General features: G+C 63.7%; 107 protein-coding genes and 7 tRNA genes. 41 read left to right on the top strand and 73 right to left on the bottom strand.

What is annotated here, in order from left to right:
- Window positions 1–9: 9 nt before the first annotated feature.
- The 10 genes from B7E02_RS07695 to B7E02_RS07650 all read right to left on the bottom strand — a co-directional run bounded on the left by B7E02_RS07695 (window position 10) and on the right by B7E02_RS07650 (window position 10,452).
- A complete protein-coding gene (locus B7E02_RS07695; protein ID WP_080794716.1) occupies window positions 10–567 on the bottom strand; it encodes an adenine phosphoribosyltransferase in 558 nt (185 codons plus the stop codon).
- Entirely contained in the window at window positions 564–2,162 is a 1,599-nt protein-coding gene (locus B7E02_RS07690; RefSeq protein ID WP_080794714.1) for an ABC transporter substrate-binding protein, read from the bottom strand. Before B7E02_RS07690 ends, B7E02_RS07695 begins: the two co-directional genes overlap by 4 nt.
- Before the next feature lie 158 nt (window positions 2,163–2,320).
- Entirely contained in the window at window positions 2,321–3,478 is a 1,158-nt protein-coding gene (gene secF / locus B7E02_RS07685; protein ID WP_080794713.1) for a protein translocase subunit SecF, read from the bottom strand.
- A gap of 2 nt (window positions 3,479–3,480) precedes the next feature.
- Window positions 3,481–5,355: a protein translocase subunit SecD gene (gene secD / locus B7E02_RS07680; protein ID WP_080794711.1), complete on the bottom strand. Its 1,875-nt coding sequence runs from the start codon at window positions 5,353–5,355 to the stop codon at window positions 3,481–3,483.
- Between the two features lie 305 nt (window positions 5,356–5,660).
- The gene (gene yajC, locus B7E02_RS07675; protein ID WP_080794710.1) at window positions 5,661–5,978 is read right to left on the bottom strand and encodes a preprotein translocase subunit YajC; all 318 of its coding nucleotides are present in this window, start codon (window positions 5,976–5,978) and stop codon (window positions 5,661–5,663) included.
- Window positions 5,979–6,071: 93 nt separating this feature from the next.
- The gene (gene ruvB, locus B7E02_RS07670) at window positions 6,072–7,154 is read right to left on the bottom strand and encodes a Holliday junction branch migration DNA helicase RuvB (RefSeq protein ID WP_080794708.1); all 1,083 of its coding nucleotides are present in this window, start codon (window positions 7,152–7,154) and stop codon (window positions 6,072–6,074) included.
- 21 nt (window positions 7,155–7,175) lie between these two features.
- Entirely contained in the window at window positions 7,176–7,790 is a 615-nt protein-coding gene (gene ruvA / locus B7E02_RS07665) for a Holliday junction branch migration protein RuvA (protein WP_080794707.1), read from the bottom strand.
- A gap of 91 nt (window positions 7,791–7,881) precedes the next feature.
- Window positions 7,882–8,442: a crossover junction endodeoxyribonuclease RuvC gene (gene ruvC, locus B7E02_RS07660; RefSeq protein WP_143336777.1), complete on the bottom strand. Its 561-nt coding sequence runs from the start codon at window positions 8,440–8,442 to the stop codon at window positions 7,882–7,884.
- 140 nt (window positions 8,443–8,582) lie between these two features.
- Window positions 8,583–9,338, bottom strand: a complete 756-nt coding sequence (locus B7E02_RS07655; protein ID WP_080794703.1) for a YebC/PmpR family DNA-binding transcriptional regulator — start codon at window positions 9,336–9,338, stop codon at window positions 8,583–8,585.
- 238 nt (window positions 9,339–9,576) lie between these two features.
- The gene (locus tag B7E02_RS07650) at window positions 9,577–10,452 is read right to left on the bottom strand and encodes an acyl-CoA thioesterase (RefSeq protein WP_080794701.1); all 876 of its coding nucleotides are present in this window, start codon (window positions 10,450–10,452) and stop codon (window positions 9,577–9,579) included.
- 120 nt (window positions 10,453–10,572) lie between these two features.
- On the opposite strand from B7E02_RS07650, the gene B7E02_RS07645 reads away from it, so the two are divergent.
- Complete coding sequence (locus B7E02_RS07645; RefSeq protein ID WP_080794699.1) at window positions 10,573–11,049, top strand: DUF3817 domain-containing protein; 477 nt, start codon at window positions 10,573–10,575, stop codon at window positions 11,047–11,049.
- Here B7E02_RS07645 and B7E02_RS07640 read toward each other — a convergent pair whose 3' ends face one another.
- From B7E02_RS07640 to B7E02_RS07570, 15 genes are all read right to left on the bottom strand, one after another.
- Window positions 11,050–11,514 carry a hypothetical protein gene (locus tag B7E02_RS07640; protein WP_080794697.1) on the bottom strand — a complete coding sequence of 155 codons (465 nt, stop codon included), beginning with the start codon at window positions 11,512–11,514 and terminating at the stop codon, window positions 11,050–11,052.
- Window positions 11,511–12,608, bottom strand: a complete 1,098-nt coding sequence (locus B7E02_RS07635) for a glycosyltransferase family 4 protein (protein WP_080794695.1) — start codon at window positions 12,606–12,608, stop codon at window positions 11,511–11,513. Before B7E02_RS07635 ends, B7E02_RS07640 begins: the two co-directional genes overlap by 4 nt.
- Window positions 12,609–12,612: 4 nt before the next feature.
- Window positions 12,613–13,536 carry a phosphatidylinositol mannoside acyltransferase gene (locus B7E02_RS07630; RefSeq protein WP_080794693.1) on the bottom strand — a complete coding sequence of 308 codons (924 nt, stop codon included), beginning with the start codon at window positions 13,534–13,536 and terminating at the stop codon, window positions 12,613–12,615.
- 18 nt (window positions 13,537–13,554) lie between these two features.
- A complete protein-coding gene (gene pgsA, locus B7E02_RS07625; protein ID WP_080794690.1) occupies window positions 13,555–14,229 on the bottom strand; it encodes a phosphatidylinositol phosphate synthase in 675 nt (224 codons plus the stop codon).
- Window position 14,230: 1 nt separating this feature from the next.
- Complete coding sequence (locus B7E02_RS07620; protein WP_483862420.1) at window positions 14,231–14,875, bottom strand: ATP adenylyltransferase; 645 nt, start codon at window positions 14,873–14,875, stop codon at window positions 14,231–14,233.
- The gene (gene thrS, locus B7E02_RS07615; RefSeq protein WP_080794688.1) at window positions 14,859–17,012 is read right to left on the bottom strand and encodes a threonine--tRNA ligase; all 2,154 of its coding nucleotides are present in this window, start codon (window positions 17,010–17,012) and stop codon (window positions 14,859–14,861) included. The genes B7E02_RS07620 and thrS overlap by 17 nt, the downstream gene beginning before the upstream one ends.
- Window positions 17,013–17,213: 201 nt before the next feature.
- Entirely contained in the window at window positions 17,214–18,440 is a 1,227-nt protein-coding gene (locus B7E02_RS07610; protein WP_080794686.1) for a Dyp-type peroxidase, read from the bottom strand.
- Window positions 18,441–18,456: 16 nt separating this feature from the next.
- The gene (locus tag B7E02_RS07605; protein ID WP_245802221.1) at window positions 18,457–19,059 is read right to left on the bottom strand and encodes a copper chaperone PCu(A)C; all 603 of its coding nucleotides are present in this window, start codon (window positions 19,057–19,059) and stop codon (window positions 18,457–18,459) included.
- Window positions 19,060–19,075: 16 nt separating this feature from the next.
- A complete protein-coding gene (locus B7E02_RS07600) occupies window positions 19,076–19,684 on the bottom strand; it encodes a copper resistance CopC family protein (RefSeq protein WP_245802220.1) in 609 nt (202 codons plus the stop codon).
- A gap of 269 nt (window positions 19,685–19,953) precedes the next feature.
- Window positions 19,954–20,026 (bottom strand) — tRNA-Gly (locus tag B7E02_RS07595).
- A 33-nt stretch (window positions 20,027–20,059) separates the two neighbouring features.
- Window positions 20,060–20,134 (bottom strand) — tRNA-Val (locus tag B7E02_RS07590).
- 7 nt (window positions 20,135–20,141) lie between these two features.
- Window positions 20,142–20,212 (bottom strand) — tRNA-Cys (locus B7E02_RS07585).
- Between the two features lie 44 nt (window positions 20,213–20,256).
- Window positions 20,257–20,329 (bottom strand) — tRNA-Gly (locus B7E02_RS07580).
- 33 nt (window positions 20,330–20,362) lie between these two features.
- Window positions 20,363–20,437: transfer RNA gene (locus B7E02_RS07575), tRNA-Val, on the bottom strand.
- A 36-nt stretch (window positions 20,438–20,473) separates the two neighbouring features.
- Window positions 20,474–20,546: transfer RNA gene (locus B7E02_RS07570), tRNA-Gly, on the bottom strand.
- 299 nt (window positions 20,547–20,845) lie between these two features.
- On the opposite strand from B7E02_RS07570, the gene B7E02_RS07565 reads away from it, so the two are divergent.
- A tRNA-Val gene (locus tag B7E02_RS07565) sits at window positions 20,846–20,917 on the top strand.
- Window positions 20,918–21,032: 115 nt separating this feature from the next.
- On the opposite strand, the gene B7E02_RS07560 is transcribed toward B7E02_RS07565, so the two are convergent.
- Complete coding sequence (locus B7E02_RS07560; RefSeq protein WP_080794681.1) at window positions 21,033–21,578, bottom strand: HdeD family acid-resistance protein; 546 nt, start codon at window positions 21,576–21,578, stop codon at window positions 21,033–21,035.
- A gap of 143 nt (window positions 21,579–21,721) precedes the next feature.
- Here B7E02_RS07560 and B7E02_RS07555 point away from each other — a divergent pair, with 143 nt between their 5' ends.
- The 3 genes from B7E02_RS07555 to msrB all read left to right on the top strand — a co-directional run bounded on the left by B7E02_RS07555 (window position 21,722) and on the right by msrB (window position 24,238).
- A complete protein-coding gene (locus tag B7E02_RS07555; RefSeq protein ID WP_080794678.1) occupies window positions 21,722–22,447 on the top strand; it encodes a pyrimidine reductase family protein in 726 nt (241 codons plus the stop codon).
- 133 nt (window positions 22,448–22,580) lie between these two features.
- Entirely contained in the window at window positions 22,581–23,819 is a 1,239-nt protein-coding gene (aftC, locus tag B7E02_RS07550; protein ID WP_245802286.1) for an arabinofuranan 3-O-arabinosyltransferase, read from the top strand.
- Between the two features lie 5 nt (window positions 23,820–23,824).
- Window positions 23,825–24,238: a peptide-methionine (R)-S-oxide reductase MsrB gene (msrB, locus tag B7E02_RS07545; protein ID WP_080794677.1), complete on the top strand. Its 414-nt coding sequence runs from the start codon at window positions 23,825–23,827 to the stop codon at window positions 24,236–24,238.
- A 79-nt stretch (window positions 24,239–24,317) separates the two neighbouring features.
- On the opposite strand, the gene hemQ is transcribed toward msrB, so the two are convergent.
- Window positions 24,318–25,019 (bottom strand): hydrogen peroxide-dependent heme synthase, encoded by a 702-nt coding sequence (gene hemQ / locus B7E02_RS07540; protein WP_080794675.1) that lies wholly within the window; start codon window positions 25,017–25,019, stop codon window positions 24,318–24,320.
- 264 nt (window positions 25,020–25,283) lie between these two features.
- On the opposite strand from hemQ, the gene B7E02_RS07535 reads away from it, so the two are divergent.
- Both B7E02_RS07535 and B7E02_RS07530 read left to right on the top strand, forming a co-directional pair.
- Window positions 25,284–25,901 carry a DUF3000 domain-containing protein gene (locus B7E02_RS07535; protein ID WP_080794673.1) on the top strand — a complete coding sequence of 206 codons (618 nt, stop codon included), beginning with the start codon at window positions 25,284–25,286 and terminating at the stop codon, window positions 25,899–25,901.
- Between the two features lie 10 nt (window positions 25,902–25,911).
- On the top strand, window positions 25,912–27,123 hold the full coding sequence (locus B7E02_RS07530) for an HRDC domain-containing protein (protein ID WP_080796844.1): 1,212 nt from the start codon (window positions 25,912–25,914) through the stop codon (window positions 27,121–27,123).
- 51 nt (window positions 27,124–27,174) lie between these two features.
- On the opposite strand, the gene dxs is transcribed toward B7E02_RS07530, so the two are convergent.
- From dxs to dut, 4 genes are all read right to left on the bottom strand, one after another.
- Window positions 27,175–29,076 (bottom strand): 1-deoxy-D-xylulose-5-phosphate synthase, encoded by a 1,902-nt coding sequence (dxs, locus tag B7E02_RS07525; RefSeq protein WP_080794671.1) that lies wholly within the window; start codon window positions 29,074–29,076, stop codon window positions 27,175–27,177.
- A 122-nt stretch (window positions 29,077–29,198) separates the two neighbouring features.
- Entirely contained in the window at window positions 29,199–30,440 is a 1,242-nt protein-coding gene (locus tag B7E02_RS07520; protein WP_080794669.1) for a class I SAM-dependent RNA methyltransferase, read from the bottom strand.
- 195 nt (window positions 30,441–30,635) lie between these two features.
- On the bottom strand, window positions 30,636–31,382 hold the full coding sequence (locus B7E02_RS07515) for a DUF3710 domain-containing protein (RefSeq protein WP_080794666.1): 747 nt from the start codon (window positions 31,380–31,382) through the stop codon (window positions 30,636–30,638).
- Between the two features lie 113 nt (window positions 31,383–31,495).
- The gene (gene dut / locus B7E02_RS07510) at window positions 31,496–31,930 is read right to left on the bottom strand and encodes a dUTP diphosphatase (RefSeq protein WP_143336775.1); all 435 of its coding nucleotides are present in this window, start codon (window positions 31,928–31,930) and stop codon (window positions 31,496–31,498) included.
- A gap of 137 nt (window positions 31,931–32,067) precedes the next feature.
- Between dut and B7E02_RS07505 the strand changes: the two genes are divergently transcribed.
- The gene (locus B7E02_RS07505) at window positions 32,068–32,622 is read left to right on the top strand and encodes a DUF3093 domain-containing protein (RefSeq protein WP_080794663.1); all 555 of its coding nucleotides are present in this window, start codon (window positions 32,068–32,070) and stop codon (window positions 32,620–32,622) included.
- Between the two features lie 20 nt (window positions 32,623–32,642).
- Here the strand turns inward: B7E02_RS07505 and B7E02_RS07500 are convergent, their stop codons facing one another.
- Both B7E02_RS07500 and B7E02_RS07495 read right to left on the bottom strand, forming a co-directional pair.
- Complete coding sequence (locus B7E02_RS07500; protein ID WP_080794660.1) at window positions 32,643–32,936, bottom strand: DUF4193 domain-containing protein; 294 nt, start codon at window positions 32,934–32,936, stop codon at window positions 32,643–32,645.
- Between the two features lie 168 nt (window positions 32,937–33,104).
- Window positions 33,105–33,959 (bottom strand): inositol monophosphatase family protein, encoded by an 855-nt coding sequence (locus B7E02_RS07495; protein WP_080794658.1) that lies wholly within the window; start codon window positions 33,957–33,959, stop codon window positions 33,105–33,107.
- A 77-nt stretch (window positions 33,960–34,036) separates the two neighbouring features.
- Here B7E02_RS07495 and ppgK point away from each other — a divergent pair, with 77 nt between their 5' ends.
- The gene (gene ppgK, locus B7E02_RS07490; protein ID WP_080794656.1) at window positions 34,037–34,789 is read left to right on the top strand and encodes a polyphosphate--glucose phosphotransferase; all 753 of its coding nucleotides are present in this window, start codon (window positions 34,037–34,039) and stop codon (window positions 34,787–34,789) included.
- Between the two features lie 471 nt (window positions 34,790–35,260).
- Window positions 35,261–36,742 carry an RNA polymerase sigma factor gene (locus B7E02_RS07485; RefSeq protein WP_080794654.1) on the top strand — a complete coding sequence of 494 codons (1,482 nt, stop codon included), beginning with the start codon at window positions 35,261–35,263 and terminating at the stop codon, window positions 36,740–36,742.
- A gap of 69 nt (window positions 36,743–36,811) precedes the next feature.
- Here the strand turns inward: B7E02_RS07485 and B7E02_RS07480 are convergent, their stop codons facing one another.
- The 4 genes from B7E02_RS07480 to B7E02_RS07465 form a co-directional block, all read right to left on the bottom strand.
- A complete protein-coding gene (locus B7E02_RS07480; protein ID WP_245802219.1) occupies window positions 36,812–38,026 on the bottom strand; it encodes a DUF418 domain-containing protein in 1,215 nt (404 codons plus the stop codon).
- Window positions 38,027–38,243: 217 nt separating this feature from the next.
- Complete coding sequence (locus tag B7E02_RS07475) at window positions 38,244–38,807, bottom strand: hypothetical protein (RefSeq protein ID WP_080794650.1); 564 nt, start codon at window positions 38,805–38,807, stop codon at window positions 38,244–38,246.
- 132 nt (window positions 38,808–38,939) lie between these two features.
- The gene (locus B7E02_RS07470) at window positions 38,940–40,652 is read right to left on the bottom strand and encodes a DEAD/DEAH box helicase (protein WP_080794648.1); all 1,713 of its coding nucleotides are present in this window, start codon (window positions 40,650–40,652) and stop codon (window positions 38,940–38,942) included.
- Window positions 40,649–40,888, bottom strand: coding sequence for a DUF3039 domain-containing protein (locus B7E02_RS07465; RefSeq protein ID WP_080796842.1), 240 nt, complete (start codon window positions 40,886–40,888; stop codon window positions 40,649–40,651). Before B7E02_RS07465 ends, B7E02_RS07470 begins: the two co-directional genes overlap by 4 nt.
- Window positions 40,889–40,945: 57 nt before the next feature.
- Here B7E02_RS07465 and B7E02_RS07460 point away from each other — a divergent pair, with 57 nt between their 5' ends.
- From B7E02_RS07460 to galE, 6 genes are all read left to right on the top strand, one after another.
- Window positions 40,946–41,476 (top strand): DUF3099 domain-containing protein, encoded by a 531-nt coding sequence (locus tag B7E02_RS07460; protein ID WP_080794646.1) that lies wholly within the window; start codon window positions 40,946–40,948, stop codon window positions 41,474–41,476.
- Window positions 41,466–43,043, top strand: a complete 1,578-nt coding sequence (locus tag B7E02_RS07455) for a DUF7782 domain-containing protein (protein ID WP_080794643.1) — start codon at window positions 41,466–41,468, stop codon at window positions 43,041–43,043. The genes B7E02_RS07460 and B7E02_RS07455 overlap by 11 nt, the downstream gene beginning before the upstream one ends.
- Window positions 43,040–43,474: a D-aminoacyl-tRNA deacylase gene (gene dtd / locus B7E02_RS07450; RefSeq protein WP_080794640.1), complete on the top strand. Its 435-nt coding sequence runs from the start codon at window positions 43,040–43,042 to the stop codon at window positions 43,472–43,474. Before B7E02_RS07455 ends, dtd begins: the two co-directional genes overlap by 4 nt.
- Before the next feature lie 161 nt (window positions 43,475–43,635).
- Window positions 43,636–44,631 (top strand): sigma-70 family RNA polymerase sigma factor, encoded by a 996-nt coding sequence (locus B7E02_RS07445; protein WP_080794638.1) that lies wholly within the window; start codon window positions 43,636–43,638, stop codon window positions 44,629–44,631.
- A gap of 358 nt (window positions 44,632–44,989) precedes the next feature.
- Window positions 44,990–45,676 (top strand): metal-dependent transcriptional regulator, encoded by a 687-nt coding sequence (locus B7E02_RS07440; RefSeq protein ID WP_080794636.1) that lies wholly within the window; start codon window positions 44,990–44,992, stop codon window positions 45,674–45,676.
- Between the two features lie 7 nt (window positions 45,677–45,683).
- Entirely contained in the window at window positions 45,684–46,670 is a 987-nt protein-coding gene (galE, locus tag B7E02_RS07435) for a UDP-glucose 4-epimerase GalE (protein ID WP_080794634.1), read from the top strand.
- A 27-nt stretch (window positions 46,671–46,697) separates the two neighbouring features.
- Here the strand turns inward: galE and B7E02_RS07430 are convergent, their stop codons facing one another.
- Entirely contained in the window at window positions 46,698–47,834 is a 1,137-nt protein-coding gene (locus B7E02_RS07430; RefSeq protein WP_080796841.1) for a DUF4192 domain-containing protein, read from the bottom strand.
- Window positions 47,835–48,262: 428 nt separating this feature from the next.
- Here B7E02_RS07430 and B7E02_RS07425 point away from each other — a divergent pair, with 428 nt between their 5' ends.
- The 3 genes from B7E02_RS07425 to B7E02_RS07415 all read left to right on the top strand — a co-directional run bounded on the left by B7E02_RS07425 (window position 48,263) and on the right by B7E02_RS07415 (window position 52,943).
- Window positions 48,263–49,228 carry a PAC2 family protein gene (locus B7E02_RS07425; protein WP_080794632.1) on the top strand — a complete coding sequence of 322 codons (966 nt, stop codon included), beginning with the start codon at window positions 48,263–48,265 and terminating at the stop codon, window positions 49,226–49,228.
- Between the two features lie 107 nt (window positions 49,229–49,335).
- Window positions 49,336–51,876: a DEAD/DEAH box helicase gene (locus B7E02_RS07420; RefSeq protein WP_179129691.1), complete on the top strand. Its 2,541-nt coding sequence runs from the start codon at window positions 49,336–49,338 to the stop codon at window positions 51,874–51,876.
- Window positions 51,877–51,956: 80 nt separating this feature from the next.
- Window positions 51,957–52,943: a hydrogen peroxide-inducible genes activator gene (locus B7E02_RS07415; protein WP_080794627.1), complete on the top strand. Its 987-nt coding sequence runs from the start codon at window positions 51,957–51,959 to the stop codon at window positions 52,941–52,943.
- Window positions 52,944–52,993: 50 nt separating this feature from the next.
- On the opposite strand, the gene B7E02_RS07410 is transcribed toward B7E02_RS07415, so the two are convergent.
- Window positions 52,994–54,058, bottom strand: a complete 1,065-nt coding sequence (locus B7E02_RS07410; protein WP_080794625.1) for a hypothetical protein — start codon at window positions 54,056–54,058, stop codon at window positions 52,994–52,996.
- A gap of 119 nt (window positions 54,059–54,177) precedes the next feature.
- Here B7E02_RS07410 and hrpA point away from each other — a divergent pair, with 119 nt between their 5' ends.
- Complete coding sequence (hrpA, locus tag B7E02_RS07405; protein WP_080794623.1) at window positions 54,178–58,086, top strand: ATP-dependent RNA helicase HrpA; 3,909 nt, start codon at window positions 54,178–54,180, stop codon at window positions 58,084–58,086.
- Window positions 58,087–58,217: 131 nt separating this feature from the next.
- Here hrpA and nrdR read toward each other — a convergent pair whose 3' ends face one another.
- Window positions 58,218–58,670: a transcriptional regulator NrdR gene (gene nrdR, locus B7E02_RS07400; RefSeq protein ID WP_080794621.1), complete on the bottom strand. Its 453-nt coding sequence runs from the start codon at window positions 58,668–58,670 to the stop codon at window positions 58,218–58,220.
- Window positions 58,671–59,577: 907 nt separating this feature from the next.
- On the opposite strand from nrdR, the gene lexA reads away from it, so the two are divergent.
- From lexA to B7E02_RS07385, 3 genes are all read left to right on the top strand, one after another.
- Window positions 59,578–60,276 carry a transcriptional repressor LexA gene (lexA, locus tag B7E02_RS07395; RefSeq protein WP_425429804.1) on the top strand — a complete coding sequence of 233 codons (699 nt, stop codon included), beginning with the start codon at window positions 59,578–59,580 and terminating at the stop codon, window positions 60,274–60,276.
- Window positions 60,277–60,600: 324 nt separating this feature from the next.
- Window positions 60,601–61,380, top strand: a complete 780-nt coding sequence (locus B7E02_RS07390; protein ID WP_080794616.1) for a DeoR/GlpR family DNA-binding transcription regulator — start codon at window positions 60,601–60,603, stop codon at window positions 61,378–61,380.
- Window positions 61,377–62,342: a carbohydrate kinase family protein gene (locus B7E02_RS07385; RefSeq protein WP_080794614.1), complete on the top strand. Its 966-nt coding sequence runs from the start codon at window positions 61,377–61,379 to the stop codon at window positions 62,340–62,342. The genes B7E02_RS07390 and B7E02_RS07385 overlap by 4 nt, the downstream gene beginning before the upstream one ends.
- Before the next feature lie 71 nt (window positions 62,343–62,413).
- Here the strand turns inward: B7E02_RS07385 and ptsP are convergent, their stop codons facing one another.
- Complete coding sequence (gene ptsP / locus B7E02_RS07380) at window positions 62,414–64,120, bottom strand: phosphoenolpyruvate--protein phosphotransferase (RefSeq protein WP_080794612.1); 1,707 nt, start codon at window positions 64,118–64,120, stop codon at window positions 62,414–62,416.
- A gap of 387 nt (window positions 64,121–64,507) precedes the next feature.
- On the opposite strand from ptsP, the gene B7E02_RS07375 reads away from it, so the two are divergent.
- The 4 genes from B7E02_RS07375 (at window position 64,508) to B7E02_RS07360 (ending at window position 68,738) form a co-directional block, all read left to right on the top strand.
- Window positions 64,508–65,299 (top strand): DeoR/GlpR family DNA-binding transcription regulator, encoded by a 792-nt coding sequence (locus tag B7E02_RS07375; RefSeq protein ID WP_080794610.1) that lies wholly within the window; start codon window positions 64,508–64,510, stop codon window positions 65,297–65,299.
- On the top strand, window positions 65,296–66,270 hold the full coding sequence (locus B7E02_RS07370; protein ID WP_080794607.1) for a 1-phosphofructokinase family hexose kinase: 975 nt from the start codon (window positions 65,296–65,298) through the stop codon (window positions 66,268–66,270). Before B7E02_RS07375 ends, B7E02_RS07370 begins: the two co-directional genes overlap by 4 nt.
- 13 nt (window positions 66,271–66,283) lie before the next feature.
- Window positions 66,284–68,317: a PTS fructose transporter subunit IIABC gene (locus B7E02_RS07365; protein WP_080794605.1), complete on the top strand. Its 2,034-nt coding sequence runs from the start codon at window positions 66,284–66,286 to the stop codon at window positions 68,315–68,317.
- A 151-nt stretch (window positions 68,318–68,468) separates the two neighbouring features.
- Window positions 68,469–68,738, top strand: coding sequence for an HPr family phosphocarrier protein (locus tag B7E02_RS07360; RefSeq protein ID WP_080794604.1), 270 nt, complete (start codon window positions 68,469–68,471; stop codon window positions 68,736–68,738).
- Between the two features lie 83 nt (window positions 68,739–68,821).
- Here B7E02_RS07360 and B7E02_RS07355 read toward each other — a convergent pair whose 3' ends face one another.
- From B7E02_RS07355 to hflX, 3 genes are all read right to left on the bottom strand, one after another.
- The gene (locus tag B7E02_RS07355; RefSeq protein ID WP_080794602.1) at window positions 68,822–69,349 is read right to left on the bottom strand and encodes a GyrI-like domain-containing protein; all 528 of its coding nucleotides are present in this window, start codon (window positions 69,347–69,349) and stop codon (window positions 68,822–68,824) included.
- A gap of 75 nt (window positions 69,350–69,424) precedes the next feature.
- Window positions 69,425–70,708, bottom strand: coding sequence for a uracil-xanthine permease family protein (locus B7E02_RS07350; RefSeq protein ID WP_080794600.1), 1,284 nt, complete (start codon window positions 70,706–70,708; stop codon window positions 69,425–69,427).
- Window positions 70,709–70,785: 77 nt separating this feature from the next.
- Window positions 70,786–72,330 carry a GTPase HflX gene (gene hflX, locus B7E02_RS07345; RefSeq protein WP_080794598.1) on the bottom strand — a complete coding sequence of 515 codons (1,545 nt, stop codon included), beginning with the start codon at window positions 72,328–72,330 and terminating at the stop codon, window positions 70,786–70,788.
- Window positions 72,331–72,515: 185 nt separating this feature from the next.
- On the opposite strand from hflX, the gene B7E02_RS07340 reads away from it, so the two are divergent.
- Complete coding sequence (locus B7E02_RS07340) at window positions 72,516–73,268, top strand: hypothetical protein (RefSeq protein WP_080794596.1); 753 nt, start codon at window positions 72,516–72,518, stop codon at window positions 73,266–73,268.
- A gap of 41 nt (window positions 73,269–73,309) precedes the next feature.
- Window positions 73,310–73,846, top strand: a complete 537-nt coding sequence (locus B7E02_RS07335; protein ID WP_080794594.1) for a hypothetical protein — start codon at window positions 73,310–73,312, stop codon at window positions 73,844–73,846.
- A 19-nt stretch (window positions 73,847–73,865) separates the two neighbouring features.
- Here B7E02_RS07335 and dapF read toward each other — a convergent pair whose 3' ends face one another.
- From dapF to B7E02_RS07320, 3 genes are read right to left on the bottom strand one after another with little or no spacing between them, the layout of a single operon-like run.
- Window positions 73,866–74,696: a diaminopimelate epimerase gene (gene dapF / locus B7E02_RS07330; RefSeq protein ID WP_080796840.1), complete on the bottom strand. Its 831-nt coding sequence runs from the start codon at window positions 74,694–74,696 to the stop codon at window positions 73,866–73,868.
- A gap of 41 nt (window positions 74,697–74,737) precedes the next feature.
- Entirely contained in the window at window positions 74,738–75,649 is a 912-nt protein-coding gene (miaA, locus tag B7E02_RS07325) for a tRNA (adenosine(37)-N6)-dimethylallyltransferase MiaA (protein WP_080794592.1), read from the bottom strand.
- A complete protein-coding gene (locus B7E02_RS07320; protein WP_245802218.1) occupies window positions 75,646–76,281 on the bottom strand; it encodes a class III extradiol ring-cleavage dioxygenase family protein in 636 nt (211 codons plus the stop codon). Before B7E02_RS07320 ends, miaA begins: the two co-directional genes overlap by 4 nt.
- A gap of 230 nt (window positions 76,282–76,511) precedes the next feature.
- Between B7E02_RS07320 and B7E02_RS07315 the strand changes: the two genes are divergently transcribed.
- A complete protein-coding gene (locus B7E02_RS07315; RefSeq protein ID WP_080794588.1) occupies window positions 76,512–77,846 on the top strand; it encodes a DUF349 domain-containing protein in 1,335 nt (444 codons plus the stop codon).
- Window positions 77,847–77,849: 3 nt separating this feature from the next.
- Window positions 77,850–78,878 carry a GNAT family N-acetyltransferase gene (locus tag B7E02_RS07310; protein WP_080794586.1) on the top strand — a complete coding sequence of 343 codons (1,029 nt, stop codon included), beginning with the start codon at window positions 77,850–77,852 and terminating at the stop codon, window positions 78,876–78,878.
- Here B7E02_RS07310 and B7E02_RS07305 read toward each other — a convergent pair.
- Both B7E02_RS07305 and miaB read right to left on the bottom strand, forming a co-directional pair.
- A complete protein-coding gene (locus B7E02_RS07305; protein ID WP_080794582.1) occupies window positions 78,875–79,537 on the bottom strand; it encodes an Rv2732c family membrane protein in 663 nt (220 codons plus the stop codon). The genes B7E02_RS07310 and B7E02_RS07305 overlap by 4 nt on opposite strands.
- A 54-nt stretch (window positions 79,538–79,591) precedes the next feature.
- Window positions 79,592–81,172 carry a tRNA (N6-isopentenyl adenosine(37)-C2)-methylthiotransferase MiaB gene (miaB, locus tag B7E02_RS07300; RefSeq protein WP_425429789.1) on the bottom strand — a complete coding sequence of 527 codons (1,581 nt, stop codon included), beginning with the start codon at window positions 81,170–81,172 and terminating at the stop codon, window positions 79,592–79,594.
- Between the two features lie 316 nt (window positions 81,173–81,488).
- Between miaB and gluA the strand changes: the two genes are divergently transcribed.
- The 4 genes from gluA to B7E02_RS07280 all read left to right on the top strand — a co-directional run bounded on the left by gluA (window position 81,489) and on the right by B7E02_RS07280 (window position 84,980).
- Window positions 81,489–82,217, top strand: a complete 729-nt coding sequence (gene gluA / locus B7E02_RS07295; protein ID WP_179129738.1) for a glutamate ABC transporter ATP-binding protein GluA — start codon at window positions 81,489–81,491, stop codon at window positions 82,215–82,217.
- Window positions 82,218–82,284: 67 nt separating this feature from the next.
- On the top strand, window positions 82,285–83,166 hold the full coding sequence (gene gluB / locus B7E02_RS07290; protein WP_080794577.1) for a glutamate ABC transporter substrate-binding protein GluB: 882 nt from the start codon (window positions 82,285–82,287) through the stop codon (window positions 83,164–83,166).
- 179 nt (window positions 83,167–83,345) lie between these two features.
- Window positions 83,346–84,032 (top strand): glutamate ABC transporter permease GluC, encoded by a 687-nt coding sequence (gene gluC / locus B7E02_RS07285; RefSeq protein WP_080794575.1) that lies wholly within the window; start codon window positions 83,346–83,348, stop codon window positions 84,030–84,032.
- 126 nt (window positions 84,033–84,158) lie between these two features.
- A complete protein-coding gene (locus tag B7E02_RS07280) occupies window positions 84,159–84,980 on the top strand; it encodes an amino acid ABC transporter permease (protein WP_143336774.1) in 822 nt (273 codons plus the stop codon).
- Between the two features lie 52 nt (window positions 84,981–85,032).
- On the opposite strand, the gene recX is transcribed toward B7E02_RS07280, so the two are convergent.
- The 3 genes from recX to B7E02_RS07265 form a co-directional block, all read right to left on the bottom strand.
- Window positions 85,033–85,635, bottom strand: a complete 603-nt coding sequence (gene recX / locus B7E02_RS07275) for a recombination regulator RecX (RefSeq protein WP_245802217.1) — start codon at window positions 85,633–85,635, stop codon at window positions 85,033–85,035.
- A 34-nt stretch (window positions 85,636–85,669) separates the two neighbouring features.
- Window positions 85,670–86,791 carry a recombinase RecA gene (gene recA, locus B7E02_RS07270; RefSeq protein ID WP_080794569.1) on the bottom strand — a complete coding sequence of 374 codons (1,122 nt, stop codon included), beginning with the start codon at window positions 86,789–86,791 and terminating at the stop codon, window positions 85,670–85,672.
- 228 nt (window positions 86,792–87,019) lie between these two features.
- Entirely contained in the window at window positions 87,020–87,226 is a 207-nt protein-coding gene (locus B7E02_RS07265) for a DUF3046 domain-containing protein (RefSeq protein WP_080796839.1), read from the bottom strand.
- A 79-nt stretch (window positions 87,227–87,305) separates the two neighbouring features.
- On the opposite strand from B7E02_RS07265, the gene B7E02_RS07260 reads away from it, so the two are divergent.
- From B7E02_RS07260 to B7E02_RS07250, 3 genes are read left to right on the top strand one after another with little or no spacing between them, the layout of a single operon-like run.
- A complete protein-coding gene (locus B7E02_RS07260; RefSeq protein WP_080794567.1) occupies window positions 87,306–87,929 on the top strand; it encodes a biotin transporter BioY in 624 nt (207 codons plus the stop codon).
- 9 nt (window positions 87,930–87,938) lie between these two features.
- On the top strand, window positions 87,939–88,628 hold the full coding sequence (locus tag B7E02_RS07255) for an energy-coupling factor ABC transporter ATP-binding protein (RefSeq protein ID WP_080794565.1): 690 nt from the start codon (window positions 87,939–87,941) through the stop codon (window positions 88,626–88,628).
- Window positions 88,625–89,239, top strand: a complete 615-nt coding sequence (locus B7E02_RS07250; protein ID WP_425429803.1) for an energy-coupling factor transporter transmembrane component T family protein — start codon at window positions 88,625–88,627, stop codon at window positions 89,237–89,239. Before B7E02_RS07255 ends, B7E02_RS07250 begins: the two co-directional genes overlap by 4 nt.
- 79 nt (window positions 89,240–89,318) lie before the next feature.
- Here B7E02_RS07250 and B7E02_RS07245 read toward each other — a convergent pair whose 3' ends face one another.
- The 4 genes from B7E02_RS07245 to pgsA (B7E02_RS07230) all read right to left on the bottom strand — a co-directional run bounded on the left by B7E02_RS07245 (window position 89,319) and on the right by pgsA (B7E02_RS07230) (window position 91,845).
- A complete protein-coding gene (locus B7E02_RS07245; protein ID WP_080794562.1) occupies window positions 89,319–90,158 on the bottom strand; it encodes a PspA/IM30 family protein in 840 nt (279 codons plus the stop codon).
- 168 nt (window positions 90,159–90,326) lie between these two features.
- Window positions 90,327–90,650, bottom strand: a complete 324-nt coding sequence (locus tag B7E02_RS07240; RefSeq protein WP_080794560.1) for a helix-turn-helix domain-containing protein — start codon at window positions 90,648–90,650, stop codon at window positions 90,327–90,329.
- Between the two features lie 57 nt (window positions 90,651–90,707).
- Window positions 90,708–91,217: a CinA family protein gene (locus B7E02_RS07235; protein ID WP_080794558.1), complete on the bottom strand. Its 510-nt coding sequence runs from the start codon at window positions 91,215–91,217 to the stop codon at window positions 90,708–90,710.
- A gap of 4 nt (window positions 91,218–91,221) precedes the next feature.
- Window positions 91,222–91,845, bottom strand: coding sequence for a CDP-diacylglycerol--glycerol-3-phosphate 3-phosphatidyltransferase (pgsA, locus tag B7E02_RS07230; protein ID WP_080794556.1), 624 nt, complete (start codon window positions 91,843–91,845; stop codon window positions 91,222–91,224).
- Between the two features lie 114 nt (window positions 91,846–91,959).
- Here pgsA (B7E02_RS07230) and B7E02_RS07225 point away from each other — a divergent pair, with 114 nt between their 5' ends.
- Window positions 91,960–92,253: a YciI family protein gene (locus tag B7E02_RS07225; RefSeq protein WP_080794553.1), complete on the top strand. Its 294-nt coding sequence runs from the start codon at window positions 91,960–91,962 to the stop codon at window positions 92,251–92,253.
- Window positions 92,254–92,308: 55 nt separating this feature from the next.
- Here B7E02_RS07225 and B7E02_RS07220 read toward each other — a convergent pair whose 3' ends face one another.
- The 7 genes from B7E02_RS07220 to dapB all read right to left on the bottom strand — a co-directional run bounded on the left by B7E02_RS07220 (window position 92,309) and on the right by dapB (window position 101,986).
- Complete coding sequence (locus tag B7E02_RS07220) at window positions 92,309–93,427, bottom strand: TerC family protein (RefSeq protein ID WP_080796838.1); 1,119 nt, start codon at window positions 93,425–93,427, stop codon at window positions 92,309–92,311.
- Window positions 93,428–93,670: 243 nt separating this feature from the next.
- Window positions 93,671–96,415, bottom strand: a complete 2,745-nt coding sequence (locus B7E02_RS07215) for an FtsK/SpoIIIE family DNA translocase (protein WP_080794549.1) — start codon at window positions 96,413–96,415, stop codon at window positions 93,671–93,673.
- Between the two features lie 213 nt (window positions 96,416–96,628).
- Window positions 96,629–97,264, bottom strand: coding sequence for a TIGR03085 family metal-binding protein (locus B7E02_RS07210; RefSeq protein ID WP_080794545.1), 636 nt, complete (start codon window positions 97,262–97,264; stop codon window positions 96,629–96,631).
- A 66-nt stretch (window positions 97,265–97,330) separates the two neighbouring features.
- A complete protein-coding gene (locus B7E02_RS07205) occupies window positions 97,331–99,436 on the bottom strand; it encodes a ribonuclease J (protein WP_080794542.1) in 2,106 nt (701 codons plus the stop codon).
- A 2-nt stretch (window positions 99,437–99,438) separates the two neighbouring features.
- Window positions 99,439–100,344 carry a 4-hydroxy-tetrahydrodipicolinate synthase gene (gene dapA, locus B7E02_RS07200; protein ID WP_080794540.1) on the bottom strand — a complete coding sequence of 302 codons (906 nt, stop codon included), beginning with the start codon at window positions 100,342–100,344 and terminating at the stop codon, window positions 99,439–99,441.
- Between the two features lie 94 nt (window positions 100,345–100,438).
- Window positions 100,439–101,191, bottom strand: coding sequence for an FAD-dependent thymidylate synthase (thyX, locus tag B7E02_RS07195; RefSeq protein ID WP_080794538.1), 753 nt, complete (start codon window positions 101,189–101,191; stop codon window positions 100,439–100,441).
- Between the two features lie 48 nt (window positions 101,192–101,239).
- A complete protein-coding gene (gene dapB / locus B7E02_RS07190; RefSeq protein WP_080794534.1) occupies window positions 101,240–101,986 on the bottom strand; it encodes a 4-hydroxy-tetrahydrodipicolinate reductase in 747 nt (248 codons plus the stop codon).
- 168 nt (window positions 101,987–102,154) lie between these two features.
- Here dapB and B7E02_RS07185 point away from each other — a divergent pair, with 168 nt between their 5' ends.
- The gene (locus tag B7E02_RS07185) at window positions 102,155–102,799 is read left to right on the top strand and encodes an AMIN-like domain-containing (lipo)protein (protein ID WP_080794531.1); all 645 of its coding nucleotides are present in this window, start codon (window positions 102,155–102,157) and stop codon (window positions 102,797–102,799) included.
- A 38-nt stretch (window positions 102,800–102,837) separates the two neighbouring features.
- On the opposite strand, the gene B7E02_RS07180 is transcribed toward B7E02_RS07185, so the two are convergent.
- The 4 genes from B7E02_RS07180 to B7E02_RS07165 form a co-directional block, all read right to left on the bottom strand.
- Entirely contained in the window at window positions 102,838–105,099 is a 2,262-nt protein-coding gene (locus B7E02_RS07180; RefSeq protein ID WP_080794528.1) for a polyribonucleotide nucleotidyltransferase, read from the bottom strand.
- A gap of 194 nt (window positions 105,100–105,293) precedes the next feature.
- Window positions 105,294–105,563 carry a 30S ribosomal protein S15 gene (gene rpsO, locus B7E02_RS07175; protein ID WP_080794526.1) on the bottom strand — a complete coding sequence of 90 codons (270 nt, stop codon included), beginning with the start codon at window positions 105,561–105,563 and terminating at the stop codon, window positions 105,294–105,296.
- Between the two features lie 174 nt (window positions 105,564–105,737).
- Window positions 105,738–106,697: a nucleoside hydrolase gene (locus B7E02_RS07170; RefSeq protein WP_080794524.1), complete on the bottom strand. Its 960-nt coding sequence runs from the start codon at window positions 106,695–106,697 to the stop codon at window positions 105,738–105,740.
- Window positions 106,698–106,748: 51 nt separating this feature from the next.
- Complete coding sequence (locus tag B7E02_RS07165) at window positions 106,749–107,777, bottom strand: bifunctional riboflavin kinase/FAD synthetase (protein ID WP_080794522.1); 1,029 nt, start codon at window positions 107,775–107,777, stop codon at window positions 106,749–106,751.
- A gap of 32 nt (window positions 107,778–107,809) precedes the next feature.
- On the opposite strand from B7E02_RS07165, the gene truB reads away from it, so the two are divergent.
- On the top strand, window positions 107,810–108,703 hold the full coding sequence (truB, locus tag B7E02_RS07160) for a tRNA pseudouridine(55) synthase TruB (protein ID WP_080794521.1): 894 nt from the start codon (window positions 107,810–107,812) through the stop codon (window positions 108,701–108,703).
- A gap of 9 nt (window positions 108,704–108,712) precedes the next feature.
- On the opposite strand, the gene B7E02_RS07155 is transcribed toward truB, so the two are convergent.
- The 6 genes from B7E02_RS07155 to infB all read right to left on the bottom strand — a co-directional run.
- Window positions 108,713–109,369, bottom strand: coding sequence for a 4'-phosphopantetheinyl transferase family protein (locus tag B7E02_RS07155; RefSeq protein WP_080794519.1), 657 nt, complete (start codon window positions 109,367–109,369; stop codon window positions 108,713–108,715).
- On the bottom strand, window positions 109,359–110,165 hold the full coding sequence (locus tag B7E02_RS07150) for a metallophosphoesterase family protein (RefSeq protein ID WP_080796837.1): 807 nt from the start codon (window positions 110,163–110,165) through the stop codon (window positions 109,359–109,361). The genes B7E02_RS07155 and B7E02_RS07150 overlap by 11 nt, the downstream gene beginning before the upstream one ends.
- Window positions 110,166–110,275: 110 nt before the next feature.
- Window positions 110,276–111,607 (bottom strand): MATE family efflux transporter, encoded by a 1,332-nt coding sequence (locus B7E02_RS07145; RefSeq protein ID WP_080794517.1) that lies wholly within the window; start codon window positions 111,605–111,607, stop codon window positions 110,276–110,278.
- Window positions 111,604–112,599, bottom strand: a complete 996-nt coding sequence (locus B7E02_RS07140; RefSeq protein WP_080794516.1) for a DHH family phosphoesterase — start codon at window positions 112,597–112,599, stop codon at window positions 111,604–111,606. Before B7E02_RS07140 ends, B7E02_RS07145 begins: the two co-directional genes overlap by 4 nt.
- 2 nt (window positions 112,600–112,601) lie before the next feature.
- Window positions 112,602–113,048 (bottom strand): 30S ribosome-binding factor RbfA, encoded by a 447-nt coding sequence (rbfA, locus tag B7E02_RS07135; RefSeq protein ID WP_080794514.1) that lies wholly within the window; start codon window positions 113,046–113,048, stop codon window positions 112,602–112,604.
- 213 nt (window positions 113,049–113,261) lie between these two features.
- On the bottom strand, window positions 113,262–115,343 hold a 2,082-nt coding region (gene infB, locus B7E02_RS07130), incomplete at its 5' end, for a translation initiation factor IF-2 (protein WP_245802216.1).

The following is a 115,343-nucleotide window of genomic DNA, read 5'->3' as shown; positions in this document are numbered from 1 at the left end:
CAAGATCCTCTAGCTCTGGTCCCGAATGACTTCAACCGGTAGGTCACCGAGCTTCTCGCGACCCTTCAGTCCGTCCACTTCAATGGCCAGAACATATCCGGTGACACGCCCGCCACAGGATTCAACCAGTTTACGTGCTGCGCCGAGGGTACCGCCGGTGGCCAGCACATCATCGACAAGAACCACCCTCCTACCACCGATATCAAGTCCCTCGGCTGGAAGTTCGAGAGCCGCGGTGCCGTACTCGAGGTCATACTCCTGGGTGACCACGGGTGGGGGCAGCTTACCCTTCTTGCGGATCGCGAGGATTCCGACCCCGAGCTTGTAGGCCACGGCCGAACCGAGGAGGAAGCCCCTGGCGTCGAGGCCCCCGATGACATCCGCGCCGAGCTTCTGAGTGGCCTCGGCGAGGGCGTCGACGATGAGCCGGAATGACTCGGGGTCCGCGAGGACGGGAGTCAGGTCCTCGAAGAGCACGCCGTCGACGGGAAAGTTCTCCACATAACGGGTTCGGCTCTCCAGTGCCTCACGGGCCTTTTCACGGGTGGTGCGCTCAGTAGTGGTCACCGGTTCATTCCCTCACTTCTGGACCATCTGTCCATGTTCCATCCGATACCTGAAAGATCGGTATTGACCACCACGTTACCCACGCCACGATCGATGACAAACACACGGGGCTGCGCGGCGAGCGGGATCGACGGCATTTCGGCCCACACCGCCTCCTCGGCGGTCCGTGTGGACTCGGGATCGGCGCCGGTGGAATTGACCGAGGGAAACTCCAGATTCGGCTCCACCGCCCGCAGCACGGCATCGAGGCTGCCCTCGGTGTACTGCTCATAGCCCGAATCCGCAACCACCGTGCGACTGAGATCGTTCAGGCTGACCGCCTCGTGTGCGGCGTCAACGACGGTGATCCCGGCCGGTTCACAGCTGAGCCTGATCGCCTCGACCATCGCCGCCTTGCGGGTGTCCGGTCCGTCATAACCGATACGGATCGTCGTTCCGGCCAGCGCCGCGGCCCGGGTCGGGTTCACCTCCGCATAGCGCGCCCTGATATCACCGAGCTGGGCCACCACCGGATTGTCCAGGTGGACGGTCTGGATGTCCGCGGGTGGCACGGCGATACCGGAGACGCTTGACGACGCCGCCGCCACCGTCGCCTGGTCGACGCAGGCGGCGAACGCCTGCCTGGCCTCCGGCGCATAGAACACCCCCGCGGAGGCGAGGGTGAGCTGTTCGGTCAGCTCGCCGACCTTCTCGGAGATGTCATAGGGGTTGAGCGGGTCATCGCGGTTGACCCACTCCGCGCTGGCCCAGGACTCCACATCGGCGAGCTGGAGGTTTCCGGCCGCCGCCAGGGCGTTGTGATCCGAGCCCTTCGGCCACAGCACGAGCTGGTCCAACACCGCCGGATCCCCGCTGTAGTGTTCGTTACGGCCCAGTTCCACCTCACCGAACTCGCCCACTCCGGTGATCCTGTAGGGCCCGGAGGATACCTGGAGCTCGGGGTCGAAGTTGTCGAGTTTGAATCCGTCATTCCAGATCCTGGCCGGTTCCTCCAGTGTCTGGAGATCATTGGTGCGCAGCGCCGTGTTCAGCTCCTCCAGTGTCAGCCTCGCTCTGGCGGCGATGGCGTGGGCGGGCAGGAGGGTGCCCTGGGCGAACAGGTGGCGCCACCGCACCCCCTGGTCCCCCTTGAACACCACGGTCGCCTGCTTGGAGCCGCTGCTGCACTCCACGCGGTCGATCTGCTCCGCCAGCGGAATATGCGCGTTGAACACCGCGGGAAGCATTCCCGCCTTCGCGGCGAGCAGGAAATCATCGCAGACCACCGGTTCCCCGTCGGAGTAGTTCGCCTCGGGGTTGATGGTGTAGATCACCTGACGGTTGGCTCCGGGCAGCACCTGGGTGGTGGCGAGATCGGTGTTGGGAATCATCTGACCGGAGGGCCCCTGCACATAGACCGGTGCGTAGATGCGTGCCGAGAGCAGTGCGGCGTCGGTTGCCACCCCGAGCAGGGATGCCGCGTTGGTGGTGGCCAGGGAAGAATTGACCGCGTAACCGAAATGGCTGATCTCATGCCGGGTGGGATCCGGTTCCCCGGTCGAGCAGCCGCTGAGCGCCACGGCCACAGCTGTGAGCGCAGCACCGACCTGCGCCATTCGCTTCTTCAACACTTTTTAAGGATTCCCGCCTTCTCCATCGTGCTTGTGGGTGTCAACCCTGTCGGGCTGATTATATGGCGCAGCCACCATGAAGGCCCAAATCCCGCCTTCGACGCTGGGGTCGGTGGCGGGATCGGATGGGTGACCGTTGGTGATCAGGATCTACCCGGGCGCCAGGTTCCCCCGGTGTGGTGATCCGGGGCGACCGGTGCGGCGACCGAACGCTTGACGTTCGTGCCGGCCGCACCCTCCGCGGAGGGTACGTCATTGCCCGGGGAGGCGTCGACAAGCGGGACGCCCTGCCTGGCTGCGAGGACCTCGGCGTTGTGGCGCTTGACCTCCCGCTTGCGGTTCATCAGGCTGACCAGGATCGGGGTGGCCAGGAACACCGAGGAGAAGGTGCCCTCGACGACACCGATCAGCTGGATCAGTGCCAGATCCTTCAGCGTGCCCACGCCCATCATCCACACCGCGACCACCATCAGGGCGATGATGGGCAGCGCCGAGATGATAGTCGTGGAGATCGATCGCATGAAGGTCTGGTTGACGGCCAGGTTCGCCTGCTCGGAATAGGTGCGCCGGGTGGAACCGAGGAAGCCCGCGGTGTTCTCGCGCACCTTGTCGAAAACGACGACGGTGTCGTAGATGGAGAAGGTCAGCACGGTCAGCAGACCGATCACCGTGGCGGGTGAGACCTCGAAGCCGATCAGCGCGTAGATTCCGGCGATCACGATACCGTCGACGATCAGGGCCACCATTGCGGCCACGGCCATCTCCCGCTCCAGTCGCACACCGATGTACACGGCGGCCAGGACGAGGAAGGCCACCAGTGCGATGAGCATCCGCTTGGTGATCGTCGAGCCCCAGGACTCCGAGACCGTCGAGTTGCCGATGGCGTCCGGAGTGGACTGACCCGCCGAGTTGAGTGGCCTGAACTCCTCGTAGAGCGCGAGACGGGCGGCCTCGATCTGCTCATCGCTGAGCCGCTCGGACTGGATCTCCAGGGTGCGTGCATCGCCCGAGCCGACGATCTGGACCGCCTCCGGGGTGACCCCGGTGGCCTCGGTGAAGGTTTCGTCGACGGCCTCGACACTGTAGTCCGAGGCGGGCATGTTCATCTTGGTTCCGCCCTCGAAATCGATGCTGAGGGAGAATCCGCGGACGGCGATGAAGACGATGGACAGGACCAGCAGGATACCGGTGATCCAGTACCACAACCTGGTCTTGCCGATGAAGTCGATTCCACCCTCACCGGTGTAAAGGCTGGTGAAAATGCCCTTCGACTTCTTCTCGGTCTCAATTGTGCTGCTCATGACTAACTCAGCTCCTTCTCGTCGGAACCGGAGGTGGTTTCGGTGGAGGATGGTTCATGGGTGTCGGCTGCGTGGGCGAAATCGGAGGAGGGCAGCTCACCCACCTCGCGGCGATGCTGGACCAGCTTGTACACCTGGCCCATGCCGTTGACCGCGGGTTTGGCAAAGAAGGGTCGTCTGGAGGCCAGGATCACCAGCGGTGCGGTCACCAGGAAGGTCACCAGCAGGTCGAAGACGGTGGTCAGACCCAATGTGAAGGCGAAGCCCTTGACCTCGCCGACAGCCAGGAGATAGATGACCACCGCACCGATGAGGGTGACCATGTTGCCGGTAACGATGGTGCGTTTCGCCCTCTGCCACGCACGTGGCGCCGCGGAACGGAAGGACCTGCCCTCGCGGACCTCGTCCTTGATCCTCTCGTAGAAGACCACGAAGGAGTCGGCGGTGGTGCCGATGCCGATGATCAGACCGGCGATTCCGGAGAGATCGAGGGAGTAGCCGATCCACCGGCCCAGCAGGACGAGGGAGCCGTACACCAGGACACCGGAGGCGATGAGGGTGAAGATCGACACCGCACCGAACACCCGGTAGTAGGCGAACACGAACACGGCCACCAGCGCGAGACCGACGAGGCCCGCGATGAGACCGGCCTTCAGCGAGGCCGCGCCCAGGGATGGCGGCACCGTCGTCGTGGTGCCGCCGCGTTCACCGTTTTCTCCCGCGAAGCTCAGTGGCAGTGCGCCGTACTTGAGGTTGTTGGCCAGCTCCTGGGCCTCAGCCTGCGTGAAATCGCCGGTGATCGAGGTGGCGCTGCCGACCGGGGTGGCGGATTGGATCACGGGGGCCGAAATGATCTCAGAATCCAGTGTGATCGCGACCTGCCGCTGCAGATACTGGTTGGTCAGATTCGCCCAGGTCGCCGACCCCTGGTCGCCGTCACCCGACTTGAAGGCGAAGTTGATCTCCATCTGACCGGTCTGGGCGTTAAGGCCACCGGTGATCGGACGGGAGGTGTCGATCTCATTGCCGGTCAGCCGGGCGCCGTTCTCCTCATCGGTCTCGCCGATCAGCAGCGGGGCCGGATCCAGGATGTAGACACCACCCGCCGCCGGATCGCAGGCGACCAGTGGCAGCCGGGCGTCATCGGTTCCGGCGATAGGGTCGAGCTCCCCGCTGTCGCACTGCATCAGGGAACTGGCGGCGATCTGAACGGTTCCGTCGGTGGACTGACGGTCACCGCGGAGCATCTCGGTGATCTCCTGTCGGCGCTCCGTCGCCTCGATCGAGTTGGAGGGTTCCTCACGCGGGGTCGCCGTCACGGTCGGTGCCTCCGGGGCCGCGGCCTCGGGGGCACCCTCCTGGATGCTCTGGACAACCGCGGCGTTCATCTCCGACAGCGAGGTGTTGGCCTGCTCCTGGGTGATCACCCCGTACTCCACCCAGCGGTTCGCCATCTCCTCCAGCGTCGGCATGAGGGTGTTGAGATCCGGGGCGCCGGCCTGGCCCACGGGGCGGAACAACAGCTGGGAGGTCTGCCCCAGCGCCTGCGCCTGGGCAGTATCCTCTCCGGGGACCGTGATCACCAGGGTGTTGCCGTCGGTGACCACGCTAGCCCCGGACACGCCCATGCCGTTGACACGGTTCTCCAGGATCAGGCGGGCCTGCGCGAGCTGGTCCGAGGACGGTTCCTCGCCCTGGGGAACCAGGGTCACCCGGGTGCCACCCTGCAGATCAATACCCAGTTTCAGCGAGGCCGAACGGTCGCCGGTGAGAAATACGAGGCCGTAGACCAGGAGAAGCAGGAGCACAAACAATGCAATCGCACGTGAGGGCCACGCTTCCCAGGCGCTGGCGGCGCGTTTTTTTTGCCGAGCCAAGAAAACTCTCCTTATAAAGAATTAATCTGCATCGTTCACCAGCCGTGCAGATGCACCGTGGTGGGCTGACGTGTGTTAGCTGCTCCCGATATTCCGTTCCGCATTCAGAAGGAACCAGGTCCGGGGGACCGAGTCCGCCTGAAGGAGAGAAAGACTCCGGAAACCGGGTCGAAGCCGACCGGTTCCCGGGGACAGGCACTTAACCTGAAACATGGTACGCCATCGACCGGGGTTCCAATGACCGCGGTGCCTGTGAACATGCCCACGGAACCGGGTAACAGCGCAGGGTGGAGCGGCTACACCGCCTAGTTGTTGTCGGATTCCTGGATCGGCGGAGTCTCCGTCTCAGACTGCTGCACCGGGGCAGCGGGCGGGACCACCCGCACAATGGAGATCTTTTCCCAGGTTGTGATAATCCCGGGGGCGATCTCGAGATCCACGAGATCCCCACGCAGGTCGGCGACTATGGCGTGCTGTCCGGAGGTGGTGACCACACGGTCGCCCACCTTCAGGTTGTTCTGCAGTTTGGTGATCTCGGCCATCCGCGCGCGTTGGCGTCGGTTGAGCATGAAGGTCGGCAGGATGAGCAGCAACAGCAGTGCTATCAGAATAAGGAGTTCCATGATGTTCCACTTTGCCAGACCCCGGCCCGCGTCGGCCAGCCGGGAGGCGGGTTCGGATCCACCCCGGCCGGGATGAACCGTGCGGGGTTGCTCCTAGTAGTCGCCGATCGTGCCCTCGGGAGGCTCCAGGCCCAGGTGCCGCCAGGCGGTGGCGGTGGCCACCCGCCCTCTACCCGTGCGGGCGATCATTCCGGCGCGCACCAGATAGGGTTCACAGACCTCCTCCACGGTGGCTGGCTCCTCGCCCACCGCAACGGCCAGGGTGTTGACACCGACGGGCCCACCGCCGTGTCCACGGATCAGGGCGTCGAGCACCGCACGGTCGAGCCGGTCGAGACCGAGTTCATCGACATCGAAGACGATCAGGGCCGCATTGGCGGCACCGAGGGTGATACGACCGTCGGCGTGCACCTCGGCGAAGTCCCGGACCCTGCGCAGCAGGCGGTTGGCGATTCGCGGTGTCCCCCTGGACCGCGAGGCGATCTCCACCGCCGCGTCATCGTCGATGGGCACGCTGAGGATGCGTGCCGTTCGCTTGACCACCCGCGTCAGATCCTCGACATCGTAGAACTCCATCTGGGCGGTGAAGCCGAAACGGTCCCGCAGCGGCCCGGTCAGCATGCCCGAGCGGGTGGTCGCACCCACCAGGGTGAACGGCGGAATTTCCAGGGGGATCGATGTCGCACCCGGCCCCTTTCCCACGATCACGTCGATGCGGAAATCCTCCATCGCCATGTAGAGCATCTCCTCGGCAGGACGCGCGATACGGTGAATCTCGTCGATGAACAGGACGTCGCCCTCCATAAGATTCGACAGCATCGCCGCGAGGTCCCCGGCCCGCTCCAGTGCGGGTCCCGAGGTCATTCGCAGGCTCGCACCCAGTTCCTGGGCGATGATCATGGCCATCGTGGTCTTGCCCAGCCCGGGTGGGCCCGACAGCAGCACGTGATCGGGCACCACTCCCCTTTTCCTGGCTCCGGTGAGCACCAGCGTCAACTGATCGCGCACCTTGGGTTGGCCGATGAACTCCTCGATGGATTTCGGGCGCAGCGTCACCTCGGCCTCGGCCTCACCCGGCTGCTGCTGTGCGTCGATGCTCGCATCCTGCGGTCGACCACCGCTCCGCCGGGGGATACCGCCGGGAATCTCGAACTCCGTGCGTTCGATGTCAGCCATGATTGCTCTCTTCCGTCCTCGCTATTTTCCGCCGAGCCGTGCCAGGGAGGCGCGCAGTGCGGCGGAGGTGTCCAGTCCCGGGGTGGCGGACAGAACCGCCGCCACCGCATCCCCGGACTGGCGCTCGGGGAATCCGAGCCCGATCAGGGCCTGCGTCACCTGCTCGACGACCGCCCCGTTGGCCACGGGGAGCTGCGCACCATCCTCCGCCACCGGGTTCGCGGTCCCGGCGTCGAACGCGAGCATCTTGTCCTTGAGCTCCACCACCAGGCGTTCGGCCATCCGTTTTCCCACCCCGGGGATTCTCTGCAGCGACCTGGTGTCCGCGGAGGTGATCGCGCGGGCGATCTCCACGGGGGAGAACACGGATTGACAGGCCAGTGCAAGTCTCGGGCCGAGACCGGAAACGGTCTGCAGGAGGGCGAAGACCTCCCGGGACTCATTGTCCAGGAACCCGTAGAGTCTGGTGGCATCCTCACGCACCACCATCGTGGTCAGAATCAGTGTCTCCTCACCCCGGCTCAGCCTGGCCAGGGTGGTCGGTGCCGCGGTGACCTCATAGCCCACACCGGAGCATTCAATCACCGCCGAGGCCAGTCCGATGGCGATGACGGTGCCGCGCAGGGATGCGATCAAGGTTGAGTTCTCCTGGTCCGTGAGGATTCTGGCTGAGGCTTAGATTCTGACGTTTTGGGCCCGACGTTTAGGCAATGATCCGGGTGATCGTTCATCCGGGGTGCGCGGCCCGCGCACCCCGGATGCGGCGTTGTTTCAGGGCGCTCTCCTGTGCGCGCATGAGCAGCGGGGCACGCCAGCAGTGGCAGACCGCCAGGGCGAGAGCATCGGCGGCATCCGCGGGTTTCGGCGGCTCGGACAGGCCCAGAATGCGTGTGATCATCACAGTCATCTGTTTCTTGTCCGCCCGTCCGTTTCCGGAGATCGCCTTCTTCACCTCACTCGGGGTGTACATGTGCACCGGCAGATTCCGCTCGGCGGCGGCGAGCATGAGCACACCGACCGCATGCGCGGTGTTCATCACGGTGGAAACGTTGCCGCGCTCGAAGATGCGCTCGATGGCGACGACATCGGGCGAATAGTCATCCATCCACCCGGCCGCGGCCCGACTCAACCGCAGCAGGCGTTCGGGCAGGTCCGCGTCGGCGGGTGTGCGTACGACGCCCACCGAGATCGGGTAGACCGCCCTACCGCCGCCCGCCTGGACGACAGACAGGCCGCACCGGGTCAGGCCCGGGTCGATGCCCATGACCCGCAATCCCTCATGCCCCATCGCAGTCACCGCATCCTCACATCAAGACTCCGTTGATCAACCGTTCCCCTATTTTTAGCACACAATTGCGAGCACCCCGCCGACCGCGGCACGATGGTGCAACGGTTGACGGGGTGCGGGGGCGGGAAGGGATCCTGCGGCTAATCCTCGTCCAGTTCCGCGAGCACCTCGTCGCTCAGATCCACATTGGTGTAGACATTCTGCACATCATCGGATTCCTCGAGGGCATCGACGAGCCGGAAGATCTTGCGTGCCCCGTCCGCATCCAGCGGGACCTCGACCGATGCGCGGAAATCAGACTCGGAATCCTCGACCTCGATGCCGGCCTCCGCCAGGGCCTCGCGCACGGCCTGCAGGTCGGTCGGGGCGCAGGTGATCTCAAACAGCTCACCGATATCGCTGACCTCCTCCGCACCGGCGTCGAGGACCGCCATGAGAACGTCGTCCTCGCTGAGATCCCCCTTCTGCACCGTGATCACCCCCGTACGGGAGAACATGTAGGACACCGATCCCGATTCGCCGAGATTGCCGCCGTTCTTGGACATCGCGGTACGCACCTCGGTGGCCGCACGGTTGCGGTTGTCCGTCAGACACTCAATGAGGATGGCCACGCCATTGGGACCGTAGCCCTCGTACATGATGGTGGCCCAGTCGGCTCCGCCGGCCTCCTCGCCCGACCCGCGCTTACGGGCACGTTCGATGTTGTCATTGGGAACGGAGGCCTTCTTGGCCTTCTTGATCATGTCATCCAGGGTCGGGTTCGCCGCGGGATCGCCGCCACCGGTGCGTGCCGCAACCTCGATGTTCTTGATCAGCTTGGCAAACTCCTTACCACGCTTGGCATCGTTTGCAGCCTTCTTGTGTTTGGTGGTCGCCCATTTGGAGTGGCCGGACATAAGCTCCCTTTCGTCGTTTCAGTTATCCATCACCCGCCGGTCGGGAGAAACCCTCCGACCTGCCGCTCTCGTCCACCTCGACCCGCACGCGGTACGGGGAGCAGAGACTCTGCCGGGCAGCGCCATCGGCATGAATCGAACGCCATGGATGTGGAGTGCGTAGTTGGAACCCAATCGATTATACGCACGCCTCGACGGGGCGGGGATCAGACCCGGGGATATCTGTCATTCGAATGGATTAGTTCCCGTCCGATTCCATGGAGCCCGGCTTCTTCATCGGTATCGGTGAGGCTCCGGCCCGCAGATTCCTGGTCAAGCCCTCCTGGTTGACAATGGCCACCAGATCACCCTGGAGGTTGAAGATTCGGCCATGTGTCAGGGCACGGCCGTTTGCCGCGGAGGGCGAACGCTGATCATAGAGCAGCCATTCATCGGCACGGAAGGGACGCAGGAACCACATGGCATGGTCGAGGGAGGCCATCTGCACATGCGCACCGGGGTGGGGTGTCAGCGCCCCGTGCAGCAGGGTCATATCGGACATGTACGCGAGGGTGCACACGTGGAAGGTCGGATCATCCGGCAGCTCCGCCTTCGAGCGGAACCACACCACCTGCTCGGTCGCGGTGTGCGAGTTCTTCTCATAGGCGGACGCGGGGACAAGTCGGATATCCCACTCCGACCACTCCTCCAGCAGCTCCTGGGAACTGACCGGAAGGCTGGAGGGATCGTTGACTATCTCCTCCGGCCCGGGTACCTCGCGCATGGCATCGGCGTGCTCTATCCCCTCCTCACCCCTGAGGTGGAAACTGGCCTGCATGCTGAAGATGGTCTCGCCCTGCTGCACCGCCTTGACCTGCCGGATGCAGAAGCTGCGTCCGTCCCGAATGCGGTCAACCAGGAACACGGTGGGCCGCTCCGAATCCCCGGGTGCGACGAAGTAGCCGTGGAGGGAGTGGACGGCGTATCGATCATCCACCGTCCTGGTCGCGGCGACCAGCGCCTGCGCGGCGACCTGACCGCCGAAGGTGCGCGCGAGGCGAGACTCAACCACCGGCCCCCGGTAGATGTCGCGGTCGATCTCCTCCAGACCGAGAATGTACTCAATCGATTTCACCTTGTGTGTGCTCCTTCCACGCCATGCCCACGTTCTACCCGGTGAGCTTTCTCACATACCCTAGTCCCCCGCCCGGCTCGCCGCGGGGTGGGTACGGGGTTATGGGTTACCGTTGAGTTCATGTCACCATTGCGCCTGCACCGTTTCGCCGCAACCCTGGAAATGATCACATGGAGTCTCCTGATCATCGGGATGATCCTCAAGTACAGCGGGGTCAGCGATGTCTTCGTCTCCATCGGCGGAGGCATCCACGGCTTCGGCTTCCTCTGTTTCGCCGCCATCACCCTGATTGTATGGGTAAACAACAAGTGGAGCCCGTTGCTGGGCATCTGCGGTCTCATCGTCTCCGTGATTCCCTTCGCCGCCCTGCCCTTCACCCTCTGGGCGGATTCCAGGGGATACCTGGCCGGCGGTTGGCGGTTCCGCGATGCGGCGGAAAAGCCCACGAATCCGGCGGACCGCATCCTCGCCCAGGTTGTGCGGCACCCCGCACGCTCGCTGACGGTGATCATCGTGCTGATCGTCATCGTCTATGTCGTGCTGCTGAGCATTGGACAGCCCTACGATCCCGATGCCATCGCGGGGACGGTCGGCTGATCAGCCGAGCTGATCGGTGTCCACCAGCTCGAAGTACTCGGGCAGCGGGGCGGCTCCGCCGAGGCGGAGCAGGCGTATCGACGCCCTGGTGCGCAGCCCACGGGTGTCGGTGACGGCCTCATTGTAGAAGCGGTGCGCCAGTTCCACGCGTGCGGCTGCGTCGACGAGCGCCTCCGGGACCGGGGCCGGCTGTGCGTTGATCACCTCGGAGATCGCCCGCTCGGCACGAGATCTCTCACTGAACCGCGGGTACTCGAGCGGGATGGCCTCGGCCTTCCTCGCAGCCTCCGCTGCGCCGGGGATCAATGCCCCGACCAGCGCACACCTGCGGTCGAGTGCGGCGTTGAGCGATTGTCGTGCGGCATCGGTCCGGATGTGCAGACGGTTCAGGCGCTGGGCGGTGAAGTAGGCCCATAGCAGCACCGCCGTCAGCACGACGGCGACAGCGATGTAGAAGGCGATCATGCCAGCTCCACCTTCGATCCGTCCGCGACGGTCTCATAGACCGCCAGCACCCGGGCCGCCACCGTTGACCAGTCGTAGTTGAGGGCCCGGCGCTCCCCCGCCGCGATCAGGGAGGACCGCAGGTCGGGGGCGTCGATAAGCGTCTGCAGCTTATCCGCGAGATCGGCATCCGAACCCGTGCGAAACAGCAGTGCCGCGGGGGTCTCCGACTCGGAGTCGGCGACCAGAGCGAAGGCCTCCAGATCGCTGGCCACCACCGCGCAGCCTGCTGCCATCGCCTCGATAAGGACTATGCCGAAGCTCTCGCCCCCGGTGTTCGGGGCAACATAGATGTCCGCGCGGCCGAGGATCTCCGCCTTCTCCTCATCACTGACACGGCCGCAGAAATCGACACCCTCGACCTCCCGCCTGCTTCCCCCGCCGATGACGGTGCACCGCAGGGTCCGGTCGACCCTGGTCAGGGCACGGAGCAGGATGTCAAGGCCCTTCCGCGATTCATCGAGACGACCCAGGAACACGATCTCCGGCGGCCGCCCCTCGAGGGTGGCGCTGGGTCTGCGGGCCACGGCGAATGCCGAGGTCTGCACACCATTGGGAATCAGCACCGGATCGCCACCCATCTGCTCCACCTGCCACCGCCTGGCCATCTCCGACACCGCGATTCCGGCGCGGATCTTCTCCAACTGCGGTTTGAGAATGGGTAGGGCGGCGTGGAGCACCTTCGACCCGCTGCTCGATGCGTGGTAGGTTGCCACGATCGGTCCGGTGGCGAAGAACAGGGCCGCCATGGAGTAGCTCGGCGAATTCGGCTCGTGGATGTGCAGCACATCAAAGAACCCCTCCCGGAGAAAGGTCCGGACCGTCTGCAGCATCTTCGGACCGAAGCTCAACCGTGCCACCGACCCGTTGTAGGGCACGGGCACACTGCGACCGCCACGCACCACGAAATCGGGGACCTCGGTCTCCGGACTGCAGGGGCCGAGCACCTGCACCGTGTGCCCCTGTCTGATGAAGGTGCGGGCGAGATCGAGCACGTGGGACTGAACCCCGCCCGGCTCATCGAAGGAATAGGGGCAGACCATTCCTATACGCATGGTTTCAGTCCCCGTCCCTGTCCGCGGCCAGCGGACCGCGATCCGGATCGAGGTCGGCGAACCACAGCGGCTGCAGCATGTGCCAGTCCTGCGGGTGTGCGGCGATATTGGCCGCGAAAAGATCCGAAATGCGCTGCACCGTGGCGGAGAGCTCATCAACCTCCACGGCATCGGACACGCTCAATCCCCACCCGTCACCCTCGAACCAGCTGTGGACCACATGCAGCGCCGCACCGGTCTCGATGGCCAGTTGCGCCGGTCCCGCGGGCATGGAGGTGGTCTCACCGAAGAACCGGGTGCGCACCCCGCTGCGGCGCAGGTCGCGCTCGCCGAGGAGGCAGACGACCCCACCACGCTCAAGGACCTCCCTGAGACGGATGAAGGGTGGGGTCTGTCCCCCGTCCAGCGGGATCACCTCGAACCCGAGGGACTCGCGGAACTCCACGAAGGCGTCGAAGAGCCGCTTCGGGCGCAGCCGCTCGGCGACGGTGGTGAACTGACCGTGGTGGTCAACCAGAAAGGCCCCCGCCAGATCCCAGTTCCCGGTGTGTGGCAGGGTGAGGATCACGCCGTCGCCCCGCTCAAGGGAGGCATCGAGCAGCTCCAATCCGACGAAGCCATCCCGGAGCTGATCCATCAAGTCGGGGTCCCTAGCGATCGACGGCAGCCGGAACGCCTCCATCCAGTACCTGGCGTAGCTCCTGGTGGATGCGCGCACGAGGGCACGGGTGACGTTCTCGGAGCCGACGACCCTGGAGAGGTTGGCGCGCAGCTGTTCCATGCCCCGGCCGTTTCTGCTGACCCGGTCCGCGGCGAAATTGAACAGTGCGCGTGCCAGTGGCAGCGGGATCAGTCGAACCACCCGCCACCCGGCGAGGTAGCCGAACGCGGTGAAATTCTCCCGATTGAGCAGTTTCCGGATTTTCACGAGCGGCCCCGCTTTCTTTTAGCTTCCGCCGGTGTCACCGGCGTCACTGTAGTCGGATTTCGCACCGGCCGGTGCCTTGATTCTCTCACTCGCCATGGGCGAACGTCCGGCCATCACCAGGCGCTGCACCACGGTGAACAGGCTTCCCACCGCCAGGATCCACAGGGCCACGTCAATGGCGTAGGGAACCCCGAACCCGGTGAGACCGAGTCCGACCAGGCTGATGATCAACCGCTCCGGTCGCTCGATCAGCCCGCCGACCATGGTGAACCCGGAGGCTTCACCGCGAGCCTTGACGTAACTGATCACCTGTGAGGCAACCAGACACACCAGGGAGGCGGCAACCAGCGGCTGCGGTGCGTCATAGGTGTAGACCAGCCACCAGGTGATGGCGGCGAAAAGCGCTCCGTCGGTGATCCGGTCACAGGTCGCGTCCAGGGTCGCGCCGTACTTCGTGCCACCACCCTGCATCCGCGCGACGGTACCGTCGATCATGTCGAAAGCCGCGAACAGGCCGGTGAGCACCGCTGCCAGTACCAGATGCCCGGTGGGGATGAACACCACGGCCACGCCGATGGTGAGCACCGCGCTGACCACGGTCAGTTGGTTGGGGGTGACCCCCAGCCTGATCATCAGCCTCGCCACCGGTTCCACAACCACTCGGGCGGGTTTACGCCCGTGAACGCTCAACATCTCAGGGAACCTCCGGTTCGCTCGCGGTGCCCGGGGTGGGACGGCAGACCCCCGGGGCGTTCTCAAGCTCTCCCCAGACCCCGGCCAGCAGAGCCCGCGTCTGGCGCAGGGTCTGGGGGAGCACCTTGGTGCCTTCGATCACAGTCATGAAGTTAGCATCACCGGACCATCGGGGCACCACATGCACGTGGAGGTGATCCCCGACCGAACCGCCAGCCGCCTTGCCCAGGTTGAGTCCGACGTTGACCGCGTCGGGCCGCGACGCCGCCTTCAGGGTTCTGATTGAATGCTGCACGAAGAGCATCAGCTCCGCCGATTCCTCCGGGGTGAGATGCTCGAGGTCCTTCTCCTTGCGGAAGGGCACCACCATCATATGGCCCGCGTTGTACGGGTACAGATTGAGTACGCAGTACACGGTTTCCCCGCGTGCCACGATCAGCCCGTCCTCGTCCGACATCTTCGGAACCTCGATGAAGGGATCTCTGCCGGGTTCGCCCGTTTTCCCCGTATCAGCGTCGCCGCCGCGGGGGCTACGGGTGATGTAGCTCATGCGGTAGGGAGCCCAGATCCTCTCCAGACGATCCGCCACCCCCACTCCGCTGTCGACATAGACGGGATCCCCGCCGACCTCATCTGCGCTGTGCAATGGATTCCTCACCCGGTTGCTCGTTGATGCGTTCGGCGATCCAGGAATCGATGAGCTGCACCGCCTCGTCCACGGGAACGCCGTTGACCTGGGTGCCGTCTAGGAAGCGGAAGCTGACGGCGTCAGCCTCCACGTCCCGCGCTCCGGCGAGAAGCATGAAGGGCACCTTGCCGGTGGTGTGGTTGCGGATCTTCTTCTGCATGCGATCATCGGAGGTGTCCACCGTCGCCCTGACTCCCCTGGCCCGCAGCTTCGCGGCGATCTGCTCCAGGTGGTCGGTGAAGTCGTCGGCGACGGGGATCCCCACCACCTGGTGCGGAGCCAGCCATGCGGGGAAGGCACCTGCATAGTGCTCGAGCAGGACTCCGAAGAAGCGCTCGATGGATCCGAACAGTGCCCTGTGGATCATGATCGGCTGCTTCTTGGTCCCGTCGGGGGCCGTGTACTCCAGGTTCATCCTCTCGGGCATGTTGAAGTCGAGCTGCACCGTGGACATCTGCCAGGTGCGGCCGATGGCGTCGCGCGCCTGGACGGAGATCTTCGGACCGTAAAAGGCCGCTCCCTCCGGATCGGGCACCAGCTCGAGTCCGGAATTGGTGGCCACGCGCTGCAGAATTGCTGTGGAACGTTCCCAGATCTCGTCGGACCCGACGAACTTCTTCGGGTCCTTGGTGGACAACTCCAGGTAGAAATCGTCAAGGCCGTAGTCCTTGAGCAGCGAGATGATGAAATCCAGAACGCTGCTCAGCTCCTCCTCCAGCTGATCATCGGTGCAGTAGATGTGGGCGTCATCCTGGGTGAACCCACGGGCACGGGTTAGGCCGTGGACCACACCCGACTTCTCGTAGCGGTAGACGGTGCCGAACTCGAAAAGACGCAAGGGCAGCTCGCGGTAGGAGCGGCCACGGGAATCGAAGATGAGGTTGTGCATGGGGCAGTTCATCGGCTTGAGATAATAGTCCTGCCCCGGCTTGGTCTCATTGCCCTCGGCGTCGTACTCCGCATCAACCTGCAGGGGCGGGAACATCCCATCCTTGTAGAAGCCCAGGTGCCCGGACTTCTCGTAAAGGTCCGCCTTGGTGATGTGGGGGGTGGTCACGAAGGAGTACCCGGCCTGAATATGGCGTCGTCGGGAGTGTTCCTCCATCTCCTGACGCACGATCGCGCCATTGGGGTGGAACACCGGGAGCCCGGAACCGATCTCCTCGGGAAAGCTGAACATGTCGAGCTCATTGCCCAGGCGACGGTGGTCCCGCTTTTCGGCCTCGGCCATCATGTGCTGGTAGTCCTCCAGTGCCCCCTTGGATTCCCAGGCGGTTCCGTAGATGCGCTGCAGGCCCGCGTTGGCCTGGTCGCCGCGCCAGTAGGCCGCGGAGGAACGGGTGATCGCGAATGCGGGAATGTACCTGGTGGTGGGGATGTGCGGACCACGGCACAGGTCATACCAGATAACGTCCCCTGTGCGCGGGTTAAGGTTGTAGTAGCCGGTGAGCTCGCCCGCCCCGACCTCGGTGGCCTCATCGGAATGGGGATCCACCGACCCCTTGTCCTCGATCAGCTCCAGCTTGTAGGGCTCATTGGCCAGCGCCTCGCGTGCCTGATTCTGATCGGCGTACACCCGACGCTCAAATCGCTGTCCCTCCTTGATGATCTTCTTCATGCGCTTTTCAATGACCTTGAGGTCCTCAGGGGTGAAGGGCTCCGCGGCATCGAAATCATAGTAGAAGCCGTTCTCAATGGCGGGTCCGATACCCAGCTTGGTGCCGGGGAACTCCGCCTGGACGGCCTGAGCCAGCACGTGTGCACAGGAGTGCCGGATCACAGCTCTGCCGTCATCGGAATCCGCGGGTACCGCGGTGAAGGTTTCATTGTGGGTCGGCACGTAGGCCAGGTCCCTGAGCTGCCCCTGGGAATCGCGGGCGCAGACGATTGCCCCCGGGCCCTTGTTCGGAAGGTCGAGTTCGCGCATCGCTGCCCCGACGGCGGTACCCGCGGCTACCTCGAATGTCACGGCACTATGTCCGACGGGGTGTCCGACAGGGTGTCCGACGGGGTGTCCGGCACTACCCGCATGGAGTTGATCGGTGGTGTTCACGGAAATGGCGCTCCTTCGTGCGCTCACGCGCACCAGCGGCATACCTGGCCGCCGGCGCACTCAATGTCAGGGTGTGCAGCCGACCCCCGGCGGAGAGGAAGCTCTCGCTTCCGCCCCGCCCGGTGCTCATCGGCACCCCTGTCCCGCTCTTCGCCCGTGCACGAGCGCCGTACCTCGGGCGCGTTGGCAACGGGTTGAACACGACAGGTGGCCAACTGTCGCGCTCAACCTTACCCGGTCTGCTCACCCCTCAAGCAGTCCGGCACCCCAGTAGTCGTCCCTGAGAGGATCCTCCGGGTCCGTCCCCGGGGGGACGAGGAAGACCGCGGACCCGATATGGGTGATCCACTGATTAAGTCTGTCCATCTCATCCAGACGCCGCTGGATCGGGGTGAACTGCTGATCCGGGTCCTTCTGGAAGCAGATGAACACCAACCCGGAGTTGGAGAGAAGCTCCGAGGTGGGGTCGGGTTCGAGGTCATAGTTGTAGACCCTGCGCAGGATAACCTGTTCGGGATGTCCCTCCGGCGGTTTCGCCCGTGCCATGTGGCTGGCTGGGTCGATCACCGGGAGCCCGCGGTCGTCCACGGCCCCGTAGTCGGCCTCATCAAATTCACCGCCACCTGTCAGTGGTGCACCGCTGCCCAGTGTCCGGCCGACGGAGACCTCCCTCGAGCCCCTGTCGAGGATCTCCCAGTCATCGAGGTCCATCGCGATGCGCCGGACCACCATGCAGGTGCCATCCCGGATCGACGCCGGGCCCTCATCGATCCAGACGGACCCGGATAGGTCCTCCTCCGAGCGCGGATTGACGGTGCCGTCCTTCTGGCCGAAGAGATTGCGCGGGGTTTCACCATCATCGAGAACTCCATTGGCGTTGAGGAACCCTGATTGGAACCATCGGGTGGACACGTAATTCACCCCGGAACGGATCATGTGTCTGGTCGCATGGCTCAAGGTCACCGGATCATCCGAACAGACCTGGAGCACCAGGTCGGCCTCCCCCCAGCGCTCGTCGAGCTTATCGCGTGTGAAGGCGGGAATCGGATGGAGCCACCGCGGCCGCCGCTCGGGAATACCGGAGATGTCGAAGAAGCGGGAGCCGAAACCGCAGGTGATGGTGAGGTTGGCGGGCCTAGTCGCCATTTCCGGCTCCAGGCTTCCCAGTGGTGTCCGGCCCCGGGTGAGCTGTCGGGCGTCCTCGGTCCACAACCGCATCAGACGCTTGATCGCTGTACGGTCGACTCCGGGACGAAGGGTGAAGGCGACAAGATTCAGGTTCGCCTGGTGCGGAGTGGACACGCCCGCCTGACGGGCACCGTCGAACGGTACGACCTGCTGTGCGAGGACGGCGCTTGTCGACGCCTGCGCAACCGACTGCACACCACCCTCACGGGAGGTGCAGGCCGCCAGCGCCCCGCCGCCCGCCACCACGGTGGCTCCGGTCAGGAAACCCCTGCGGGTCAGCATCTATCCTCTCCCCTGTTCAGTGGCCGGTGTGTTCGGGATGCTCGACGCCGTCGTGTCCGACGGCACCGCCGTGTTCACCGTAGCTCTCGTCGCCTGCGGCGATGGTCCGCACGGGAACGCGCCCGAGGTCAACCTCCGAGCCGTCGCTGAGGATCAGGGTAATCGACACCTCGTCGCCCGCCTGGACCGGTGAGGCCAGGCCCATGATCATCAGATGATCACCGCCCGGTGCCAGCTCATGGCTCTGCCCCGCCTCGATGTGGAAACCGCCGGGCTTCTCCTGCATGACGCCATCGACGACCTCGTGCAGCTGGAACTTCTCCGCCGTTACGTCGGCGGTGAAACCGGTGATGTCGACAGCATCGGCGGTGTTGTTCACCAGCGTCCCGAAGACGCTGGTCATCGGGTTGTCCGGGGTGCTGGCCCGGACCACGGCGTTGTCAAGGGAAATTCTGGAATCCGCACCGGAGTCACTGGTCGCCGAAGCCTCCGCCGTGGCGGATGCGGTGGGGGTGCCGGTCGCTGAATCGGAGTCCTGCCCGCCGGAGCAACCGGCCAGGGTCAGGGCCGCGGACACGACCATCCCGCCGACAAACAGGGATCTCTTGGAATTCTTCACTGGTGTCTATCCTCCGCTATTTCTGGTTACGGTTCTTTGCGATCATCATCACGATGACCCCGGCGATGACGAGAATGCCCAGGGCGCTGATGACCCAGTTCCACGGCGCGGGAAGGCCTGTGGCGTCCTCGCCCGCGGTCTGCTCTGCGGATTCAGTGCTCTCTGGGTCCTCTGCATTGTTATCCGTGTCCCCGGTGGCCTCGGCCGCGGTGCTCTCCTGGTCCCCGGAGTCCCTGCCGGAGACCTCGAAGTTGATGGATCCGGGTGTGGCGTGACCGTCGGAGGATGTGATCCGGAATCCCACGGTGTAGCGGCCGGGTTCGCGGGCAACATCATCAGGCACCCTGAATGACAGGAACTGACCGTCGAGCACCGGCTCGCCGGAGAAAAGCACCGTCGAGGAGTCTGCGTTACTCAACGCGATGTAGTTGTAGGAGTCCTGGGGAATACCGGAGAACTCCAGGACGATCTCCTCAGGAAACTCTTCGACCACCGAACCGTCCTCGGGAGTGGAGGAGACCACGACATCATGGGCGGAGGCCACGGGTGCGAACGTCGGCGTCCAAATGGCGATCGACGCCGCCACCATCAGTGTGCCGATACGCCGGCCGGGCCTCCAGCTCAATTTGCTTAGCGTCACATTCGACCTTTCGTTCCTGGCGGAGTTTTTCGCACCGCGCGTCCAGTAAGCGTCCGGGCGTCCATCGACCGGAGCCCCGATAGTTGTCGAAAAAAGGGGCGTTCCAGTTCCCGTGCCCCGGTTCCAGTTCCCGTGCCCCGACCGTCTGCCCAAAGCCTAGGCAGGATCACCGAGAATGACAAATGGAGTGACCCAGCTATCACGAAAGCAAGGACCCCCCGATGGTTCATCGGTGGATCCCTGCTCCAAAATTGAGCGGATGACGAGATTCGAACTCGCGACCCTCACCTTGGCAAGGTGATGCGCTACCAGCTGCGCCACATCCGCATGAACCATGTTTAAAGAGCAGATTCAGACTCTTGGTGCGCGATACTGGGATTGAACCAGTGACCTCTTCCGTGTCAGGGAAGCGCTCTCCCGCTGAGCTAAACGCGCCTGTGCGAGGTGGAAACGGGAATCGAACCCGTGTGCACGGTTTTGCAGACCGTTGCCTCACCACTCGGCCATTCCACCGTGGCGGGGTTTCCCGCCTCAGGTACAGAACCTAAACGTACCAGAGCGGATGACGAGATTCGAACTCGCGACCCTCACCTTGGCAAGGTGATGCGCTACCAGCTGCGCCACATCCGCATGAACCATGTTTAAAGAGCAGATTCAGACTCTTGGTGCGCGATACTGGGATTGAACCAGTGACCTCTTCCGTGTCAGGGAAGCGCTCTCCCGCTGAGCTAAACGCGCGGGTTCATTCCATACCGATTGGCCCGGTGAAATGAGAGCGGATGACGAGATTCGAACTCGCGACCCTCACCTTGGCAAGGTGATGCGCTACCAGCTGCGCCACATCCGCATGCACCGCGTTAAACAATGTTCCGGGAAACATGGTCGTTGTGGTGCGAGAAACAACTCTAGCCTGAACACATTCCGCAATACAAATCCCCAGTTGGGCAGGGGATTTGTCGCCTGGCCCCGGATTCAGGGGCTCGTTCGGAAAAAGCACATGGGTGTCATTTCGCTGCGCACACCCTCTTTTCATCCCCGCACGGGAGTTCCAGATCCAAGCGCCCACGCGCCCTCATGCGATTTGGGAGTTGGGGCGAAGTCGTGTTAACTTCTAATCGCGGCGATGAGAGCCTCACGTCGTCGCGAGGTCCTATGGCTCAGTGGAAGAGCGTTCCGTTCACACCGGAAAGGTCGCTGGTTCGAACCCAGCTAGGACCACATACATACATCAGCCCGGCACCGCATTGCGGTGCCGGGCTGAGCAGCTTCCATCCGACCCCGGTCCCCGACCGAGGATCAGGGGCCAATCTTTAGAGCGTGATGCGCGCGGGAATCAGACCTGAACCGCATCCTTGCTGACGCCGCGGAGAGAAATTCCGGCACCGAGGATGAACACACCCCACAGGATCGCCAGGGCCCCCAGCCAGATGCTCAGCGCCACGGCGCCGGAACCCGGATTGGCGATGAAGAGGATACCCGCGAGGATGAACAACACTGCACTGAGAATGAGCATCCACCTCGGGGCGGTACGGATCTTGGAGAAGGCGGAGAACAGTTCGGAGATTCCGCGGACAACAAGCCAGATGCCGAGAATCCAGGTGAGTACGACGGCGCTCTCAATGGGCCGGAAGATGGCGATGAGACCGGCGATCACGCCGAGCACACCGGTGAAGATCAACAGGAAACGGGCATCCCTGCCCTCGGGGCGGAAGGCCGTGATCAATTCGAGTACGCCGTCTATGAGGGCGTACCAGCCCCAGATGAGCACCAGGGTGATGGCGGTCTGGGCCGGCCAGATCACCGCCACGATGCCGAAGACCAGAGCTGCGATACCGGTAATGATGAGGACGGTGGATGAACGCTTGGCAAAATCAAACATGATTTCTCTTTTCTTCTAGTTCCTGACCCAAGATTACCCCTGAGCCTGCGGATTCGCGCCGCCTAGTTTCACGAAGGCACCACGGCAACCCCTCCGGCCCGGCGGGGCTGCGGCGCCACCAATTCGGTGTAGGCTGCCGACACATGCCACAGGTGATACCCGATTCCCCGAAACCCGACCTCGCCGAGCTGCTGGGGCCACTCCCCGATCCAGTCGTCGCGGAACTGCGCGCCCTGGTGGTGTCCACGATTACCGGCTCCGCAACGATCGATGCAACATCGGGGGACCTGGGCAATGCCCTGGACTCCGCTCTCCTCGTTCACCTTCGGGGATGGTGCGATGTTGTGCTGGTGGGATCGGGGACGGTTCGGGCCGAAAACTATGGCGGAGTTCGAATAGATCCCGCACGCCGCGCCAGCCGGGTCCGGGACGGCCAGGCCGAGGTTCCCCCCATCGCCGTACTGTCCTCCCACCTTCACATGGATACCGGGTCCCGGCTGTTCACCGACACCGCCGTCCCCCCGATCGTGCTCACCGGCAACGCCGGAGCCACCGCGAGAGCCTCGCTCGAACACGCGGGGGCCCGCGTTCACCTCATCCCGGATCTCAGTATCAAGGCCGCCGTCTCCCATCTCCGGGACATGGGCTTCAAGCGGATCCTGTGCGAGGGCGGCCCCTCCGTGTTCGCCCAGCTCATCGAGGCGGATCTCATCGACGTCTGGCATCACACGATCGATCCCCGTCTGAGCGCTCCGGTGGAGCTTCCGGTTGTCACCGACGGCTCCGGTGGCATCCAGGCGATGGAGCTGGAGCACGTCGCCTACGATGATGAATCAATGCTCTTCCTCAGATACCGGCGCACTCGCTGAAAGCGGAGTGTTGGATCCGGTATAACAGGGGCGGATTCGATACATTGGGGCGGTGACCTATCCAGTGACACCCTCAACGCAGCCACAGGCAATCGACCCCGCTGGCCATGCCTCGGCAGACGGGGCCCGTGTCATCGCCACCGGGGATGAACTGCCTCCGAGGGGGAGGACGACAATCGACCGTGTGGGCAATTCGGTGGCATGGCCCCTGGCCATCCTCCTCGTCGGGCACCGATTCCTCTTCCTTGCGATAAACGGGGATGTCACCGATGATTTCACCACCGTATACAGTGCCCTCCGCCGCTTCTTCGAGGGCGTGCCCGTGTACAACGAGGTCTATCACTTCGTCGATCCGCATTACCTGTACAACCCCGGCGCAACCGTCCTGCTGTCACCCCTCGGTCTGATCACGCACTTCACCCTGGCCAGATGGGCCTTCATCGCGGCCAACCTCGTGGCCATCGTGGCCTCGCTGGGCATGCTGACCCGGATGTCGGGCTTCAGGCTGCGCAGCATAGTCTTTCCCGCCTCCATTGCGCTGGCGATGCTCACCGAAACCGTTCAGAACACCCTGATATTTTCCAATATCAACGGAATTCTGCTGCTGCTCCTGGTGTCCTTCCTGTGGTGCACGATCAACGGCAAACCCTGGCTCGGCGGCGTGGCCATCGGTGTGGCCATCCTGATCAAGCCACTGTTCTTGCCCCTGCTGTTTCTCCCGCTGGTCAGGAAGCAGTGGCAGGCCGGTGTCGGTGGCCTGGGCATCCCGGTTGTTTTCAACCTCATCGGCTGGTTCCTGGTCCCCGGCGCCGGCGATTATCTCACCCGGACCATGCCCTACCTCGCTGAAACCAGGGATTTCGCCAACAGTTCCCTCCCCGGGCTCGCGGCCTATTTCGGAATGCCCACCGGTTTTGAACGACTGTGGTTCCTCGTTTTCGCCGCCTTCGTCGCGGTGGCGGTGCTCGGGCTGCTGCGGTTCCGCAACACCGAACCCTTCTTCTGGGCCGCCACCACCTCCGGCATCCTGCTGACCGGCGTGTTCTTCCTCTCCTCCCTGGGGCAGATGTACTACTCGATGATGATCTTCCCTATGATCTTCACAGTCCTCGGCCGCAGGTCGGTCTTCCACAGCTGGATCGCGTGGGTTGCGGCCTATCTATTCCTGACCCCGGACACGTTCAGCTCCACGCGATGGCCGGATATCGCCCGCCTTGTGGAATTTTTCCGTTCCACCGCTGGTTGGGGTCTATTGATCGTTGTTACCGGAGTGGCCGTGGCGATCTGGTTCATCCGCGACCTCCGCTCCGGGTCGAAAAACACAAACGTGCCTGCGCCCGGTGCAGCGGAAACGGGCGAACAGAAGGGATAGGGATCATGACCGATTTCACATTGATCACGAACGACCAGTGGCGCAAGCGACTCAGCCCGCAGGAGTACCACGTTCTCCGCGAGGCGGGAACGGAGGCGCCGCATACCGGTGAGTACACCGATACCACCACAGAGGGTGTCTATTCCTGTCGTGCATGCGGCGAGGAGATCTTCCGCTCGACGGAGAAGTTCGAATCACACTGCGGATGGCCCTCGTTCTTCTCCCCGCTGGCCGGGGACCGCATCATCGAACGGGTGGATGATTCACTCGGAATGCGTCGCGTCGAGGTCCTGTGCGCCAACTGCGGGTCACATCTGGGCCATGTCTTTGAGGGCGAGGGGTACGGCACCCCGACCGACCTGCGCTACTGCATCAATTCAATTTCCCTGAAACTCGAGGAGAAGCCGGTCGCGAAGTAGCCGGGAAGAGGAAAGGCCCCGCCGAGGCGGGGCCTTTCCCGTGCGCCCAGCGGGCACCGGGGTGTGACGGAGAGAAGCTCTAGGGCAAAACCGCGATCAGCTCGGCGATGTCGCCGACACGGTGTCCGGTGACAAACGGGAGCTCCTCACGCACGTGGTTACGCGCCTCGGTGTAGCGCATCTTGTGCATGAGGTCGACGATGCGGTCGAGTTTCTGTGCCTCGAAGGCGAGGATCCACTCGTAGTCACCGAGTGCGAAGGCACTGAGGGTGTTGGCCCGGACGTCCTTGAAATCAACGGCCGCCCTCCCGTGCTCGGCAAGGATCCGTCCGCGCTTCGCCGGATCCATGATGTACCAGTCATACCCGCGGACGAAGGGATAGACGGTGATCCAGTCCTGGGGTTCCTCGCCCATAATGAAGGCCGGCAGGTGGGTCTTGTTGAACTCGGACGGCCGGTGGGTGGCGTTGGCGATCCAGAAAACCTCGGTCGCCCGACCGAGAATGGTGGTCCGACGGAAATCCGCGAATGCCCTCTGGAGGTCGCGGAAATCCTCGGCGTGCCACCAGATCATGAAATCGGCGCCGGCACGCATTCCGGAGGCATCATAGATGCCGCGGACCTCGACGGCGCCCTCGGCGGCGAGGTCCGCGAAGAAGGTGCGTGCATTCTCGGTGGCTTCGGTCCGGTCGTCGTCAAGCACACCGGGAAGTACCCGGAACACGGCCCACTGGGCGTAACGCTGGACGTCATTGAGCTTGTTGTAATCGAGCTCGGTCACTGGATAATGTCCTTTCCCGGCCGGGCCCCACGTGGACCCTGGCCTAATGCGGATGATTCGCGGTGCATCGCCGCCACCACACGAACTGGTAGAAACTCCCGGCAAACACCGACACATCCATCCTAAGTTTGATCTGATGATCCGGCACCATCGACCCCCGCTTCGGAATCGATCACATGATGAAGGTATCCGTGGCCCCCGCCAAACCCCTCACCCACGGCGCGCCTTCACCTAATCGGCGGCGGCCACGGATACCTTCATCATGTGATCGATTCCGAAGCGACCTCGCAGCAGCAAACGCAGGGCAACCAGGCCGAAAGTACTCCCGCCGAGTTTTCCCGTGCGGTCGAGTCAATGCATGAGGCACGCCTGCGTCCGGAAATTACCCTGGGCACGATCAGGCCCCCCCAGCGCCTCGCCCCGTTCTCCCACGCCATCGGCCTGGAGGTCACCCATCCTGAGGGACAGGGTGCGATTGCCACCGACAGCGAAGGCGACGCCTTCGGGCGGCTGATCCTCCTCCATGACCCCGGCTCAGATGACTCCTGGGAGGGCACCATGAGACTGGTCGCCTACATCCAGGCGGATATGGATGATGCGGTGGCCTCCGATCCGCTGCTCCCGGAGGTCGCGTGGCAGTGGCTGACCGAGGGATTGTCGGAGCAGAACGCCGGCTACACCAATCTCGGTGGAACCGTGACCTCAACCTCCTCGGTGCGCTTCGGTGAGATCGGTGGCCCACCCAGCGCATACCAGCTGGAGATGCGTGCGTCCTGGACGGCCGCGGGCAATGAACTTGCACCCCACGTGGGGGCCTTCGCCTCCCTGCTCGCCGCCGTGGCGGGCCTACCACCGGAGGGCATCACTGAGATCGGGAGGTAGATTGGACGACATGTCCGTCGATCTCCTCCACCCACGCGATGGGGTCCCTCCCCTGCTGAGCTCTCCTGCCGAATTCGAGGCCGCGGCCGATCTGCTCGCTGCAGGCGAGGGACCCTTTGCCATCGACACCGAACGTGCATCGGGTTTTCGCTATGATGACCGCGCCTTCCTCATCCAGATCAGGCGCAGGCAGGCGGGTACCTTCCTGTTCGACCCGGAGTCCTTCCGTCCCGAACTCAGCCGGGCACTGTCCCCCGTGCTCGGCGGCGGTGACTGGGTCATCCATGCCGCATCCACGGACCTGCCCAGCTTGGCGTGGTTGGACCTGCATCCCGGTCGCCTTTTCGATACCGAACTGGCGGGTCGGCTCGCCGGGTTCGATCACGTCAACCTCGCCGCGATGATCGAGGAGATCTTCGATCTCCACCTGAGCAAGGGTCACGGGGCCGAGGACTGGTCCACCCGCCCACTCCCCGAGTCCTGGTTGAACTACGCGGCGCTCGATGTGGAGCTCCTCCTTGAACTCGCCGATGTGATGGCGGAGATGCTCGAGCACCAGGGCAAGCTCGACTGGGCGGAGCAGGAGTTCGAGCACATTCAGTCCCGGTTCTCCGCCGTCACCGAACCTGAACAGCCGACCTGGCGCAACCTCAAGGGCATCGGCGCGCTGAAGAAACCCGAGCAGCTGGTTGTCGCCCGTGAGATCTGGATGGAACGCGATTCCATCGCCTCGGCCAGGGATCTCGCCCCCGGACGGGTGCTGTCCAACAAGGTCGTGGTCGAGGTGTCACGCTCCCTTCCCCGCAACGAGACGGAGTTGAGCCGCATCTCCGGCTTTCCCTCGAGGAAGTCGGCTGCGGTAAAAAAATGGGATCGTGTCATCCGCCGTGCACTGAACTCCCCGAGGAATACCTGGCCTGCCCGGCCGCACAGGCGGGATGGTACCCCCGACCGCCGATACTGGAGCACCTTCTACCCCGAGGAGTATGAGGTTCTCCAGGAGATCCGGGCGCTCATCGATGATCTGGCCGCCGAGATCTCGGTGCCCGCGGAGAACCTCATCCAGCCCGCCACGCTTCGCGCACTGGTCTGGATGAGCACCCAGGGCGGTGGTTTCAGCAATCCGGAGGCCCTCATCCAGGCCATGACGGACCATCAGGTCCGACCATGGCAGCGGGAACAGGTCACTCCGATCCTCATCGAGCACCTGACGGGGGACTGAAGGAACGCTTATCGACGCCACCGTCGCACGCAGGGGCCCCTGCGTGCGGTCTCACCGACCGTCGAAGAGCGTTTCCAACCAGCCGTTGATGGTTTCCACCATGCCGTCAACGTTCATGTCGAACTCCGAAAGCAGCTGATTCCTGCTGGCGTGCTCCGGGAATTTCTGTGGAACGGCGATCTGCCTGCGTGGGGTGTCGATCTCCGCGGAGTTGAGGGCATCCGACAGCAGCGAACCGACACCACCGTGGATAACACCGTCCTCGACGGTGATCACCAGGTCGTGATCGCCGGCCAGGGCGACCAGTGAACGGGAGACCGGCACGATCCACCTGGGATCGACGACCGTGACATTGACCCCAGCCTCCAGGAGTCGCTCCGCGACTGTGAGCACCGCGCCCGCGCGCTCTCCGACCGCCACCAGCAGGACGTCGGGAGCCTGCTCATCCCCGGTCTCCAAATAGGCCAGTACATCGGTGCCGTCCTCGAGGGTGTCCACCGCCTCGATGGGTTCGGGCAGCTCCCCCTTCGGGAAGCGGACCACGGTCGGCCCGGAATCGATGTCCACCGCCTCCCTCAGCAGTTCCCGCAGCGTGTCGCCGTCACGGGGCGCGGCGACCCGGATTCCGGGGACAATCGAGGTCAGTGCCAGATCCCAGACGCCATTGTGGCTGGCCCCATCGGATCCGGTGATCCCGGAGCGGTCCAGCACCACGGTGACGGGCATGTGCAGCAGGCCGACGTCCATCAACAGTTGATCGAAGGCGCGGTTGAGGAAGGTCGAGTAAAGGGCCACCACGGGATGCTTGCCACCAAGGGCCAGGCCCGCCGCGGAGGTCATGGCATGCTGCTCGGCGATACCGACGTCAAAGAAGCGCTCGGGATAGTTGGCGGAGAATTTGGAAAGACCGGTCGGGCCGGCCATCGCCGCGGTGATGGCCACGATGTCCTCGCGTTCACCACCGATCCTGACCAGTTCATCACTGAACACGGAGGTCCATCCCGGTTTGGAGGCGGCCACCGGCGCCCCCGTGGCGGGGTCCATGACGCCGGTGGAATGCATCAGTTCATCCAGGTCCTGCTCGGCCGGGGCGTAGCCGCGGCCCTTCTCGGTGACCACATGGACGATGATCGGCCCCTCGTAGTCGTGGGCGTACCGTAGCGCGTTCTCCAGGGCCTTCTGATTGTGCCCATCAACCGGTCCGACGTACTTCATCCCCAGTTCCGGGAACATCTCCGTGGGAATGACCGTGCTCTTGACACCCTCCTTGAAGGCGTGCAGCGCCTCGAAGGTCCTCTCCCCGACCCATCCCATGGACTTGAGGGTGGATTTCCCCTGCTCCATCACCCGGTCGTAGAAGGGTTGCATTCGCAGGCCCGCGAGGTTCTCCGCGAAGCCACCGATCGTCGGTGAGTAGCTGCGGCCGTTGTCGTTGACCACCACCACAACGTTGCGGTCCCTGCCCATGGCGATGTTGTTCAGCGCCTCCCAGCACATTCCGCCGGTGAGTGCGCCGTCACCGACCACCGCGACGACATTGCAGGAGCCGCGCCCATCCAGGGACAGTGCCTTGGAGAGACCGTCGGCATAGCTCAGGGCGGCGGAGGCATGGGATGACTCGGTCCAGTCGTGTTCACTTTCGGCCCGCGAGGTGTAGCCGGAGAGCCCGCCCTTCTGCCTCAGCGTGTCGAAGTCCCCGGCACGGCCGGTGAGTATCTTGTGCACGTAGGACTGGTGGGAGGTGTCGAAGATGATCGGATCCGAGGGGGAATCGAACACCCGGTGCAGCGCGATGGTCAGTTCGACCACTCCGAGGTTCGGACCGAGATGACCGCCGGTGGCGGCGACCCTGGCCACCAGAAAATCGCGGATCTCCACGGCGAGCTCCTCCAGCTCCTCGGGACTGAGCGCCCTGAGGTCAGCCGGTGTCGAGATACTCTTCAGGATTCCCATGGGCGTTAGTCAGACACCTTTACTACTCGGAAACGGATTGGGTATGAGAGTGCAGATGGCCGAAGTCGCGCAGCCATCTGCATAGTTTGTTGACGATCTTACTCTGTCCGGGGTATGCAGATCTAAACGTCCCGGCGGGTGAGCACGCCGATGGTCTCGAAATGGTGGGTTCCGGGGAAGGCGTTGAACACCGCGAGCCGGTCGAGTCCGTAGCCCCTGGCCGACCAGTCGGCGAGGTCCCTGGCGAAGGTCGCGGGATCGCAACCGATGTGGATGATGGTCCCGGGACCCGCGTCCGCGACCGTGCGCACCACGTCGGCGCCGGCACCGGTGCGCGGTGGATCAAGGACAACCACCGCGGGTTTGGGCAGCTGGGAGGCCAGTGCCTCCACCCGGCCGGTGTGGAAGGTGACCGGCAGTCCGGCCAGTGCCTCCTCCCCCGCCCGCGCCGACCCCTTCGACATCTCCACCGAATGGACGTGGGCACCGAGTTTGTCCACGATCACCGGTGCGAACAGACCGACGCCGCCGTACAGGTCCCAGGCCACGGCCTCGCCGGATGCCGCGGACTCCTCCACGCCTGCGCCGAGCACCTCACCGATGAAATCGCTGTAGGCCGCGGGAGCCGCGCGGTGCGCCTGCCAGAAGGAGGTGACGGGGAAGGTCCACGAATGCCCTCCGACGGTCTGGGTGACATTGCCGTCACCCTCGAGAACGCTGAGGATCGTCTCGGTGCGACGACCCCGGGGGGCCCTGCGGGACTCAACGACCTGACGCACACCGCGGTCGTCGATGGCGGCGATGATCTCCGCCCCGGGGGTGAAGCGACGGGGGGTATCGCCGACCAGGCCGTCGAGAAGCTCGGGGACCACCTGGCTGCAGACGGCGTCGGTGACGATGTCATTGGATTTCTGTTTCCGGAATCCCGCCCGCCCGGAGGCGTCGACACCCAGGCGCACCCGGGTGCGCCAGCCGGAACTCGGTTCCAGATCCTTCAGTTCCGGGCTGTCGACGTGCCGGAGTCCACCGATGCGCTCGAGCTGATCGGTGAGCACCCGGACCTTGAGCTCAAGTTCCCTGGAAGGATCCACATGGGAGTAGTCGCAGCAGCCGGCGCCCGCCGATGCAGCGGGACACCTGGATTCGACCCGGAAATCGGATGCGTTGCCGATACGGCGGATGATTCCGCGTGCGAAGTTCTTCTTTACCTGGGTGATCTCCACGTCCGCGACATCGCCGGGCAGACCACCCTGGACAAAGATCACGCGCCCGTCGTGGTGCGCCACGCCCTCGCCGCCGTGTGCGGGACGCAGGACCTCGACGCTGATGACGTCGCCCCTGGACAATTGTGCTGCTTCAGCCATTCGACTGGTCCTTCCTGAGTGTGCGCACCGCTGCGCGGGTGCCCGACGGAGCATGAACAAAGTGGTGGGGGCGCCCACCTCCGTCGATGGTCGCCCCGGCAGATCCCCCAACCCGAAACGCACGACATCGGCACACCTTCAACGGTGCGCCATCAGCCGCGCCGTGGGGAACGCGAACTCCTCACCCTACCCCCACTACTCGGATTTACCACTGTCGGGCTGTGCCTGCTGTGCCTGCTGTGCACGCTGCTGCATCGCCTGCTGAACCTGCGCGGCCAACTGCGGCGGGATGGTCACCGGCAGCGGACTGCTGGCCAGAATCGGCGCATCACCCCGCCTGACAAAACTACGTGCCACAACCTCGCGCCCGAGCTCGGTCATCCTATCCGAGCGGTCGATGGGGCTGATCATGGTCATCCGGAGCATCCAGCGAGGTCCGTCGACCCCGAGAATGCGGATGACGCGGTCCTTGGCCTCACCGACGACCTCGCGTCCCCACGGTCCCTGCTCGATCCGGGTTTCCAGGCCGTCTCTGCGCATACCCTCGGCGATGTCCTTCGTCGCCTCGCGCCACTGTCCAGCCGAACGCGGGGCGGCGAACGCGACCGGGGTCAGACGACCGTAGGCGGTGACGATATGGAGCATCCGCGGACCCTGCTCACCCATCTCGACCTGTACCTCGGATTCCTTGGGCAGGGGGATCTGCATGGACCCCAGGTCGAGGACGCCCTTGGCGAAGTCGGAGAGATCGAAGTCGTTGATATCCACGGAATCGGCATCGAAGGGTCCCATTTCCCCTCCGACGGCATCATGAACCGCACCGTCATCCTCAATGACCTGTGGCTCCGCACCGGAATCTGTGCCGTTCCCGGGCTCCGACGGTGCCGTCGACTCACCCTCGTCACTTCCGGTGTCTTTCTTTCCAAAAGGCCACAGAGCCATTGTCGTCCTTTCACTCCCCCGACCATTCACCGGACAGGGGGATCTCATGATGGTGGTCGCTGTTTCCGGTCCAGTGTAGGCCCCCGCCCGGCACACGCCACCCGGACCCGGCGCTACCTCCCGGTCGATCCGTATCCGCCCGCACCCCGGACGGTATCGTCGAGATCGTCCACCTCGGTGAAATCGACGAGTTCCACCCGCTGCACCAGCAGCTGCGCGATCCGGTCGCCCCGCGAGATCACGATCGGAATCTCAGGATCCAGATTAATCAGGCAGACCTTGATTTCACCGCGGTAATCGGCGTCGACGGTCCCGGGGGCGTTGACGATGCTCAGACCCTGTCGCGCCGCCAGCCCGGAACGGGGATGAATCAACCCGACCGTCCCGAGCGGCAGTGCGATGGCGATCCCGGTCCCCACCAGCGTGCGCCGCCCGGGTTCAATGACCACGTCCGAGGTCGAGTGGAGGTCCACCCCGGCATCCCCACGGTGGGCCCTGCTCGGCACGGGCAGCTCCTTGTCCAACCGCACGAGTCTGATGGAGGAAATGGTGCCGGAATTGCCGTTGTTGAAATGTTGCTCAGTCACGGTCAACAACAGTACCCACGACCGACCGCCCGCGCCCCCACCCCGTAGCTTGCCGGACCTTGCCGGGGTAGCCGCGTGGTGGGATAGGATGACCTATTGTGACTGATTCCCGCAATGCAGATTCCGAGAACCCCCAACCCTCCGCCCCTGCTGCCCCGGGGTCCAGAATCATCTACCGGGAGAAACAGTGGGTCCCGTGGTACTGGTGGTTGGCCGCAGCCCTGATCGTCGCACTGCTCAGCGCACAGTTCGCACTCAACAGGAGCACACTGTGGCTCTACGTTCCGGCGTTGATCCTGTCCATTATCGCGGTGTGGCTGCTGCTCAGGATGTCTTCAACGGTCATCGCCGTGGAGGAGGACGCCGACGGCACCCGGTGGCTGCTCGCGGGGCAGGCGAACCTTCCCGATGATGTGGTCACCCGTTCACTGGCGGTGCCGGCTACCGCGAAGCGCAACGCCATGGGACGCCAGCTCGATCCCGCCGCCTTCGTGGTCTCCCATGGCTGGGTCCCCGAAATGGTGATGCTCGTCCTGGATGACCCGGAGGATCCCACGCCCTACTGGCTGATCGGCAGCAGGAACCCGGAGGCGCTGCTGCGCGCCTTCGTTCCCGCACAGGCCGGGGCCGCGCTGCAGGACTACTCGCGGTAGCCCGGCGGTTCCCGTCGCGGTCAGGCGCAGTCGAGGCAGATGATGGAGCCGTCCGGCTCCACGTGTGACTTGCGGTTGTTGCGCTGAACAAGGAAGCAGCTTGCGCAGGTGAACTCGTCCGCGCGACGCGGGACAACCGCGACGTTGAGCTCCTCACCGGAGAGGTCCATCGCCGGCAGTTCGAAGGATTCGACGATTTCCCCGTCATCATCCATGTCGCCGGAACTGGTCTCCACCGCTTTGAGGCCCTCAAGCGAATCAGTCTCCAGCTCGTCCTCGACTCGTCGCCGCGGAGCATCATAATCGGTTGCCATGTGTGCATTTCCTCCCGAGTGGGTTCACGTCAAGTATCTGCATGCAACTTTCGCAGATGTTGTGCATCATTTAGCGCGCATAGTAAAGGAGAATTTGGCTCTTGTCATATTGGCAGGTCAGCGTGGTGATTCTCGGGTGGACACCGGGGACCTGAAAGCCGCTTCCCCTCAGCTTCCCAGGGCGGTGAGCCCCCCTGCGGTCTCGAAGAGGGCGTGGGTGGCGTCGAAAAGCTCCCCCGGCGCGGCAAGCAGGATCTCTCCCCTGCTCCCCGGGATGGAGAGGCCGGGGGCCAGCACCACAGCGCCCGCCTCCTCCGCGATCAGCGCCCCCGCCGCAAAATCCCAACAGTTCAGGCCGTGCTCGTAGTAGATATCCACCTGGCCTGCCGCCAGGTGGCACAGGTCCAGGGCGGCGCTGCCCATCCTCCGGATGTCACGCACCCTGGGCAGCACCTCAAGCAGAAGCTGCGCCTGACGGGCACGGCGCTCGGAGGAGTAGCTGAACCCGGTGGCCACCAGTGCCTGGGCGGTCTCGGTGATCGCGTTGACCCGGAGTTCCGTGGCGCCTGAACCATCTTCCCTGATCTCCTCCCGGGTGGCACCGAATCCCCGTGCCGCCGAGTAGAGCCGGCCGCTTTCAACGTTGATCACCGCGGCGGCGACGACGCGGCCGTCAACGGCGGCGGCGATGGACACCGAGTAGTTGGGAATTCCGTAGAGGAAGTTGACCGTGCCATCTATGGGATCGACGATCCATGTCACACCGCTGATCGAGGCTGTTCCCGCGCCCTCCTCTCCGATCAGTCCGTCCTCGGGGCGGATCCGCTGCAGGTGCGCAGCAATGAGATCCTCCGCGGCGGTGTCAACGATGGTCACCGGATCCACCGACGAGCTCTTGGTACGGGTGTGGGGGCCGAGATCGCCCAGTTCCTCCCGTTTCCGTGTGATCGCGTCCGCAGCCAGTATCGCGGTTTCGGCGGCTATGTCGCGCAGCAGTGCATAGTCAATAGAATTCTCGGGCATGGGTCCATTGTGACTGTTTTTCAGATTCGCCGCCGTCTCCGCCACCGGGGAGCCGTCGTCTTTGTACACTTGGACGCATGAGCGAAACGGGATTTGGAATCGATGTCGGCGGCTCCGGCATCAAAGGTGCACGGGTTGACCTGGCAACCGGGGAATTCATCGGCGAGCGCATCAAGATCGCCACACCGAAACCCGCCACACCGCAGGCGATCGCCGGGGTTGTCGCGGAGATCATCGCGGAGGCAGCCTGGGAGGGCCCCGTGGGCATCGCCCTGCCCTCGGTGATCCGCGGCCAGATCGCCCTGAGCGCCGCGAACATCGATCCGGCGTGGATCGGAACGGACGTCAAGGACCTCTTCCACGCCCACCTCGGTGGACGGGAGACCGCGGTGCTTAACGACGCAGACGCCGCGGGCATCGCCGAAGCCACATTCGGACACCCGAGTGCGCGGGAGGGTGCGGTTATCCTGCTTACCCTCGGCACCGGCATCGGCTCGGCCTTCCTGGTCGACGGCAACCTCTTTCCCAATACCGAACTCGGCCACCTCATCGTTGATGGGAAGGAGGCGGAGCACCGGGCGTCAGCTGCGGCGAAGGAGAACGGTGACCTCTCCTGGAAGGCCTGGGCCAGGCAGCTGAGCAGGGTGCTCAATGAGTACGAGAGGCTGTTCTCCCCCAGTGCCTTCATCCTCGGTGGGGGCATCTCCCGCAAGCACGACAAGTGGGTTCCCCTGCTCGAGGTGGAGACCGCCGTCGTCCCGGCTGAACTGCGCAACAGGGCGGGTATCGTGGGGGCCGCGATGGCGGTGGCGAAACATGTCGCACCGTAGGTCCCTGTTCGGCGACGTTGCGAATACCCCGCCTTTAGAGTAGGAAAAAGGGAAACCGATTGTGACATGTCAGCAGTTGATCATCTATACTGGGCTGCTGATCGTGGACAAGTGTTGACCATGAGATTGATTCATCCTTTTTTGCCACCGAAGAAGCCATCAACTCCCGCATCCGTCGCTCCCACCGGGGTGCGACGGGGTCGGCGGAAACATCCGGAGATCGGCCACAGGGCATGAAGCAATCGAACGGGCTGACCATTCAATAACCGATGTGAACAGATCGGGGGCACTTTCACCGGCGTTGCACAGAGGACAATTCTGTTCAGTGCTGTTTGATGGTGGTATCCGCATATCTGTTGCATCCCACTGGAGAAGCTAGGCGAAAGGGCGTTTGTGGTTGCCACTGAATCCTCAGCATCACTCGGATCAGCCGGAGATGTCGATGACAATGCACCAGGAGCCGTGGAGAGCATGGTAGAGAACAAAGTAGCTAAAAAGACGGTAGCAAAGAAAACCGCACGCAAGGCGGCACGCAAGGCAGTGGCCCCGCGTACAGCCGTGAGCGCGACGGATGCTCCGGCGACCCCAGCCGTGCCGACCGCCATCGACGCAACAGGGGCAACGGGCGACGCACCGGTGACATCTGCTGCAGCCTCCGGGTCCGTCAAGGCGGCGCCTGCCAGGAAGACCGCCCGCAAGAGCGCCAAGAAGTCGGCCCGGCCCGCAACGGCGAAGAAGACCGCGGCGAAGAAAACCACCCGCAAGTCCGCCCCCGCAAAGGCTCCCGCGGAGGCGGTGGACAACGGCGAGGTCGAGGTCGTCGAGGTCGTGGAGGATGTGGAGCAGGATTTCACCGGTGAGGGTGATTTCGATGAGACGCTTGCCGATGACGATGACGGCGTCGCCCCCCTCGGCGAGGAAGCCGAGGAAGATGATGAGGACGACGGTGCCTCCGTGTGGGATGAGGACGAGTCAGCCACACTCCGTCAGGCACGCAAGGACGCCGAGCTCACCGCCTCTGCAGACTCCGTCCGCGCCTATCTCAAGCAGATCGGTAAGGTCGCGCTGCTCAATGCCGAGCAGGAGGTGTCCCTGGCCAAGCGCATCGAGGCGGGACTCTACGCGACGCATCGCATGGAGGAGATGGAGGAGGCGTTCGTCGGGGGTGACAAGGACGCAAAGCTGACACCCGCCGTCAAGCGCGATCTGCGGGCCATCGCCCGTGACGGCCGCAAGGCCAAGAACCACCTCCTGGAAGCGAACCTCCGCCTCGTGGTGTCCCTGGCCAAGCGCTACACCGGTCGTGGGATGGCTTTCCTCGATCTGATTCAGGAGGGCAACCTCGGTCTGATCCGCGCCGTGGAGAAGTTCGACTACACCAAGGGCTACAAGTTCTCAACCTATGCAACCTGGTGGATCCGGCAGGCGATCACACGTGCCATGGCCGATCAGGCCCGCACCATCCGTATCCCGGTCCACATGGTCGAGGTGATCAACAAACTCGGTCGCATCCAGCGTGAGCTGCTGCAGGAGCTGGGCCGTGAGCCCACTCCCCAGGAGCTGTCCAAGGAGATGGACATCTCCGAGGAGAAGGTGCTGGAGATTCAGCAGTACGCGCGTGAGCCCATTTCCCTCGATCAGACCATCGGTGATGAGGGCGACAGCCAGCTCGGTGATTTCATCGAGGACTCCGAGGCCGTGGTCGCGGTGGACGCCGTCTCCTTCACCCTCCTGCAGGATCAGCTCCAGGATGTCCTGGAGACCCTCTCCGAGCGTGAGGCCGGTGTGGTGAAGCTCCGTTTCGGGCTCACCGACGGCATGCCGCGCACCCTCGATGAGATCGGTCAGGTCTACGGCGTCACCCGTGAGCGGATCCGCCAGATCGAGTCCAAGACGATGTCCAAGCTGCGTCACCCCTCCCGTTCCCAGGTTCTGCGCGACTACCTGGACTAGGTTCCCACCTCCGCGGGGACACGGACCGGGGCGGTCCCATCATCGGGACCGCCCCGGTCTTTTCCGTTTCTACGGGCGGGTCTGGTCCTGGTCGGTGGATCGCGTCGCGACGCCCGTTTGTGCCCGTGGATCGACATAGGGGTTCTGCAGCCCGGACCTGCCGTAGGAGAGATACCGGTGGACGGTCTCAAAGGGTCCACGACGCCCGAGGAGTTCGAGGATGAACGCGAGCACCACGGTGATCGCCCAGACCAGCGCCGCAATCGCGCTGGAGGTCAGGATTCCGTCCCCTATGCCCCAGCCGAGGGTGAAGCTCTGGGTGAAGATGAGGAAGAGGATGGACTGGGTGATGTAGCCGCTCATCGAGCGGGCACCCAGAGCAGCGACCATGCGCACGGCCAGCGGCGGCTTCTCCGGTGCCCCGGCCTCGCCCGCTCCGGCGAGCCGTCTCTGCAGGGGCTGTACGGCCAGTGCGATGGCCGCGGCGATGCCCGGACCGGTCAACGGTCCCAACGCCTGGTTCAGAGCACTGAGGATGGTGGCCCAGGAGTGCGGTAGCACCCCGATCTCGGCGAGTCCCCAGGGCAGGCCGATGACCATGATCACGGCCACGGCCACCCCGACGGCCCACCAGAATTGCTTGCGGAACTCGTCGACCCTGGACAGCACACCGTGCCTGGCGGCGAGGAAACCGAGGATGACCAGCGGCAGGAGGAAGAGAGCCTGGATCGGAAGGGTGAGAACCTGCGCCATAAGCATGATCAGGGCGATGCCGACGTACCCTGGGTAGCTGTCGGCCGGTAGATCCGTCAGGTCACCGGACTGTGACATTGATGAGGTGGCGATGCCGATAAAAATGTTGCTGATAATGGAAATTCCGAACATCACCCCCGCGATCCGGTAAAGCGTCCTGTCCCTGAAGGTGATCATCGTGGCCATCACCATTCCGGCCAGGCCATAGAAGAACATGATGTCACCGAAGAACAGGAAAACCAGGTGGATGACACCGAATACCGCAAGGAGGCCGTAGCGACGGACGATCACCGATCTGGCGCGGTTGAGCGGATAGCCTCGTCGTGCCAGACTCGCCACGATCATCCCCAGTCCGTATCCCAGGAGTGCGGAGAACATCGGCAGTCCCCGGACGTGAACAAACATCGCGGCCAGAACCGCGGCGGTCTTCTCGGCCACGGAGCCATCGATCACGCCACCCAGGGAACTTGCCTCGATGGACCCCGAGACCGGCAGCCAGGCCGTGGCGACGTTGGCCAGTGCGATTCCCAAGAGCGCCAACCCCCTCGCCAGATCCGGAGAAAGGATACGGACGCTTTGCGCCGTCCTTTCTGGGTGCGCATGGGAGTGCTGCATCGGGGGCTGGCTGTTCAATGGACGGATCCTTCCGTGTGCCGGGGGCGGGCTTTAAAAAACCCTGTAGCCGTGGACGTGGGAGGAAACCGACATCCAGGGCCACAGGATCACAGGTGTGTGGGCGGGGCACCCCCTAGGTGCCGATCAGCACCTCTTCCACGCAGACCTGCTGAGATGCCTGGTCAGGGTAGTCCGCAGTGAAGCAATCCATCACCCCTGTACCCATGACCGCGATCACGACGATGGTCAGGAACACCACGATGATCAGGGAGAGGATGGACAGGATCAGCCCCGTCACGGAGAAGCCGGTACGGCGGGCCCTGCCCTGAAACTTACGCCCCTTGACCAGGGCGATAATCGATACGATCAGGCCGGCCAGTGCCGCCACGGGTGCCAGGATCGAGATGACGCCGATACCGGGGATGAAGGCGAGAACGTAGAGCAAGATGCTGGCGATTCCCAGTCCCAGCGCCCACGGTGCGACCTTGTTGCTTCCCTGGTTCAGCGGCGAGTTCTCAAATCCGCCGCTGTACTGCGGGGAGCCGTAGGGGTCCTGGTAGCCATTTCCCGGGTAGGCCCCCGCCGGACCCTGGGGGCCCGCGCCATAGGCGGTGTTGTCGGGTGCGCCGTTCCCGGGGCCGGTGGGTGAACCCCCGTTGTTGTCGGGTTCACCGTAGGGGTAGTTAGGTGTGGTCATGATCAGTGGCCCTCCCGGGTGTACTCAGCGAGTCAGTTCAGGTTTTTTGGTTATGTCTACCATTACCCGACCAGACTACCTTCGGCGCCCCGCCGGGGGTGGTGCCGTCCGGCTATTGATTCACTCCGGTGGTCACCATTTGCGTAGGTAGGCGATCCGTTCGCGGAGCTGATCGGCGGTGCACAGCGCGGTCGGGGGTCCACCGCAGCTCTTGCGCGCCTCGGTGTGAATGGCACCGTGGGGTCGCCCGGTCCGCGAGGAGGTGATCGAGACCAGGGTGTTGAGTTCCTTTCGCAGCTTCGGAATCTCATCACTGGCGACGGGCTCGATGGGTTTCTCCTGAATCTCCGCCTCCCGCTGCCGCTGTCTCTCCCGCTCACGTCGGCGGCGCTCCTCCACCTCGCGGGCGTCGAGCTGCTCCTCCTGGCGCCGGCGCAGCAGCTCGCGCATCTGCTCGGCATCCAGCAACCCCGGCAGTCCGAGGTAATCGGCCTCCTCCGCCGATCCAGAAAAGGTGGCCGTGCCGTAGGTGGAACCGTCATAGATCAGGGAATCGAGCTCCGCCTCGGCACCCAGCGACTCGTAGGTGGGGAGCTGGTCCGCCTCACTCTCCTTCCTGTTGGCTTCCGCCAGCAGCTCGTCGTCCCATCCCTCCTTCGGGCGGTGCGGCTTGCCCAGGACGTGGTCGCGGGAGACCTCAAGTTTGGCGGCGAGATCCAGCAGGACCGGCACCGAGGGCAGGAACACCGAGGCGGTTTCCCCCGGCATCCGCGAGCGCACGAAACGTCCGATCGCCTGGGCGAAGAACAGGGGCGTGGAGGCCGAGGTCGCATAGACACCGACCGCGAGACGCGGGACGTCGACACCTTCGGATACCATCCTGACGGCAACCATCCATTCGTCGGTGGACCGGGAGAACTCCTCGATGCGCTCGGAGGCCCCGGGTTCATCGGAGAGCACCACGGCCACCGGTGTGGAGGACAACCCGCCGAGGATCTTGGCATAGGCGCGTGCGGATTTGGTGTCCGAAGCGATGACCAGACCGGCGGCATCGGGAATATTCGAACGGAGCTGGAGCAGACGGGTGTGCGCCGCCCCGAGCACCGCCGGGATCCAGTCTCCCCTGGGGTCCAGCGCGGTGCGCCAGGCCTTGGCCGTCTGCTCCGGGTTGAGTGGCTCGCCGAGTCGTGCGGCGTACTCCTCGCCGGCACTGTCCCTCCACCTGGCCTCACCGGAATAGGCCAGAAAGACCACCGGGCGAACCACCCCGTCGGCGAGTGCCTCCGCGTATCCGTAGGTGTGATCGGAGCGGGAGACCAGATGTCCCTCGGCATCCTCGTCATAGCGGACGAAGGGGATCTGGGAATCATCGGAGCGAAACGGCGTACCCGTCAGCGCCAGGCGGTGCTCGGCGTCACGGTAGGCCTGGGAGATCCCGTCCCCCCAGCTTTTCGCGTCCCCTCCGTGGTGCACCTCGTCCAGAATGACCAGTGACTTCCGTGCCATGGTCAACTGGTAGTGCTTGAAGGGGTGCATGGACACCTGGGCGTAGGTGACGCAGATGCCGTCGTAGGACGGATTGATGCTGCCGGAGTTCCTGAACTCCGGGTCCAGTGCCAGTCCCACCCTCGCCGCCGCCGCGGACCACTGCACCTTCAGGTGCTCCGTGGGCACCACCACTATGATGCGCTCGACGGTCCGAGAGCTCTTCAACTCCGTGGCCACGCGCAGCGCAAACGTGGTTTTACCCGCGCCGGGGGTGGCCACGGCGAGGAAGTCACGGGGTTTTTCGGTCAGATATTTATCCAGGGCTGCGCGCTGCCAGGCCCTTAGATCATTTTTCACTTCCTACGCAGGCCTTTGTAGATTCTCTCGCAGTCCGGGCACACGGGCGATCCGGGCTTGGCTTGTCTGGTCACCGGAAAGGTTTCACCGCACAGGGCGACAACCATCCGACCGTTGACGGCCGAATCAACGATCTGATCCTTCTTCACATAGTGGAAGAACTTCGGGGTGTCGTCGCTTGTCGCGTTGTCCTCCCTGACATCTGGGCGTTCGATGGTCTTCGTTGTCGTTCTCACCCAACCCATCATGCCCCAGATTCCTGCGTTGTCTATAAACGGGCTACCCTGATCGGTATGAGCAAGCGCACATCCCACCCGAGTGGTTCCGCCGGTGGGCGGAAACCGGGTGGGAGGAATGCGCTGGACCGACTCCGGCGGATCATCCACCCCGGGGAAGTGTTGTTGATCACCGACGCCAGGCGCTCCCCCGGTCAGGACCTTCGCCACCGGAGGCGCGTGTACAACGTGCTCCAGGCGCTTCGTGTGCCTCTTTTGTTACTGGCCGGTGCCTCCTATGTGTGGTGGCACAGCTGGTTTCTGTCCACGGTGTTCATCATCGCCTCTGTCCCGCTGCCCTGGATCGCGGTGGTCATAGCCAACGGGCACGGTGAACCCCGTGATCCCCGGACCCCACAGGTGTACAAGCCGGCACTCGCGCGTGAGATGCAGCGCAGGGAGGCCATCGATGCCCGGCGGACGCATGAGCTTGAGCAACAGGGCGAACACGGCCCCGCCGAGATCGAGGTCTACCGCGACCCAATAGACTTTTCCGGAATTGTCATCGACGCCGACGACCAGGAGGAGAACCCGACCGATGAGTCCTGAACCCCGCAGCCCGCTTGCAGGGATCGCCGAGAACCTGAAGGCCGTATTCGGCGAGATCGGCTACACCACCGCAGGGATCGCCGAGCTGCTCGGCCCCGACTACACCGCGGCGATGCACGCGGGACAGCCCGCGGCGGTGAGGTACCGCCTGCGGGCGCTGCCCGCCTCCCCCCTGGGCGTGGCGGTCGCCGCTTTCGTGCTGCGTGACCCGGTGGACGTCGACACGCTCGCCGGGGTGATCGGCACCGGGGTGCTGCACGAGCTTGTCGACGCCCATCTGGCCGAACGCCTCGACGAAGGGCGACGGGTGCGGGTGCTTATCGACATCCGGCCGCACATGATCGCGGGCAGGCAGCAGTGGGTGTTCTCCGATGCCGACGCCTCAATGACCGAGCACGTCCCCGGGCCCGACCACGTTCTCGGGGTCGGAGCCGCCAGTCTGTCCCTTCTGCAGGCCACTCCGACCACACCGACCGGTCGCGTACTCGATCTGGGCACCGGTTCGGGGGTCCAGCTGCTCGGGCAGGCCGGGGTCTGCTCCGAGATCACCGGCACCGATGTCCACCGCAGGGCGCTGGAGTTCGCCGAGGCCACCCTCATCGATTCCGGAGTCGACGCCCAGCTCCTGGAGGGCAGCTGGTTCGACCCCGTCGCCGGCCGTGAATTCGACCGGATCATCGCCAACCCACCCTTCGTCGTCGGACCGCCACAGATCGCCCACGTCTACCGTGACTCCGGGATGGACCTCGACGGCGCGACCCGACTGGTGGTCGAACAATCATGCACCCACCTCGCACCGGGCGGATCCGCCCATCTGCTCGGCGCATGGGTCCACCAGGATCACCGGTCCTGGCAGCAGCGGGTGGCCGACTGGCTTCCCGATGACGGATTCGCGGCCTGGATCATCGAACGCGACAGTGTCAGCCCCGCCCAGTATGTGGCCACCTGGCTCGCCGACGAGTCACTGGACCTCCGCGGCCGGGAGGCTGCGGAGAGGACACGCCAGTGGTTGGAGCACTTCGATCGCGCGGGTGTCACCGGTGTCGGATTCGGCTTCATCGCCATCCAGCGGCTCGGCCTCGCGGAATCGACCAGCCGCTCGGATATCCTCGCCGAGACGTTGACCCAGTACTTCGAGGACCCGCTGGGTCCCGAGGTGGTGGAGTATTTCGCACGCAGTCAGTGGTTGCGCGATCAGACCAGGGATTCCATCCTTTCGGCCCGTTACCGTGTGCGTCCCTCCGTCGCACTGGAGGATGTCAAGGTTGCGGATGCGGCGGCGGGCATGGGGTTTACCGACGTCACCCTGCGGTTGAGCAGGATGGACGGTCCTCGCTGGTCCCACGATGTGGACACGCACCTCGCCGCCGTCATCTCCGGGCTCAACCCGGAGGGGTTGAACCTCGCGGAAACACTGGAACTGTATGCGGTGGCCAGGGGCATCGAGGAACAGGATCTGCACGACGAGGCCATCGCCGCGGTGGTGGATCTGGTCCGCCACGGACTTCTGCTGCCGGCGGAGCTCCTTGAGGGGTTCCCGGTCGACTCCGTGGGATCGGCACGATGAGGGCGGTGCTGACGCGGGTCAGCTTCGCCGAGGTGCTCGTCAATGATCAACGCGTCGGTGCGATCGACTGTGCGGACACCGGCGGAATTCTGGCGCTGGTCGGGGTGGGTGCGCAGGATGCACCCGACGCATGGGAGACCATGGCCCGGAAAATCGCGGAGCTGCGGATCCTCGAGGGTGAGAAGTCGGTGATCGACACCGGCGCCCCCGTTCTCCTTGTCAGTCAGTTCACCCTCATGGGCAGAACGGCCAGAGGTCGGCGCCCCTCCTGGTCCGACGCCGCCGCCGGCGATGTCGCGGAACCGGTGATCGGGCGCATCGTCGCGGCGCTGCGTGACCGCGGCATCCGAGTCGAGGGGGGTCGTTTCGGGGCAATGATGACCGTGTCCTCGGTTAACGAGGGTCCGTTCACGGTCATCGTCGAATGCTGATATTCGAACAGGGATTTTGAAGGTTATCAAGATTCAGAACTTGATATTCTTCATCCCACACACGGTGTACGCCGAGCTGGGCACCCCGATGACCAATTCCCGGGAACTAATATGCGCCCTGTGCCGTTGAACCTTCTGAACCGCGAAACTAGGAGGCCAGTATGACTCAACCGTCCACGCAGGATCTCACCGGTGTAGAACGTGAGGTCGATCCGAGAAGCCGACGAGGCCAGACCAACGACAATCCTTCACAGGATCTGGTTCGCGTTTATCTCAACGGAATAGGCAAGACCGCGCTGCTGTCTGCAGAGGATGAAGTTGAACTGGCGAAGACCATTGAGGTGGGCCTCTACGCGGAGAGCCTGCTCAGGGATCCGGACGCCGGTCTCACCCGAGCCATGAAGCGCGACCTCAAAGTGCTGAGCAAGGACGGCAAGCGGGCCCGCTCCCATCTGCTCGAGGCCAATCTGCGCCTGGTTGTCTCCCTCGCCAAGCGGTACACAGGCCGCGGGATGCCGCTTCTGGACCTCATCCAGGAAGGCAACCTTGGTCTCATCCGCGCGATGGAGAAGTTCGATTACACCAAGGGATTCAAGTTCTCCACCTACGCCACCTGGTGGATCAGGCAGGCGATCACCCGCGGTATGGCGGACCAGTCAAGGACCATCCGTCTTCCCGTCCATCTCGTGGAGCAGGTGAACAAGCTCTCCCGCATCAAACGAGAGATGTACCAGCACCTCGGCCGGGAAGCCACCAACGATGAGCTCGCCGAGGAATCGGGTATTGATGAATCGAAGATTGAGATGCTGCTGCGCCAGTCCCGCGACCCGGTGAGCCTGGACATGCCGGTCGGTGCCGACGAGGAGGCGCCCCTTGGTGACTTCATAGAGGACTCCGAAGCGACCGACGCCGAGTCCGCAGTTGTCGCATCGATGCGCCATTCGGATATCCGCTCCGTGCTCGACACTCTTGAACAGCGCGAACAGGATGTGATCCGACTGCGTTACGGCCTCGATGACGGTGTGCCCCGCACCCTGGATCAGATCGGCCGGCGCTTCGGCCTCTCCCGCGAGCGGGTCCGCCAGATCGAGCGCGAGGTCATGGGGAAACTCCGCGACGGCGAGCGCGCGGCCCGGCTCCGTGAGTACGCCCAGTAGTTCTCAACCCCCCTCCGGAACACGACCCGCCCTGCAGCTTCTCCTGCAGGGCGGGTCGTTGCCTCATTCCGGCGCGGGAAGGGGCGAGGTCTCCCACCGATCCCCGTCGGGTCGCTCCTTGGGTAGGCTGTTGTCAGCTTCAACACGGTGCGGATTCCCGGGGCCGCGCCCATCCGCGCCGGGAATACCGGCCCGTTGAGTGAAATACCGGTAGAATCGTGAGGCGCTGATGATTGTGGTCCACAACCACTGGAGCGGTTCATCGCCTGTAGGGTATTCACGTTAGCTCAGCTACCCGAGTACAGTGCGGCGGCAGTTTTTCCCAAGATGTTCGGTTTTACAAGGAAGGCAGTCTCCTGTGAAGGATCTGGTCGATACCACTGAAATGTATCTGCGTACCATCTACGAGCTCGAGGAGGAGGGCATCGTCCCCCTCCGCGCCCGTATCGCAGAACGCCTGGAACAGTCCGGCCCCACCGTCAGCCAGACGGTTGCACGAATGGAGCGCGACGGCCTGGTCAAGGTGAGTCCCGACCGGAGCCTGGAGATGACCCCGGAGGGCAGGGCCCTCGCGATCGCCGTGATGCGTAAGCACCGTCTCGCCGAGCGCCTGCTCACCGACATTATCGGTCTCGACATTCACAAGGTCCATGAGGAGGCCTGCCGTTGGGAGCATGTCATGAGCGATGAGGTGGAACGCCGTCTGGTCGAGGTCCTCGATGATGTCACCCGCTCACCCTTCGGCAACCCCATTCCCGGCCTCAACGACATCGGTCTCGATCAGGAGCAGACCCCCGATTCGGGAATCCGGGCCATTGATCTTCCGCAGGGGGAGCACATCTCCGCGCGTATCGTCCAGCTCAATGAGATCCTGCAGGTTGATCAGGAGCAGTTCGGTGCCCTGACAGAGGCCGGGGTCGGCATCGGTACCGTCGTGGATCTGGTCAACGACCACGGACGGGTGACGGTGACCCACAACGGCCGCAGCGTCGAGCTCGTCGACGACCTCGTCCATGCCATCCGCGTCGAAGCCGTGGAGAACTAGGCAACCGATGAAACTCCTGGTCACCGGCGGAGCCGGCTATGTCGGCAGTGTCTGCACCGCCGTATTGATCGAACGCGGCCACGACGTCACCGTGGTGGATAATTTCTCCACCGGCAACCGCGATGCCGTCCCCTCCGGCGCGAGCCTGGTTGAGGGCGACATCGCCGAGGTTGCAGCGGCCGTGCTGGGCTCGGGCGATTTCGACGGCGTCCTCCACTTCGCTGCCAGGTCGCTGGTCGGGGAATCCGTTGAACACCCGGAGCAGTACTGGCGGCACAATCTCGTCACCACCCTGACCCTGCTGGAAGCGATGCGCACCAACGGTGTCGGCAACCTCGTCTTCTCCTCGACGGCCGCGACCTACGGCGAGCCCGCTACGGTTCCGATTACCGAGGATTTCCCCACCGCGCCCACCAACCCCTACGGCGCCACGAAGCTGGCCATCGATTATGCAATCACCTCCTACGCTAACGCCCACGGCCTCGCTGCGACGAGCCTGCGGTATTTCAATGTGGCCGGGGCCTACGGATCAATCGGTGAGAACAGAGTTGTGGAAACCCACCTGATTCCGCTGGTGCTCCAGGTGGCAATGGGTCACCGCGACCGTATCTTCATGTTCGGCGATGACTGGCCCACCCCGGACGGCACCCCGATCCGCGACTACATCCACATCCTCGATCTGGCCCGCGCCCACATCCTCGCACTCGAGTCCAACACCGCCGGCAACCACCGGATTTTCAATCTCGGCTCCGGTGAGGGATACAGCGTCAGGCAGGTCGTGGAGATGTGCAGGGAGGTCACCGGCCATCCCATCCCCGCGGAGGTCGCCCCCAGACGTGCCGGGGATCCGGCGGTGCTTGTCGCATCCTCAGACAAGGCGAAACAGGAACTGGGGTGGAATCCCCAGCACACCAGACTGCGTGAGATCGTCGAGGATGCCTGGGCGTTCACCTCCCAGCTCGGCGATCGCGCCCACAGCGCACACCGGGGGTAGCCCGCCAGGTGGAGGAGTACCGGCACCTCAGGCCGCCTCCGCCGTGCCGGTGCATCCACCGCGGGACTGGCCCTTTCCCGCATACTGCTCCCTGACCATGGCGTTACCACGCAGGCACGCCTCAATGGTCTCGTCGAAGCGCCCCTCGTTGAGCCCATGACGAAGCAGGACGCTCAGGTTGTGACCCGGCGCGGTCCGTAGTGCCGCCTCAAGGGCCGGATTCGTCTTCATCCCGAGGTTCCTCCGCACGACTGCCAGAGAGTACAGGCACAGGGCATTGGCGCGTACCACCCCGTCGAAGGTTTTGGCGATCGCGAACCCCAGATCGGAGGCGGCAGCGGGCCGTTCGACGAAGAAGTGCATCACCGCATCCCTGGTCAGAGGATTCACCAGGTAGGCCGCGGCCTGACCGAGCATCTCTGTGTCCACCAGTGTCTCGGCCATGGTGAGTCCCTCGCAGCGATCGACCAGCACACCGAAGCGGTCGATCGCGTGGGCGAAGAACTCTTCTCCGGTGATGAAGACACCCTGCATCAGTTCTCCCGCGTCCACCTCAACCTGAGACTCCAGCTCGTGGATGACATGCGGTGTCAGGTGGGTGTTCCCTCGGTCGAAGGCGGCGAAGGCCTCATCACGGGTGACCTCCGGGAGGTGCCCGCCACTGAGCATGGAACGGGTGGCGGCGGCCTCCGTTATCGGCGGTATCCTGCCGTTCTCCCAGTCGGAAAGGCCGGAGGGGTCATTCTCAAGGGCCTCCGGGGGCGGACCGAAAGCCAACTGATACACCTCACCGCTGTATATTCCCGGGGTCACCCAGCAGGCGGCGATATCGAGCAGCTCCGGCTCGGAACTCTCAAACAGCTGTTCCACCGCCTGATCGCAGGTGGCCGATGCCGTGTCCGGGCCGATGACGAAGGCGAAGACCATGTCCACCTCAGCGGAGTTCAGCGCACTTGAGATCTCCGGGAGGTACCTCAGTTCATCCAGATCCACCCTGATCACCGGCCCGAGCTCGAAACGGTAGCTGCGCGGTTTGCGGTACATGGCGGTGAAGACCACCGATTCCCGTGGGTAGAACCCGAGGATTCCGGGAATGTTGGCCAGAAGATCTCCGGGCGTGGCAATGACGGCTGCGGGCGTTGGACGGTTGTTGTTTTCAGGCATGGCACCAGTCTCGCCCTTTTCCTCCGCCGCCGACACCATCACCGGACCCGGGTACTTCGGATCTGTGAGTTTCTCACCTCCATCCACAGCCGCTTTGAAAAGAAACGAAAACCCCCAGTTAGGGCCGGTTCCCGGAAGACAGGGAAAGCTGTCAGGGACCGGGGAGGGTCACGGGAACGGGCAATGCGGGTGAACGGTGGATTAAAGTGGTCTGAACGTCTCCGGATCGACCATGAACACACCCTGGAATCGGCCGGAATCGGAACGGGATTAATTTCATTCGTACACCTGTTATACAAAGTGTCACACACCGTCCCGCCAGGGAACGGCCGACCGGCCTTTGGACAGCCCCGTTAACAGTCGCCCGGGCCGGAAGAGGTTGTGGAGATCTTAACAGGGTGAGAACCCCAGCTGAATAAGGAGGAACAATGTCTGAGAACCAGGAACGCATGTATGAGCTCGAGTACCCGTCACCGGAGGTGGGAAGCGGTACGGATGCCACGACGCTGGTGGTCGCCCTGCAGGGCTACGCCGACGCCGGTCACGCGGTCGATGCCAGCTCCTCCCACCTTTTGGCAGCTCTGGACCACCGCCTTATCGCCTCCTTCAACGCCGATGAGCTGATCGACTACCGCTCGCGACGCCCCGCGACCACCATCGACCACAATGAGGTCACCGAGATGGATGTGCTCCAACTGGGATTGCACGTGGTCAAGGACAGTGACGGCAAGCCCTTCCTGCTGCTCTCCGGCCCCGAACCGGACCTGCGCTGGGAAGCCTTCAGTAACGCCGTGGCCGATCTGGTGGAGAAATTCGGCGTGGATCAGACGATCTGCCTCTATGCGGCTCCGATGACCGTTCCGCACACCCGGCCCATGGTTGTCTCCGCCCACGGGAACTCCAAGGATCTGGTCTCCTCCCAGTTCAGCATCGACGCCCGGATCACGGTACCCGGTTCCGCCGCCCTGCAGCTGGAGAGGCTGCTCAACAAGCAGGGCCGGAACGTCGGCGGTTACACCGTGCACGTTCCGCACTACGTGGCCGCTTCCCCCTACCCGGCCGCCACCCTGAAGCTGCTGGAATCGGTAGCAGACACCGCGGGACTGAACCTGCCGCTGCTGTCGCTGGAACGCGACGCGGAGCGCGTCGCCCGCCAGCTTGCCGAGCAGACCGGGGATTCCGCCGAGATCCAGAACGTGGTGCTCGCGCTCGAACAGCAGTACGACGAGGAGCTCGAACGCTACCGCAGGAATCATCCCCACGCGGTGCTGCCGGGTGAGAATGTCCCCTCCGGCGATGAGATCGGTGCGGAGTTCGAGAAGTTTCTCGCCACGCTTGACGACGACCATGACGACGACCAGGAACCCACCGACGGGACCTCCGAGGACTCCTGACCCGCGCACCCCACGATGCGGGGTGCGCGGCGTGGGCGTCGATAAGCACCACCCGGCTCCGCCCGGGTATGAACGCGTGTCCAGCCTCTTGGCTAGTGTGGATAACCGTGAACCTTTCCCGGATGCTGCCCGATCTCACTGATGTTCCCCAGTCGCTTTTCGATGAGTCCATTTTCGACTCCTTCCTGGCCTGGACCAGAGAACACGGCATCACGCTCTACCCCGCGCAGGAGGAGGCCGCATTCGGCATACTCACAGGTGACAACGTCATCCTGGCCACCCCCACCGGTTCCGGAAAGTCCATGGTGGCCATCGCCGCGCATTTCATCGCCCGCGCCAAAGGACAGCGGAGCTTCTACACCGCCCCCATCAAGGCGCTGGTCAGCGAAAAGTTCTTCGCACTGTGTGAAACCTTCGGTGCGGAGAACGTCGGGATGATGACCGGTGACGCCACGGTCAACGGCAACGCCCCGATCATCTGTGCCACCGCCGAGATCGTGGCCAACATCGCACTCCGCGAAGGACCCAGGGCGAGGATCGACCAGGTTGTCATGGATGAGTTCCACTACTACTCCGACCCTGACCGTGGCTGGGCGTGGCAGGTCCCACTCCTGGAGCTGTCCGGGGCGCAGTTCCTGCTCATGTCGGCCACCCTCGGCGATACCGACTGGCTGGAGAAGGACCTCAGCGCGCGCACGGGCCGGGGAACCACCTTCGTCGGCGGGAGTGCGCGGCCGGTCCCGCTCGATTTCTCCTATGTCTACACACCTGTCCACGAGACGATTGACAACCTGCTGGCGGAGAACAGGGCACCGATCTATGTCGTGCACTTCACCCAGCGTGAAGCCATTGAGCGCGCGCAGGCCCTGACCTCGCTGAATGTGGTGACCAAGGAGGAGAAAGCGCGGATCGCGGAGGAGATCGGGGATTTTCGTTTCACCACCACCTTCGGCAAGACGCTGTCGAAACTGGTCCGCCGCGGCATCGGCGTCCACCATGCGGGGATGCTGCCGAAGTACCGCCGCCTGGTGGAGAAGCTCTCCCAGACCGGACTGCTGAAGGTCATCTGCGGCACCGACACCCTCGGGGTGGGTATCAACGTTCCGATCAGAACCGTGCTCATGACCGGTCTGGTCAAATTCGACGGGACCCGGGAACGCGTGCTAAAATCCCGTGAGTTTCACCAGATCGCGGGTCGGGCGGGGCGCGCGGGATTTGATTCCATCGGATACGTGGTCATCCAGGCACCGGAGCATGAGATCGAGAACTTCCGGCTCCGGGAGAAGGCCGGATCCGATCCCAAGAAGCTGAAGAAGATGCGTCTGAAGGCCACCCGCCCCGGTGAGGTGACCTGGACCAGCCGCACCTACGAGCGACTGATCACCGCCGAGCCGGAACCTCTGAGCAGTCAGTTCAAGGTCTCCAACTCGATGCTGCTCAATGCCATCGCCCGCCCCGGCGACGGTTATGAGCACATGAGGCACCTCCTGCGCACCAACCACGACACCCGGGCGAAGCAGAACAGGGACATCCTGACCACGATCGAGCTGTTCCGGGGGCTGGTCAACGCCGGTATCGTGGAGAAGCTTCCCGACGGACCCGATCCCACGGGGCGGATCTACGCCCTCACCGAGGACCTCCAGCGGGATTTCGCCCTCAACCAGCCCCTCGCGCCGTTCGCCCTGGCCGCATTGACGCTGCTGGACCGGGAATCGGAAAACTACACCCTAGATGTGATCAGCATCTTCGAATCCATCCTCGACGATCCCCGGCAGATCCTCATCGCCCAGCAGAAGGCGCGGCGCGGCGAGGAGATCGAGGCTCTCAAGGCCGAGGGCGTGGAATACTCCGAACGAATGGCCATCATTGAGGGCATCACCTGGCCGATGCCACTGGCCGAGGAACTCGAGCAGGCCTTCGACACCTTCCGTGAGGGGCACCCGTGGGCGCGGGAGTTCGAGCTGAGTCCGAAGTCGGTGGTCCGGGACATGATCGAGCACGGCATGACCTTTTCGGACCTGGTCGCCACCTACGGGGTCGCCCGTTCAGAGGGAGTGGCGCTGCGGTATCTCACCGACGCGTGGCGTACCCTCCAGCATTCGCTCCCCGATGAATACAACACCCCGGAGCTCGACGATGTCGTGGTGTGGCTGGGCGAGCTCGTGCGCCAGGTCGATTCCTCGCTTGTCGACGAATGGGCACGGATGGCGGATCCGGACGCACCGATTGATAAGGAGACCCTTGCGCGTGAGCTCGCGTTCGGGGTCGAGGACCCCACGGCGCTCACGGCCAACCGCCGTGCGTTCACCATCATGGTCCGCAACGCGATGTTCCGTCTGGTGGAGCTCTTCGCCTACGAGAAGGAGGACCAGCTGGTCGCCATGACCGACTATCTCGATGACGCCCCGGACTTCCCGGCTGCCATGGACAACTACTTCGAGGAGTACGCCGATCTTGATACCGGCCAGGCGGCCCGGGGTGCCGCCTATTTCACCCTGGATCAAAGCGGGAGGAGCTGGAAGGTTCGCCAGGTGATCAAGGATCCCGAGGGCGACAATTCCTTCGCCTTCAACGCGGTGGTCGATCTCGATGCCTCCGACCGCGCGGGTGAGGTGAGATTCTCCGCGCTCGAGATTGATCAGTCCTGACCTTCACGGGAGCCTCCTCGTGTGCATCAACACCGGCCGGGTAATACGCGATCGCGTCCAACCTCGTTATAGTTATAGGCATGAGCAATAAGGAGTACCGGCCCACCCTTGCGCAACTGCGTACCTTCGCAACCATTGCGGAGTGCAAGCACTTCGGTACCGCGGCGTCGAAACTGTCCATTTCACAGCCGTCACTGTCCCAGGCGCTGGTTGCTCTGGAGAACGGCCTCGGGGTCCAACTGATTGAGCGTTCCACCCGCAAGGTGATCGTCACCCCTGCGGGTGAGAAGCTGCTCCCCTACGCCAAATCCACCCTGGAGGCCGCGGATTCCTTTCTCGCGCACGCCAGGGGTGCGAATGGCGCGCTGACGGGTCCGCTGACACTCGGTATCATCCCCACCGCCGCACCGTACATACTCCCCGCGACCCTGCGCATTCTCTCTTCGGAGTACCCCGACCTCGAGCCGCACATCGTCGAGGATCAGACCAGGCACCTGTTGACCCTGCTCCGGGAGGGCGCCATCGACATCGCGCTGATGGCACTGCCCTCCGAGGCCCCGGGGATGCGTGAGATCCCGCTGTACGAGGAGGATTTCGTGGTCGTCGTCCCGGACGATCATGAGATGGCCGGCAGGCAGGATCTCGAGGTCTCCTCGCTCGGGGATGTCAATCTACTGCTGCTCGATGACGGGCACTGCCTGCACGATCAGATCATCGATCTGTGCCGCAAGGCCGATGTCAACCCCATCAACTCCGCCACCGCCATCACCCGGGCGTCGAGTCTGAGCACGGTGATGCAGCTGGTGGTCGCGGGGCTCGGTGTCACCCTGGTGCCGGTGAGCGCGGTACCGTGGGAATGCACCCGTTCCGGTCTGGCCACCGCGGGCTTCGCCCCGGATGTCACCGCATCCCGTTGCATCGGTCTTGTCTACCGTTCCTCCTCATCCCGGGCCGAGGAGTTCGAACAGTTCGCGGGGATCCTGCAGCGCTCCTATCTGGAGGCCCTGACACAGGCGCGGAGGGCCGGTGTGGAGGTCAAGACGGTCGAGCCCCTGCTGCCGCACTAGTGGTGTGCACGGGGCGTCGTCAAGCGGCCATCGCCGGCCGGCTACATCGGTTAGCCGCGGGGCTGCTCGACGGGGATCATCCCGCCGCTCATCTGACGGTAGAGATGCGCGTTGATGAGGATCTGTGCCGGGGCGAGGACGATCAGGGCGAGGGTAAGCGTCACTATTGCCGCTATGACCAGCACAATTCCGGAGATGACACTGAATGCGAGCAGCGGGCCGTAGTTGCGGACGGCGTCGCGGAATCCGGTGCCCGCGGCACTGGCGGCACTGTGCCGACCATCGGAGGTGTACCAGATCCAGAATGCGTAAAGCGGGTTGACCAGTACCAGGACCAACAGGAACACCAGCTGCATCAGCAGCGGGCCGCTGTTGAACTCCACCTCTCCGCTGCTCTCGTCGACGACAATGAAATTTCCGAATGCGCTGTCGATGCCGGCCGAGAGCAGATAGCTGGTCACGCTCAGAACCACCATGATCAGGACCGTCTGCCAGGCGTTGACGGGTGAGAAGAAGTCCCGCAGCCGCGCCCGTGTCCCGTCGACCTCAACCAGGGCCCCGCGAAGGACGAAAACCGTCACCGCGATGGTCAGCGCCCCGACGATGAGATTGAGTGCGATGCCCAGGACGGAGTTGGTGCCGGCCAGTGCCTGACCGCTGGGATCAATGGCCAGGGAGCCGAACCCGACCATCAGCGCGATGACGAAGAATGCGAACCCGACACCGATTGTTCCCAGGATCCACACCGCCGGATTGCCGAACTCCGCACGGAAGCCGAACCTGACGGCCCGCATCACGTCGACGCGGCCACTGGCGCGCTCCATGGGTACCGCGGCGCCGGGGATCCCCCCGCCCCGGCCGTTCTGCGCGTACCCCTCGTAGCCGTGGCCCGGGTAGGAAGGGTAACCCCGGGGATCGCCTCCGCCCGTGGCGTAGTCGCTGTAGCCGCCGTAGCCGCCGTAGCCTCCTGATCCCGTTCCGTGGCCGCCGGTGCTTTGGAAGCCTCCCGGTGCGTCCTCGGGGTGCGGGGTCGGGTTGTATCCATACGGGGAACCGTTGGGACCCTCCGGAGGGGTTCCATCCCCACGTCGGTCATCGTTGTCTTCGCGGTTCATCGTCTCGCGGCACCATCCTTCTGGGCAGTATCTCTATTTCCGGTATCTTCCGCAGCCCAGGTTACCCAAGGTGCGAACTCGTCGGAACACCGGCAACGCAGTAGAATGTCCAGCTAGTCATGACTACACCTGAAAACACCCCAACGCGAAGCGAGCTCCTGAAACTCCTGGACGGAGTCTCCCTCACCGACGAGCGTTCCTTCCGCCGCAGGCTGTCCAAGGCGCGCAATCCGAAGGCTCTCGGCGCCATCGGCGCCGATATCGAGAAGGCACGCAAGCTTGTCGACGCCCGCATCGCCCACATCCCCACCATCACCTACCCGGTGTCGCTGCCGGTCACGGGGAGAAAAGAAGATATTGCGGCCGCCATCCGCGACAACCAGGTGGTCATCATCGCCGGTGAGACCGGTTCGGGAAAGACGACCCAGATTCCGAAAATCTGTCTGGAGATCGGCCGTGGCCGTCGCGGCCTGATCGGCCACACCCAACCCCGGCGGCTGGCCGCGCGCACGGTGGCCGAACGCATCGCCGATGAACTGGGGCAGAGCATCGGGGAAACCGTCGGCTATGCCATCCGCTTTGATGACCGCGTATCGGCCACTACCTCCATCAAGCTGATGACCGACGGAATTCTGCTCGCGGAGATGCAGCGCGACCGTTTTCTCAACGCCTATGACACCATCATCATCGATGAGGCCCACGAGCGTTCCCTGAACATCGATTTCCTGCTCGGCTATCTCCGCCAGCTCCTGCCACGGCGTCCGGACCTGAAGGTGATCATCACTTCGGCGACCATCGATCCCCAGCGCTTCGCCGAGCATTTCGCCGATGCCCAGGGTCATCCCGCCCCGATCATCGAGGTCTCCGGACGCACCTTCCCCGTTGAGATCCGCTACCGGCCGCTGCAGCAGGAGGTCGGCGACACCCTCGTCGACATCGATCCCCTCGACGGCCTGTGCTCCGCGATCGAGGAGCTCATGGGCGAGGGCCCCGGGGACATCCTGTGCTTCTTCCCCGGCGAGCGCGATATCCGCGATGCGATGGAGGCGATCGAGGGCAGGAAATGGCGCGGGGTCGAGGTGACCCCGTTGTTCGGTCGTCTCTCCAATGAGGAGCAGCACCGCGTGTTCCGTCCCCACTCCGGGCGCCGGATCGTGCTGTCAACCAATATCGCCGAAACCTCACTGACGGTCCCGGGAATCCACTACGTGGTGGACACCGGCACGGCCCGTATCTCGCGGTACTCTGTGCGCACCAAGGTGCAGCGCCTGCCCATCGAGGACATCTCACAGGCCAGTGCGAACCAGCGTTCCGGGCGGTGCGGCCGCGTGGCCGACGGTGTGGCCATCCGCCTCTACTCCGAGGCGGATTTCGAATCCCGCCCCGAGTTCACGGATCCGGAGATTCTGCGCACGAACCTGGCCAGCGTCATCCTCCGGATGGCATCCCTGCATCTCGGCGATATCAGCTCATTCCCCTTCGTCCAGGTCCCTGATTCGCGTTCCATCCGCGACGGACTTCTGCTGCTCCATGAGCTGGGCGCCCTCGGAGAGGGGGAAAGCGATGACGGCACTCCGCGGCTGACCACCATCGGGCACGAGCTGGCGAGAATTCCCGTGGACCCGCGGATGGCGCGGATGCTCATCGAGGCGCAACGTCTCGGTGCACTGTATCCGGTGATGGTCATCGTGGCGGCGATGACCATCCAGGATGTCCGCGAGCGGCCGCTCGAGCATCAGGCACAGGCGGATCAGGCCCACGCCAGGTTCAGGGATGGAACCAGTGACTTCCTGGGCTTCATCAAACTGTGGGAGTACATCGCCGACCAGCGTGGACAAACCAGCGGAAATGCCTTCCGCAAGCAGATGAAGAAGGAGTTCCTCCACTACATGCGCATTCGCGAGTGGTGGGACCTGGTGCGGCAGCTTGAGCAGGTGGGACAGCAGCTGGGCTGGTCCTCGAAGGAGCAGGTCGCAGGGGTCGCCAGCCCCGACATCATCCACCAGGCTCTGCTGTCGGGTCTACTGTCTCAGATCGGCACCCGCGATGGGGAGAGCAGGGAGTTCTCCGGCGCCAGGGGAACCAAGTTCATGATCTTCCCGGGTTCGGCCCTTGCAAAGAAGCCACCGCAGTTCATCATGGCCGGGCAACTGGTGGAAACCACCCGCCTGTGGGCCAGGGACGTGGCCAGAATCGAGCCCGAGTGGGTGGAGAAGCTCGCAGGGAACCTGCTCAAGCACCAGTACTCCGAACCGTACTGGTCGACGAAACGCGCAGCGGCCATGGTGCACCGAAAGTCAACGCTGTACGGCGTGACGATCGTCGCCGACAAGGTCGTCCCCTACCATCAGGTCGATCCCGCCGCGGCCCGCTCCATGTTCATCCGACACGCCCTGATCGACGGGGAGTGGACCACCCACCACCGCTTCTTTCATGACAACGCCGCGAAACTGGAGAGCCTCGCCGAACTGGAGGCCAAGGCCCGCCGGCGCGACATCATCGTTGATGAGGACACCCTCTACGACTTCTATGATGCCCGCCTGCCGGAGAACGCCACCACGGGTCGCAACTTCGACTCCTGGTGGAAGAAGACCTCACGCAGTGACCCCGGGCTCCTGGATTTCGATCCCGAGTCACTGATCAACGCCGACGCGGAGGCCGTCAACGAGGAGGCCCTGCCTGACAGGTGGAGCAAGGGCGATCTCGTTTTCGATCTCAGCTACCACTTCGAGCCCGGCCACCGGGATGACGGTGTCACGGTGCTGATCCCCGTGCCGCTGCTGGGCGGGCTGGACACTGAGGGGTTTGACTGGCTCGTCCCCGGTGTTCGGCTGGAGCTGGTGACCGAACTGATCCGTACCCTGCCCAAGGCGCTGCGCAGGTCGGTGGTGCCTGCACCGGACTTCGCCAGGCGGGCACTTCCGAAGCTGCTGCCCTACTCCACACCGCTGACGCGGCAGCTCGCCGATGTGCTGCACTCCTCGGGCGGCAGCGGAATCAACGAAACCGACTTCCACCCGGAGAAACTGCCCGACCATCTGCGGATCACCTACGCCGCGGTGGACAAGCACCGGAAAATCATCGATACCGACAAGGATTTGGAGAAACTCAAGCAGCGCAGAGCCAGCCAGATCCAGGCCTCGGTATCGCGGGTCGCCCGGAAGTCAGAGCAGGCCGAGTCTCCGTCCTGGACACCGGACTCCCTCGGAGAGATCAGGGAGGAGGTGGACACGGTGGTCGATGGCCAGAAGGTGACCGCCTACCCCGCGCTCGTTGTCACTCCCACCGGCGTTTCGGTCAAGGTCCTCCCGACCAGAAACGCTGCAGAGGCCTCCATGATCACGGCGACGCTGACGCTGCTGATGCGTGAAATCGTTGTGAACGACAAGCAGATGACCAAGGGGCTGCCCCTCCAGCAGCGCGTCGCCGTGGACAACTATCCCCATGGAGGGGTGCAAGGGCTGGTCGATGACGCGAGGATCGCCGCAATCAGGGATCTGATGTTCGCCAACGGTGGACCGGTGCGCAGGCCGGAGGACTTTGATGCCCTTCTGGCGAAGGTGTCCCCCGCCGTGCCGGGCGAGGTGCGTCGGGCCGTCGTGGATCTCGCTCCGGCGCTGGTCCAGTACTCATCGGTTGTTTCGGAACTGGATTCCTGGTCGGGGCCGGCGATCGAGGACATGCTCGCACAGTTGGATTTCCTCCTTCCGCCCCATGCACTGAGCGTGCACGGTATCGCGAGGCTGAGGAACCTCCCCCGGTACCTCCACGCGATGCGGATCCGGCTCGAGGAGATGAACCGGGATCCGGACAAGGATGCAGACCGTCAGGACGCCGTGGCCGGAGTCGAGGAGTATCTGCGTGCCAGGCTGAGGAAACTGCCTAAAGGCCGCGAAAAGACGCGGGAGGTCAAGGACATCCTCTGGCAGATCCAGGAGCTCAGGGTCAGTCTCTTCGCGCAGCGCCTCGGCACCCCTGCGCCGGTGTCGCCACAGAGAATCAAGAAGATGGTGGACAGGCTCCGCTGATCGGCGTTCCGGCAGGCGCCCGTGGCAGGGACGATCCTTTTCACGGCGGTGCCGATCACTGCCGGCCGCACCCGACGGGTGGACGGGTGGACGAATGGGTGCCCCGAGGGGAAAAACCGTGGGGCGCCTGGTCAGTTCCTTTCCATCCTCCGCATCAAACGGATCTCCTTTTCAAAGTCATCGGCACTTTCGAAGGACTTGTAAACCGAGGCGAAGCGGAGATACGCAACCTCATCGAGTTCACGAAGGGGTTCGAGAATGGCGAGACCGATGTCATTCGCCTTGACCTGTGAGCTGCCGTTGCTGCGCACGGTTTCCTCGACTGACTGTGCCAGGCGTTTGAGGGCGTCATCGGGAACGTCCCTGCCCTGGCATGCGCGGCGTACCCCCAGCACAACCTTGTCTCTGCTGAAGGGTTCGGTGACGCCGTTTCTCTTCAGCACCAGGAGCACGGCCTTCTCGATCGTGGTGAAACGCCCTTGACAATTGCTGCACTCACGGCGTCTCCGGATCGCTCCCCCGGCATCGATGACCCGCGAATCGATGACTTTTGAATGATCATGCTGACAGAACGGGCAATACACCGGTTAGTTCCTTTCCCGTGGTGGCGCGAACAACAACAGTCTAGGCGACCGCCCCGCTACCTACTCCACGGAAGAGGGACCTTCCCCACCCTAGTGATCGTGCAGGGTGGCCAGTTGTGTGTGCGAAACCTCCGGGGAATCCGCCGGTTCCTGGGGGGTCGCGATCACGATGCCCAATACGATCACAAGGCCGAAAAGCGCACCTCCCATCCAGCTTTTGACATTCTCTCTAATCGAACGGGTGTGAGTGGGAGGGGAATCATCCCGGAAAAGTTCCCGCCCCCGGTCGCGGACGATACGAAACTGGTTGTTAGACGCGCGGACCGCCACGGGCCCTTGCCTGACCGCAGGTGTGCGACTCTCACTATTCGAACTCCGCAGCGTTCGAACACAGCCATTCAAACGGTGGGCCACACCGGGACTTCCGGAGACCCACACGGCGGCTCCCGGGACGACCCCCACTCCAGATCCGCTGCAGCGATTATCAGATTGACGTGCACTTATTGAAGTACTCATTTCCATCTCCTCGGGTTCACAGACAGACTAGACAACACTCCGGACATTTCGAACACAGCAACCGTTCACATGTTCGAGTAAATCCTTCTGTTCGATTTATAGCACCCGATCGGCGGAGTGTCCAGATTTATCGCGACATTCTCGAACATCCGTATCATTCCCAATGAAAACCATGTAATGTGGCTTTTAGGAAATCGCCCCTGGTTCGAACATCGGGCGAGGATGCCATAGGTTGTGGATCCGCAACCGCCCAGTTTTATTCCGGAGCACAGCAGCACAGCAACACGGAGTCACCATCAGACCCGGTGAGTCAAGGAAAGGAACGAGCCCCATGGCCAAGGAGAGTAGGACCGGCGGAGTCCGCGGTAGCAGAGGTAGTCGCACCGTGGCAATGCTTCCCAATGGAAAACCCGACCCGGCGAGCCTGTCCGACCGACAGCGGCGGATCCTCGAGGTGATCAGGGATGCGGTCGTCCTTCGCGGCTATCCGCCGAGCATCAGGGAGATCGGAGACGCGGCGGGTCTCCAGTCCACCTCCTCGGTGGCGTACCAGTTGAAGGAGCTGGAGAAGAAGGGATTCCTCCGCCGAGATCCCAATAAACCACGCGCCGTGGACGTCAGACACCTGCCCGAAACCGGAACCTCACCCAAGGTGGGCCCAAAAGCCAGGGAGAAGCCGGGGGCATCGGCATCCCGGGAGAACGAGCTGGCAGGCGACGCCTCGTTCATTCCGCTCGTGGGCTCCATCGCCGCCGGCAGCCCCATCCTCGCGGAGCAGAACATCGACCAGTACTATCCACTGCCCGCCGAGATCGTCGGGGATGGGGAGCTTTACATGCTGAACGTCGTCGGGGAGTCGATGCGCGATGCCGGAATCCTGGACGGAGACTGGGTCGTCGTTCGTTCCCAGCCGGTTGCCGAACAGGGAGAATTTGTCGCGGCCATGATCGATGGTGAGGCCACGGTGAAGGAGTTCCACAAGGACGCCTCCGGTGTGTGGCTGCTGCCGCACAACGATTCCTTTGCGCCGATCCCCGCGGACAACGCCGAGATCATGGGCAAGGTCGTGTCGGTGATGCGGAAGCTCTGAGCCGGACACGCCGGCACCACCGGTTGCGCACCTCCATCCGATTGGACCCAAGCCCGGTTACCGAACTGAGCACTGCAATTTAACACCCCCGAACAGGGGGTGTCTGTTATTTCGGGGATACCCCACTTGAATGGTGGTTTTACCTGTGAGTTTCGCGCTCAATCAGCAGGTCTTCTTTGTTTTCACTGCCCGATTATTTGAGATTTGACCGCTTGGGCGAGTGAACTGTGCAACTTTTTGGGTCTTTTGACCGTTTAGTGGTGTGATAATAGGAATCATATTCGGGCGTCATCCCACACTTTTCTTTTTGTTTTAAGGAGCGACATGTACGCAGAGGAACGGCGTCGGCAGATCGCATCACTCACGGCCGTGGAAGGTCGGGTCAACGTCACCGAGCTGGCGGGCAGATTCGATGTCACTGCGGAAACCATTCGGAGGGATCTCGCGGTCCTGGACCGTGAGGGCATCGTGCACCGTGTTCACGGTGGTGCTGTGGCAACGCAATCATTCCAGACCACCGAGCTGAGTCTCGATACCCGGTTCCGTTCCGCCTCCTCCGCGAAGTATTCCATAGCCAAGGCGGCGATGGAGTTCCTGCCCGCGGCACGGGGAGGAATGTTCCTGGATGCGGGCACAACCGTCACCGCTCTGGCCGACCTCATTGCGGAGCACTCGAACGCCAAGCAATGGTCGATCGTAACCAACTGCCTGCCCATCGCACTCAGCCTGGCCAATGCCGGATTGGACGAGGTTCAGCTTCTCGGCGGCAGCGTCCGTGCGATAACCCAGGCGGTGGTCGGCGACACGGCACTGAGGATGCTCGCCCTCATGCGGGCGGATGTCGTTTTCATCGGTACCAACGCCCTGACCCTGGATCACGGCCTTTCCACCGCGGACTCCCAGGAGGCCGCAATGAAGTCCGCGATGATCACCAACGCCCACAAGGTTGTCGTACTCTGCGATTCAACCAAGATGGGCACCGACTATCTCGTCAGCTTCGGTTCAATCGATGACATTGATGTCATCGTCACTGATTCCGCCGCTCCACCCAGTTTCGTGGAGCAGCTGCGCGAACGAGACATCGAGGTCGTGATCGCGGAATGATCCTCACGGTAACCGCCAGTCCCTTCCTGCTGAGCACGCATGATCTGTCCAGCGCCATGGAGATCGGAGGGGTCAATCTGATGGAGCAGGCCTCCACTGTCGCCGGTGGCTTCGGCACGGGTGTGGCCTCGATCCTCTACCGCGGCGGCATGGACACCATGGCGCTGTTTCCCGTTCCTGAGATCTCGCACTTCCTGCGGTTGGTCAACGTCTCCGGCCTTCCTCATGAGATCATCCCCGTCGCCGGGCCCATTCCCATGCACCTGACCATGCGTGGATCCGACGGAGTGGAGACGGAGTTCAAGGATTCCCCCATGCCACTGGACATTTCGCAGCTGGCCATGCTGCGTGATCTGGTGGTACGCAAGGCCGAGGACGCCTCCTGGGTGCTTCTCGGTGGTGAGCTTCCGGCAATCGCCCCGGCGGCCTGGTACGTCGATGTAGTTCGCGCGCTGACCCTCTATCATCCCGATGTCAAGGTCGCGATCTCGGCAACGGCCTCCCCGCTGCGCGCGGTGGTCCGCCAACTTGCGGCGACTCAGCCCCACCTGCTCATCCTCACGGTGTCTGATCTGGAGGTCAGCGTCAAGGCCGAGGAGGGATCGATCGCACAGGCCTGGGGCCGAAGTGAGCATCTCCCCCTGATCAACGCCGCAACTTCGTTGATCACCCGCGGAATCTCGGAGGTCCTGATCACCCTGGGACGCTCCGAATCTGTTCTCGTCACCGGGGATGAGGCCTTCCACGCCTCCTTCGATGGCCAACCAGGCAGGCAGGGTGTCAGTTGGAGGGAGTCGCTCGTCGCCGGATTCCTATCCGCAGCCGACCAGGGTCGGGGTCCGGAGTATCAGCTTGCCTACGGTGTCGCCTACGCCAATGCCGCGGGAAGCGAATGGGATGATTTCATTCCCACCCCGGATCGTGTCCTCGCGGGCAGCGTCACCACACGAACACTCGCGTAGCGCGCAGGGAGGGGGTGGCCTCCCACCCGTCGGGTGGGAGGCCACCCCCTCCCCTTTTTTCGATGATGCTCCTAGCTCACCTCGGCCAGGACGGCGCGGACTGCGTCGCGGGCCTCCGTGGCACCCTCCGCGTCGAGAGCCGCGGCCGCCACCTTCTTACAGGTCTCGAAATCAACCTCGGAAAGCTGGGCACCCACGGCTGCGATCGCTGTGGATGCCGCCGAAAGCGAGTTCACCCCGAGTCCCGTGAGGACCAGGGCGAGCAGCGGATCCGCCGCCGCCTCTCCGCACACCCCGACCGGGGTATTGAAGCGCCTGCCCTCTTCACAGGTGTGCCTGATCAGTCTCAGAACGGCCGGCTGCCACGGATCGGTGAGATAGGCCAGCTGGGGCGACATCCGATCCGCTGCCATGGTGTACTGGGTGAGGTCATTTGTTCCGATGGACACGAAATCCAGATGCGGCATGATTTTGTCCGCCATGAGCACGGCCGCAGGGACCTCGATCATCGCGCCGGCGATGAGCCCCCGCTCGCGGCACATGCCGGCGAACCACTGGGCCTCATACGCGGTGGCCACCATTGGCGCCATCACCCAGGTGGGTGCCTCGTCCCCACGGCCCAGGATCTTCACGGCCTTGGCCACGGCATCCAGCTGGCGGGTCAACAGCTCCACGTTCCCCCGGGCGATTCTGAGGCCGCGCACGCCGAGTGCGGGGTTCATCTCATCCGCCATGCTGGCGAAGGGCACCGGCTTGTCCGAACCCGCGTCGAGGGAGCGGACGACAACCTTCGACTTCGGGAAAGCGGACAGAACCTTGGCATAGACCTCGGCCTGCTCATCGACGGAGGGCTCCTCCGTGGCGGAGAGGAAGCAGAGCTCGGTACGGAAGAGCCCGACACCCTCCGCCTCGGTCGTGGCCGCCTGGCGCGCACCATTGCCATCCTGAACGTTGGCCAGAAGCTGCACGCGGTGTCCGTCGCTGGTCTGCGCCGGCCCCTTCCATTCCGCGATGCGGGCGGCCGCGGCGAGTGATTCCTCCACCATGGCGGCGGCCTCGACCGCGTCGGCGCCGAGGGTGATGGTTCCGAGTGCCCCGTCAACCAGCACATCGGTGCCCGCAGTGATCTCATGGATCTTGTGCCCGGCGGCAACGATGCAGGGGACGTTCAACTGACGGGCGATGATGGCGGTGTGACTTGTCGGGCCACCAAGTTCTGTGACCAATCCCACAAAGAGACTTGTATCAAGTGCCGCGGTATCGGCAGGTGAAAGGTCATCGGCGAACAGGACGACCGGGCCGTCGACACTCGGCAGACCGGGCTCCTGCTCCTGACGGAGCTCGGCGATCACGCGGTCCCGGATATCGCGGAGGTCCGTCGTACGCTCCGCAATGATGCCTCCGGCGGCCTCAAACATGGAAATGAACTTCGTGGTCGCGGCGACGACGGCGTACTCGGCCGGATGTCCGCCCTTGATGCCCTTGTTCACCGCCTTCCTCCAACCACGATCATTCACCATGCCAGAGGTCGCCTTGAGAACCTCCGCCGCAGGTCCCTCGGCCTTTTCCGAACGCTCCGCCAGACGCGCGGCGACCACGTCCGCCGCGTTCTTGAATCTCTCCAGCTCCGCTTCCCTGAGATCCTCAGCGACCACGTCGCCTGCCGTGGGCAGTTCGGGCCGGGGGCTGATCCACACAGCCGGAGCGTAACGGATACCTGCCACGACGCCGGTACCTTTAAATACAGTGCCTTGAGTCACATTGGACACAGTTGCCACCTATCCTCACAGTCGGGATTTCCTTACCTTCAAGATCACCACAAAATCAACAGTTGCGCAACCAATCCAACATGAATCGATTGACAAACAGACATGAACCAACATAAATTGGAGTGAAGGAATCACAGCTTAATAGTCGTTGCGAGCCACATCACATTCGATGTTTTCACTTTTCAACGGTGGATATCGCGGTGTTTTACAAGGCGCCTCCATTTTAACCAGCGGTAGCACCTTCGTGGTGGACACTTCTCGGCATTCCTGCTATTCGACGCCCGAACGGGGGTCGAGGCGTTGGACGATTCCGGGGCGCTACGCCCGATGTCTCCACATCACTACCCATTTCCACACCAAACAAGCGCATACCCACACAGCCAGAAGGAGGTGACCATGAACTCCAGCGACCAGCGACAGCATGTGATCCTGGATCTCATGGTCCCCTCCGGCCGTATCGGGGTGGGCGAGCTCGCCGAGCACTTCGCGGTCACCTCCGAAACCATCCGGAGGGATCTCAGGCAGCTTGAGTCCCGTGGTCTCCTCCAACGGGTGCACGGGGGCGCGATCATCCCCGGGGACGGCGGGGTCGCGCACTCCAGGGTCGCCGGCCCGGTCCACATCGATGTTGATCGGCCCGGGTCCGGCAACCAGAGGATCGCCGGTGCCGCGGTGGACCTCATCTCCGGGGATGTCACCAGCATCTTCCTTGATTCCGGGTCCCCCGCATCCGCACTTGCGGTGCTGCTTGGGGCAATCCACCACGAGTTCCTGTGGACCGTGGTCACCTCGTCACCGAGCGTGGGTATCCTGCTCGCGCGAGCGGGTCTGAACAGGGTCACCATGGTCGGTGGAACTGTGTCCCCACTGTCCGGCTCCGTGATCGGAGCCCAGGCCACGGAAACCATCTCGGCACTGCGCGCGGACATCTCCTTCGTCTGCGCCGACGGCATCAGTATCGAGCACGGGCTGTCCACCGCGGATCCCGCCAGTGCGGCGGTGAAGGCGAAGATGCTCGCCAACTCCAGGGTTTCGGTGGTGCTGTGCCCGGCCGAGACCCTGGGCCGGGAACTGTCCACGTCTTTCGCAGAGATTTCGGCACCGGACGTGATCATCGCCGAAGTCGCAGCTAATGACCCGATTCTGTCCTTCCTATCCAACCAAGACATCCAGGTGGTAACCCTTTGATTGTCACACTCACACCCAATCCGAGTATTGATTCCACACTCGAGCTGGACGCTCCCCTCAGCCGCGGTGCCGTGCAGCGCCTCGTCTCGGCGACCTCCGTCGCCGGCGGCAAGGGAATCAACGTCGCGCACGCCATTGCACTCGCGGGCCTGGACACCCTCGCGGTGTTCCCCTCCGGCGCACGCGATCCATTCCTTTCCCTCGTCGATGACATCGGGCTCCCCCTCAGCACGGTCACCATCTCCGCCAACGTGAGAACCAACACAACCATTACCGAACCGGACGGAACCACCACCAAACTGAACGGTCCCGGCCCCCGTCTTGAGGGGGAGAAACTCACCGAACTCGAGGAAACGCTTATCGACGCACTGGGTGCCGACGTCGACTGGGTCGTGCTGTCTGGTTCGCTGCCGCCGGGGGTGCCCACCGCCTGGTACTCCCACCTGACCGCACTCATCCGCGAGCACCGCCCCGGGGTCAGCATCGCCGTGGACACCTCCGACGCCCCGTTGCAGGAGCTCGGTCGCGGACTCTCGCAGCCCGGTGCCGCCCCCACCCTGATCAAACCGAACGGACTGGAGCTGGGTCAGCTGGTCGGCCTCGACGGCCAGGAGCTCGAGGAGCGTGCGGCCGCGGGCGATTACGCGCCCATCGTCACCGCCGCCTCCACCCTGGTCGAACGCGGTATCGCCATGGTCCTGGTCACCCTCGGTTCGGCGGGCGCGGTCCTGGTCACCGGCGAGGGCGCCTGGGTGTCGTCGTCACCGCGGATCGAGCCCGTTTCCACGGTCGGCGCGGGCGATTCCTCTCTGGCAGGATTCGTCATGGCGCAGTCGCGGGGGTTGGACACACCGACCTCACTGATCCAGGCGGTCTCCTACGGTTCGGCTGCCGCTGCGCTGCCGGGCACCACCATTCCCAACCCCGACCAGGTCACCACCGTCGGTGCCGAGGTCATTCAAGTTGTCTAGTGAAAGAGTCATCATGAACAAGGTCATCAATACCTCACTCGTGAGGTTGGATGCAGATCTCGGTGGCACCACCACCGAGGTGATCACAAAACTCGCCGGGATCGTCCACGAGGCCGGACGCGCCGACAGCGCCGAGGTTCTGGCCGCGGACGCACTCGCGCGTGAGTCCAAGTCCGCCACCGGCGTCCCGGGCGGCGTCGCAATCCCCCACTGCCGTTCCGAGGCTGTTTCCGAGCCCACCCTCGCCTTCGCCCGCCTGTCACGACCGGTTGACTTCGGTGGTCCCGACGGCGACGCGGATATCATCTTCCTCATCGCCGCCCCCGCCGGCGGCGGCAAGGAGCACCTGAAGATCCTTTCCAAGCTCGCGCGCTCACTCGTGCGCAAGGACTTCATCGACTCGCTGCACAACGCCTCCTCCGCCGAGGAGATCGTGACCCTGGTCGACGACGTGCTCAACCCCAAGCCCAAGGCGGAGGCCGCCGCCCCTGAACACCATGCGTCGGCAAGCAATGTCACCCGCATCGTCGCGGTGACCGCCTGCCCGACCGGCATCGCCCACACCTACATGGCCGCCGATTCCCTGACACAGACCGCTGAGAAGCGTGATGATGTCGAACTCGTGGTGGAGACCCAGGGTTCCTCCGCGGTCACACCACTGGACCCGAAGGTCATCGATGATGCCGACGCCGTCATATTCGCCACCGACGTGGGGGTCAAGGACCGCCAGCGTTTCGCGGGCAAGCCCGTGATCGAATCCGGTGTCAAGCGTGCCATCAACGAACCCGCCAAGATGATCGATGAGGCCGTCGCGGCCTCGAAGAACCCCAACGCCCGCAGGGTCGCAGGTTCCGGTCAGGCGGTGTCCACAGAGGAGACCGGGGAGTCACTGGGCTGGGGCAAGCGGATCCAGCAGGCCGTGATGACAGGCGTGTCCTACATGGTGCCCTTCGTCGCCGCCGGCGGCCTCCTGCTCGCTCTCGGCTTCGCTTTCGGCGGATATGACATGGCCAACGGTTGGCAGGCCATCGCCACCAACTTCTCGCTGACCAACCTGCCCGGGCACACCATCGATATCGACGGCGTGGCCACCACCTTCGACAGGTCCGGCTTCCTTCTCTACATCGGAGCGGTGCTCTTCGCCACCGGCCAGGCGGCGATGGGCTTCATCGTCGCGGCACTGTCCGGCTACACCGCCTACGCACTCGCCGGGCGCCCCGGCATCGCCCCCGGTTTCGTGGGCGGCGCCATCTCCGTGACCATCGGAGCCGGCTTCATCGGAGGTCTGGTCACCGGTATCCTCGCCGGCCTCGTGGCCATGTGGATCGGCTCGTGGAAGGTCCCCCGGGTTGTGCAGTCCCTGATGCCCGTGGTCATCATTCCCCTGCTCACCTCCTTCGTGGTCGGCCTCGTGATGTTCCTGGTCCTCGGCCGACCGCTGGAATGGATCATGGTCTCCCTGCAGGACTGGCTCGGTTCCATGTCCGGTTCCTCCGCGGTGCTGCTCGGCATCATCCTCGGCCTGATGATGTGCTTCGACCTCGGTGGCCCGGTGAACAAGGCGGCCTACCTCTTCGGTACCGCCGGCCTGTCCACGGGCGACGAGGCGTCCATGCAGATCATGGCGGCCATCATGGCCGCCGGCATGATTCCGCCGATCGCGCTGTCCATTGCCACGATCCTGCGCAAGAACCTCTTCACCCCCGCGGAGCAGGAGAACGGAAAGTCATCCTGGCTGCTCGGACTCGCCTTTGTCTCTGAAGGTGCCATCCCCTTCGCCGCGGCGGACCCGCTCCGCGTCATCCCCTCGATGATGCTCGGTGGCGCCACCACCGGCGCAATCTCCATGGCGCTGGGCGTCGGATCCCGGGCACCCCACGGCGGCATCTTCGTGATCTGGGCCGTCGACCCCTGGTGGGGCTGGCTGATCGCCCTGGTCGCCGGCACCATTGTCTCCACGATCGCTGTGATAGCCATGAAGCAGTTCTGGCCCAACAAGGCTGTCGAGGCGGAAGCGGCGAAGGCCGCCGCCGTTGCCAACGCCTGAGGCACGATTTCCGGGAAAGTGTGATTAAGTCCGGTTTTCTGCCCGATCGTGGCAGCAAACCGGGACGCGCACTAAGCTTGATCCTGATACAAATACGAACATCCCGCCTCCCGACCGATTCGATCAGGGGCATGAAGAAAGGAACACTCCTGTGGCATCAAAGACTGTGACCGTGGGCTCCGCCGTCGGACTGCACGCACGTCCCGCCTCCCTCATCGCCGAGGCAGCCTCCGAGTACGACGACGACATCTTCCTCACCCTCGTAGGCTCCGACGACGACGATGAAACCGATGCCTCCTCATCTCTGATGATCATGGCGCTGGGCGCGGAGAACGGTGACCAGGTCACCGTCACCTCCGATAACGCCGAGGCGGTTGACAAGATCGCTGCTCTGATTGAGAAGGACCTCGACGCGGAGTAGGGCTCTGCCCCACCGAAGACGCGGACGGCCCCGCCACACCAGGTTTCCCCTCGGTGTGGCGGGGCCGTGTCGGTTTCCACGCCCTACACGGGCTCAATGGAGGGCAGCTGGCACACCTGAACAAAGACCTCGGTGACCGCCTCCCCTGAGGGATGGACGCGTGCCCGCTCACCGGAGAATTCCTCCCACCCGATGGAAACGGCGGGCAACCTGCACCCATGCTCCTCCGCCTCATCGAGAATCTCCCGCCAGGTCCGGTCAACCTCCTCAGCGGTCCCCGAGTGGCGCCGGTGAATGGTCTTCATCTCACGGAAATGGTGCAGCGCGACATCATCGATATTGCCCCCGGATTGGCTGAGGGCACCCCTGCGCAGAGCCTCGGCGCCGGGTTGACTGACCGGGAACCCGATCAGAATGTCCACGGTGTCGGAGATCTCACCGAAGTAGTAGGCACGCGCGGGACCGGCCGGCGCGACACCCTCCTCCTTCAACAGTGTGACGATCTCCCGGAAACCGCGATCAAAGAGCTCGGTCATCTCCTCAGGTGAAATGATCACTCGGATCCCCACGATGTCATGGGCCCGGATCTTCTCAAACTGGGTATCAATCATCGACGTAAAGATTCCTCAAGGTGGTGAATTGGCTTCTCCCGCCGGGCCGGGTGCGCCCGACGGGACTTTCAAACTTTAAAAACGAGCGCCCCGTCCCTCACCGACGGTGAGATAGAGACGTTTGAGAACCGGGTAGAAGACAATGATTCCCACCGACCCCCAGGCGATGCCTTCCAATTGCACACCGAAGACCGAGAGGGTCAGGTTACCTATGCCTGCCACCAGAGCGACGGCAACAGCTGTCAGGTTGACGGGGTTGTTGAAATTGACGTTGTTGTCCTGCCAGATCCGCACGCCGAGCATGCCGATGAGACCATACAGTACCAACGTCGCCCCGCCAAGAACACCGGTTGGGATGGTAAAAATCAACGCGCCGAATTTGGGGATGAATGCAAGTGCGATGGCGGTGAGTGCCGCGACCCAATATGCGGCGGTGGAGTACACCCTCGTGGCGGCCATGACACCGATATTCTCCGCATAGGTGGTGGTACCCGATCCACCGAATCCACCGGCGATGGAGGTGGCGAGACCATCCGCGATCAGCGCGTCACCGGCGAGATCATCGAGGTTCTCCCCCGTCATCTCCGACACGGCCTTGACATGGCCGACATTCTCGGCGATCAGCACGATGATGACGGGCAGTGTAAGCAGGATCGCCGACACCTGAAACTCGGGGGTGTGGAACTGGGGTAGCCCGAACCACTGCGCATCCCGGATGGTCTCCACGGCACCCTCGGCGAGGGAGCCGCTGGCCGCCGCAAAGACCCAGCCGACGACGACCCCGATGAGAATCCCCAGTCGTGCAACCATTCCTCGCCCGGCAACCGTGGCCAGCAGAATGGTCAACAGGGTGACCGTGGCCACCAGCGGCTGTCCCGCGAAATTGGCGGCGGCGGTGGGGGCGAGGTTCAACCCGATCAGGGCGACGATCGCGCCCGTGACCGCGGGGGGCATCACCGCATCGATGACCCGCCTGCCTGCCACCTTGACCAGGAATCCCACACCGATGAGCACCAGGCCTGCAACAAGTACCCCACCGATCTGGACCCCGATGCCCTGTGCCTGTGTCGCCGTCAACGGGGCGATGAATGCAAATGAGCTGCCCAGATAGGAGGGCAGCCGGTTGCGGGTGATCAGGAGGAAGACAATGGTCCCCAACCCGGAGAACAACAGCGTGGTGTTCACCGGGAATCCCGTTAGTGTCGGCACCAGCAGCGTCGCACCGAACATGGCGATCACGTGCTGCATGCCGATTCCGATTGTGCGTCCCCAGCTCAGTCGCTCACGAGGAGCTACGACCGCGCCGGGATTGATTTTCTTGCCGTCGCCGTGGACGGTCCAGCCCCAAGTAGAAGTCACGAACCATCATTATCTTCCACCCGGCGCCCCGATGGGAAATCACCGCGCGGGATGTGAGCAGATCGTTACCTGGAGGCTCAGGCCTCCACGATCCCGTTCTCCCTTACCACGTACTCCTCCAATTCCGAGGCGAGGGCGGCGGGGATGCGGACATCGATCAAGGTTCCACTCTCCGCGTACTCCTCCGAGAGTACGGTCCCGTACTGGTGGAGCCGCGAGACGATGTCTCCTCGGGTGAAGGGGATGCGGAGTACGACATGGGAATCCCTCGAGTTGAGAAACAGCTCGATCCGGGCCTCGAGCTCCCTGATGCCCTCGCCGGTGAGGGCGGAGACGAACACCACATCGTCGAGCGCGTGGCGCAGCTCGGCGAGCGTGAGCGGATCAGCCTGGTCGATCTTGTTGACCACGATGATCTCAGGTGACGGGGTGGCTCCGGTGGAACGGACAATGTCACTGATCACAGTGTTCACCGCCTCGATCTGCTTGAGCGGGAAGGGATCGGATCCATCAACCACGTGGAGCATCAGATCCGCCTCGACAACCTCCTCGAGGGTGGATTTGAAGGCCTCCACCAAAGAGGTGGGAAGGTGGCGGACAAATCCCACGGTATCGGTGAATACCACGTTGCGGCCATCGGCGAGCTCGGCCCTGCGGGTGGTCGGGTCGAGGGTGGCGAAGAGCGCGTTCTCCACCAGAACACCCGCACCGGTCATCGCGTTGATCAGGGACGACTTTCCGGCGTTGGTGTATCCGGCGATGGCGATCTGGGGCACCATTGATTCCGAGCGCTGTGAACGCTTGACGCTCCTGGCCGTGTCCATTCCCGCGAGTTCCCGGCGCAGCCTGGCCATGTCCGTGCGCAGGCGACGCCGATCGGCTTCGATCTTGGTCTCACCGGGACCCCTGAGGCCGACACCGCCGTTAGAGCCCGCACGACCACCGGCCTGGCGGGAAAGGTTGCCGCCCCAGCCGCGCACCCGGGAGATCAGGTACTCCATCTGGGCCAGCGCCACCTGGGTCTTACCCTCTCGGGACTTGGCGTGCTGGGCGAAAATGTCCAGAATCAGCATGGTGCGGTCGATGACCTTGATATTGAGATCCCGCTCCAGTGCGACCAGTTGCGACGGGCTGAGCTCACCGTCACAGATGACGGTGTCCGCTCCCGTTGCCTCGATGATCTCTTTTAGTTCCCGGACCTTGCCGGAGCCGATGTAGGTTCCGGGGTCGGGTTTGTCACGCTTCTGGTAGATCGACTCGATCACCTCGGCGCCGGCGGTATCCGCCAGTGCGGCGAGTTCGGCGAGGCTGGCATCTATCTCCGCGGTGGTGCCCTCGGTCCAGACACCGACCAGGATCACCCGCTCCAACCGGAGCTTCCGGTACTCCACCTCATAGCCGTCGGAGGCCTCATCTGCGTGGATCGTGGTGTCTCTTCTTCTGATGGCCTCACGGTCCTCCAGGTCGAGATCACCTACGGAGGGGGCATCGACATCGGCGGCCCGGGGCCTCAGCAGCCCGGACAGGTCGTGTCCGGTGGGCTCGGGAAGCTCACGCTTCCTGTGATCATGGAAGGCCTGTTCGATGAGAGCCTCGTGGTCAAATTTCTTCTTTTCATCCATTGTTCAACCATTGTTCCACGTCCATGACCTGCGGGCCAGAGCCCTGCGCACGCTCTCAGCGATCAGAAATGTCCGCGCCGCCGCCGTAACAGCCGGCTACCCTCCGCCATTCCCGCGGTGGCACGGGCGAACATCACCGTGCCGCGACGTGACTGGCCCCTGCTTCAAAGGCTAAGATAAGCGGCATGATCAGCGATCTTAAGAGTATCGGCATGGAATTCAACCGCTGGCAGGATGCCGTCGAGGCCGCCATTGCCTCCGAGCGTCTGGAGGTCGCCGGCGAGGTCAGGGGCGGGCAGCTCATTCAGTTCTCCGACGACTCCGGTGCCCAGATCAACATCCTGGCGGTGGAGCCCTTCGCCACCTTCGCGGGGTTCACCTCCTCCACCGTGGCCTACGCCCACGTCAGCATGGTCAATGATGTACTCGCCCTGTGCGACATCATCGATCCATTTGGCAACAGGGTCACCTCGGTCACCGTCAACCTCGCTCAGGGACCGCTTCTGGTCGATGAACCCGAGCAGCGCTGGCAGCAGCTCGCCGTCACCGCGCTCGGCGTGGATGTCAGGGTCCATGACACCGCCGAGGACTATATCCGTAACGGCGGCGAGGTCGTTGGAATGCTGGTATCCGATGGCGCACTGCAGGTGGAAAGTGGAAACGGCGCCAGTGTTCCGGATGCCTCCGCCGAGTTCTCCGCACGCGTGCTCGAATCCTCCTACCGGATCAACGCACTGACCGGCCAGCGATTCATCCACTGCTCCGTGGACGGCTACTTCGCCTTCGACGTCTGCCTGCCCGACGCACCCGAGCTTCCCGCCCGCGATTCCGTGCTCTCCGGAAAGGTCATGCTCACCGGTTCCCTGATCCCCGTTGTCGCTTCCGGTTGTGGCGGCGGCGGCTGCGGATCCGGTGGCTGCGGCTGCGGTGGGCATTAGCCGGGCCCCCGCCCTCCCCCCGGCGATTTCAGGAGTGCCCCGTGCCAGAGTTGACTCCCTTTGAACAGGCTTCCGGCCCCCAGCGCTGGTCCATTGCCATCATCGGCATCGCGCTGCTCGGGCTGGTGTTCTGGCTGAAGCTTCCCGGCCTGATCATCGCGGTCTTCATCGCGCTGCTGATCGCGGTGTTCCTGCGCCTGCGGCCCATCTCCCCCGAGGTGGTTTCACTGACCAATTCCATCCGACTCTCGGCCGATGAGATCTCTGACGTCCAGGCGGCATATGACACCTTTCTCACCGGAGGGGACGCCGATTCCATCGCCGACCGGACACTGCACCGACCAGCCCTGGCAGATCAGGACTGCGACGATCCCGATATCGAGCGGTTCCAATTCGACTCCGCCAACGCCACGCGCTTCCTGCGCCGACTGGATGTGAGACTGGCCGCGGAACCCTCGATTCCGCAGTTGGAGGACCTGCTGAGGGTCACTGACAACCGGGCGGCCGAGCTGAGGGAGTCCTGGCTGGTTGCCCGCAAGGCGGCATACCGGCTCGGGACCAGGTACCGCAACGACTAGTACCTGGTGGCTCAAGGAATCAGAGAATGGTCCTGCCCACGGCGACGATGACGCTCGGCCCCGTCAGGGTTGAGGATTCCTCGCCGATCTCAACCTGGACCTCACCGCCTGGAACCCGCACCAGGACGCTCCCGGTGCCCGCCCCGGCGTCGGCGAGGGCGGCGCGCGCTGCAGCCACGGTTCCGGTGCCACAGGAGCGCGTCTCACCCACTCCCCGCTCCCAGACGCGCATGTCCACGGTGGCGTCGACAAGCTCGGTAACCAGCTCTACGTTGACGCCCTCGGGGAAGAACCGCTCATCAAACTCCGGGGCCCGGAGGTCGAAGGCCTCCAGGTCCCGCCGCGTGAAACCCGGGACGACGCAGGCGAGATGGGGATTTCCCATATCCACGGCGATTCCGGCAAATCCCTGCCCACCGATCATGCAGGTGGACAGGCCCGTCACCTCGGCGGGGCCCATGTCGACGCGGACGATTGCGTCGGTTGCGGTGAACTCCACGACCTCAACGGTGCGGGATCCCGCACGCGTACCGATGACGAAGGAATCGGAATCCACGAGATTCCTCGACCTCAGCCAGTGCGCGAAGGTTCGTACGCCGTTGCCGCACATCTCAGCCAGGGAGCCGTCGGCATTGCGGTAGTCCATGAACCAGGTCTCCGGGTCCAGCCCGAATTCGGCGGCGAACCCGCCCGCACCGCTGCGCACCACCCGCAGCACCCCGTCCGCCCCGATACCTGCATGGCGGTCGCAGAGCGCGACGACCCGGCCCGGTGTCAGGTCAATGACACCATCCGCATCGGGAATGATGACGAAATCATTCTCGGTCGCGTGTGCCTTGGCGAAGTCGATGGTCCCTGCCGTATCCAACCCGGTTTCTGCATTCACGCCGTTTAGTCTAGCCCCAAAATCCGACGGGCCTGGCCCTCAGTGTTCTCCCTGGCATCCAGCCAGGAGATTCTCGGATCCCGGTTGAACCAGCTGCGTTGGCGGCGAACGTAGCGGCGGGTACCGGTGATGGTTCTCTCCACCGCTTCATCCCAGTCCAGCTCGCCCGCCATCGCCTCGAATACCTGGGAGTAGCCGATCGCCCGGCCCGCGGTTGAGTCGGCGGCCAGGCCCTGATCCCGGATCAGCGCCTCGACCTCCCCCACCAGACCCTGTTCGAACATCAGCCGCGTCCGAAGCTCGATTCGGGGATTGAGCCATTCGGGGGTGGTGCGCAGCCCCAGTATCCTCGTACCCCACCGCGGAGGTGCGTTCTTCGGGGGCTGGCTGGCCCGGAAGGGCCGCCCCGTGAGCTCGATGACCTCGAGGGCGCGGACAGTTCGTCGTGGATCATTGTCCTCGATGGTGGCCGCGGCCTGCGGGTCGAGGTCCGCCAGCTGACGGTGCAGTGCCCCGACGCCGAGGTCGCGCAGTCTCTCCTCCCAGCGGCTCCGAACCACGGGGTCGGTGGGAGGAAACCGCCAGTCATCGACCAGTGCCTGCACGTACAGCATCGAACCGCCGACGAGGATCGGAGTGCGCCCGCGTTCAAGGATGTCCTCGACATCGGCGACGGCCTCCCGTTGGAAACGGGCAACCGAAGCGGTTTCGGTTACATCGAGGGTATCCAGCTGGTGATGCGGGACTCCTTCCCGCTCCGCAACCGGCAGTTTCGCGGTGCCGATGTCCATACCACGGTAAAGCTGCATTGAATCGACATTGACCACCTCGCCACCGAGCTGATGCGCAAGCCAGAGGCCGAGTGCGGATTTTCCGGAGGCCGTGGGGCCGACAACGGCGATCGGGACCGGTGTCATTGCCCCTCCCCGAGCTGCCAGACGGCGACATAGCGACCGACTCCGAGGGAGACATCGGCTGCGACGAGGCGGGCAGCGGTCACCTGCGGCTGAAGCCGCTGGGCCTCCACCCACAGAGCGGGTTCACGGATTCCCGCCACCTTCAGGTCCTCCGCACTCCTGCTCCCGACCCGCTTCCCCGCCAGAAGGTCGCGACACCAGGTGTCCACCTCCGCGGCACCTGGCAGAAGTGCGGAGGGTGCGCGTTCACTCAATCCGGTGGAACCGTCGACCACCGCGATGACGACCGCGGGCGAATCGGCACCGTCGCTTATCGACGCAAGGGTCGGCACGAACCCGCAGACCCGGTCGGCATACGGCCCCAGCGCGAAGCGCGCCAGGAGTTCGGGAAGATGGTTGCCCCGACCCACATTGACCTGCGGAGCCCCCCACGCCCGGAAGCTCCCCCGGTCTCCTGTGCGCATCTGTTCGCCGTGTGACCCCACGATGACCACGGTGCTCCCGGCGTCTGCCACAGCACCTTCAATCTCCTGCCTGAGCTGGGCGAGCAGTCCTGGTCCCGCTGGGTCGGCCGGGGCCAGGTCCGGAACGAGTGCCGGACTCCCCGGCATGAAAATCATGGTCGTCTTCACCCCCACCACCCTAGTCAGTGCCGGACCGGAATATATCCCGGCACCCGGGGCCGGCGCCACGGTGGGTGCCGGACCGAGGATCCGTTGTTATCCCCATTCTGGTCGGATACACCACTAGTGCCCCCTGATTGACTGACACATATCTGCCCTCACGGTATGTTTGGAATACGTTATTGGACTTCAGGCGGCCGTGTCGCGCGGCCAGGACGACGCAGGTAGAAGGATCGAACATGACTGAGAACCAGACCCCCAAGCCGGGCCCCCGGCCGGGTCCGCGCCCCGGCGCCCGGACCGCATCACCGAAGGCCCAGCGGGTGGCACCTGCCACCGCGGTCAGGAAAACCACCAGCGATCCCGCACGGTTCGGTCGCGTGGAGGAGGATGGGTCCGCCTTCGTCATCACCTCCTCCGGTGAACGGAAGATCGGGTCCTGGCAGGCGGGCACCCCCGAAGAGGGTCTGGCACACTACGGAATCCGTTTCGATGACCTGGCCACAGAGGTGGAACTGCTGGAACAGCGTCTCGGCAGCCATCCCGAGGATGCCGCGGCCATCCGTGCCAAGGCGGAGGAGATCCGCGGCAGCCTGGCCACGGTTGCCGCGATCGGCGACCTGGCTGCCCTGGACGCGCGCCTGTCCACAATCATCGGCCAGTCCGATGCGGCCAGGGAGGAAGCCAAGCTCCACAAGGCCAGGCGCCGCGAGGACGCGATCGCACGCAAGGACGCGCTGGCCTCCGAGGCCGAAGAGATCGCGGAGAAGTCCTCCGATTGGAAGGAGGCCGGTGACCGAATCAGGCAGATCCTCGACGAGTGGAAATCAATTCACGGCATCGACCGGAAGACCGATGATGAGCTGTGGAAGCGCTATTCCCGTGCACGTGACTCCTTCAACCGCCGGCGCGGTGCACATTTCGCGGAGCTCGACCGCGGCCGGGCCACGGCACGAAACCTCAAGGAGAAGCTCGTGGAGCGTGCGGAGGCCCTGAAGAACTCCACTGAATGGAATGACACCGCCAGGGCGTTCCGTGATCTGATGAAGGAGTGGAAGGCCGCGGGGCGCGCTCCCCGCGAGGTGGATGACAAGCTGTGGTCGGCCTTCAAGGCAGCCCAGGACTTCTTCTTCGATCAGCGCAACGCCGTGGTCAAGGAACGCGATGACGAGTTTGAGGCGAACGCAAAGGCGAAGCAGGAACTCCTGGATGCCTATGGTCCGCAGATCAACCCCGCGACCGATCTCGCAGGCGCCCGGAACAGACTCCGTGAGCTGCAGGAGAAGTGGGAGGAGATCGGTTACGTCCCCCGGAACCAGGTCCGGGAGTTCGAGGACCGGATCGGGGCACTTGAGAAGCGGGTGGCGGAGGCCGAGGACGCCCAGTGGCGCAGGACCGACCCGGAGGCCCAGGCACGTGCCGCACAGTTCTCCGCCAAGGTTGATGAGTTCACTGCGCAGGCGGATGCCGCCGAGGCCAAGGGCAATTCACGGAAGGCCGAGAAGCTTCGGGCCCAGGCCGCGCAGTGGGCGGAATGGGCAAAGACAGCCCACAATGCCGTGGAGGATCTCTAGGCCGTGCGATTTGAGGAGGTCACGATCCCGGTTTCCGGCGGTGAACCTCCGGAGGCCCTCCGTGAATTTGTGTTCATGGCGAATCTGGCCGCCCAGGAAACCACCGGGGACAGGGATGTTTCGGTCTCCGTTGAACGCGTCACCGACGATCTCCTCGGCAGCTCCGAATCGAGGTCCCTGCTCGATACCGCCCTCGATCAGAGGGGTGATCCGGCCGGATGGGTGAGGGTATCCCTTCCGCTTGTCGACGACCCCACCACCGCATCGCTCGAGGTGGTCCTGGACGCCGGTTTCCAACCACTTCCCGGCCAGCCCATGGAAGCCGGGGCCAGGGAACTGCTCGGGGCACTGCTCGACCACGGACAGTGGCGGGCCGCGCAGGCCCCCTGGCTGAGGTCGGTGCTCCACACGGCCCACATGCATCCGGCGGGAAGCTCCGGACACGGCTGCGACCACTGCCTGGTCCTCGTCGAAAGGGGTTACGTGCTCGCCCATGAGGAGATCCAGCAGATTCTTCCGGTGGTTTCGACCGATTTTGGGCCGGAGGGCCTCCGGGTGCACCGTGTGGTGGGGACCGGGATTCCGGCGGAGCTGATCGACGGCCAGGTGGAGCTGCAGACCATCGCATCCACCGACGTCCCCCATGGGGCATTGAGCACCGCTGCGGCACCGTGGTCCGCCGATCGGCTGGCCGAACAGGCCGAGCGCATCGCACGCAGTGGCACCGGGCTGGTCAGCGTCTACTTCAGCGACGGTTCCGGCGTGGTCGCCACCTCATCGATCTCGATTCCGCCCGGCGCCAACCCCGGCGCCGCGGAGCAGGGCTTGACCATCGTCCATCCCAGGATGCGGGGGCGGGGACTCGGCACCGCGATCAAACTCTCCTGCATGAGTCTGCTACACGAGCGCTTTCCCGAGATCAACCGGGTGGCGACCTCGAACGCGGTGGATAATCCTGCCATGCTGGCGGTCAATCGCGCCCTCGGTGCCCGGGAGCTGTCCAGAACCACCCTGTGGGAGAAGAGGAGCTAGTTCTCCCCCTCCTCCTTTGAGGGCGGTTCCGGTTGGTGCCTTTGCGCGGCACGTGCCCGCCGGTCGTCGACAAGCAGCGGATTGTCACCGGAATCGTGCTGCTGACTCTTCAGCAGCTCCCGCTGCGCCTCCGCAACGGTATCGAGGTCATCATTGGCGGCGCGCAATTGCGCAACCTCCTGCTGACGATCGCTTCGTGCGAGGATCACCCCGGACAGTCCCCACACCGCGCAGACCGCCGCGATGATGGCCACCAGCATCCCGATGTTGATCACCGTGACATCGGTTCCCGTCGAGGTCTGCCGCATCCAGGTGGCGAAGACCGCGTAGACCAGTGTCACGCAGGAGAAGATCCAGGCAATGTAGGACATCCAGGTCTTCCGGAACACCACGGTGCCCAGGCTGAAGGCCACCACGCCGATGGTGCCCAACCAGTAGAAGACGTACTCCGCGAGCCGAATCCCGGCATTCGACGCGGTGTCGGTGAGGAAGAGTATCTGCCAGCCCATCACCCCGCGGATGTGCGGCAGCACCAGCGCCAGGAGAAACAGTGCCACACCGGCGATGAGATACCACTTCCGTGACCCGAGGTCCAGGGTCTTCGCGGCTTCCTTCTCCAACTCGGCCAGTTCCCGGCCGCTCAGTTTCTTATCACTCACTGCACTTCGCTCATCTCTGGAGTTGTTTTCCGGCCCCCGCTCATCCTAGCCTGCTCAGCGCGTGGAGCAGCAGGCCGAATCCTCCGGCCCGCCCACCCGGGGAGCGCCGATGCCCGGCAGTCCCAGGCCGATGCCGATCGGTGCGGTGGTCGGCGTCCTGCCGATTTCGGAGTTGTCCCCCGCCCGGGTGCGCCGGTGGGAGAGCACTCCGGCGTCGGCGATGAGGAAGTGGGGCTTGGCATCGGTGACCCGGACCTCCACCACGTCACCCGGGCGGATCTGGGAATCGATCCCACCCTCGGGGGCGAAGTGAACAAGTCTGCCGTCCCGCGCCCTGCCCGTCATGCGTTTGGTGGCAATGTTCTTGCGGCCGCCCCCAGCCTGCACGAGCAGCTCGACCCGGTTGCCGATCAGTGCGCGGTTCTCCTCCTCGCACACCCGTTCCTGGATGGCCATGAGGCGCTCATAGCGTTCCTGAACGACCTCTTTGGGAATCTGGTCAACGTAATCGGCGGCCGGGGTGCCGGGACGGGGACTGTACTGGAAGGTGTAGGCGGAGGTGAATCGGGCCCGCTCCACCACGTCGAGCGTGGCCTGGAAATCCTCCTCGGTCTCCCCTGGGAATCCGACGATGATGTCGGTGGTGATTGAGGCGTGCGGAATCTTCGCGCGGACCTTGTCCAGGATCCCCAGGAACTTCCCGGAGCGGTAGGACCTGCGCATGTTCCTGAGGATCCTGTCGGATCCCGATTGCAGGGGCATGTGCAGCTGCGGGCAGATGTTCGGCGTCTCCGCCATCGCGTCAATCACGTCGGCAGTGAACTCCGCGGGGTGGGGGCTGGTGAATCTGACCCTTTCCAGTCCCTCGATCTCTCCGCAGGCCCGGAGGAGTTTGGAGAAAGCCGAACGGTCCCGCTCGAGTCCGGGATCGACGAAGTTCACACCGTAGGCGTTGACGTTTTGACCCAGCAGGGTGATCTCACTGACCCCCTGCTCCACCAGTGCTCGGACCTCGGCGAGGATTTCACCCGGGCGTCGGTCCTGCTCCTTTCCACGCAGCGAGGGGACGATACAGAAGGTGCAGGTGTTGTTGCAGCCGACCGACACACTGACCCAGCCCGCATAGGCGGATTCCCGCTTGGCGGGGAGCACCGAGGGGAACTGCTCGAGGGAGTCGACGATCTCCACCTCCGCCCTGCTGTTGTGGGCGGCGCGCTCCAGGAGGGTCGGAAGGGATCCTATGTTGTGTGTTCCGAAGACCACGTCGACCCAGGGTGCCTTCTTCACCACCGTGTCCTTGTCCTTCTGTGCGAGACATCCCCCGACGGCGATCTGCATGCCGGGATGCTCCTGCTTCACGGCCCGGAGATTTCCAAGGGTTCCGTAGAGCTTCATGTCCGCGTTCTCACGGACCGCACAGGTGTTGAACACGATCAGATCGGGCGTGCCGTGCTCATCGGATGGCACATAGCCGGCCTCTTCGAGCAGACCGGACAGTCGCTCGGAGTCGTGGACGTTCATCTGGCAGCCAAAGGTGCGCACCTCGTAAGTGCGGGCAGCGGCGCCGACCGTATCCGGCTCAGGTCGGGGGTTCGATTGAAGGCCAGTCTGCGGGATATTGAGTTGCTGCGTCACGGAAGCACATTGTATCGGGGTTGGACCGGGTGTCATAAACGGCTTCCCGTCCGCCCGCATCTGTTACCGGCGCGTCGTCGATCGGTGCCCCGGTAACGTCCAATCAGCGAAGACTTAGCAAAATTTACCTGTTGTACTATCGATATATTCCGGCTGTGCACGGTTTAATACCCCCTACCTTCACCCCCACACCCCTGGGGTTTCTCCTGTTTTAGGCATGGATTTGATTGCAAATTGGACACATTCACAGAAACGGAACAGTTCGGCACTAAGTGTGATTTATGATTCTGACATGACGCAGACCACAGATTCACCGATGATCAAGATGACGGACGTACAGAAGTTCTTCGATGACTTTCAGGCACTGAAGGACATTAATCTTGAGGTCCCCAAAGGTCAGGTCGTTGTCGTGCTCGGTCCCTCGGGGTCGGGTAAATCGACATTGTGCCGGACGATTAACCGCCTGGAGACCATCGAGCAGGGAACCATCGAAATTGACGGCGTCCTGCTTCCCGAGGAAGGCAAGGGTCTGGCAAAGATCCGGGCCGACGTCGGGATGGTCTTTCAGTCCTTCAACCTTTTTCCGCACCTGACGATCAAGGACAACGTCTCGCTTGCCCCCATCAAGGTGCGAAAGCTGAAGAAATCTGAAGCCCACGATCTTGCCATGAAGCTGCTGGACCGCGTCGGAATCGCAAATCAGGCGGACAAATACCCCGCCCAGCTGTCCGGTGGCCAGCAGCAGCGCGTGGCCATCGCCCGTGCGCTGGCGATGAATCCCAAGATCATGCTTTTCGACGAACCGACCTCGGCACTTGACCCCGAAATGGTCAACGAGGTCCTCGACGTGATGTCCAGCCTGGCCAAGGAGGGCATGACCATGGTGTGCGTGACCCACGAGATGGGCTTCGCCCGCAAGGCGGCCGATCGTGTCCTGTTCATGGCCGATGGCGCCATCGTGGAGGACACCGAGCCGGACTCCTTCTTCACCAATCCCCAGTCCGCCAGGGCGAAGGACTTCCTGGGCAAGATCCTCGCCCATTAGCCATCCACCGGAGACCACTATTTCCACCGGCGACCCCGGTAACCCGACAATCCTCAAGGAGCACCACATGACCACCAAACGCACCTCGGTCCGCATCGCCGCAGCCGTCACCGCGGCGGCCCTGTCCGGAATGACACTCACCGCCTGTGGCAGCAGCGGCGGAGACGGACTTCTCGCCTCGATCGAATCCGGATCGGTAAACCTGGGCACCAAGTTTGATCAGCCTGGACTCGGCCTGCGCAACCCCGACAACACCATGAGCGGGCTCGACGTCGATGTCGCGACCTACGTTGTCAACTCCATCGCCGATGACAAGGGTTGGGAGCACCCGGAGATCGAATGGCGGGAAACCCCCTCCGCACAGCGCGAGACCCTGATCCAAAACGGTGAGGTTGACCTGATCGCCGCCACGTACTCCATCAACGCGGGACGCTCCGAGACCGTCAACTTTGGTGGACCCTACCTGCTTACCCACCAGGCGCTGCTGGTCAGGGCCGCGGACGAGCGCATCAGCACCCTCGACGATCTCGCCGGTGGCCTGATCCTTTGTTCGGTGTCCGGTTCCACCCCTGCGCAGAAGGTCAAGGATGTCCTCCCCGGTGTCCAGCTGCAGGAGTACGACACCTACTCCTCCTGCGTCGAGGCGCTCAACCAGGGCAACGTCGACGCGATGACCACGGACGCAACCATTCTCTTCGGCTACTCCCAGCAGTACGAGGGTGACTTCAGGGTGGTGGAGATGGAGAAGGACGGTAAGCCCTTCACCAACGAGTACTACGGAATCGGCCTGAAGAAGGATGACCAGGAGGCCACCGACGCCGTCAACGCCGCTCTCGAGCGCATGTACGCCGATGGTTCCTTCCAGCGGTTCCTCACCGACAACCTCGGCCAGGACTCCGTCGTGGTTGAAGAGGGCACCCCGGGCGACCTCTCCTTCCTCAACAGCTGATTTCCCGTCGCGGCCGTCATCCCGTGCAGGTCCGGCGGGATTGGAGGAGGTCCGGCGCGGCGCACCGAGGTAGGTGGCGCCGCCCCGAACGGCGGCTCCCTGTTCTTCCGGTGGCAGCCCTCCCCTTCGGCCCCGGCCGGCATTCACACACCTTTTAACTTCACGAGGAGAACCACCCCATGAGTACACTGTGGGCGGATCTTGGTCCGTCGCTACTGCCAGCCTTCTGGGTGACCATCAAACTCACCTTTCTCTCCGCAATTGGCGCCGTCATCCTTGGCACCATCCTCACCGCGATGCGGGTATCCCCCGTCAAGATTCTCAGGACGCTGGCGACGAGCTACATCAATGTCGTGCGCAACACGCCCCTGACTCTGGTCGTTCTCTTCTGCTCCTTCGGCTTGTATCAGAATCTCGGTCTCGCCCTGGCCACGCAGGGAAGCCCGACCTTCCTGGCGGATAACAACTTCCGACTGGCGGTGCTCGGCTTCATCATCTACACCTCGGCCTTCGTCGCCGAGTCCCTGCGCTCGGGTATCAATACTGTGCACTTCGGGCAGGCTGAGGCTGCCCGCTCGCTGGGCCTCGGATTCTCCGATATCTTCCGCACGATCATCCTCCCCCAGGCTGTGCGCGCGGCGATCGTGCCCCTGGGCAACACGCTGATCGCCCTGACCAAGAACACCACCATCGCCTCGGTGATCGGTGTCGCCGAGGCCTCCCTGCTCATGAAGTCCACTATCGAGAACCACGCCAACATGCTGTTCGTTGTCTTCGGTGTCTTCGCCATCGGCTTCATGATTCTCACGCTGCCCATGGGCCTCGGCCTGGGCAAGCTCTCCGATCGATTGGCGGTGAAGAAGTAGATGTCATCCTCAGTACGCGCAACAGTTCTCTACGACGCACCCGGCCCCAAGGCCAGGCGCTTCAACCGCATCATCACCGTCGCCACCCTGGTGGTGGCCCTCGCCATCGCGGCCTGGGCACTGAACATTCTGCACGGCAACGGCCAGCTCGAGGCCGCCAAGTGGACGCCCTTCATCAAGTCACAGACCTGGACCACCTATATCCTGCCCGGCCTCTGGGGTACCCTGAAGGCGGCCATCGCCTCCGTGCTGCTCGCCCTGGTGATGGGTACGCTGCTCGGACTCGGCCGCATCTCGGAGATCAGAACCCTGCGTTGGGTCTGTGCGGTGGTCATCGAGACCTTCAGGGCCATCCCGGTGCTGATTCTGATGATCTTCGCCTACCAGCTCTTCGCCCGTTACGCGCTCGTTCCCTCAAGTCAGCTCGCCTTCGCCGCGGTGGTTTTCGGTCTGACCATGTACAACGGCTCGGTGATCGCTGAGATTCTGCGTTCGGGTATCTCCTCCCTCCCGCGCGGGCAAAAGGAGGCCTCGATCGCCCTGGGAATGTCCTCGCGACAGACCACCTGGTCGATCCTGCTGCCACAGGCGGTCGCGGCCATGCTTCCGGCTCTGATCGCACAGATGGTGATCGCGCTCAAGGACTCCGCGCTCGGCTACCAGATCGGATACATCGAGGTCGTGCGCTCGGGCATCCAGTCCGCCTCCGCCAACCGCAACTACCTCGCCTCGCTCGTGGTGGTCGCCGTAATCATGATCCTGATCAACTTCGCCCTGACCACATTCGCGCAGCGCATTGAACGTCAGCTGCGCGCGGGTCGCGCCCGTAAGAACATTGTCGCCGCGGTGCCAGAAATGCCCGACCAGGGCCTGGAAACCAAGGACAACGTCAACGTCGACTGGCACGATCCCGATCACAAGGAGATCAGGAATCCTGGGATGTCCTGATCCGGAGAAGTTCTAAATCAATGAAGCCGGGTGCATCCGCACCCGGCTTCTTCTAGTGTTTCAGCTGTTCGATCCGCTCATCGAGGGCTTCCCTGGCGATGTCCATGGACATCCCTGCCGGGAAACCGCGTCGTGCCAGCACTCCGACAACCCGCCGCAGTGCCCTGTCGTAGTCGGCCCTGTCTCCGGGGACCCGCGACTCCGAGCGCGCCTTCTTCACGGCGACGGAACGCGCCGTCCCGCGCTCATCCTCGGGGTCGATCTGCGCCAGTGCCCGCTCCCGGGTAGGCGCCGAGACCCCTTTTTCCTGTAGTTCGCGATCAAGCGCCCGCGTGGACTTACCGCGCCTGCTCGACCGTTGCCGGACCCATTCACTCGCGAAGTTCAGGTCATCGAGGAGACGGGAGTTCGCGAGATCATCCAGGACCAGATCGATGATGGCATCCTCAAACTCCAGCGCCAGCAGTCGCCTGCGCAGCTCCTGACGTGAACGTGCGCGCTGATCCAAGAGGAGGAGTGCCCGCTTGCGCACCGCGGCCTTCTTCTCCTCCAGCTCGTGGTCGAAGAAGCCGCCCGACCCCGCGGTGGACCGTTGGCGCTCGAAGTCGACCAGTGCTTCTCTGAGTTTCTTGAGCTTTCGATCAATGTCCTGCACGTCGGTTTCCTCCTTGCTGATCACCACCTCTGCCCTATGCCTGCTGCTCCTCGGCATCCTCATCATCGAAATCAACATTGGGGATCAGTTCAACGGGATCATCGCTCAGGCGGTCCGCTGCGACTGCGTACTTGCCAAATCCCATCTTCTGGTAAATCTTGTCCTCGATCTCGTCGGCGAGATCCTGATTGTCCCTGAGGAAGAGGCGCACCTTCTCCTTGCCCTGCCCGAGCTGATCTCCCTCATAGGTGAACCAGGAACCCGACTTCTTGATCACACCGTTGTCCACCGCGAGATCAATCAGTGAGGATTCGCGTGAGATACCCTCCCCGTAGATGATGTCGAACTCCGCGATCTTGAAGGGTGGGGAGACCTTGTTCTTGACCACCTTGAGCCGGGTTCGGTTACCGATTGCGTCCTGGCCGTCCTTCAGGGTCTGGATTCTGCGGACGTCGCACCGAACGGAGGCGTAGAATTTCAGCGCCTTACCGCCCGTGGTGGTCTCGGGGGATCCGAACATGACACCGATCTTCTCCCGGAGCTGGTTGATGAAGATAGCGGTGGTGCCGGAGTTGTGCAGGGCTCCGGTCATCTTTCGCAGTGCCTGGCTCATCAGACGTGCCTGGAGGCCGACGTGGCTATCACCCATGTCTCCCTCGATTTCGGCCTTTGGCGTCAGCGCCGCGACGGAGTCGATGACAATAATGTCAATGGCACCGGAGCGGACGAGCATGTCGGCGATCTCCAGTGCCTGCTCACCGGTGTCCGGCTGCGAAACCAGCAGAGCGTCGGTGTCCACCCCGAGCTTGCCGGCGTAATCGGGGTCAAGCGCATGCTCCGCGTCGATGAACGCGGCGATACCGCCGGCCTTCTGCGCCTGTGCGATGGCGTGTAGCGCCACGGTGGTCTTACCGGATGATTCCGGACCGTAGATTTCCACGATGCGGCCACGGGGGAAACCACCGATACCCAGGGCAATGTCAATGGCGGTGTTGCCGGAGGAGATCGTCTGAATAGGTGGCCGGTTATCATCGCCGAGACGCATCACCGCCCCCTTGCCGAAGTCCTTCTCAATGAGCGCCAATGCGGCATCGAGCGCCTTCTGACGGTTATCGCCTGTGATGTTCGTGGCTTTGCTGCTCTTTTTTGTAGCCATGTGCTTCTACCGTTTCCTTTTCATGCCGCGCCGAAGATCCATTCAGCTCGGCGCTCTGGTGCCTTAATCCCTTAGACCGCTATGGCGGTGCCGGGGTTCCGTCTGGGAAGAAATATCTGTGGGAGTATGCCCGCCACACTAAACCGTCGTCCGGACATGTCCCGCGGTTGCAGGCCAGTTTACACGCACAACTGTTCGAAGTTCGAATTTGGAGCGACGGTTGCGGTATCAGTCGTCCGCACCCAGCCTCCGCTCCTCGGGGACGTCAAAGTCCAGGCAGATCCGATCCCAGAGTTCGCGCAGGTCATCGCCCCGTTCGACCGCCTCATTGACGGTCACACCCAGCCCACCGAGGACGTGGGAATGAGCCAACCACTCACCCTTCATGGGGCCGAACTCCCCCTCGACCAAGCGACGAAACTCCGAAAGACGCATGGCAACGATAATACATTCCCCGTCGGCCATGGCCATTCCGGTTTGCCAATTGAACACCGTTCAGTTGTATACTTTTGCCATGGACATCAGCCCGAATGCCACCGCAGTGGCACCAAAATCCCAACGAGTCGCCCTCCAGGACATCGCCATGATCGCCGTCTTCGCGGCACTGATCATAGTCCTGGCCTTCGTATCCATTCCGGTCGGGGCCGCCGGTGTTCCCATCGTGTTGCAGAACGCGGCGATCGTGCTCGCGGGCCTCGTTCTCGGGGGCCGCAGGGGATTCCTCGCCGCGCTGCTCTTTCTCGGACTCGGGATGATCGGCATCCCCGTGCTCGCCGGGGGCCGCACCACTCTGAGCGCGCTGGCGGGTCCCACCGTCGGCTACATCTTCGGCTATCTCTTCTCCGCTGCGGTCGCGGGGCTGATCGCCTACCGCGCCCCGCGGAACAACCGTACCGGCATGATCGCCGTGTTCAGCCTTGCGGCCGTGGCCGGACTGGCAACACAGTACCTCTGCGGCATCATCGGACTGACCCTGCGGGCGGGTCTCAGCATCACCGAGGCCACCGTCGCCCAGGCACCGTTCATCCTGCCCGACCTGGCCAAGTTCGCCGTCATGGTCATCATCGCCGTGGGCGTGCACACCGCGTTCCCCGACCTGCGTCGCCGGCGTGCCACCGCGGGCGTCGACAGGCACTAGGATCCAACCATGCCTGAGATCATCTTTGACGCCGCCTCGGCGTCCTTCGATGGGGTCCCCGTCCTGGAGCCGGTGTCGTTGACGCTGCGGGAGCAGCGCATCGGTGTCATCGGAGCAAACGGGGGCGGAAAATCCACGTTGATCAGGATGATCAACGGCCTCGGCGAACCGCAGAGCGGCCGGGTGCTTGTCGACGGCCAGGATGTCTCCTCCCACGGCCGCGCCATCAGGCGCAAGGTTGGGTTCGTCTTCTCGGACGCCGAGAATCAGATTGTGATGCCCACGGTCCGTGAGGACATCGCCTTCTCGCTGCGCAGGGCGAAGCTGCCACGAGAGGAGAGGAACGCGCGGGTCGAGGCGATCATGGAGCGCTTCAACCTCAGCCGGCATGCCGATCAGTCCCCGCACACCCTTTCCGGTGGCCAGAAACAGCTACTCGCCCTGGCGGCCGTACTGGTGATGGAACCCGAGATCATCATCGCCGATGAACCGACGACACTGCTGGATCTGCGAAACCGCATGATGATCAGGCAGGTTTTCGCAACACTGACCCAGCAGCTGATCGTGGTGACCCATGACCTGGACTTCCTCACCGGGTTCGATCGGGTGATCTGCATCGATGAACACAGGGTCATCGCCGACGGCGCCTCCGCCGAGGTCATTCAGCGCTATGTGGATCTGATGGCGGCGGTCCCCTGATGCGAAACATTCCGCTCGGGGTCTACGTCAACGCGGACTCCCCCATCCACCGGATGCCGGCACTGTGGAAGTTCTTCCTGCTGATCGTCTTCATTATCGGCACGGCAATCGTGGTCAGGACCCCGCTGTGGGCGCTGGCCTGCGTCGTCGCCGTCCTGGCCGCCACCGCGGTTGCCCACATCCCTCCGCGAACCGCGTGGGACCAGTGGTGGCCGGTGCTCCCGCTGCTCCTCTTCCTCGGGGCCTTCCAGAGCTGGCAGCGCGGCCTCCCCTTTGCAGCCACCACCGTCCTGGTCCTTCTCGCCTCCGTGATGGCCGCGACCCTTCTCACCCTGACAACGCGTCTGGAGGCACTGATGGACGCCGTGGAGAAGGCGCTGGGGCCCTTTGCACGATTCGGTCTGCCGGTGGAGTCGATCACACTCGCGATCTCGCTGACCATCCGATTGATTCCACTGATGCTGTCCACGGTCATGGAGGTCCTCGATGCACGCAAGGCACGGGGCGCGGGTTTCTCCGTCGTCGCCTTCGGCACACCGGTGATCATCCGGTCGATCCGCCGGGCCCGCAACATCGGTGATGCTCTGTTGGCACGGGGTGCCGGGGACTAGCTGTCGCGGACAGCGAAAAGCGCCTGCTGCAGTGGATACTGCGGCAGGCGCTCTACGTTTCGGGACAGGCGGTACGACGCTATGCCTCGCCGCGCAGTTCGCGCATTCGACGAGCCACCGCGTCATCATCGACACCGGTCGCGCCCTGTGCAGGCGCGGACTCAATGGACTCCTGCTTGGCGCCTGAGTTCAGGGCCCCGCCACCGGCCATCTCCGCACGAATCTGCTCCAGGCGGGAATGGCCTGCAAGCTGCACGCCGGCCTGCTCGACCTCCGCCATCCGACCCTCCACCGAGTTCTGGGCGAGTTCGGCCTGGCCGAGGGCGTTGGCGTACCGACGCTCGATCTTCTCCCGGACCTGATCCAGGTTCGGGGAGCTGCCCGTGGTCAGCGAATCCATGGACTTCAGGGATTCGGACACCTTCTCCTGCATCTTGGCCTGCTCAAGCTGGCTCAGCAGCTTCGTGCGCTCGGCGACCTTCTGGTGAAGTGCCATCGAGTTGCGCTCGACGGCCTTCTTCGCCTGCTCCGCCTGCTGCAGGGCCTGATCGTGGAGCTGCTTGGTGTCCTCCACCGACTGCTCTGCGGTGACCAGCTGGGCGGCGAAGGCCTCGGCGGCGTTCTCGTACTCGGTGGCCTTCTTCACATCCCCCTCGGAGCGGGCCTTGTCCGCCAGCTGGATAGCCTGGCGCGTATTGCCCTGCAGCTTCTCAATATCGGCGAGACGGCGGTTGAGCTGCATCTCGAGCTGGCGCTGATTTCCGATCACGGCCGCTGCCTGCTGGGACAGCTCCTGGTGCTGGCGCTGCGCATCTTCGATGGCCTGCTGGATCTGCACCTTGGGATCTGCATTCTCCTCAATCTTGGAATCGAATAGAGCCATCAGGTACTTCCACGCCTTGGAGAATGGATTAGCCATGGTGAGATAGAGCCTTCCTAGGTAAATAAAGCGAAGTTATGTAAAACAGTCTTCTTTGTAGCACAGGTAGGTGGCCCGGGCCGCGGAAGAACGCAGACATGTGAAAACCATAGTAGCGCGCCGGTGCCGGAACCGCCGTTTCTCATACCGGGAAAATGCGGGGGCACACTAGACGCGGGCCAGGTCCGCCTGTGCAACCTGGACCGCCATGGATCCCGCCGCCTCAATCAGAACATCGGCGACACTGGCTCCGAGGGCATGGCAGACCGAAGCGAGCAACTCGGATGACACTTCCTTACGGCCTCGCTCGAGCTCGGAAAGATATCCGGGCGATACGCGAGAAGCCTCGGCGAGCTCACGCAGGGTTATTCCCTTGTCCGCACGGAAGGAACGTAGTGCTGAACCGAGCGCCTCGCGCAGCAGCGGCTCGGGAGCAGTCCGCGTGGCAGCCTCGGAGATTGGCTTATCAAGAAGGGCTGTGTATGTAACCATCACTTGTTTAAACTCCCTTTCCCCCAAATTTGTTCCCAGTTCACCACAGTTTGTCAATCAGTGTTCATCGAGGTGTCCGAGGAGCAGACTAAAGCTCTGCGAAACAGCATAGTCGCGGATCGCCCCCCGCCCCAGTTCCACCAGCTTCATCCGCAGCTCCGGTGTGAACGCCGGGGACGCATCCACCAGTCCGCCCGGCCCCGCGATCCCGATCCACACCTCGCCCACCGGCTTGCCCTCCTGGGTGTCCGGGCCCGCGACCCCGGTGAGGCCGAGCGCCCAGTCCGTGCCACAGACCTCGCGGGCTCCGCCCGCCATCGCCGCGGCGCATTCCGGTGACACCACGCCGAAGGTATCAATCAGTTCCTGCGGAACCCCGGCGAGGCTGACCTTCAGATCCGTGGCGTAGGTGACCAGGCCGCCACGCAGCACCGCGGAAGCTCCCGGTATTCCGGCGAGTGTGGCCGCGGCTAACCCCGCGGTGAGTGACTCGCAAAACGCGATTGTCTGTTCGCGGGACTTCAGCGCCGCCAACAGCACGGCCCCACCGTGTGCGAGCCGGTCCATCGTTCTAGCCCTGTTTCCTGGAGTCCACAAGGTACTGGATACCGGTGACCACCGTCACCGCCACCGCGGCGTACATCACGATCTGGTTGGGAATGCTCATCCAGTCCGGCAGTGGACACAGGTAGAGCGCCACCGCGAGGGTCTGCAGTGCAGTCTTGAGCTTGCCTCCCCTGCTGGCGGGAACAACGTTTCCTCTGCGCAGCTCGATGAAACGCCAGATGGTGATCCCGAACTCCCGGAGCACGATGACCCCGGTCACCCACCAGGGCAGAATCCCGATGATGTTGAAGCAGACGAAGGCGGTGGTCATCAGCGCCTTGTCGGCGATGGGGTCGGCGATCTTACCGAAGTCTGTGATCAGACCACGGGAACGGGCGATGTCACCGTCCAGCTTGTCCGTGATCATCAGGGCGATGAAAAGACCGAAGGCCCACCAGGCGAAGGCGTTGCTTTCCGCGCCACCCCGCAGCACCAGCCAGGCGAACAGGGGAATGGCGATGATGCGGAGGCTGGTAAGGAAATTTGGCAGATTCCAATTCGAGGGCTTGTCCGCCACCGGGGCAGCGGAATGCACCCCGTCCTCTTTCCGGTTGTTCGCGCCGGATGCGCCTGCTGAAACATCGCTCACGCTTTAACACACTACCCCCGACTCGTCGCCGGGGAGTCGTGGGAGCTACCCGGGGCGGAGTTTTAAGTGAGGGAATGTCCACCTCCGTCGGCACCACTGCCTAAGCTTGTGCCCATGACCTATTTCGCAGTTACATACACCTACAATCCGGACAGCGAGCAGATCAGCTCGCTCCGACCCATCCACCGTGAATTCACCGCCAGGCTCATGGCCGAGGGAAAAATCATCGGATCCGGCCCCTTCTCTGACGGCGGGGGCGGCGCGCTGATCGTCATCGCTCTGGAGGAGGGTGCGCAGCTCGCCGATGCAGAGGCGCTGATGAATGAGGACCCCTTCCACAGGGAAGGGGCCCTTGAGGATCGTTCAATCCGGCTCTGGAATCCGGTGATCAGCACCTTCGGCGCCTGAGCACCCGTCGCGGCAGCGGTGACACGTGCCGGGCGGGGACAACCGCCGCCCGGACCTACCTGTGTCCGGGGTTTTCCTTCTGCTCCGGTGGCTGGCCGGAACCCGTGGCGGCCGGGGATTCCTGCTCGGGCCAGTCATCGCCGGTCTTCTTCGCCGGGTTCCATTTGGGGGCCAGCGCACCCTGGTTCTCATCTCGTTTCGATTTGAGCACCGATGCCAGGACCGTTACCGTCAGCACCCCGATGATGAACACCAGGGACCACACGGTGTCCACCTCCAGGACCGAAAGCGGTTCGCCGCCGTTGATGAACGGCAGGTTGTTCTCGTGGAGCGCGTGCAGCAGCAGCTTCACACCGATGAACGCCAGGATGATGCCGAGGCCGTAGGGCAGGTAAACCAGACGATCGAGCAATCCGTCGAGCAGGAAGAACATCTGACGCAGGCCCAGGAGTGCGAGTGCGTTGGTGGTGAAGACGATGTAGGGCTCCGAGGTGATTCCGTAGATCGCCGGAATCGAATCCAGGGCGAACATGATGTCGACCATGCCGATGGAGACCAGGGCGACGAACAGCGGTGTCAGGGCGATCTTCTTGCCGTGCCGGACCCACAGCCTGTCGCTGGAGTATCCCTCGGTCACCGGGATGACCTTGCGCAGCAGGCGCACCACTAGCATGTCGTTCGGATCGGTTTCGGGGGTGTCGCGGATCTCGTCCCACAGGAGCTTGGCAGCCGTGTAGATCAGCCAGGCACCGAAGATGTAGAAGACGGCGGACCAGCGTTCGATTGCAGCTGCGCCGACGAGAATGAAGACGAGGCGCAGCGCCAGCGCGAGGGCGATACCGATCAGCAGGACCTTCTGCTGGTATTTCCGCGGGATCTTGAAGCTGCCCATGATCAGCGCGAAGATGAAGAGGTTGTCCACACTCAGCGCCTTCTCGGTGACGTAGCCGGTGAAGAACTCAACGCCGTGCTGGTGCGGGTTGCCGGGTTCCCCCCAGGTCAGCCAGAGGAAGACGCCGAAGGCACAGGCCAGTCCGACATAGAACAGCGACCACAGGGCGGATTCCTTGATCGTGGGTTCGTGCGGGGTCTTGACGTGGGAATAGAAATCAAAGACGAAGAAACCCGCGATCACCGCAATGGTAATCAACCAGGTGACAATGTTTACTTCCATTAGAAAAAGAACCTCCGGTTCTCGGTCGTTGATGAAGAACCGGAGGTCTCCCCCACCCAGGAACAGATGAGCCGACATGACCGGGAATCCTCACCGCACCTCCATCTGGCGGAAATGCGCGATTGCCGTGTTGACGATCAATGTCGTAACCGGGGTACTCCCCTCCATTACGAAAAGCCACACTAGCCTAACTTCGCCGCCAACGCCAGACTCCGGCGGCGGGATGGCACCCGCGTCTCCGGCTCAGAAGCTCCCCTGCGTCGGGTTGGCGGTCACCTGCGAGGTGTGCGAATCCTCGGCGGCGACTGTGAAATCGGAACCGGAGTCCTTCTCCTCCCCGGCGGGCGCGTCCTCCCATTCCTCCTCCCTGGGGGCGTCCGCGGGGTCCGCACCCTTGAGCATCCACAGGATTGTCTCCAGCTCCTCGGGCTTGACCAGCACCTCGCGCGCCTTGGACCCCTCGGAGGGGCCGACCACGCCGCGCGTCTCCATCAGATCCATCAGTCGTCCCGCCTTGGCGAAACCGATGCGCAGCTTGCGCTGCAGCATTGAGGTGGAGCCGATCTGTGAAGTGACCACCAGCTCGACGGCCTCGAGAAGATCGTCGAGATCATCACCGATGTCTGCGTCGATCTTCTTCGACTCGGAGGCCTTTTCCTCCGTGACACCCTCGGCGTACTCGGGCTCGCGTTGGGCCTTGGCCGACTCCACCACTGCCTGGATCTCCTCATCGGTGACAAAGGCACCCTGGATGCGCTGGGGTTTACCCGCGCCCTGGGGGATGAAGAGTGCGTCACCCATACCGATCAGCTTCTCCGCACCGCCCTGATCGAGAATGACCCGTGAATCGGTCAGCGAGGAGGTGGCGAAGGCCAGTCTCGAGGGCACATTGGTCTTGATCAGACCCGTTACCACGTCCACGGACGGACGCTGCGTGGCCAGTACCAGGTGGATACCGGCGGCCCTCGCCTTCTGGGTGATACGTACGATCGACTCCTCGATCTCCTTGGGTGCGGTCATCATCAGATCGGCGAGCTCGTCGACGACACATACGATGTAGGGATACTCGCGGTACTCCCGCTGGGATCCCGGAGGGGTGATGATCTCACCGCTCTTGATCTTCCGGTTGAAGTCCTTGATGTGGCGGACACGCGTCTGCTTCATGTCCATGTAGCGCTGTTCCATCTCCTCGACCAACCACTGCAGCGCCGCCGCCGCCTTCTTCGGCTGCGTGATGATCGGTGTGATCAGATGGGGAATACCCTCATAGGGTGTCAGCTCCACCATCTTCGGATCCACCAGGATCAGGCGGACCTCCTCGGGGCGGGCGCGGGTGAGCAGGGACACCAGCAGGGAGTTGACAAATGCGGACTTACCCGAGCCGGTCGAACCCGCGACGAGAAGGTGGGGCATCTTCTGCACCGAGTAGGACACGAAGTCACCCTCGATGTCCTTGCCCAGACCTACGAGCATCGGGTCCTTGTTGTCCACGGTCACCGGGGCGTTGAGCACGTCACCGAGACGAACCATCTCGCGGTCGGTGTTCGGGACCTCGATTCCCACCGCTGATTTTCCGGGGATGGGGGTCAGTAGCCGGACGTTCTCGGTGGCCACGGCATAGGCGATGTTGGACTGCAGATTGGTGATCTTGGAGACCTTGACCCCGGGTCCGAGCTCGATTTCGTAGCGGGTCACGGTCGGCCCGCGGGAGAACCCGGTGACGGTGGCATCGATGTTGAACTCACGGAAGACATCGGCGATCGCCTCAATCATCCGGTCATTGGCATCGGAGCGCGTCTTCGCGGGCGCCCCGGGAATCAGCAGATCGGCGCTGGGGAGGACATAGGTGCTGTCACCGTCTCGCACGACCGCGGGGGCGGGCTCGGGTTTCCTCGGAGTCGAGGCCGCCACGGGGTCGACACCGGAACGCTCGATGATCGCCCTGCGCAGGTTCTCCCTTGATGCGGCGACCGCATCCGGTTGGGGCTGCTCCCCCGCCACCGCCGGGAATTCATCGGTTTCCGTCACCGACGGGGTCCGCACGGGTTCAGGTGCGCTGAATAGGGAACGCTGACTGCTTGTCGACGCCCCCGCCGCCGGGACCTCCGGAGCGTCCGCGGGGTAGTTGTCCAGGGACGCGGCCGCTCTGCGTGGCACCGACACGGGAGGCGTCCGCCGTGGCGCAGGCGGGGTGTAGGGGGGACGAACCGGCTCGCGTCCGGCTGCACGATCCTCCAGATCCTCATCGACATGGGCGTAGAGATCATCGGCACCGTCATCCTCCGACCTGCCCTTCGCGCCGGCGGCGATGAAGGATCCGAACTCGCGGATGGTGATCCCGGTGGCTTTGAGCGCACCATAGAAAAGAATCAGCACGAGGATGGGAACGGCGAGGTAGATGCTGAATCCCAGGGCGAGCGGGGTCCCGACCCAGGCACCGACGGCTCCGCCCGCCGATCTGCGTTCCGCCCAGTCGGCGGGGTTTCCGGCGAAGAGGTGAATCAGTGCCAGCATGCACACGATGATCAGCGCCGCACCGATTCCGACCCGGAGGCGGGCGGAACGCTCGGGTGTGTAGTTGAGCATCAGCGCGACAGCCGCGGCGATCAACGCCGGGGGCAGGACCCATGCGCCCGCACCGACCACGAAATGGACGATGTCGGCGATGAAGGTTCCCACCGGTCCTCCCACGCCGAACCACACCGCCGCACCCAGCACGATAGCGGTGCCGATCAGGCTGAGGGCGACGCCGTCGGAGTGATCGTCCATGAAGCCACCGGCGGGCTGTTCGTTGTCCACGTCCACATCCACGGACTCCGGTGTCCGGTCATCACCGTCCTCATGTGCATTGCGGCCACCGATGGATCGGGCCAGCCGGCCCACCCCACCCGCGGTGGCACTGAACATGCTTCCGATACCGCCACCGACTGCACGGAGCGCACTTCCGGTCCTCTCCCCGGAGGTCTCCGCGGCGCGGCGTGAGGTCATCGATGCGGTGAAGGCCTGCGTCTCAGCGCCGTTCGCCTTCTTTCCCGTCGGTCGCGATTTACTCCTGGGTGCTGCCGCCCCGGGACCCGTCGACTTTCCGGATGATCGTGAGCCTGCACGCTTGGGTGCACCATTCCTGACAGTCATGGCCCCAACACTAGTCGCTTGAACCACACTATTCACAGCTGCCCCACGCGGGAAGTTCCAGAATTCTTAGAGTCCCGATCGCACGATGGCCTCCCCGGAACCGGAGACGGCGACGTCGACCGCATCGCGACCGCACACCCACAGTGCCAGTTCGCCCATCGGGGCGTCGATACGCACAACGTCGTCCCCGTGCTCCGCAACGCCGGGCTTGTCACCGATGACGATCCGCGGCAGTCCCTCCGGTAACAGGATCACCGGCACCGTCGGCGCGAGGATCCGCGAGCCGATGAGAGATATTGTCCTGTGCAGGATCTGTTCATATTCCCTCGGCAGCTCCCTGGAGGCGACGGGGTCCCCGGGTGCCCACCCGCCGCGCCGGACATCCTCATGGTGAATGAAATGTTCCAACGAGTTCGCCACCGGATCCAGCAGCCGCCAGGGATTCAGTCCCCGTGGTCCAGCGGCCCACGCATCGACGAGTTCATCAAAGTCCCGCGCGAGCGCCTCATCGGTGCGCTTTTCCAGGAGGTTGGACAATACCGCCATCCGCTGCCCCAGCTGCGCGGCGGTATGGTGCTCACGCACCCACAGGTGCGCGGCGAGATCCCTGGTGGTCCACCCCTCGCACAGCGTCGGCGCATCCGGACCCTTGAGGTGAAAGAGCTGCGCCAGCCCGGCACGCTCGATGGAGGAAAAAGTCATGGACCCCAGCCTAGGCCGAAAAGTCGGCCCGTGGCTGGGGTCCATGTCGACCCGATGTGAAAATCCCTAGAGGGATTCCCTCGAGGCGCGCACATCATCATCATCGATGCTTGCGTTGTCGGCGGTCATCGGGATGACGGTGGGCATGATCACCGGCTGGCGCTTCCACTTCTGCTCGACGAAACGCGACAGCTTGCGGCGCAGCTGCTGCACCATGCGGTAGGGGTCATTCTCCCCTTCGGCGGCGAGATCGTTCATGGTGACCTCGGCCAGTTCCGTGACCTCGGGCATCATCGCCTTGGAGTCCTCGGAGAATCCCGTGGTCTCCACGCGGGGACGCTCGAGCAGTCGGCCGGTACGGTTATCGATGACGGCGGTGATCGAGATCAGTCCACCCTCACCGAGGGAGGTGCGGTCGGCGAGAATATCAGCGTCGATGTCACCCATGGTGACGCCGTCGACGTAAAGGTTACCCACGGCGATCTGACCGACGACCGATGCGCGACCGTTGACCAGATCCACCACCACGCCGTTCTGCGCGAGAACAACGTTCTCCCGGTTGACTCCGGTGGAGATCGCCAGTTCCTTGTTCGCCCGCAGGTGGCGCCATTCGCCGTGGACCGGCATGGCGTTCTTCGGACGTGCGGCGTTGTAGAGGAAGAGCAGCTCACCGGCGTAGCCGTGGCCGGAGGTGTGCACCTTCGCATCCCGTCCGGTGACCACGGTCGCGCCAATCTGGGCGAGCATGTTGATCACTCCGAACACCGCCTCCTCATTGCCGGGGACCAGCGATGAGGACAGAATGATCAGGTCGCCGTCACGGACGGTGATCTGGCGGTGTTCGCGGCGTGCCATGCGCGACAGCGCCGCCATGGGCTCGCCCTGGGTACCGGTGGTGATCAGAACCACCTTGTGCGGTGCGAGCCGGGCGGCGTCATCCATGGATACGATCGTGCCGCGCGGCGCCTTGAGGTAGCCCAGTTTCTCCGCGATCTCCATGTTACGGATCATCGAACGGCCGTTAAAGGCAACCTTGCGGTTGGCCGCCACGGCGGCGTCGACGGCAGCCTGGACCCGGTAGACGTTGGAGGCGAAGGACGCGATGATCACGCGCTGCTTCGCCTCGGTGACCAGGCGCTTGAGCGTCGGGGCCACCTCGGCCTCGGAACCGGAGACGCCCGGGGTGGTGGCGTTGGTGGAATCGCACAGCATCAGGTCCACACCCTCGTCGCCGAAGCGGGAGAGGGCGGGAAGGTCGGTGGGACGTCCGTCCGTGGGGGTCTGGTCCAGTTTGATGTCACCGGTGTGGATGACCAAGCCGGCACCGGTCTTGATGGCGAGGCCGAGGCAGTCCGGAATGGAGTGGTTGACGGCCCAGAAACGGATGTTGAAGGGGCCGCGGTCCTCGTTCGACTTCTCGTTGACCTCGATCAGCTTGGGACGCTGACGGTGTTCCTTGCACTTGGCTGCGATGAGCGCGAGCGTGAAGCGGGAACCGATGATCGGAAGATCATGACGCAGCTTGAGCAGCCACGGAATCGCGCCGATGTGGTCCTCGTGCCCGTGGGTAACCACGAGTGCCTCGACCCGGTGCAGGTGGTTTTCAATGGGACCGAAATCGGGCAGGATCAGATCCACGCCCGGCTCTCCGGAAGAGGGGAACAAGACTCCGGCATCGACGATGAGCAGACGATTGTTGTACTCGAAGACGGTCATGTTACGGCCGATCTCGGAGATACCACCGAGTGCGTAGATGCGCAGTCCACCTGCGGGTGCCTTCGGCGGCTCGGGCAGACGCTGGGTCAGATCGGCGCCCTGCATGGACTTGACCACGTTGCGCCGGCCGCGACCCTGGTTTCCACTTGTATGACCGTTGCCCTGGCCACCTTGGCCACCGTGTCCGCCCTGTCCGCCGTTTCCGGCTCCGCGGCGGTTGCGACCGCCCCGGCGGTTGGAATTACTGCGGGTGCGGTTGCCGCTTCCGGACTTGGCCGAGTCCTCGGATGTGGAGTCCCGGTTGTCGTTCCCGGTGGCCTGCACGTCTTCCGATCCCTGGACGGCCGATACCTCGGGCGCCTGGAAAACCGGAGTTTCCACGTGTGCGTCCTGGCCGGCCTCCGGTGGGCCGGCCTTGCGGGTGACCTTCCGGGCGCGATTGCGGGATTCATTCATATTTATAAAACTCCAGATGTGATCATGTTGGCTCGGAGGTCCTCGATCTCCTGCTCCGTCGGAGCGATGATCGGAAGTCGGGGATCTCCGGTTTCAATACCCTGCAGACGCAGAGCAGCCTTTGCCATGCTGACTCCACCCAGGCGAGCCTGGGAAGCTACCAGCGGGGATAGTGTGGCGTTTATTTCCCGCGCACGGGCGAGGTCGCCTTCCTCGAAGCTTGTGTACAGCTCGCGCAGAGCCTGTGGTGCCACATGTCCGATAACGGAAATGAACCCGGACCCTCCCAGTGCCAGCCAGGGAAGGTTGAGTGGATCATCTCCCGAGTACCAGGCGAGGCCGGTCTCCCGGATAAGATGCGCCGCTGCGACGAGATCACCCTTGGCGTCTTTCACCGCCATTATGGTGGGCAACTCGCTTAGACGCTTAATCGTATCAGATTCTATCGCAATAGCGGAGCGGCCGGGGATGTCATAGAGGCAGATCGGGAGGCTCGTCGCCTCGGCGACAGCGGTGAAGTGGCGGAACAGCCCCTCCTGGCTCGGCTTCGAGTAGTAGGGGGTGACCACGAGAAGTCCGTCCGCCCCGGCCTCCGCGGACGCCCTGGCCAGTTCGATGGAGGTCGCGGTGCTGTTGGTTCCGGCGCCGGCGATGATCCGTGCGCGTTGCCCGACCTCCTCCCGCACAGCCTTGAGCAGCTCCAGTTTCTCAGCAACCGTCGTCGTCGGCGACTCACCGGTGGTTCCGGCGAGGACGAGACAATCCACACCGTTGTCCACCAGATGCGCAGCAAGGCGACGTCCCGCCGCGACATCCAACAATCCTGTTTCCGTGAACGGGGTGACCATCGCCACTCCGACAGTGCCGAAGTGCTCGACTCCGGTCTTCGCTGTTAAACCTGTGCTCATGGTCACCAAGATTACCTGTTCCCTCTACATTCGGGCTCACCTACCCCACTAATGGTGAGCTTCCTTTACTCAGATTCGCTGAAAACCGGGCTTTCTAGAAATCGGTCACGTACGGGCTGGTTGCCATCCGTGAGCCGTCCGGCAGTACCTCAATCTCGAAATCCCCGAAGACCACGGGTGCGGATTCCTTCAGTTTCTCCAGACAGGCGACCGCGACGGCACGGATCTCCACATCGGCGTGCTCGCTGGCGCGCATGCCGATGAAGTGCCGCCACGAGCGGAAGTTTCCACTGACGACGATGCGCGATTCCGTGGCGTTAGGCAGGACCGCCCTCGCCGCCTGGCGCGCCTGCTTCTTGCGCAGAAGTGCGTTGGGTTCCCCGGCGAGCTTCTCTTCGAGAGCCGCGAGCAGTTCATTGTAGGCGAAACGGGTTTCATCCATCGTTCGCAGGAACATCTCGCGCAGCTCCTCATCCTCGGCGATCAAATCGGGAATGATCACCTCCGGCTGCCCGGTGTGGACGAAACGCTGCGACAGCTGGGAGAAGGAGAAGTGACGGTGCCGGATCAGCTCATGGGAGGCGGAACGCGAAATGCCGCGCAGGTACATCGTCGCGCTCGCGTGCTCGAGCAGAGCCATGTGACCGACCTCCATGATGTGCCGGATATAGGCCGCATTGGATGCGGTCCGGGGATTCGGTTTGTCGAAGGTCTCGTAACACGCCCGCCCCGCGAATTCCACCAGGGCTTCCGCCCCGGTGGCGTCGGTGGTCCAGTCCACCGACGGAGGCGGGGTGAAGGCCGTGCACGCAATCATGTCCACGCTGAGTTCGACCGGTTCTGCCACGCTGAATCTGCTCCTTGGAATACTCGGTTCTTCTTCTGGCCCGCGGCGCTACAGCCCGAGATAGTTCTCGAGTCCCACCGTCAGGCCCTTGTGCTCGGAAATCCTGCGAACGCCCATGAGCACCCCGGGAGCGAAGGAATTGCGGTCATAGGAGTCCTGCTTGATGGTCAGGGTCTGACCCTGCGTACCGAAGATCACCGCCTCATGCGCCACCATCCCGGACATCCGGACAGCGTGCACGGGGATGCCGTCGACGTCGGCCCCGCGTGCACCCTCGAGCCCCTGCTCAGTGGCATCGGGCTGCGGGCCCATTCCCGCTTCACGACGTGCCTGCGCGATGCCCTCCGCCGTGTGGACCGCGGTTCCCGACGGTGCGTCGAGTTTATTGGGGTGGTGCAGCTCGATAACCTCGACCGATTCAAAGAATCGGGCGGCCTGTTTGGAGAACACCATGGTCAGCACTGCGGAGATGGCGAAGTTCGGGGCGATGAGGACGCCGACATCCGGCTTTCCCTCCACCCAGTTGCGCACCTGAGCCAGGCGTTCCGCAGTGAAACCCGTGGTGCCGACCACCGCGGAGATGCCGTTGCTGATGCAGAATTCAAGATTCGCCATGACCGCACCCGGCGTTGTGAAATCAACAATCACCTCGGCGCCGCTGTCCACCAGCAGCTGCAGTTCACCGCCGTGATCGATCTCGGCGACCAGTTCCAGATCATCGGCCTCCTTAACCGCGCGGACGATGGTCTGTCCGACCCGTCCCTGTGCCCCGAGCACTCCAACCCTGATTCCCATCTACAGCTCCTTTAATCAACAGCCCGTTCATGTGCCTCCACCTAGCATAGACACTCCCTGACACCTCGATGCACAGCGACGCCGATGCGGTATCCCCGCCATCACAATTGGGCCACATTCCGTTCCCACCCACTGTTCGGGACGGCGGATGGCCGATAGGCTGCAGATATGAGAGCCACACGAATATTCCTCGGAGTGTCGTTGGTTTCCGTCGTTATGCTGCTCAACGCCTGCGCGGGGGGCGGTCAGGGCCAGGAGGATGCAGATTCCAGCCCATCGACGACAACGACGACGGCCACCGCCAACGCCTCGTCCTCGGCAGCTCCCACAACACCTTCCCCAACCGAGACGGCGAAACCCGTGCCACCCCTGGGTTCACCGGACCTCCAGGACAAGCAACAGGTCCCCTCCGGGATGAACGACATGTCTATCACCGGGATCCGGGTCGCGGGTCACGAGGGCTTCACCAGAGTGGTGGTCGATGTCGCCGGCAGCGGAACACCCGGCTGGTGGACCACCTACACCGATGAACCCCTGCAGCAGGCCTCCGGTCTTCCCGTAGATGTGGCGGGAGAATCCTTCCTCGATATCGGCATCGAGGGGATCGCCTACCCGGATGACGCCCTTGAACCCGGTATGGACATCGGAAACCTCCCCGGGTCGGGCATCGTCGAAGAGGTTGCTTTGACCAGCATTTTTGAGGCCCGGGCCCAGGTGGTCATCGGTATCACCGGAACCCCGGCCGACTATTCGGTCACCCTGCTCAAGGATCCGACCAGGGTGGTCATCGACATCGTCGATCGCAGGGGCTGAACAGTGACCACCGGGCAGTGACCGGGGGCCGGATTCCCCTAGTCCTCCTCGACAACCGGGACGAGGGAGATCTTCCCGCGGTTGTCGATGTCAGCGATCTCAACCTGGATCTTGTCACCGACCTTGACCACGTCCTCGACCTTCTCCACCCGGCGACCATCACCGAGTTTGGAGATGTGGACGAGTCCGTCCCTACCGGGCAGAAGCGACACGAAGGCACCGAAGGCGGTGGTCTTGACCACGGTCCCGAGGAATCGCTCCCCGACCTTCGGCAGCTGGGGATTGGCCAGCGCGTTGATCTTTTCTATCGCGGCCTCCGCGGCCTCCCCGGAGGAGGCGGAGATGAACACGGTTCCATCATCCTCGATGGAGATGTTCGCTCCGGTCTCCTCGGTGAGGGCGTTGATGTTCTTGCCCTTGGGTCCGATCAGTTCGCCGATCTTGGACACGGGGATGGACACGGTGGTGATACGCGGTGCGAACTCGCTCATCTCATCGGGGCCGTCGATGACCTCCGCCATCGTCTGCAGGATGGTGATGCGGGCATCACGGGCCTGATCCAGAGCGTCGGAGAGGACCGAGGAGGGGATGCCGTCGAGCTTGGTGTCCAGCTGCAGTGCGGTAATGAAATCGGCGGTGCCCGCGACCTTGAAGTCCATGTCGCCGAAGGCGTCCTCGGCGCCGAGGATATCGGTCAGTGCGACATACTCGGTCTTGCCGTCCACCTCACCGGAAACGAGCCCCATGGCGATACCTGCGACCGGAGCCTTCAATGGCACGCCGGCGTTGTACAGCGAGAGCACCGAGGCGCAGACGGACCCCATGGAGGTAGAACCGTTGGAACCCAGTGCCTCGGAGACCTGACGGATCGAATAGGGGAAGTCCTCGCGGGAGGGGATCACCGGAAGGACGGCCCGCTCGGCGAGTGCGCCGTGACCGATCTCGCGTCGCTTGGGGGAACCGACGCGGCCGGTCTCACCCGTGGAGTACGGCGGGAAGTTGTAGTGGTGCATGTACCGCTTGGAATCCACCGGCGACAGGGAGTCGATCTGCTGCTCCATCTTCAGCATGTCCAGGGTGGTCACGCCGAGGATCTGGGTCTCGCCGCGCTCGAAGAGTGAGGAGCCGTGGGCGCGCGGGATCAGTTCGACCTCCACGCCGAGGTCGCGGATATCGGTGGTGCCGCGACCATCGATGCGGAAGTGGTCGGTGAGGATCATCCGGCGCACAATCTGCTTCATCACGGTGTTGAAGGCCGCACGGATCTCCTTGGAGGCCGTCTCCGCCGACTCGTACTCGGACAGGAACTGTCCACGAAGCTCCGCTTCGATCTGTGCCATGTACTCATTGGTGGCGTCGTCACGCTCCTGCTTACCCTTGATGGTCAGCAGCTTGGCGAGCTTCTTGCTCGCTTTGCGCTCGACGGCGGCAAAAACCTCATCGGTGAATGCCGGGAACAGGGGGAACTGCCTGGGCTCCTTGGCCACACGCTGTGCCAGGCCCTCCTGCGCACGGCAGAGAATCTCGATGAAGGGCTTGGCAGCCTCGAGTCCCTGCGAGACGATCGCCTCGGTGGGCGCCGGAGCGCCTTCCGCGATCCGCTCGACGACGGTCTCGGAGGCACCCGCCTCCACCATCATCACGGCGACGTCGTTGACGGTCTTGCGTCCCTGCTTGCGCTGCACCAGACGACCGGCGACGACGAGTTCAAACACGGACTGGGCGTGCTGGTCGGCCGTGGGGAAGGCGACCCACTGCCCCTCCGGGTGCTTCTCGTCCACAACCAGTGCCATGCGGACACCGCCGACCGCGCCGGAGACCGGCAGGCCTGAGATGCGGGTGGCCGCCGAGGCGCCGTTGATCGCAAGGACATCGTAGTAATCCTTGGGATCGACCGAGAGTACGGTGATCACAATCTGGACCTCATTGCGAAGACCCTTGACGAAGGTCGGTCGCAGCGGGCGGTCGATGAGGCGGCAGGCCAGGATGGCCTCGGTGGAGGGTCGACCCTCACGGCGGAAGAATGAACCGGGGATGCGACCGGCGGCGTACATGCGCTCTTCCACATCGACGGTCAGGGGGAAGAAGTCCAGGCCCTCCCGGGGCTGGTTGGATGCGGTGGTGGTTGCCAGCAGCATCGTGTCATCATCAAGATAGGTGGTCACTGCACCATCGGCCTGACGTGCGAGCTGGCCGGTCTCAAAACGGATGGTGCGGGTTCCGAAGTCACCGTTGTCGATGGTGGCCACGGCTTCTGTCAGGCCGAAATCGGTGTCCTCGAAATACTGAACATCGCTCATAAGCGAATAGTTCTCCTCTCGTTTAGTTCTGCTCGACGATCGTCGGTGCCGTCGAATATCCGGTGTGTTTTGCAACGGGGGCCATTCTATCAGCTATCCGCGCGTTACCCGAGTCGAAGCGCTACCGCGCTCCCCGGAAAAACAGACAACCGCCCTTCCCGGAGGGAGAGGGCGGTTGTCTGTTCTGCTGTGAATTATCGACGCAGGCCGAGGCGTGCGATCAGATCACGGTAGCGGTCGACGTTGTTGTCGGCCAGGTACTTGAGCAGGCCACGACGGCGACCAACCAGAAGCAGCAGGCCACGACGTGAGTGGTGGTCGTGCTTGTGGGACTTCAGGTGCTCGGTCAGGCTATTGATGCGGAAGGTGAGCATGGCCACCTGCGCCTCGGGGGAGCCGGTATCGGTCTCGTGAAGGCCGTACTCGGACAGGATGGACTTCTTCTGCTCGGAAGTCAGAGCCATGGGGTTCTCCTAGAGTTATTTCAGTCCGCAAGAAATGTTCCACCCGCACCCAGGTGCGGGTTCGTCGCCGTGCAACTGCTGCGGACCGCAGTCGCAAAACCGTCAGTTACTTTACCACCTCCGGCCCTGAGCACCCAAAAGGCACCACTTCGCTGGCCCGTGGGAGATGATGAGCTAGGTGGTCACGGCCCCCCGCGCGACGTTGCCGATCCTCCTCATGAACTCGGTGAGGAAACGATCCACATCGACCGCGACAGCGGCACGCGAGGTGCGGTGGGCATCGTTGAGACGCTCCTCGTCGCCGATGGTGCGCCCGCGCGTCGGCCCCTCCACATCCACCTTGAGGTTGATAGGGAGCAGGGTGACCAGGCTCGGATCGACCGCGACCCCGACGGCGAGCGGATCGTGGAGGCCACACCCACCCAGATGCGGGGCCGTGGTTTCATAGGCCTTGATGTAGTAGTCGGTCATGTCCGCGAGCGCGAGCGCCGCCGGAGTGCCCAGCTCTCGCCACTGCGCGGTGTGCTCCCTGGTCAACAGTGTCTGCAGGGTCACATCGAGGCCGATCATGGTGACATCGGCCCCGGAACGGAACAAGTCGTTGGCGGCATCGGGATCCTGGTTGATGTTGGCCTCCGCCCAGGGGCTGACATTGCCGGGAACGGTGAGCGCACCTCCCATGATCACGATCCTCGCGGCGTCCACGAAGTCGGGATCCTTCGCTGCGGCCGCAGCGAGGTTGGTCATCGGGCCGGTGGCGATGATCACAAGGTCGTCGCCGTGCTCCCGCACGGATTCGATGAGGAAGTCAACCGCACCCTGACGCGGCTCGGAGCCGGAGGGGGCGAGTTCGACCCCACCGATTCCGTTCTCTCCGTGGATGAACGCGGAGATCTCCAGGACCTCGAAGCCGCTGCGGGTGCTCGCGTGCGGCTCACCCAGGTAGACCGGGACGTCCCCGGCGCCGAACAGGTCGAGCAGCGCCAGGTCGTTGGCCGCGCCGGTCTCCACGAGGACGTTGCCGTAGGTTGCGGTGATACCGATGACCTCCAGCTCGGGAGAACCCAGCGCATAGGCCAGTGCGAGGGCGTCATCGATGCCCGTGTCCAGATCCAGAATTGCCTTCTTGCTCATTTTAAGCCGTGCCCTTCCCAAAGCATTGTGGTGTTCTTCCGCCCGCCCATATTAGGCGGGAGGCAGCTGCGCATCAGCCTTCAGCAGCTTCTCGTCGTGCCCGAGAATCTCGCGGGCCTTGGATACATCGCGCGCCATCGCATCGAGCAGGTCCCGCACACCGTTGAATCTGACCATCTCGCGCAGGTGTCCGACGAACTCGACCATCACGTGGTGTCCATAGAGATCGGCGTCCCGGTCGATGACGAAGGCCTCGACGCTGCGTCGTTCATCTCCGAAGGTGGGGTTGGTTCCCACCGAGATCGCGGAGGGATAGCGTATCCCGGGGACCATGTCACCATCGATGTCCCGCGAGATGTCCCGGTCTATCGCCCTGTCATCGGTGATGGTGAACCACCCCGCGTAGACACCGTCCGCAGGCAGCGCCACCGATTCGGGAAAGTAGAGGTTGGCCGTGGGATAGCCGAGTTCCTTTCCTCCACGACCGGCGCCGCGCACCACCTCGCCGCGCACCGCGTACCGTCTGCCAAGTGCCCAATTGGCGCGTTCGATCTCGCCGTGGGCGAGATACTCGCGCACCAGGGAGGAACAGATGCAGATGCCCTGATCATGCACCAGCGGCATGATCTCCACATCGACGCCGTGAAGCGCTCCCAGGCGCCTCATCGTTTCATCGGTTCCGCTCCCGTCGGCACCGAAGGTGAAGTTCTCCCCCACCACCACCGCCCGTGCATGGAGAGTTTTTACGAGCATGGTGGTGAAGTAGTCCTCGGCGGACAGGCCCGCCAGCTCGCGGGTGAAGTCAATGACCAGTGCGGCGTCGATGCCCTGCTCACCGGCGAGGTGCAGACGGTAGTCGATGGGCGCCAGCTGCGTGGGTTGCCTGCCCGGCAGAAACACCGAGATCGGATGCGGGTCGAAGGTGACCATTACGCAGGGAACACCCAGCTCTCGTGCCTTCCTGACGGCACGCCGCATGAGTGTCTGGTGCCCCCTGTGCACCCCGTCGAAGACGCCGATGGTGACGACAGATCCCCTCAGATCGTCGGGCACTTCCTTCAAACCACACCAAATATCCACGCGCACCAGATTACGGCATACACTTATCCGACATGAATGATCCCGCCCTAAGCCCAGGACTCGTAATCGTGGACAAGCCGGCCGGCATGACATCCCATGATGTGGTGTCGAGGCTCCGCCGCGCCTTCTCCACCCGGAGGGTGGGGCACGCCGGCACCCTCGATCCCATGGCCACCGGAGTGCTGGTCATCGGTATCGAACGCGGTACCCGCTTCCTGGCGCACCTGATCGCCTCTACCAAGGCCTATGACGCGACCATCCGTCTCGGAGAGTCCACCACCACCGATGATGCCGAGGGGGACACGCTCACCAGAGCGGACGCCTCAACGCTTGACGACGCCTCCATCGACGCTGCGATCGGTGCCCTCACGGGCGAGATCATGCAGAAACCGGCGCGGGTCAGTGCCATCAGGATTGATGGGAAACGCGCCCACGAGCGCGTTCGCGCGGGCGAGGAGGTGGACATACCCGCACGACCGGTGACGGTGACGGCCTTTGAGGTGCTCGGACGCAGGCGATCCGGCACCGCCTACGACATCGACGTGCGGGTGCACTGCTCCTCGGGTACCTACATCCGTTCCCTGGCCCGTGATCTCGGTGAGGCTCTCGGGGTCGGTGGGCACCTTACCGCTCTTCGGCGCACCGAGGTCGGCCCGTTCACCCTGGACGATTCCATCCCGTTGGCGGAGCTGCAGGAGAAGGCCCGGCTGTCACTCACCCTGGACGAGGCACTCACGCGCACCTACCCCGTGCTGGATATCTCCGAGGAGGAGGGGCTGGCGCTTTCCATGGGAAAATGGCTGGAACCGCGCGGACTGCGTGGTGTGCACGCGGCCCGGACCCCCTCGGGTCGCGCCATCGCACTCGTGGAGGAGAAGGGCAAACGGCTGGCCACCGTATTCGTCGCCCGGCCCAGCACCCTTTGAACCGGTTGTTCAGGTCACCGAGGTGGCCGCGATGACGAAACCGTCCCGCAGCGCCCACCGTCCCGAAATGAAGGGTACCGGGGTTGGTCTGACCAGCAGATAGGAGACGAAGGTGCCATCGTCGCGGAGATCAATCTCCGCCTGCTCAAAGCCCAGCCAGCGGTGCGTGAGCGGGAACCAGGCCTTGTAGGTTGCCTCCTTCGCGCAGAACAGAAGTCGGTCCGCGCAGTGCAGCCCCGATTCCTCCATTCGCTTGAGCTGGGGCAACTCCCCCACCCTGGCGATCGACCCGAGCACACCCTCGGGGAGCGGCTCCGCCGGCTCGGCGTCGAGTCCCATTGATCGGACCAGGAGCCGCGGTGCGACGACCGCGGCCCGGAAACCGTCGGTGTGGGTCAGCGATCCGGAAACGGCCGAGGGCCACAGCGGCATTCCGCGCTCGCCCCGGAGGATGGGATCACCACCGTCACGCCCGAGTTCCTTCAGTGCCTGATGTGCGCACCAGCGTGCGTCGCCGAACTCCGACTTACGGATGTCCACGGAATGCGCGACCAGGGCCTTTTCAAGGGGGTGCAGATGGTTGAAATGCTCCAGATCGGGCCCGGCGCCGCCCGTGCGCATGGAGGCGAAGCGCGCCGAGGAGGGAAACAGCGACTCATCGAGCATTGCCGACCTCCATGACGGGATAGGGCCAGACGTGGCCCTCCCCCCATTGCTCCCACTCGCGCGGATAGCCCAGGGAGACCTCGATGTGTCTGATTCCGTTGATCTCGGTGACACCCGGAATGTGCAGGTGTCCGTAGATCACGGCCTGCGCGTTGTACCTCTCGGCCCAGCCGCGGGTGTGCCTGGTGCCGCACCACAGTGCCAGTTCCTGCCACCGCATCTTCCTCGTGGGTTCCACAATCAGCGGCCAGTGGTTGATCAGGATCGTCGGCCCGCTGATCTTGCTCAGGCGTTTGATGGAATAGGCGAGGCGGTCCCAGCACCACGCGCGGATGTCCACGAAGGGGGCGATGGAGAACTCATCGGTCATCATCACCTGGCGGTCACGGGCCGCCTGGACCGCCTGCTCGACGGTGAACCCGGGGCGTCTGAAGGAATAGTCGTAGAGGGTGAACAGCGGCACGATGGTGACCCCGCCGAATGTCAGATACGGGTCTTCAGGCGTGAGCACGTCGATTTTGCGGCAGCCCTCGACCAGCTCGGTGTACTTGTCCCTGCCCTGGTAGCGGTCGGCGGAACGGGAAAACAACTCGTGGTTTCCGGGAACCCAGATGACCTTGGCGAAACGCTGGCGGAGCCGGGCGAGCACCGCCAGGACAAGCTCGGTCCGTTCGGCGACATCGCCTGCGACGATCAGCCAGTCCGAAGGATCCTTCGGATGGATGTTGGCGATCGGATCGGCGTTCGCCTTCACCGCTGCATGAAGATCAGCAACCGCCCACAACGTCGTGGTCACATGCACCTCCACATTCTCGTCCGGGGACCGCACCCCGAATTCCGTGCGGCCTTCACCCATTATGCCTGCCACGGCCGTGAACTCCGGAATGTGCTGGTCACACCGGTGGTTCAACCAAGGCGCGCCCCTGACCTGGCCCAGCGCATGGAAAGGAAGCGCCACACCACCGCCAGCAGCCGGATGATGATGAACGCCAGCAGCCCGAACCACACCCCGGTGAGTCCTGCGTCGAGCACATAGGACAGCCACACCCCGGGCAGGAAGCCCCCGAGCACCGCGATGATGGAGGCATTGCGCAGGAACACCGCGTCGGAGGCTCCGAGGAGAACACCGTCGATGGCGAAGACCACACCACCAGCGATGATCATGGCGATCATGATCCACCATGGTTCGGCGATGGCTGCGAGAACCTCCGGGTCGGAGGTGAAGATTCGCGGGATGATCGAATGCAGGGTGGCGAAGACGGCCCCGAGAACCAGGGCGAAGACCAGCGAATAGCTGATCACCCGGATTCCAACCTTCCGCGCCACGGCCGTGGAGGATCTGCCCAGTGCCGCACCGGTGAGCGTCTGGGCCGCTATCGCAAGCGAATCCAGGACGAGGGTGATGAAGTTCCACAGTTGAAGCATCACCTGATGGGCGGCGAGTGACGCGGTGCCGAAACGTGCGGCCACCGCGGCCGCAGAGAGGAAGGCAACCTGGAAGGACAGTGATCGCAGAATCAGGTCCCTGCCGAGGATGAGCTGCTTGCTCATCACGCTCCAGCGCGGCCGCCAGTCACCCGAGTGGTGGCGGACCAGGGCGATGAGGAAGAGGCTCGCGGTTATCGCCTCGGCGATGACATTGGCCCATGCGGAGCCGACGAGCCCGAAATGTCCGACCATGTATGGGATCAGCACCGCGCCGGGGACCACCCCGGCGAGTGTGAAGTACAACGGCAGCCTGGTGTTCTGAATCCCGCGTAGCCAGCCGTTTCCGGCCATGATGATCAGGATGAAGGGGATCGCGATGGCGGCGGTCCGCAGCCACCTGGCCGACTCCGAGGCCACGATGTCATCGCCGCTCAACCACAGCGTGAACACGGGGGCGCAGATCAGGATTACGGCGGCAATTCCGAGTCCCGTGAACAGGGCGACCCAGGTTGCCTGGACCCCCTCCGCGACCGCACCCCTTCTATCCCCCGCGCCGAACAGCCGCGCCGACCTGGCCGTCGTGCCATAGGACAGAAAAGTCAACTGCGTGGTCACCTGTGCCTGGATCGTCGTCGCCGCACCCAGTGCTGCGAGCTCGAGGCCTCCGAGCCGTCCGACCACCGCGGTATCGAGGAGAAGGTAGAGCGGCATCGCGGCAAGGACCGCGAGAGCGGGGAGCGCCAATCCGAGGATCTGTCGCGCACCCACCTCGACGGGTTCGTCCAGGCGATCACCCCGCGGCACGGTCATCGGGCGACCATTGAACTCCGCATCGATTCACCCAGCTCAACCACGGCGTCGATGAGGGTGTCAAGTGCCTCCAGCTCGGTGCCGCGTGCGGTGTATCCCGCTGCCGGGATGTGCCCGCCGCCGCCGAGATGGACCGCGAGTGAACCGACACTCAAATGGGTCGAGCGCAGGGATACAGTGAACACGCCGGGTTCGTACTCCTTGAACACCGCCCCGAAGTCAGCTCCCTGAACCGAGCGCACCGTTTCAATGAGGCTCTCCACGGCCGCACGGGACTCCCCGTTGATGGTGTCATAATCGGCGACGAGCACCGCGAGCTTGTAGGGGCCGGCCTGGCGCATCTCGATGCGCGAGATGATTCTTCCCACCAGGCGAAGGTTCTCGATGGAGGTGTTGTCGATGAGATCCGCGGAAATCGCGCGGATATCCAGCCCATACTCCATCATCTGCTTGGCCATGTCGTGCATGACCGGGCGACCCCACCGGAAACACCCGGTGTCGGTGAGCAGCCCCGCGTACAGGCAGTGGGCGATTTCCGGGGTGAGCTGGACGGAAAGATCCCCGAACCAGTCGTTGAGGATCGTCGTCGTGGACTCGGCCTCGGGCTGGATCAGATTCACCGCACCGAAACCCGGATTCGTCGCATGGTGATCGACGACGATCACACGGTCACGCAACCTGTCGATGTCCTTTTCAAAGCTTCCGGTCCGCTCACGGGAACCGCAATCGACGACGATGACCAGGTCGGTGTCCGGCAGGGATTCCCGCATCTCCACTTCTTCCGATCCCGGCAGGCTGCGCAGGTTCTCGGGCATCGGCTCCAGTTCGCCGATATAGCCCCGGGCATTCTTGCCGAGCTGCCGCATGGCCGCGACCGTGGCACAGATACTGCCCACGGCATCGGCATCGGGACGCAGATGCCCCACGACGGCGATGGTGTCCGCGGCTGCGACCAGCTCGGAAGCCGGCCGGCTCTCCTCGTGCTCAAGCACCCCTACTGGACCTCTTCCGTGACGTCGGTCTTGTAGGGATTCGCCGCCCCGGCGGGTGTGGCTGATTCCTTCAGCCTGGCCAGTTCCTCATCGCGGGCGCGTGCTCGTTCCAACAATGCCTCCATGTGAGCCGAGGCCTCCGGAACGGTGTCCAGTCTGAACGTCAGCGTCGGGGTAAAACGAACCCCCAGCTGCTCACCGACGATCTTTCGGAGTTGTCCACGGGCACGATGGAGTGCCTCCGCCGCGGCGTCGGTGTCCGGGGCGTCCTCGATGGTGGCACCGCGGACGGTGTAGAAAACCGTGGCGTCATGCAGGTCACCGGTCATGGTGACGTCGGTGACCGTGACGAATTCCAGTCGTCGGTCCTTGATCTCGCCCTCGATGGCGCTGGCGACGATGGTTTGAATGCGCTTTGCCATTCGGGCTGCGCGTGCGTTATCCGCCATGTCGGACCCCTCCTTATAAACTCACGGTCTTTGCAATACCTGAAAATTCTACCCTGTGTCACCCCGGCTTTGATAAGACCTCGGGTGGAGGGTGCCAAATCACCATCCGCTGCGCCGCTCGCCGGAGCGGTTCAGACGGACGGAGGGTGGGCCGTGTCCCGGACGCCAACTGCGCCCGGGACACGGCCCACCCTCTGATCCTGCAGCAGCGGGCTAGGATTCGCGGGGAACCTCTACCTGCTCGAAGGCCTCGATCTTGTCGCCGACCTGGATATCCGGGTAGGACAGGACCATACCGCATTCATAACCTGCGGAGACCTCGGTGACATCATCCTTCTCGCGGCGCAGGGACTCGATCTTCGCATTCGGCGCGATGACATTGCCATCGCGGATGATGCGAACATTGGCATTCCTGCGCATCTTTCCGTCCTCGACCATACAGCCGGCGATGAGACCGACGGCGGAAGCCTTGAAGATCGCACGGACCTCGGCCCGGCCGACCTCACGCTCCTCATAGATCGGCTTGAGCAGACCCTTGAGGGCCGCCTCGACCTCTTCGATGGCGCGGTAGATGACGGTGTAGTAGCGGACATCGACCCCCTCGGCGTTGGCCTCCTCGGTGGCCTTGCCCTCGGCGCGGACGTTGAAGGCGATGATCACCGCATCGGAGGCCGCGGCCAGCGATACGTTGGTCTGGGTCACCGCACCGACGCCACGGTCGATGATGTTCAGCTGAACCTCGTCGTCCACGTCGATCTTGAGCAGTGCCTCCTCCAGTGCCTCCACGGAGCCGGCGTTGTCGCCCTTGAGGATGAGGTTGAGGGTGCTGTGTTCCTGCAGAACAGCATCCAGATCCTCGAGGGAGACGCGCTTGCGGGTCTTGGCGGCCAGTGCGTTGCGCCTGCGGGCGTTACGCTGGTTGGCGATCTGACGCGCCATGCGGTCATCCTCGACCACGAGCAGGTTGTCACCGGCGCCGGGGACGCCACTGAGACCCTGCATCTGCACGGGGCGGGACGGACCCGCCTCCTCGACGTCACGACCATACTCATCGACCATGCGACGCACGCGGCCGTAGGTGTCGCCTGCGACGATCGAGTCGCCGACGCGCAGGGTTCCTCGCTGGACGATGACGGTGGCCACCGGGCCCCGACCGCGGTCCAGGTGCGCCTCGATGGCGATACCCTGGGCGTCCATGTCCGGGTTGGCAACCAGGTCCAGCTGCGCATCCGCTGTGAGGCAGATGGCGCTGAGCAGTTCATCAATGTGGAGGTTCTGCTTGGCCGAGATGTCGACGAAGATGGTGTCGCCACCGTACTCCTCGGGCACGAGACCGTACTCGGTGAGCTGTCCGCGGATCTTCTCCGGTGAGGCGCCCGGCTTGTCGATCTTGTTCACCGCGACCACGATCGGCACATCAGCGGCCTTCGCATGGTTGATCGCCTCCACTGTCTGCGGCATGACCCCGTCGTCGGCGGCCACAACGAGCACCGCAATATCGGTCGCCTTGGCACCACGGGCACGCATGGCCGTGAAGGCCTCGTGACCGGGGGTGTCAAGGAAGGTGATGGTGCGCTCGGCGCCCTCAACATCGACCTTGACCTGGTACGCACCGATGCCCTGGGTGATGCCGCCCGCCTCGTCGGAACCGACGTTTGACTTACGGATCGTATCAAGGAGTCGGGTCTTGCCGTGGTCGACGTGACCCATGACGGTGACCACCGGGGGACGCTTGGCGAGGTCCTCGACCCCACCCTCGTCCTCACCGAACTGCAGGTCGAAGCTCTCCAGGAGCTCGCGGTCCTCATCCTCGGGGGAGACGACCTCAACTTTGTAGTTCATCTCCTCACCGAGCAGGGTCAGCGTCTCGTCGGAGACGGACGCCGTTGCCGTGACCATTTCGCCCAGGTTGAACAGTGCCTGCACGAGAGCTGCGGCATCCGCACCGATCTTGTCGGCGAAGTCCGCCAGCGACGCCCCTCGTGCCAGGCGCAGGACCGCGCCCTGTCCGTCGGGCAGGCGGACGCCACCGATGACGTTCGGCGCCTGCATTGATTCGTATTCGTTGCGCTTCTGACGCTTCGACTTACGTCCACGACGCGGCGCGCCACCGGGGCGTCCGAAAGCGCCTGCGGTGCCGCCACGACGACCGCCGCGACCTGCTCCACCACTGCGGTTCGGTCCGCCCTGGCCGCCGCCCTGACTACCGGAGTTACCGCCACGACCGCGGGTACCCGCGGTCGTGGCGGTAACTCCGGTAGTCAGGGCGGCGGCCAGGGCGGACCGAACCGCAGT

This window comes from Corynebacterium pacaense (genome assembly GCF_900169525.1).
GTDB classification, from domain to species: domain Bacteria; phylum Actinomycetota; class Actinomycetes; order Mycobacteriales; family Mycobacteriaceae; genus Corynebacterium; species Corynebacterium pacaense.
The sequence above is the reverse complement of the archived record's forward strand: the minus strand, read 5'-3'. Positions and strand labels throughout refer to the sequence as shown.

Excerpts from the sequence above, each read along its gene's own strand:
- B7E02_RS07500 (WP_080794660.1), bottom strand. The coding sequence starts at position 32,936 with ATGGCAACCGATTATGATGCTCCGCGGCGACGAGTCGAGGACGAGCTG.
- B7E02_RS07180 (WP_080794528.1), bottom strand. The coding sequence starts at position 105,099 with ATGAGCGATGTTCAGTATTTCGAGGACACCGATTTCGGCCTGACAGAA.
- B7E02_RS07245 (WP_080794562.1), bottom strand. The coding sequence starts at position 90,158 with ATGGCTAATCCATTCTCCAAGGCGTGGAAGTACCTGATGGCTCTATTC.
- B7E02_RS07460 (WP_080794646.1), top strand. The coding sequence starts at position 40,946 with ATGAGCAAGCGCACATCCCACCCGAGTGGTTCCGCCGGTGGGCGGAAA.
- B7E02_RS07640 (WP_080794697.1), bottom strand. The coding sequence starts at position 11,514 with ATGATCGCCTTCTACATCGCTGTCGCCGTCGTGCTGACGGCGGTGCTG.
- B7E02_RS07430 (WP_080796841.1), bottom strand. The coding sequence starts at position 47,834 with ATGCCTGAAAACAACAACCGTCCAACGCCCGCAGCCGTCATTGCCACG.
- B7E02_RS07635 (WP_080794695.1), bottom strand. The coding sequence starts at position 12,608 with ATGCGTATAGGAATGGTCTGCCCCTATTCCTTCGATGAGCCGGGCGGG.
- B7E02_RS07145 (WP_080794517.1), bottom strand. The coding sequence starts at position 111,607 with ATGACCGTGCCGCGGGGTGATCGCCTGGACGAACCCGTCGAGGTGGGT.
- B7E02_RS07445 (WP_080794638.1), top strand. The coding sequence starts at position 43,636 with ATGACTCAACCGTCCACGCAGGATCTCACCGGTGTAGAACGTGAGGTC.
- gluC (WP_080794575.1), top strand. The coding sequence starts at position 83,346 with ATGAGTACACTGTGGGCGGATCTTGGTCCGTCGCTACTGCCAGCCTTC.
- B7E02_RS07365 (WP_080794605.1), top strand. The coding sequence starts at position 66,284 with ATGAACAAGGTCATCAATACCTCACTCGTGAGGTTGGATGCAGATCTC.
- B7E02_RS07515 (WP_080794666.1), bottom strand. The coding sequence starts at position 31,382 with ATGGCTCTGTGGCCTTTTGGAAAGAAAGACACCGGAAGTGACGAGGGT.
- B7E02_RS07410 (WP_080794625.1), bottom strand. The coding sequence starts at position 54,058 with ATGAACCGCGAAGACAACGATGACCGACGTGGGGATGGAACCCCTCCG.
- B7E02_RS07485 (WP_080794654.1), top strand. The coding sequence starts at position 35,261 with ATGGTAGAGAACAAAGTAGCTAAAAAGACGGTAGCAAAGAAAACCGCA.
- B7E02_RS07225 (WP_080794553.1), top strand. The coding sequence starts at position 91,960 with ATGACCTATTTCGCAGTTACATACACCTACAATCCGGACAGCGAGCAG.
- rpsO (WP_080794526.1), bottom strand. The coding sequence starts at position 105,563 with ATGGCTCTGACTTCCGAGCAGAAGAAGTCCATCCTGTCCGAGTACGGC.
- B7E02_RS07645 (WP_080794699.1), top strand. The coding sequence starts at position 10,573 with ATGTCACCATTGCGCCTGCACCGTTTCGCCGCAACCCTGGAAATGATC.
- B7E02_RS07375 (WP_080794610.1), top strand. The coding sequence starts at position 64,508 with ATGAACTCCAGCGACCAGCGACAGCATGTGATCCTGGATCTCATGGTC.
- B7E02_RS07475 (WP_080794650.1), bottom strand. The coding sequence starts at position 38,807 with ATGACCACACCTAACTACCCCTACGGTGAACCCGACAACAACGGGGGT.
- B7E02_RS07220 (WP_080796838.1), bottom strand. The coding sequence starts at position 93,427 with ATGGAAGTAAACATTGTCACCTGGTTGATTACCATTGCGGTGATCGCG.
- truB (WP_080794521.1), top strand. The coding sequence starts at position 107,810 with ATGAATGATCCCGCCCTAAGCCCAGGACTCGTAATCGTGGACAAGCCG.
- secF (WP_080794713.1), bottom strand. The coding sequence starts at position 3,478 with ATGAGCAGCACAATTGAGACCGAGAAGAAGTCGAAGGGCATTTTCACC.
- B7E02_RS07530 (WP_080796844.1), top strand. The coding sequence starts at position 25,912 with ATGTCCGTCGATCTCCTCCACCCACGCGATGGGGTCCCTCCCCTGCTG.
- ppgK (WP_080794656.1), top strand. The coding sequence starts at position 34,037 with ATGAGCGAAACGGGATTTGGAATCGATGTCGGCGGCTCCGGCATCAAA.
- ruvB (WP_080794708.1), bottom strand. The coding sequence starts at position 7,154 with ATGGCTGACATCGAACGCACGGAGTTCGAGATTCCCGGCGGTATCCCC.
- B7E02_RS07170 (WP_080794524.1), bottom strand. The coding sequence starts at position 106,697 with ATGAGCAAGAAGGCAATTCTGGATCTGGACACGGGCATCGATGACGCC.
- B7E02_RS07560 (WP_080794681.1), bottom strand. The coding sequence starts at position 21,578 with ATGTTTGATTTTGCCAAGCGTTCATCCACCGTCCTCATCATTACCGGT.
- dtd (WP_080794640.1), top strand. The coding sequence starts at position 43,040 with ATGAGGGCGGTGCTGACGCGGGTCAGCTTCGCCGAGGTGCTCGTCAAT.
- galE (WP_080794634.1), top strand. The coding sequence starts at position 45,684 with ATGAAACTCCTGGTCACCGGCGGAGCCGGCTATGTCGGCAGTGTCTGC.
- B7E02_RS07520 (WP_080794669.1), bottom strand. The coding sequence starts at position 30,440 with ATGGCTGAAGCAGCACAATTGTCCAGGGGCGACGTCATCAGCGTCGAG.
- gluA (WP_179129738.1), top strand. The coding sequence starts at position 81,489 with ATGATCAAGATGACGGACGTACAGAAGTTCTTCGATGACTTTCAGGCA.
- pgsA (WP_080794690.1), bottom strand. The coding sequence starts at position 14,229 with ATGTTGAGCGTTCACGGGCGTAAACCCGCCCGAGTGGTTGTGGAACCG.
- B7E02_RS07260 (WP_080794567.1), top strand. The coding sequence starts at position 87,306 with ATGGACATCAGCCCGAATGCCACCGCAGTGGCACCAAAATCCCAACGA.
- rbfA (WP_080794514.1), bottom strand. The coding sequence starts at position 113,048 with ATGGCGGATAACGCACGCGCAGCCCGAATGGCAAAGCGCATTCAAACC.
- gluB (WP_080794577.1), top strand. The coding sequence starts at position 82,285 with ATGACCACCAAACGCACCTCGGTCCGCATCGCCGCAGCCGTCACCGCG.
- B7E02_RS07655 (WP_080794703.1), bottom strand. The coding sequence starts at position 9,338 with ATGTCCGGCCACTCCAAATGGGCGACCACCAAACACAAGAAGGCTGCA.
- B7E02_RS07455 (WP_080794643.1), top strand. The coding sequence starts at position 41,466 with ATGAGTCCTGAACCCCGCAGCCCGCTTGCAGGGATCGCCGAGAACCTG.
- B7E02_RS07155 (WP_080794519.1), bottom strand. The coding sequence starts at position 109,369 with ATGCTCGATGAGTCGCTGTTTCCCTCCTCGGCGCGCTTCGCCTCCATG.
- dapB (WP_080794534.1), bottom strand. The coding sequence starts at position 101,986 with ATGGGAATCAGGGTTGGAGTGCTCGGGGCACAGGGACGGGTCGGACAG.
- B7E02_RS07235 (WP_080794558.1), bottom strand. The coding sequence starts at position 91,217 with ATGGACCGGCTCGCACACGGTGGGGCCGTGCTGTTGGCGGCGCTGAAG.
- B7E02_RS07425 (WP_080794632.1), top strand. The coding sequence starts at position 48,263 with ATGTCTGAGAACCAGGAACGCATGTATGAGCTCGAGTACCCGTCACCG.
- yajC (WP_080794710.1), bottom strand. The coding sequence starts at position 5,978 with ATGGAACTCCTTATTCTGATAGCACTGCTGTTGCTGCTCATCCTGCCG.
- hrpA (WP_080794623.1), top strand. The coding sequence starts at position 54,178 with ATGACTACACCTGAAAACACCCCAACGCGAAGCGAGCTCCTGAAACTC.
- B7E02_RS07355 (WP_080794602.1), bottom strand. The coding sequence starts at position 69,349 with ATGATTGATACCCAGTTTGAGAAGATCCGGGCCCATGACATCGTGGGG.
- B7E02_RS07210 (WP_080794545.1), bottom strand. The coding sequence starts at position 97,264 with ATGACTTTTTCCTCCATCGAGCGTGCCGGGCTGGCGCAGCTCTTTCAC.
- miaA (WP_080794592.1), bottom strand. The coding sequence starts at position 75,649 with ATGACACCGGTCCCGATCGCCGTTGTCGGCCCCACGGCCTCCGGAAAA.
- B7E02_RS07690 (WP_080794714.1), bottom strand. The coding sequence starts at position 2,162 with ATGGCGCAGGTCGGTGCTGCGCTCACAGCTGTGGCCGTGGCGCTCAGC.
- B7E02_RS07340 (WP_080794596.1), top strand. The coding sequence starts at position 72,516 with ATGATCAGCGATCTTAAGAGTATCGGCATGGAATTCAACCGCTGGCAG.
- B7E02_RS07415 (WP_080794627.1), top strand. The coding sequence starts at position 51,957 with ATGAGCAATAAGGAGTACCGGCCCACCCTTGCGCAACTGCGTACCTTC.
- recA (WP_080794569.1), bottom strand. The coding sequence starts at position 86,791 with ATGGCTACAAAAAAGAGCAGCAAAGCCACGAACATCACAGGCGATAAC.
- hflX (WP_080794598.1), bottom strand. The coding sequence starts at position 72,330 with ATGGATGAAAAGAAGAAATTTGACCACGAGGCTCTCATCGAACAGGCC.
- B7E02_RS07495 (WP_080794658.1), bottom strand. The coding sequence starts at position 33,959 with ATGCCCGAGAATTCTATTGACTATGCACTGCTGCGCGACATAGCCGCC.
- lexA (WP_425429804.1), top strand. The coding sequence starts at position 59,578 with ATGCTTCCCAATGGAAAACCCGACCCGGCGAGCCTGTCCGACCGACAG.
- B7E02_RS07610 (WP_080794686.1), bottom strand. The coding sequence starts at position 18,440 with ATGCTGACCCGCAGGGGTTTCCTGACCGGAGCCACCGTGGTGGCGGGC.
- B7E02_RS07315 (WP_080794588.1), top strand. The coding sequence starts at position 76,512 with ATGACTGAGAACCAGACCCCCAAGCCGGGCCCCCGGCCGGGTCCGCGC.
- msrB (WP_080794677.1), top strand. The coding sequence starts at position 23,825 with ATGACCGATTTCACATTGATCACGAACGACCAGTGGCGCAAGCGACTC.
- B7E02_RS07205 (WP_080794542.1), bottom strand. The coding sequence starts at position 99,436 with ATGAATGAATCCCGCAATCGCGCCCGGAAGGTCACCCGCAAGGCCGGC.
- thrS (WP_080794688.1), bottom strand. The coding sequence starts at position 17,012 with ATGCCGCTGGTGCGCGTGAGCGCACGAAGGAGCGCCATTTCCGTGAAC.
- B7E02_RS07385 (WP_080794614.1), top strand. The coding sequence starts at position 61,377 with ATGATCCTCACGGTAACCGCCAGTCCCTTCCTGCTGAGCACGCATGAT.
- dxs (WP_080794671.1), bottom strand. The coding sequence starts at position 29,076 with ATGGGAATCCTGAAGAGTATCTCGACACCGGCTGACCTCAGGGCGCTC.
- B7E02_RS07555 (WP_080794678.1), top strand. The coding sequence starts at position 21,722 with ATGCCACAGGTGATACCCGATTCCCCGAAACCCGACCTCGCCGAGCTG.
- B7E02_RS07390 (WP_080794616.1), top strand. The coding sequence starts at position 60,601 with ATGTACGCAGAGGAACGGCGTCGGCAGATCGCATCACTCACGGCCGTG.
- ruvC (WP_143336777.1), bottom strand. The coding sequence starts at position 8,442 with ATGGGGCATGAGGGATTGCGGGTCATGGGCATCGACCCGGGCCTGACC.
- dapA (WP_080794540.1), bottom strand. The coding sequence starts at position 100,344 with ATGAGCACAGGTTTAACAGCGAAGACCGGAGTCGAGCACTTCGGCACT.
- B7E02_RS07265 (WP_080796839.1), bottom strand. The coding sequence starts at position 87,226 with ATGCGTCTTTCGGAGTTTCGTCGCTTGGTCGAGGGGGAGTTCGGCCCC.
- B7E02_RS07255 (WP_080794565.1), top strand. The coding sequence starts at position 87,939 with ATGCCTGAGATCATCTTTGACGCCGCCTCGGCGTCCTTCGATGGGGTC.
- B7E02_RS07240 (WP_080794560.1), bottom strand. The coding sequence starts at position 90,650 with ATGGTTACATACACAGCCCTTCTTGATAAGCCAATCTCCGAGGCTGCC.
- B7E02_RS07185 (WP_080794531.1), top strand. The coding sequence starts at position 102,155 with ATGAGAGCCACACGAATATTCCTCGGAGTGTCGTTGGTTTCCGTCGTT.
- B7E02_RS07215 (WP_080794549.1), bottom strand. The coding sequence starts at position 96,415 with ATGACCTCACGCCGCGCCGCGGAGACCTCCGGGGAGAGGACCGGAAGT.